Genomic DNA, 115,343 nt, shown 5'->3' with positions numbered 1-115,343 from the left:
GCGGATGCTGCGTTCATGAAAGGGTTCATGGAAGGGTATAACACGATGGATGCTTTGGCGTCGCTTGTCTTCGGCATTATTGTCATTAATGTCATCCGTTCCATGGGGGTTACGAACAATGTCCAAATACTTTCAGCAACAGCGAAAACCGGTTTTGTGGCAGCTGGATTTTTGGCACTCATCTACGTAGGGATCGCCTACCTTGGAGCGACGACAACAGAAGTATTTGGTCTGTTTGAAACCGGGGGTCCTGTATTAAGCGGTGCAGCTTCGCATTACTTCGGAACTTTTGGTTCAGTTATGTTGGCTGTAATCATTTTACTTGCCTGCTTAACAACGAGCATCGGGTTAATGACTGCTTGCGGTGAATATTTCCATACAATTATTCCTAAAGTGAGCTACAAGTCGTTTGTAATGATCTTCACGATATTTTGCTTCATTGTCTCAAACTTCGGATTGTCCAATATTATTACGTATTCAATTCCAGTATTGATGTTTTTATATCCACTTGCTGTCGTGCTAATGTTGCTTACATTCACTTCACCATTGTTCAATCATTCGAGAATCGTCTACGTCAGTGCAACAGCAGTTGCATTTTTGATAAGTGTTATTGATGGTGTGAAGACTCTCTACGGGACGTTGGGAATAGTTGAACAGGAGTGGCCGAACTGGCTAAGCAATATTGTGAATTTCTATGATACTATTTTGCCGTACTACAGCGAAGGCCTTGGCTGGCTTCTTCCGGTAGTGATTATCATGCTGATTACAGGCATCATCGCCAAGTTATTTCAGCCATCGGTGCAATATAAAGAGCACTCCAATTAAAAAATGGAGTGCTTAGACTGTAGACAAACACCAAGAATTTCGGTGCTTGTCTACAGTCTTTTTTCTTTAAAAATAGAAAAGGATAGAAATGTTGATATCCACTGTGAGCGGACGCTTTCTTACCCGTAGTCAAGTGTTTTTCTTGAATGTATTTTTGCTCTTAATGAATTTAAGGAACTATGATGTCAACAGGCTGTTGCTTTCCGTTCCGGCGCTCGCTTTCCGCGGGCATGGCTTGAGCCTCCTCGGGGGGTGCTCCCAGCGCTTCGCTTTTGGTCGCAAAAGCCGTTCTTCGTAACGGCTTTCCCTGCGGGGTCTCAAGGCTCATGCTATTCCCGCAGGAGTCGAGCGCCTGCACTACAAGCAACAGGTGTCCCAAAATACATAGCAACCACTATACCAAACACTTCAATGGTATCATTCAATTCCAAAACAATTTTCAAACCACTTATTAACATACTTATTAGCAGTGCATTTAGCAGAGGCACATAAATTTATGTGTGATTTAATGTTTTCTTCACGTGTTCCGAACCCGTTATCATTTCAGATGCACTGCTAGTTTTAATGCAAAATAAGATTACTGGAATAATGTTTGGAACTTTATAGAGGATGAATCGTATCATTATTAATCAGAAAGTGCTAAATGCTGATCGACCAAAAACACATGTAGGAATGTGAACTTCAATTTAATAAGTGCAAGCGAAAAATACTCAAGCGTTATGGCAAGTAAACATATTAAAAGGAGGGGTTCCAATGTTTCAGCCTACAGCATTTTTCCGTGCTGGTTTAAAAATTATCGGTATGTTAACAATCATTTGGAGTATGACTCATGCAGTTACCGTTGTTTTTGCCTTCAACTCTATCTACACTCTATCAGAGCTGATGAATCATAATGATTTAATGAATTATCGTCTCACGCTTATTTTCCAAGCCGTATATCCTGTTTTGCTTTTGGCACTTGGAGTTTACTTGTTAAAAAGCGGTGAGACAATCATTCAATTTGCTTTTCGAGGTTCTGTTGAGGAACAAAAAGACAAAGAAGGTGAATTGTTCATGCTCTTTATGAAATTAGCCGGGTTAGGTTTGATTATTTTTTCAATCCCAAAGGCGTTTCAATTAGTGGCTAATATCATGTTTGTTTCATCTACAACATTAATCAATACAAGTGCTCAAATGGAATTCGTACTTCAAAACCTTATTATGACTATTGTTCAGTTATTGCTTGGCGTCTATTTACTTAGGAGCGGGGAAGTCTTCTATAAAATCGGGTTTAAAAACTCATCTGAGTGATTTTATCGAAACGAAGTTGAGGTAGAAACGGTCATACAAAAACATTTGCAAGATGAAAATAAAGTAGACCAGTCATTTAATTAGAGGGCTTAAAAAAGGCATAAGTGACGGCGTCCGTTTTTGCATAGAAGAATCCTATAAGTTAGTCCACCATCAGAATTAGGCGGTGATACCTTGAGAAAAGTATTATTAGGTAGTCTCATATTGTTGTTTATATTTGTCGGATGCAGTCAAAAAGATAGTTCCGATTGGTACGATACCAAAGAGAAGGCTATTGAATCCGGACTAAAACAAGAGGGAATTGACGAATCTGCTGTTTTGTCTGTTGAAGAGTACGAAGGAGAAATGATCATTTTTTTTGAAAATGAAGGAGCGCTTAGTATAGCGAATATTATTGAAAGTGAAAAAGGGTATAGTTGGTTTAGGAATGAACCATATTTCGATTTCGATGTCGATGTCGAAGGAGAATTACCTTATACAATTGCTGGTTTTGATTTTGAGACAAAAAAAGGATCAAAGGGATCTGTGTTATATGGAAAAGTAATTGATCCATCTATTCAAAAAATGATGCTCTTAGGGGATGGAATTGACAGGGAGTTAGAGGTTTCTGGTGACTCTAAGCTATTTTACACCATTCATCGACAACCATTTACGTCATTGAAAGTGGTCACTGTGAAAGAATGAAAATTGATTTATGGTCGACCTATTAAACAGCAGACGCAAGAAGCCCAACATCAATCCCAATGATGTTGGGCTCATTGTATTTCAAGCAGCTAGCACTGTGATCCTTGATGTTGATTGGAGCGAAAGGCGGCGACTCCAGCGAAAGCCGTTACGACCAGGATGCCTTAATTTCTGCGAAAGGCGCAGAAATGCCAATCGAACCCTTCGCTGTTCGATTGGCTCACCGCCCGCCCCGCGGAAAGCGGCCGCCTGAAGCGCAAATCAACAGTGTTCCAAGGGGGTACTGACTTTAATGGACTTTATCAGTGGCCATATAAGAAGTTGGAGTGCTTTTTTAGTCTGTTTTCTTTGAATGAAATTCATCAATAGCACGAAGCCAGTTTTCACGCATGATCGATGCTGCTTTTTCCCCATTGCCTTCTGTCAGCAATCTGATAATATCTTTATGCTCGTCGATCGACTTTTCCGTCAAAATGATCGAGTTATGGAAGAACAATCGACGTACATGGGTTTGCAACGAAGCTACGATGGAATGAATATATTTGTTCGCCGCTTGGTCGACGATGATTTGATGGAAGTCTTCGTCGATTTTCAAAGCAGTGAAATAATCCTCTCTCTGGACAGCCTTGGCGAAACGATCATTCGTCTCTTCCAATTCCTTTATGACGTTTTCATCCAAGTTAGGGGCTGCAAGTTCCGTGGATAACGCTTGCATGGCGGCTAGGGGCGGCAAAAGGTCATTGATCGACTCCTTGTCCACCTCTGTCACTTGTGTCGCTTTTCCCGGATACATCTTGACGAACCCTTGGACCTCCAGCAGCTGAAGCGACTCGCGGATCGGCGTTCTGCTTACACCAAGTGCTTCCGCCAATTCAATATCATTCAACTTTTCACCGGGTTGCAATGTCCCATCGATAATCCATTGCTGCAATTGAGTAAATGCACTTTCTTTCGCTGTAACACGTGTCGGTCTTTGATGCTCCGAAGGTATCGGCATTGCTGATCACCATCCTGCTTGCAATTTGAAATTAATTCCTACTTCAGTTCTAGTACTAGTAGTATACATGAAAAGAAAGCAGGATGAAATTTTTATATACAATATATCGGTTAGATACTGCGAGAATAAACGAGAGAAATATCTTCATCCTCTTCGGTCGCACCATATGATACCTCTTCCCGCTTAAAAATAAAACCTTTCGATTCATAAAATGGAATTCCGTACATATTTCCTTTTGCAACCGAAACCCACTGCCGATCCGCTCCATACGTATGCTTTTGTACTTTTGTATAAAAATCGAGCAGTCTTGTACCGATTCCTTTGCCTCTAGCTTCAGGGGCAACATAGAAGACGTAAATCTCTCCATCGGCCTCATTTTTCATCCCGCCGCCAATGACTCCTAGGAGGTTTCCTTCCATTTCAGCGACAATATAGCCATGCCACTTTTTGTCGGTTGTTGTGACTTCCTGTTTGACGCGTTCGACATTGTAATAATTCTCAATTAACCGCTCAATATAGGCGTTTGTGAACAGCTCCCCGTAAGTGAACCACTGGCATCGTGAAAGCAAGTCAGCAAGGGATTTTGCTTCATTCTTTCTAGCATTTCTTACTAAAATTTCTGTCAATCCCATCTTCCTTCCATCGTAATATTCACTTCTCTTTTGTAATAAGAATGGTTGCAAACTGTAACATGCATGTAATACTCCACTGCTAATCTATGAGTAGACTAAAAAAGGCGGGGAGTAGAAAACTTGAGAAAACATATTGTGACGATTATCTTTACAGTAGTTTTATTGATCGGTGGTACGACCGAAAGTTTTGCAGCCTCTTCAACGTATAAGGTCAAAAAAGGTGACACGCTTTATAAAATTGCCGATATCCATAATGTTACCGTAAAAGAATTGCAAACATGGAATAGCATGAAGTCGGACGTCATTCATCCGAATCAGAACTTGAAGGTTGTCCAAACCGATTCTCAAAAAGAGGTTGCCAAAACACCATCACGATCCGATGATGACAATGTAGTAAAGGAAATCACGGTTTCCGCAAGTGCGTATACAGCGAATTGCAACGGCTGTTCCGGAATCACTTCAACGGGCATCAACTTGAAGCGCAATCCCGATGCTAAAGTGATTGCTGTTGACCCATCCATTATACCATTAGGCACGAAAGTGTACGTGGAAGGATACGGATATGCCATCGCTGGCGATACTGGCGGCGCGATTAAAGGAAATAAAATCGATGTCTTCTTCCCAAGCAAAAGCGAAGCGTTTAAATGGGGAAGGAAAGACGTGAAAATAAAAATATTGAAATGATGATAAGGCCAATCCCTTCTAATTTGGAAGGGGTTGGCTATTTTAATTGCTCCAATCTCACATCCATCATGGTAAAATGATGTAAACGTGAGGGAATGGGGAGTGGAGATGGAGAAGAGAAGATTAATCATCGGGGTAATCGCAATACTTGCAATCGCATTATATATTTGGATTGCCTATTTCGAGATTCCAGAGAAAGTGAAAATTGGGGAAGATGCATTTCAAGAGGAATCATGGCAGGCTGACATCGAGATGAAAGGGGAAGTCAATTGAACTTATTTATTGTTACCGGTGCATCTAAAGGAATCGGTTCTGAATTGATGAAACAGTTGAAGGGGAGGGGGGACAAGGTGATCGGCATCGCCAGGACGAATGAGAGCCGGGATGGAGATTTGCTGACTGCGGATCTTTCTCTTACCGATCGTTTGGCTGAAATCATTAAAAGGATTGTAGAAGAGAACCATTCATCCGCAACTTCCTTTACGTTGATCAATAATGCAGGAACGGTGGAACCGATCGGGTTGATCGGCACGATAGACGAAAAGAAGCTGACAGAGGCGCTCGCTGTCAATTTGACGGCACCAATGATTCTATCGAATGCATTCATCTCGGCGCTTGAAAAGTTCGAAGGACAAAAAAGGATTGTCAATATATCTTCTGGAGCCGGCAGGAATCCATATGAAGGATGGGGCGTTTATTGCACAACGAAAGCGGGACTCGATCATTTCTCCCGCGTCGTATCGCTTGAGCAGGAAAAGGCCGAATACCCTGTAGATGTCATTTCGATTGCTCCGGGAATCATCGACACAGGGATGCAGAAAACGATCCGATCAAGCAATGCCGCAGATTTCCCATTGCACGACCGTTTTGTCGACTACAAACAGCAAGGTCAATTAAGCAGTGCGGAAGAGACCGCGCGTAAACTTATTTCCGTAATGGACCGGGAAGACTTCGGTAAACTCGGCCCGATTGCGGATATCCGGCAAATCGGGGAATGAAAAAACGCTTGGACCAAAATGGTTCCAAGCGTTTGCTTACTCTTCCACGCGCACAACTTCATCAAAATCCCTCACTTTTTCGATTGCAATCAAAAATGGGGGATTTTTTCGTTGATTGAGCAATTCATAGCGGACAACATGAACATCGGCCTGGTGGAGCGACTTTACATAGTCGAGCAATGCATCGCGCTCTTCCTTCCCGCCTTCGTGTCCATCATAGACGGATATCGTTATAATTCCACCCTTTTTAAGCATGCCCAGCAGCTTGTCGACAGCCTCGATCGTGGAATCCGGTTTTGTGATGATGGACAAATCTTCACTATACGGAAGATACCCTAAATTGAACATCGCTCCGCCGATCGGTTTCTTGACGTATGTATCCACATTCGCATGGCTGTCCAAAATCAATGAGACACGGTCATTGAGGTTGTCCAATCTGTTTGCAGTCGCCTCGAGCGCAGCTTGCTGGATATCGAAAGCGAAAACGCGGCCTTCTTCACCGACGAGCTCCGCGAGGAATAACGTGTCATTCCCGTTTCCCGCAGTTGCATCGACAACCGTCTCACCCGGCAGAACCGTTTCGCTGATCAACCGTTTCGAAAAAGGCAAGACACGATGCAATAAAATATCACTCATATACGTTCAGTCTCCTTACTGTAATACTTACCTTGATAGCTGTCGCGGCGTTCCAATTCCTTATCGATGCCGTTTAGCACATCCCACTTCGACGCGCTCCACATCGGACCGATCATCAAATCGAGCGGACCATCCCCGGTGATCCGGTGGACAATCAATTCTGGCGGAAGAATTTCAAGCTGATCGACGACGAGGTTGATATATTCATCTCTCTCAAGAAACTCCAGCAAACCCTTTTCATATTGTTTGACCATTGGCGTCCCTTTCAACAAGTGCAGTAAATGGATCTTGATGCCTTGCACATCGAGCTTCGCCACTTGTCTTGCCGTTTCCATCATCATTTCTCTATCTTCGAGCGGAAGGCCATTGATGATATGGGTGCATACGCGTATTCCATGCCGCCTCAACTTTTCCACGCCTTCAACGTAAGTGGCGTAATCATGCGCTCTGTTCACGAGCTTGGCCGTCTTTTCATGCACGGTCTGCAAGCCTAATTCGACCCATAAATACGTCCGTTCATTCAACTCTGCCAAATAGTCGACGACATCATCGGGAAGGCAGTCGGGGCGTGTACCTATGGATAGGCCGACGACACCAGGTTGGGCTAGGGCCGCTTCGAACTTCTCCTTCAAAACCGGCAGCGGGGCATGTGTATTCGTGTACGCTTGGAAATAGGCGATGTACTTGCCTTCTTTCCACTTCTGATGCATCCGGTCGCGGATTTCATTGAACTGGACTTCAATCGGCTTTGCCCGGTCTCCTGCAAAGTCGCCTGAGCCTGCGACACTGCAAAATGTACAGCCGCCGAAAGCTACTGTGCCGTCGCGGTTCGGACAATCAAAGCCGGCATCAAGAGCGACCTTGAATATTTTGAACCCGAATTCACCTTTCAAATGTCTGGACCATGTATGGTACCGTTTCCCCTCAGTAGGGAACGGATAAATGAAGTCATCCATCATTTCAACTCCTCTAACAGTAGATTGTACCATTTTGGATCCGATCAGTGTCATCTGAATTGCGGAACATATTCCGTTTTTGTTGTCTGAATCCAGAAAAAGACATACACTCGAAATAGCTTTCACGAGTAGTAGATAGAGATCGGAGGCGAAGGAAATGCCTAAAATGGAAATACCCAATAAAGTTTGGCTCCTCATCATAGGAATGTTTGTCAATGTCATAGGGAACTCGTTCCTTTGGCCATTGAATACGATATATATGCATGAATATCTCGGTAAGTCGTTGGCGGTCGCCGGTCTTGTCCTGATGGCGAACGCAGGAGCTGGTGTCGTCGGGAATCTGCTTGGCGGTTTTTTATTTGACCGGATCGGCGGTTTTAAATCAATCATGGCAGGCATCATCATTTCGATTTTGGCGCTTGCCTATCTCGTATACGACCATGATTGGTATCCATATATCATCTTGCTTACCGTATTAGGATTCAGCGGCGGTATCATCTTTCCAAGCATGTATGCGATGGTCGGAACAATTTGGCCTGAGGGTGGCAGGAAGGCATTCAACTCGATCTATTTGGCGCAAAATGTCGGAGTCGCGATCGGGCCCGCACTCGCTGGTTTGATAGCTTCCGTGCATATCGATTATATATATTTTGCGAATTTGGTTTTCTATGTCATTTTCCTATTCATTGCGTACTTCGGATATAAAAAACTGGAAATCGCACCCGATCGCCATACGGACGTCATCCGGGAAACTGCGCGGATTAAGAATAAAGCCCCTTTCTATGCATTACTCATTTTAGTCGGCGGTTATTTAATCACCTGGCTCGTCTATTCGCAATGGTCGACGACGATTTCCACGCATGCTCTAGCACTAGGCATTACCTTAAGAGAGTATAGTTTCATTTGGACAATCAACGGGTTGCTGATTGTTATTGGACAACCTCTTATCAAACCGCTTATCAAGCGGCTTGAAAAGCAGCTGAAAGCGCAGATGATCATCGGGACAGTCATCTTCATCATCTCCTTCATCGTCGTCAGTTTTGCAGGCTCATTCAAAATGTTCATCGTTTCGATGGTTATCTTAACTTTCGGTGAAATGATTGTATGGCCGGCTATCCCGACATTGGCGAGCCAGCTTGCACCAAAAGGCAGGGACGGATTTTATCAAGGGATCGTCAACTCCGCTGCAACAATCGGACGCATGATCGGCCCATTGGCAGGGGGCATCCTCGTTGAAATCCATGGCATGAAAATGATGCTTCTGCTGCTGACGAGTCTCATGGCCATTACAATCGTCACAACTCTTCTTTACGACCGACCGCTTAAGACTGAACGAAAGCCGGAAATCCGATGAGGATTTTCGGTTTTTCAGTTTAGAACATTGCGTCCCGCTTAATAGTTTGATTAAATGAATAGAGAGTAGTTGTAATTTTTCTGAAAGATACAAAGGGGGAATGCTAGATGAAACCGATTTATACAACAGCTATGGAAGCGATTTCACAAATCGAAGACGGCTCCACCTTAATGGTGGGGGGCTTCGGACTTGTCGGAATCCCGGAACAGCTTATTTTGGCACTCGTCGAAAAAGGCGTCAAAGATTTGACGATCATTTCGAATAACTGTGGTGTGGACGAATGGGGTCTCGGTCTTTTATTGAAAGAAAAGCAGATTAAGAAGATGATCGGCTCCTATGTCGGAGAAAACAAGGAGTTCGAACGCCAAGTGCTGTCAGGCGAAATCGAAGTTGAACTGACTCCGCAAGGGACGCTTGCTGAAAAGATTCGTGCCGGCGGTGCAGGTATCCCTGCATTTTACACACCTGCAGGAGTGGGAACAACTGTGGCGGACGGCAAAGAGACGAGGGTTTTCAATGGCAAGGAATACGTCCTTGAAGAAGCGCTCGTCGCCGATTTTGCATTGGTTCGCGCAGCAAAGGCGGATAAAATCGGAAACTTGATCTATAACAAGACCGCTCAAAACTTCAATCCGATGATGGCGGCTGCAGGCAAGATCACGATTGCAGAAGTGGAAGAAATCGTGGAGACGGGACAACTCGATCCAGCGACGATCCATACTCCAAGCATTTACGTGCAAGGCTTATTGCAGGCGGAACAGGAAAAACGAATTGAGAGATTGACGACTCAATAAGGGGAGGGGATGTTCATGATGAATTTCAGAGAGAGAATTGCAAGACGTGCGGAAAAAGAAATCAACGACGGCGATTACGTTAATCTTGGCATTGGGATGCCTACATTAGTCGCTAACTATATATCGGATGACAAGACGGTCGTGCTGCAGTCTGAAAACGGCCTCCTCGGCATCGGACCATATCCGACGGAAGATCAAGTCGATCCGGATCTGATCAACGCAGGCAAGGAAACGGTGACGACAATCCCGGGATCCGCATTTTTCGATAGTGCGGAATCATTTGCCATGATCCGTGGTGGGCATGTCGATGTCGCCATCCTTGGCGGCATGGAAGTGTCCGAAAAAGGCGATCTTGCCAACTGGATGATTCCAGGCAAGATGATCAAAGGGATGGGCGGCGCGATGGATCTCGTACATGGCGCGAAAAAAATCATCGTCATCATGGACCATGTCGCGAAAGACGGCTCGGCAAAGATCAAGAAAGAATGCTCCTTGCCGTTGACAGGAAAAGGCGTCGTCCATAAAATCATCACGGAACGTGCTTTGATCGATGTGACGCCTGATGGTCTGGAATTGAAGGAAGTGTTCGAAGGGTTTACAGTTGAAGATGTTGTGAATTCGACGGAAGCGGAATTGAAAGTGAATATTGGTTGATCGCCAAATCAAATGCCAAGTCCTCATTAATGGGCTTGGCATTTTGTTATCTATCGAATATGTGGAGTTATCTATCGAATATGGCGACTTATCTATCGAATCGATGGAGTTATCTATTGAATATGCAAAGTTATCTATTGAATCCGGAAAGTTATTACCAAAAAGGGGCCATGGACCCATCGGATTTCCTAGAGACTTCCATTGAAATTTAAGACATCTAGTTGTATTTCGGAACAATTTCGGGTACACTACAATAAACTGAATTCAAATAGCGTTGGCATTGAAAAGGAATCAGTAATCGGTCCAGTCGATTGAAGAGAGCAGGCGGTTTGGTGCAAGCCTGTACGACTACGATGAACTCGCCTTCGAGCCTGTATCGGTGAACGAATAGTAGCCGGTGCCGTTTTCCGCGTTAAGGAAACAAGTTGGGCGGCATTGCCGTCAATTTGGGTGGCACCGCGGGAGTACATACACCTCTCGTCCCTTATCTTTTTAAGGGACGGGAGTTTTTTTATTTCCGCGAACCGCATAGCGCTTTTTGAATATAGAGGGAAGGAATGACAGCAATGAGTTATAAACATGTAGAAATCGAAAAGAAGTGGCAGCAGTACTGGAAAGACAATAAGACGTACAAAATGGTCAATGACGAATCCAAGCCGAAGTTCTACGCGCTTGATATGTTCCCTTATCCTTCCGGAGCGGGACTTCACGTTGGGCACCCGCTAGGCTATATCGCAACGGATATCTTAAGTTCATTCAAACGGAAGCAAGGCTATAATGTCCTTCACCCGATGGGATGGGACGCTTTCGGATTGCCTGCTGAGCAATATGCAATCGATACTGGGAACGACCCTGCGGAATTCACTGCCAAAAACATCGCGACATTCAAGCGTCAAATGAATGACCTCGGCTTTTCCTACGACTGGGACCGTGAAGTGAATACGACAGATCCGAAATATTACAAATGGACGCAATGGATTTTCATCCAATTGTATAAAAAGGGCTTGGCGTATATCGATGAAGTGCCAGTCAACTGGTGCCCGGCGCTTGGTACGGTACTTGCGAATGAAGAAGTCATCGACGGTAAATCCGAACGTGGTGGCCATCCAGTCGAACGCCGCCCGATGCGCCAATGGGTATTGCGAATTACCGAATATGCGGATCGCCTGCTTGAGGATCTTGAAGATGTTGATTGGCCGGAAAGCTTGAAAGATATGCAACGCAACTGGATCGGCCGTTCTGAAGGAGCTCAACTGACTTTCGAAATCGATGGAACGGATCTTTCATTCGAAGCATTCACGACACGTCCGGATACGATTTTCGGTGCGACATATGCCGTTCTTGCTCCTGAACATAAGCTTGTCGATACGATTACGACAGCCGAACAAAGGGAAGCTGTTGACGCTTATTTGGATAAAGTGAAAACGAAGAGCGACTTGGAACGTACAGACCTTGCAAAAGAAAAGACTGGCGTATTCACGGGCGCTTACGCAATCAACCCTGCGAGCGGCGAAAAGATGCCGATCTGGATTGCGGATTACGTCCTTGCTTCTTATGGAACAGGCGCCATCATGGCGGTTCCTGCGCATGACGAGCGAGATTACGAGTTTGCGGTTGAATTCAAGTTGCCGATTGTGGAAGTCGTTGCAGGTGGAGATATTTCAAGAGAGGCATATACAGGAGATGGCGAGCATATCAACTCAGATTTCCTGAATGGCCTTGGCAAAGAGGAAGCAATCGAAAAAGCGATTGCTTGGTTCGTTGAAAACGGCAAAGGCGAGAAGAAAATCACGTATCGCCTACGCGATTGGCTATTCTCGAGACAGCGTTATTGGGGTGAACCGATTCCGATCATCCATTGGGAAGACGGATCAATGACTCCTGTCGATGAATCCGAATTGCCATTGATGCTGCCGAAGACGGACAACATCAAGCCGAGCGGAACAGGCGAATCACCGCTTGCGAATATCGAAGAGTGGGTCAACGTCGTCGATCCGGAGACTGGCATGAAAGGTCGCCGCGAAACGAATACGATGCCGCAATGGGCGGGAAGCTGCTGGTACTACTTGCGCTACATCGACCCGGATAATGACGAAATGCTTATCGATCCGAAACTTGCAGAACGCTGGCTGCCGGTCGACATCTACGTCGGCGGCGCGGAGCATGCGGTGCTTCACCTTCTATATGCACGATTCTGGCATAAGGTGCTTTACGATATCGGTGTAGTTCCAACGAAAGAGCCATTCCAAAAATTGTTCAACCAAGGAATGATCCTCGGGGAAGGGCATGTGAAAATGTCCAAGTCGCTTGGCAACGTCATCAACCCTGACGACATCGTCCATTCCCACGGGGCAGATACGCTTCGTCTATACGAAATGTTCATGGGACCGCTTGAAGCTTCCAAAGAGTGGTCGACAAACGGCCTCGATGGATCCCGCCGCTTCTTGGACCGCATCTGGCGCCTATTCGTCAACGAAGACGGTACACTTAGCTCCAAAGTTGGCGGGGAGCCGGGCGGTGCACTTGAAAAGGTGTACCACCAAACCGTGAAGAAAGTGACCGAAGACTTTGAAGGAATGCGCAACAACACTGCCATTTCTCAATTGATGGTGTTCATCAATGAAGGATATAAAGCCGATTCGATTCCGAAAGAATTCGTTGAAGGTTTTGTCACACTGATTTCACCGATTACTCCACATCTTGCTGAAGAGCTATGGGAGAAGCTTGGCCATAGCGAATCCATCTCTTATGTAGCATGGCCGACATACGATGAATCGAAACTATTCGATGAAACAGTAGAAGTTGCTGTCCAAATCAACGGGAAAGTCCGCGCGAAAATCAATGTCGCAAAAGACATTACGAAGGAAGAGCTTGAAAAAGTCGCACTTGCTGACGAAGATGTGAAGCAATGGATTGAAGGCAAGGAATTGAAGAAAGTCATTGCGATTCCAGGCAGATTGGTCAACATTGTAGCTGTTTGATGAATGAAGTAAAGATCCGAGGAAATGGACGCGTCCATTTCTTCGGATTTTTTTGATCGCGTCCAAAGCGAGGCGCCAAGCCGCTTCGCGCTCAAAGCAAGCCGCTCCGCGTCCAAAGCAAGCCATTCCACGTCTAAAGTAAACCGTCCAAAGCATCAAAAAACATCGGCTTCAACGAAACCGATGTTTAAGCATATTATCCTTCTTCTCTTGCGAACGCCCCGGCATTCATGCCCGCAATACGTCCTGTAACAAGAGCAGAAGTAATATTATAACCGCCCGTGTATCCGTGAATATCCAATATCTCTCCGCAGAAGAAAAGTCCAGCCTTCTTCCGTGAGGCCATTGTTTTAGGCTCGATCTCCTTCGTCGAAACGCCTCCGCCTGTGACGAATGCCTTTTCAATCGGCTGCGTGCCGTTCACGGTCATCGGGAAACCTTTCAGCAACCCCGCAAGTTTGCGGATCTTTTCGTTCGAAAGCCCTGCACCGATATCAGCTTCATCTATGTCTGCCCGGTCAAATAAAAACAGTAGCCACCGTTCCGGTGCAATTCCTTTCAAACTGTTTTTCACCGCTTTTTTCGGATCATCTTTCAACATCGTATGAATCATTTGAAACGCCTTTTCTTCATTCATGGAAGGAAGGGAATCAATCCTCATATCAACGGGCTTCCTGCCATTTTTCATCTGTTCCTTCACGACGAACTGGCTGCAACGTAAGATCGCAGGCCCGCTCAACCCGAAATGGGTGAACAACATGTCCATCTGATGAGTAACCAAGGTTTTCCCTTTGGCGTTCAATACGGAAACAGCAACATCGCGCAATGCAAGTCCTTGTAATTCCTTTGATTGGATGAACGGCTCATCGGACAGCAACGGCACCTCTGTCGGATACAGATCCGTTACAGTATGTCCCGCTTTCTCCGCCCACGGATATCCGTCTCCTGTACTTCCTGTCTGCGGAACAGCCTTTCCGCCTACCGCAACAACGACTGCTTGAGTTCGGATTTCTTCACCATCCTCAAGCCGTACGCCCAAAATCCTTTCATCGTCCATCAATAATTTCTTCACGCGTGTCGACAATCTCACTTCGACATGCAGTCGATCCATTTCCGAAAGCAGCGCATTGACAACGTCTTTCGCTTTATCCGAGACAGGGAACATCCGCCCGTGATCCTCTTCTTTCAACGGTACCCCGAGTCCTTCAAAAAACGCAATGATATCCTCATTATTGAAGACGGAAAACGGACCGTATAAAAATCTTCCGTTGCCTGGAATGTTCTTCACGATTTCTTCTAAAGGCAATCGATTCGTAACATTGCATCTACCGCCGCCCGAGATGGATAATTTATTCCCAAGCTTTTTCCCTTTATCGAGAAGAAGCACTTTATTTCCGTGTTCAGCTGCAGCGATCGAGGCCATCAGTCCTGAGGGACCCCCACCTATGATTATGACGTCATACATATATGGAACCACACTTTCAGTTTTTCTCTATTATACATGGATACGCTCGATAATCATTGTGAAAAGCGCCGGTGGGGGGTAAACTGGTAAGTAGCTTTGTCGAGTAGTACTTAAGATTGGAAGGATCAAACATGTCATCAAATCTTGTTAAAGGCACCGCCATTTTAACAATCGGGCTCTTCTTATCGAAGGCGCTCGGTCTATTATACGTAATTCCGTTTTATGCAATTGTCGGGGTTGAGAATATCGGTTTGTATCAATACGCATACATTCCATACAATTTAGCTTTGGCGGTTGCGATTTCTGGAGCACCACTTGCCATTTCAAAATTCATATCAAAATATAATGCAATGGGCGATTATGCAACAGGCCGAAAGTTAATGAAATCTGGGATGCTCGTCATGACGCTAACCGGCATCCTCTCATTTCTTGTTCTCTTTTTCTTGGCTGAACCGATTGCCCATCTTGTGCGAAAAAGCGATGATCAGATTTTCACAATCGCAGAAATTACGTCTGTCATCCGTTATGTAAGCTTCGCTTTGCTGGCAGTTCCACTTATGAGTATCGTCCGCGGTTATTTGCAAGGGAATCAAAAATTTGAACCTACGTCCGTCTCACAGCTTGTCGAACAGGTTGTCAGGATTTTGGTTGTCCTTGTCGGCGCATTTATTGTAGTGAATGTACTAGATCTGTCTCCCCGGACGGCTGTGAATTTTGCGGTGTTCGCAGCATTCATCGGGGCGCTTGCGGGTCTTGTTGTCCTGTATAAATATTGGTTGAAATACAAACCCGAATTTAATCAGCTGTACGCTAGCAGTCCGCCTGCAAGCAATATTACCTTCATCGATATGTACAAAGAAGTGATCGGTTACACGATTCCCTTCGTCCTCGTTGGCGTTATCAATCCTTTGTATCAATTTGTCGATATGATAACGTTCAATGGAGCAATGACAAGTATCGGTCGTGATGATGTCACTGATGTTATTTTGACGATGCTTAACTTCCTGACTCACAAAGTCGTCATGATTCCGGTCATGGTTGCAACTGGATTTTCCATGGCGCTCATCCCGGTCATTACGGGCTATTATACGAAGAACGATCAGAAGGGCCTTACCCGTTCTCTAGACCAAACATTTCAGATCATGCTCTATTTGACAGTGCCGATGGTTCTAGGGTTAATTATCCTATCGAATGAGTTCTATACATTCCTTTACAGTGAAGATCCAGTGGGCTCAAGTATTTTGGCTGCTTATGCCCCGGTTGCAATACTGTTCGGGCTTTACTCAGTGACAGCAGCAATCCTCCAAGGGATCGATCGACATAAATGGATCGTCTTTACTTCATTGACGGGGCTTTTAGTCAAAATGATTTTGAATATCCCACTCATCAAGCTTTTCGAAGTGAATGGAGCAATTGCTGCGACGACAATTGGATATGCAATCGCGGTCTGCATTAATATTTATGTCATATCAAGAGTCCTTCATTACCGTTCAAGAATGGTGTTCAGGCGACTGATCCTCATCGGGATCTTCAATGTGATCATGTTCATTGCAGTTCACTACACATTAAAAGGCCTCCTTGCGATTAGTCCTGTCGACGGTAAGATGCAGGCATTGCTATACGTTATGATTTGTGCATTTGTCGGAGTGGTAGTCTATGGAGTCCTATCCTTGAAATCGGGGCTTGCTCAAAAGTTGTTCGGCGACCGGTTGACGAGGATTACGAAGAAGCTTGGTTTTGGAGGGTGAATGATGCGTTTAGATAAATTATTGGCGAATATGGGATTCGGCTCTCGTAAGGAAGTCCGGCAGCTTTTGAAAAAAGGCGCTGTACAAGTAAATTCCGAACAGGTTAAGGATCCGGCGCTTCACGTAGATCCGGAAAAGGATGAGGTGACGATCCTCGGTGAACGGGTCGTCTACAAAGAGTTTATTTATTTGATGTTGAACAAACCGCAAGGCGTCATCTCCGCTACGGAGGATGATCGGGACCGTACCGTCATCGATCTGCTGGATGGGGAACACCGGTATTTTGAACCGTTCCCGGTCGGCAGGCTCGATAAGGATACGGAAGGGTTTTTATTGATTACGAATGACGGGAAGCTGGCGCATGAGTTATTATCGCCGAAGAAGGAAGTTCCGAAAACGTATTACGCGCATATCGATGGTAAGGTCGATGAGACCGATATCGAAAAGTTCGCGGAAGGGCTGACATTGGACGACGGCTACTTCACGAAACCGGGACAGCTCCGCGTCTTGCATTCAGGTGAAACGTCTGAAATTGAGTTGACGATCACCGAAGGGAAGTTCCATCAAGTGAAGCGGATGTTCGAAGCGGTCGGGAAGCGGGTCGTCTATTTGAAACGTCTGTCGATGGGGCCGTTGGAGTTGGATGACTCCTTACGTTTAGGGGAATACAGGGAGCTGACGGATGAGGAAGTCGCAATGCTCCACCATGAAAAGGGCTGAACCGGTTGAAGCGGTTCAGCCTTTTTCTTATCTTAGATTGAAGTGATGTCAGGAGGGCAATTTAACTTTTTTCTGAGTTGTCGTCCATTTTCCGCGGGCAGGGCTTGTGATGAGCTCGTTGTATTCAAGGACATTCAAGTCCCTTTGCGCTGTGCGGTTTGTGATGCCGAATTCTTCGACCACATTTTCCGTTGTGACAATACCCCTGTCAAGGATATATAAATATACGTCCTTGATGCGGGTAAGCATACGACCAGTAGCTGGATTCAACTGTGGAACCACTCCTTCATCTTCATTTTCCAAAAACGATGGGCATGAGACTATTGAATGTACCTATGCTAGTTGAAATAGCCCCCGACAATGCACTCCTTTCATCAGAACGTTGCGTCAGATGCAATGTTCTGACAATGTAAGTATAACTCATTTTTGCTAATAGTACATGAATTTTTTGTAAAAGTTCTGTAAGAAATGTTTTGCTCTTTACCCCGCATTAACTGGCTGTAAGATTCCCCTACTAGAATAAGCGAGGAATCTAGGTTGTTAAGGGGAATCAACAGCCAGTAAATGCCCGATTGGTTCAACTAACAATCAGGGGGGATGAAAGAATCCCCCCCCTGATTGCAGTTTCACTTTATTTTCTTAGCTGAACGTGTGAAAATAGGGTATCAGGAAAGAAGGTGCTTGAATTGGTGAATTGGAAAGAGAAAGTGTCGGAGAAAGAAGAGCTTTTGATTCATGATTTGAGGCAATTGGTTTCCATTCCGTCCGTACTGGATGAAAATTTGGCGACAGAGGAGGCACCGTTTGGACCGGAACCTAAGCGAGCGCTTGATTGGCTGCTGGAGGAAGGCAGGAAAGCTGGATTCACAGTGAAAAACATCGATAATATGGCTGGCCATATTGAAATGGGCGAAGGCGATGAACTGCTTGGCATCCTTTGCCACGTCGATGTGGTGCCCGCTGGAGGAAATTGGACATTCGGTCCTTTTGACGGGACTGTGAAGGATGGGAAATTGTTCGGTCGCGGTGCAATTGATGATAAGGGGCCGACAATCGCTGCCTGGCATGCCATGAAATTGGTGAAGGAAGCAGGAGTTCCTTTGAATAAAAGAGTCCGCCTCATTATCGGGACGGATGAAGAGAGTGGTTTCCGCTGTGTGAAACGTTACTTTGAAAAAGAAGAGATGCCGACGATCGGATTTGCACCTGACGCTGACTTTCCGATCATCAACGCGGAAAAAGGGATTTCAACATTAGTCTTCACACAGAAGACTGAAAAAGCAGATGGGCAGCTTCAGTATTTTAAGTCAGGCGATCGTACGAATATGGTACCTGATTATGCGGAGGCGCATATTAAAGGTTTCGACTTCAAGGATATCCACAGTAAATTTGAAAGCTTCATGAATATGCATGACATGGCAGCATCAATCGTTGAAAAAAATGGCGAAGCATTTTTAACTTTCCACGGCAAGTCCGCCCATGCGATGGAGCCGGATAACGGTGTGAATGCGGCTGTTCTCCTTGCGACATTCCTGAATAAGATTTTCGAAGAAGGTGAATCGAAGGATTTCACCCAATTCATACTGGACGCATTCGGAACAGAAACTCGAGGGCGCTATCTAGGGTTAGCTTATAATGATGAAGTTTCGGGCGACACGACATTGAATGCTGGAATCGTTTCCTTCACTCCTGAAATAGGTGGCCGGGTTGACGTGAGCATGCGATATTCCGTCACCTATCCTTTTGAAGAGAAAACCGGAACGTGCAACGATCGGTTGAAGGATACTTCTTTTACTATGGGAGTGAAGTCCAACTCGAAGCCCCATCATGTCGATGCAAATGATCCATTCATCAAAACGTTGCAAGAAATTTACACGTCCTACACGGGTGAAGAGGCGGAGTTGTTGTCAATCGGCGGCGGTACGTATGCGCGCGTGCTTGATAAAGGCGTCGCTTTCGGCATGCTCTTCCCTGGCAGGGAGGATGTCGCTCACCAAGCAGATGAATATGTATATATAGAGGACTTAGTAAAGGCGACCGCCATTTACACGGAAGCGATCAGCCGTCTTACATCCAATGAAGGGGAAGGGAAAAACGAATGACTACTTATTTTATCGATGGCCAATTCACTAGTAAAGACAGCTTAACTATCTCGATTGATGACAGAGGATACTACTTCGGTGATGGGGTGTATGAAGTCGTAAAGGTGTATGACGGCGAGTTGTATACTGCCGAGGAACACTTCGGGCGCCTGTTCCAAAGCGCATCGAAAATCAAGATGGCCATCCCTTACTCTGAACAGCAGCTGATTGACATTGCGAAAGAATTGGTGAAGGTGAACGAAGTGATGACCGGCCATATTTATATGCAAGTGACACGCGGAGCTTCTGCGAGGGTTCATCAGTTCCCGGAGGGATCAGTGACTCCGGTTGTTACTGCATATGCAATCCATAATCCAAGGCCTTTAAGCAATATTGAGGGCGGAGTCTCAGTGAAATCGGTTGACGACGTTCGTTGGCTTCGCTGTGATATTAAAAGTTTGAATTTGCTAGCCAATGTTCTGGCAAAACAAGAGGCTTTTGAAGCTGGCTGTGCAGAAGCGATTTTTGTTCGCGACGGAGTTGTCATGGAAGGGTCATCTTCAAATGCATTCGGTGTGAAAAACGGCGTTGTCATTACTCACCCGGCAACAAATCTTATTCTGAACGGAATTACACGCCAAGTGGTGTTAAAGCTTTGTAAGGAGAACGGAATTCCAGTCGAAGAGAGGGCGTTCACACCGGAAGAGATGTACGCAATGGATGAATTTTTCATTACATCCACAACTTCGGAAATAACCCCTGTCGTGTTAATCGATGAAAAAGCGGTTGGGGCAGGAACGCCGGGAGCGGTAACGAGAAGATTGCAGGAAGCATTCGCGCGGCAGATTCCGTTGTCCGTGGCGGGGGAATGATGAACATAGCCATACTGATCGGAGTGGATGAAATTGGCGCAGCTCGTCAAACTGCTTGATTATGTATCTCGCTACGAAAATGATCTATCACGGTATCCAACCCAATATATCCGTCTGAAAAATTCCCAGTGGAAACGGATGAAAACCCAATGGGAGCACGGAGCCGACCTTTCTGAGTGGAGGCATGTCCCTGAGGAGACGGAGGAACAGGCAGAGGAGGGGAAATGGTACTCCCCTCTATTCCGTCTGTTCGGCAATCGGAAAGGCCGTTCGGAAGAAGTGGAGCCGATTGAGGCGGAAAAAGGTCGACAAGGACAAGATGACGTAGATGTCTTCGATTTTAATCCGAATATTATTTATCAGCCCCAAAATGAAGAGCAGCTTCGGAAGCTATATTTGGACCAACTGTTCCATTTTCAACTGAAATGGGCAAGCTCTACAATGTTGGAAAGATCCAATCTGGATGCAGGCTTTATGAGGGATTCATTGCTGAGGAGCTTCACCCAGCGGCTTCCTGACAGCTATCTTCTATTCTATTATCCGATTTTGAAAGTGAAAAAAGCACCTGTTGAACTGGATATCCTTCTTATCACGCCGGTTGAGTGCTTATGCATAACGGTGTTGGAAGGAGAGGACGCAGCGGCTTTCATCGGTGATGGCGATCGGTTTTGGACGAAAAAGTATGGGGACGAGGAATCAAGGGTATTGAATCCACTCATCGGACTGAACCGCATGGAGAAGATCGTGTCGGGAATTTTCGCTGCACAGAATATCGATTTTCCTATTAAGAAATTGATCATTTCTAGGAATGGCTACATCGATTATCCAGGTGTGCCATTCGATACGGTCGTCATTGATCGAAGGATGTATGAAGAATGGTTCTCCTCCCTCCGGAAATCGACTGTGCCGATGAAGTTCAACCAATTCAAGGCCGCACAATCGATTTTGGATGTCGGACAGACCACTGCAGTAAGCAGACTTTTTGAAGAACAGATTGAGCAGGGACAACCTGATACTAATGAATAGAAATGAGTGTAATTGATTATGCGGCTTCGCAATAAACCATGGGCAAAAGATTTCATGGCAGAGCATCCCGATGTGTTGATCCACGAAGATGAAGGTACATCAATAGATTGGAAAACGGTTTTCGGCAATGAAAACCCGATCCATGTGGAAGTAGGGACAGGGAAAGGACAATTCATTATCGGAATGGCTATCGCCAATCCGGACGTCAACTATATCGGAATTGAGCATTTCGACAATGTGATTGTGTCCGCTCTTGAAAAGGTCATTGAGGCGGAGAAGCCTTCCAATCTACGGCTTCTAAGAGGAAATGGCGAGAATTTAGGAGATTTATTCCAAAAAGCGGAATTGGACAGGATTTATTTGAACTTCTCCGACCCATGGCCTAAATCCCGCCATGCAAAACGACGTTTGACACATGAATCGTTTTTAGCCCGCTACAAGGCGGTTCTGAAAAAAAGAGGGGAAATCCACTTCAAGACGGATAACAGGAAGCTATTTGAGTACTCGCTCGTTTCAATGTCGGCATACGGAATGATCCTCCAGGATGTATCGCTAGATTTGCATGCGGAAATGCCTGAAGATAATATTATGACAGAGTATGAAGAGAAGTTTTCAGCAAAGGGACAGGCGATCTACCGGTTGGAAGCAATGTTCAATAATTGATGTTTGAAAGGGGAGGTTTTGTTTGGATACATATAAGTTTCACGATATGAAACTAACATGGCTCGATGGGGGAGTCAATTTCCTCGATGGAGGCACGATGTTCGGGGTCGTTCCGAAAGCGTTATGGTCGCGGAAATACAATGTTGATGAGAACAACTTGATCGAACTTCGGACAGATCCGATCTATATCACCTACGAAGGGAAACATATCCTCATAGACTCAGGCATCGGGAAAGGGAAGCTGTCGGAAAAGTTGAAGCGTAATCTCGGGGTCCGTGCTGAAACAAAGGTGGAGGAAGGTTTGGCAGAGCTTGGACTGACACCTGCCGATATCGATATTGTCCTCATGACCCATTTGCATAATGACCATGCCGCGGGTTTGACGGGGTGGGCAAACGATGAGCTCGTGTCAATTTTTCCGAATGCGGAAATTCATGTATCACAAGTCGAGTGGGATGAAATGCGGAATCCTAATATCCGTTCAAGGAATACGTATTGGAAGGAGAACTGGGAGCCCGTCCAGCATCAGGTGAAAACATTCGAAGGCCGGGTTGAAGTGCTGCCGGGGATCGAAATGATTCACACAGGTGGACATAGTGACGGACATAGTGTCATCAAGCTGACTCAAAACGGGGAAACGGTTCTGCATATGGGGGATATCATGCCGACGCATGCGCATAGCAATCCATTATGGGTTTTGGCTTATGACGACTACCCAATGACTTCAATATTTGCAAAGGAAAAGCTAATGAAAGAAGCATTGGCTAACCGATATCGTTTCATCTTCTATCATGACGCTGTTTACCGTCTCGTCCAGTGGGATGAAAGCGGTAAAGAAATTACTGAAGCAGTCGAGCGTACAAGATAAATCATAAAAAGCAGCAGGTGTGGAGAGCATTTTACTCCTTCACCTGCTGCTTTTGGTATGCGGTCATACACGTTCATTTTTGGATCAATTCGACGACAGTTCCTGTTTGCGAGTTAGCTGCAAATTCAAATTGCTCCAGTTCGCCATTACGGATTCTAGTAACGCCGCCACGGTACACTTCCATCGACAGAACATTGTTTGTAAACGGTTCAGGTTTCATGACGATCCACGAACCGTCAATCGGACCTTCTTTTTTAAAAGCATCTTTCACTGCATCCAAGACATGCTCAGCCGGAGTATTCGGATTCATCTTCCCGATTGCCTGGTTGACAACGAGCCCGGCAGCAACGCCTGTTAGAACTCCTGCTACAAAATCTTTAACTTTCATGTCTGAGAACCCCCTCCATCGATCTTCAACAAGTGTACCATATTTCAAAAAAATGTTTAACCGTTATTGGACTCAGGGAGTACAGGGGAAAACTGTCTTCGAAAAACTAGTTCGGAAAGCTAAATATTATAATGGAAAGTTTCAAATTCGTGCACTATACTAGAAGAAGTACATATCGAATTGGGGGAAATTCTCATGAACAACGAAACGTTGACTATGTTCAAAACATTGACCGAGCTGCCTGGAGCACCAGGAAATGAGCATATGGTACGCAACTATATGCGGGATGAGCTCGGAAAATATTCCGATGAAATTATCCAGGACAATCTAGGCGGAATTTTCGGCGTGCGGAAAGGACCTGAAGAAGGCCCGCGTATCATGGTTGCCGGCCATATGGATGAAGTAGGCTTCATGGTCACTGCAATCACTGACAACGGTATGCTCCGTTTCCAACCGCTTGGGGGATGGTGGAACCAAGTGCTGTTGGCGCAACGAGTTCAAATCATTACAGATGAAGGTCCAGTCGTCGGCGTCATCGGATCCATACCGCCACATCTCCTCAGTGATGAAGTCCGCAATAAACCGATGGATATTAAAAACATGCTTATCGATATCGGTGCGGATGACAAAGAAGACGCACAGAAAATCGGCATCCGTCCCGGCCAGCAAATTGTACCGATCTGCCCGTTCACCCCAATGGCGAATGATAAAAAGATCTTGGCGAAAGCATGGGATAATAGATATGGTTGCGGTCTGGCCATCGAGCTGTTGAAAGAAGTTCATGGAGAAACGCTTCCGAATAACCTGTATTCCGGGGCGAATGTCATGGAGGAAGTAGGATTGCGAGGTGCACAGGCTGCTGCCCGGATGATCAATCCTGATCTGTTCTTCGCATTGGACGCGAGCCCGGCGAATGACGCATCCGGCAATAAAAATGAATTTGGCCAGCTTGGAAAAGGAACATTGCTTCGCATCTTCGACCGTTCGATGGTGACACACCGCGGCATGCGCGAATTCATCCTTGATACAGCGGAAACGAACAATATCCCGTACCAATATTTCATCTCCATGGGAGGAACAGACGCAGGACAAGTGCATATTTCAAATGAAGGTGTACCAAGTGCGGTTATCGGAATCTGTTCACGTTACATCCACACATCCGCTTCCATCATCCACACCGATGATTATGCGGCAGCGAAAGAACTTCTCGTCAAATTAGTGAAAGCTTGCGATAAAACGACTGTTGAAACAATCAAGAGCAATGTATAAACAAAAGCGAAAGCCGTTACGGAGAACGGCTTTTGCGAGCACAAGCGCAGCGTTGCGAGCAAGAATTGGAATCAGCGGTCTTTGCCACGCAGTAGCTTTGGCTTATGACCCGAGCAGCTAGCGCCTGAAGTCTAGACGAGAATCATAAATATGGCCATCCTTTCCATACAGGATGGCTTTTTACTGACTAGAAAGGAGAACAGCATGAAATTCATCATAGGGTCCACCAATCAAGCAAAAGTCAAAGCAGCACAGGAAGTGATCGAAAGCCATTTTCCGGGAAGTGAACTGTCCCAAGTGAAAGTTCCATCAGGCGTGAAGGATCAGCCATTTGGAGATGAAGAAACAAGAACCGGAGCATTGAACCGCGCAACGAATGCCGCCCATGAAGAAAGTGGCGCAATCGGAATCGGCTTGGAAGGTGGTGTGCGCATGATTGGAAGTGAAATGTTCGTTTGCAATTGGGGGGCGCTTGTACTGCCTTCAGGGAAATCATTCACTGCCGGTGGGGCTCAAATCACATTACCTGAAGAAATTGCTTCAGAATTAAAGAAGGGTCGGGAATTGGGAGCTGTCGTCGATGATTATTTTAACGCGAACGGCATCCGCAATAGTGAAGGTGCAATCGGTATGTTCACCGCGCTGGCGGTCACTCGCGACAAGCTGTTCGAACATGTTATGCAATTATTGATCGGTCAATTGAAATACTACAAGAAAGATTAAAAATCCGTGACATCCGCCGGAGGTTTTACCTTTATTAAGTTAAACAAAGTTAAACCGCTTGATTTGCATATAGGTGCGATAATCTATAAAATAGGTAGCGGTAAATGAATAAAAATGTACGATTGGAGGAAGCTGAATGTTCCGCTTCTGGAAATTCTTATTCCTGGCACTCCTATCCATACTAGTATTAGCCGCGTGTGGTAAAACGTTTGAGGAACAAGCTGCCGAGGCAATCGCAGCTGCGAAAGAAGCTTTTCAATTACATGATAAACATGTGAATGATGAAGTACATGGCGTTTCATTATATAAACCGGCAGGATTTTCGATAGACGAGAAATCCGATGCCCACAATATCGTATTGAAAAAGGGCGACGAAACATTCCTCCTTTTCATTAATCCGAATGAGTCCAGGGATAGCAGGCTCTTTTACGAACTGTCTATCAAGACGGAGGACAAAGAGCGGTTTGAGGAAGTGTTCACCGAAGATGGATATTTCGGTTTTTCCTCTGTTCTCAGAAAAGGCGAAGATCAGGCGGAGCTCATTGCCAGCGTCGGTGGAATAAAGATAACGACCATTACGAAAAACAAAAATATTGAAGCGAATATGGGCAAGATGATGGAAATTGTACGTTCCATCGATCAAGGCTCATAAGTATAAACTTTCGGTCACCCGGCGCAGTTGCGGCGAGCGGCCGTTTATTTTTGAAGAAAGGGTGAAGTTAGTGAATTCACAAAAGCTAGTGGAACTATTAAAAGAGCATCTGCCGTCCGAACATTTCCAATGGCGTTTCGATCGGAAAACGGATAAGGTTCGATTGGAGCATTCGATACTGAAAAAAGGGATGGATATTTCCTTGCCGGAAATCCTTGCTAAATATGAAACTAAACAAGAAGCTGCCATTAATGAAGTCGTCTATACGATTGGCGAAACTTTTAAAGCAATGGAAAAAGAGCAGACGGAAGGGTTTGTGAAAGAAAATGCAATCTACCCGGTCATCCGCTCGACTTCTTTTCCGCAAACTTCAAAAGCGGGGGATCGCTTCATAGCGAAAGATCATACGGCGGAAACGAGAATCTTCTATGCGCTCGACTTGGGCACGACGTACCGTCTCATTGATGAATCGATGCTCGATTCCATCGGTATGACGGAGTCGGAAATTATGGAATCAGCTCTATTTAAAGTGAGATCATTACCGACGAATATGAAGAAGGATGAAGTGGCGGGAAATCTGTTCTATTTCGTCAATAACAATGACGGATACGATGCAAGCCGTATATTGAATCACACCTTCCTAAAGGAAATGGAAGCGGAAATCGAAGGGCATATGACCGTCTCGGTACCTCACCAGGACGTTTTGATCATTGGTGATATTCGGAACGATACGGGGTATGACGTGCTTGCCCAAATGACGATGCAATTTTTCACGGTAGGGGCAGTGCCTGTCACCTCCTTGTCATTCATCTATGAAGATGGTAAATTAGAACCGATTTTCATTATGGCGAAAAATCGGGTTGCCCGGAAGGAAGGTAGAAAGAAATGAATATTTTTTACAATCAAAACGGAGTTGGCGATGTACTCCTCGTTCAAATGACGACAGAACGTCCGGAAGATAGGACAATTGAAAGCAAAAAGGATATCACACTTATCAAAGATGCAACAACAGATAAAGTCGTAGCATTCAACGTCTTCCGTGCTTCGAACTATGTGAAACCGGAAAATGAAGGACAACTTGAAACGACTGAAGAGATTGTCAGTCAACTGCAAGAGGCACTTAAATCGAATGGTGTGGAGTTTGAATTAGATGTGGATTTCTCACCGAAGTTCGTTGTCGGTCACGTTGTAGCAAAAGAAAAACACCCGAATGCAGATAAATTAAGCGTGTGCAAGGTGGATGTCGGAGATGAAACCTTGCAAATCGTCTGCGGAGCGCCCAATGTCGAAGAGGGGCAAAAGGTCGTCGTAGCAAAAGTGGGGGCTGTCATGCCATCGGGAATGGTCATAAGAGATGCAGAGCTTAGAGGTATCGACTCATCAGGTATGATCTGTTCAGCAAAAGAGCTTGGCATTCCAGACGCTCCTACTGAAAAAGGGATTATGGTCCTTGCTGAAGACGCAACGCCTGGTGAACCTTTTATAGCTTGATTTTGAAAAACGTACTGTCCAAAGCGGTACGTTTTTCTTATTTTGGCCATCTGATTGATTTAATAGATGAAAACCTGCTAAAATAGAATGATCGACTTGAAAAGAGTGATAGATTTGACTTGGATTAAAAAAATGATGAACCGTATATTTGAAGCAGATAAAAATGAAGAATTTGAAGAAGCTTTTGAGGATATTGAGTATGAAGAACAAATAGAGAAAGACCAAACCAAAACCGAAAAACCGGCTTTCCGTTTTCCAATCATAACCGATGCCGAAATCTATGGATGGGAACCGGATCCGGAAAACGAGCGAAGAAAAGCGGATAACTTAATCACTGAACTTGATGACGATGATTTCACACCTGTGCCGTTATATAAAAATGATAGATGGCCAGGGGGAAATGAGAAACCGACTATTCATCGGGCGACCGCCCCATTGAAATACAATACAAAACAAGAATCGAACTCAGTGCCGTCACCTAAAGCGAGAACGGTGAAAGCTGACGAAACAGAGACGAACAAAAAAACAATTATACAGAAACGAAGTAACCGTCCGTTCACTCCTACGGAAGTGCCATCACCCGTTTATGGCTATTCAAGGCCGAAGATAGACCGGTTTGAGGACCATCAACTGGGAGATAGGAAAGAGGCAACTGAAGAAAATCCGATTCCATCTCGGGTTGAATCGGAATATGAACAAAAAAAGGCCGAACCAATCAATGAACAATCAATGGCAGATGATGAAATTCATCGCATTGATTTAGAGGAACATGCACATACTTCGGGTAAAGAAAAGTTTGCTGAGACGAAAATTGATGAATTTGTAGAAACGGAATCCACTGAGCCTGTTGAGCGGGAAATCGAAACGGAATCCACTCAGCCTGATGAGCGGGAAATTGAAACGGAATCCACTGAACCTGATGAGCAGGAAATCGAAATGGAACCGACTGCCGCTGAGCTTGTAGGTCAATTCAGTGAAACACCTAATCCGACAGTAAAAGAAGAGTTTGAGGCTTCTGATGATCCCGAACTGATAATAGCTGAAGAGGAAATTCCTGCATCTATTGAAGAATCAATGATTGAGGAAATGATAGAGACTTCATCTTCGGAACCGGTGATTGAAGAAGTGAATGAGCCTGAACGAATTCACGAACAGAAGAAAGAAAGAATCGTGCCTTTTAATGTCCTTATGTTGAAAAATGATAAGCTGAAATACGAGGAACGTGCAAAAAAAGCTAGCAGCCAGTCGGCCTTTGATTCCACAAAAAACGATTCGATTCGAACCGAACCGATTCAAGAAATTACAAAACCGAATGAACCTACCGAAGGCCTGGAAGAACAACCTTATTATGCATTCCCTTCGAAAGACTTTCTTATTCAGCCCGAAGAGCATGTAGAAGACACGGAATGGCTACAATCCCAATCTGAAAAGTTGGAGGAGGCACTTTCCTATTTTGCCGTGCAGGCAAATGTCATTGAGGCCGTGCAAGGACCGACCGTCACGAGATTCGAGTTAACGGTGGGGCACGGAACGAAAGTGAGCAAGGTTAGAAATCTGACTGACGACTTAAAATTGGCACTCGCCGCGGAAGACATCCGAATTCAAGCACCGATTCCGGGGACCAGCTCCATTGGAATCGAGATCCCGAACCGGAAGCCGAGAGCCGTCCGGATTTCGGAAGTGATTGAAACGAAACGCTTCCAAGATTCGGAATCACCTTTGGAGGCGGTGCTTGGACTTAGTCTGACGGGTGAACCTGTGACATTGGATTTGCGGAAGATGCCACATGGAATGATTGCCGGTGCAACAGGATCCGGTAAATCGGTGTGCATCAATTCGATCTTGATCAGTCTATTGTATAAAGCGTCACCAACGGATCTGAAAATGCTGCTCATCGATCCGAAAATGGTGGAGCTTGCGCCGTTCAACGGGATTCCTCATTTATTGAGCCCCGTCATCACCGATGTGAAAGCTGCGACTGCTGCATTGAAATGGGCGGTCGGAGAAATGGAACGCCGCTATGAACTGTTTGCACATGTCGGCGCTAGAAATATTGAGCGTTATAATGAGATGGCAGAAAAGGACCGTAAATTCTCTCTGAAGATGCCATATCTACTCATCGTCATAGATGAGCTTGCGGACTTGATGATGATGGCGCCAGCAGACGTCGAAGTATCGATCAGCCGGATCACCCAAAAGGCAAGAGCTTGTGGAATCCATTTGATCATTGCTACACAACGCCCATCCGTCGATGTCATTACCGGGACGATCAAGGCGAATGTTCCGACACGCATAGCATTTGCTGTTTCATCCCAGATCGACTCCCGGACAATTATCGATACACCGGGAGCTGAAAGGCTGCTAGGGAAAGGCGACATGCTTTATCTCGGAAGCGGTCAATCTTCAGCGGTGCGCTTGCAAGGGACATTTGTCACGGATGCTGAAATTGAACGTATAATAGAACACGTTCAGAACGAAGCGGAGCCGAATTATTTGTTCGGTCAAGAGGATTTATTGGCAAACACAATGGAAGAAGAGGAAACGGATCCTTTATTTGCGGATGCCTGCGAATTCATTATCGATCAAGGCAGTGCTTCCACATCTTTATTGCAGCGGAACTTCAGTATCGGTTATAATCGTGCCGCTAAATTGATGGACCGAATGGAAAAACTAGGTTTCATTTCCGAGCAAAGGGGAAGTAAGGCACGAGAAGTCTATTTAACAAAAAGTGAGCTTGATTATTTCTTGAATGGCAATGAAAAGCCAAATGATATGTGAAAACATGATTGACGATTCAAAGGAATCGGGAATAGAGAATAATAAAAATGAGTGGGGAATTAGCGATACGAATCAGCTGAAGAACCAGAATGTGGGAACAGTTTTGATCCCGGGAGGTTGCATTATGACATTGTACCATTTTATAGGAATCAAAGGATCGGGGATGAGTTCCCTTGCACAGATCCTTCACGATTCATCTTATGCCGTGCAAGGTTCGGATGTGGAGAAATATTTCTTTACGGAGGATCCGTTGCATGAAAGAAAAATAACGATTTTACCTTTTGATGAAAATAATATTAAGACCGGAATGACTGTCATTGCAGGGAATGCGTTCCCAGACAGTCATCCCGAAATTGAAAGAGCACATGAGTTGGGCGTAGAAGTAATACGCTATCATGAATTTTTAGGCAACTACATGGAGAAATTCATTTCAGTAGGTGTTACGGGTTCCCATGGGAAGACATCAACGACCGGGTTGCTGGCGCATGTCCTTTCCGGGAATGCCCCGACATCCTTTCTCATCGGTGATGGCACGGGCAAAGGTGTTGAGGACAGTGAATACTTCGTTTTTGAAGCGTGCGAATACAAACGCCACTTCCTAGCATACGAGCCTGACTACGCTATCATGACAAATATCGATTTCGATCATCCGGACTATTTCAAGGATTTGGAAGACGTCTTGGATGCATTTGGCCAAATGGCTTTACGTGTGAAGAAGGCGATCATTGCTTGCGGTGATGATATTTATTTGCAGCAGATTAAAGCGAACGTCCCTGTCGTCTACTACGGATTTGATGAAGTGAATGACTTCTCTGCAAAAAACATCGTGAAATCCGAACAGGGTGCCACATTTGATGTCTATGTGCGAAATGAATTCTTCCATTCGTTCACAATAGCATTGGCGGGTGACCACGGAATTTTGAATTCTCTAGGCGTTATTGCATTATGCCATTATGAAGGAATTCCGGTTGCTGGCATCGAGGAGAGACTGGCTACATTTAATGGAGTCAAAAGACGTTTCACTGTTACAGAATCATACGGTCGGACGATTGTTGACGATTACGCCCATCATCCGACGGAGATCAAGGCGACGTTGCAATCCGCAAGGCAAAAGTATCCCGAAAAAGAAATTGTCGCGATTTTCCAACCGCATACGTTCACACGGACCGCGGCATTGCTGGAGCAATTCGCCGACAGTCTTTCTGCGGCCGATCATGTCTATTTATGTGACATCTTCGGTTCCGCGCGGGAAAAATCAGGCAATTTGACGATTAATGACCTCGTCGGCAAAATTCCTGGAGCACAACATCTGGAATTGGAGAACATCGAAGTCCTTGATAAGCATGGAAATGCAGTGTACCTATTCATGGGCGCTGGCGACATCCAAAAGTATTTGAACGTCTTCACCGAACATACGAAGAAAGAAGAAACAGCTTGATCCCACGGGTCGAGCTGTTTTTTTTATATATTCACGCATAAAATCCTTCAAACGCGCATAAATCCCTACAGTCAAGCATAACTCCTCTGAAAAGTCCAAAAATGTCCACAAAAGTCCATAAACACTCTCAAAAGTCCATAAAACAAACCAATTACGCATAAATTAGCATTCATAATATCCAGAAATAATTAATTTCGGGAAAAATGAAGGACATTTGCAAAGGATGTCGAAAAAGGTTAGAGTAGGCGAAGTTTATTTACCTACTATAAAGGGTAGAAATTACTTATGTATGTTTATTGGGAGGAGGATCGCCATGGAAGTATTACTTTACATTGCTGCAATAGTTGCCGCAATCGCATTTTTGATTTTATGTATCAGCCTTGCAATGACATTAGGTTCATTGAAAACGACATTACGAAGCGTTTCCGAAACATTGGATGGCTTGACGAACCAGTTGGAAGGGGTCACGTCTGAAACGACTGAACTTCTTCATAAGACAAATGCCCTTGCCGAGGATATTCAGCAGAAATCCGAAAAATTGAACTCTGTCGTTGATGCAGTGAAAGGGGTAGGAAGCTCTGTAAGCGACTTGAACAATTCAGTTCGCCGAGTCACCAATTCAATCACTGTCGAAGCAGAGAAGAACAGTGATAAAATAGCCCAAGTCGTTCAATGGAGCAACGTCGCTTTCGGCATTATCGGGAAAGTGAAAGATATGAAAACGGAAAGATCATCAGGCTGGACTGTCTATCAACCGGACAAGGGGCAGAAGCGTTTGCCGAGCCCGGACGGAAACTGATATCGGCGTGAGAAAAAAATGTACTGGAGGAATTCACATGACTGATAAACTAAAACCTAACTATAACGATGCACATTTTGATCACCAATATTATGGAAACCAGGAATACAAGAACACATTCGGGGAACCATCCCACTTGCCTGTCAACTATCCATACCGTTCCAATACGGATGATTTCTATGATGACGACGACACTGGGGCAGGTAGCTTCCTGTTGGGAGCGCTCGTAGGAGGAGTTATCGGCGCAGCGGCGGCATTATTCCTCGCACCGAAGACGGGTAGGGAAATGCGCGACGATTTTTCGGAGCAGGCGGTTAACTTGAAGAATAAAGGAATCGAATTGAGTGCAGTTGCGAAGGATAAAGCAACGGAAATCACTTCCGTTGCAAAGGAGAAGACGGATGGCCTGACGAAATCAATTCAGGAGCAATCCGGACAGATTGTGGATAAAGTGAAATCGATGGCAAATAAAACGTCGGTCCCTATGGACGATGGAACAGCCTCTTCCGAAGGGGAGGAAGCAATCGATTTTGTAGGAACTACAACGGAACAGGACAAGCAAGCCGCTGAGGATGTAACAACAGGGAACAGCGATGTTTCCTATGACAATAGCGAGAACTTCGGAACAGAAAAGAATGTGAATCAAAACCACATTTCTGTCGAAAAAGAAAAGTGATATCAAAAGAGCCAGACAGCCCTTAATCAAGCGGCTGTCTGGCTTTTTATCATAGTTAGTTCACGAGTTAAATTTGATTTCTAATGCGTCCCCGCTAAAAATCGGATCATTGAATCCAATCGGTTCTCCATTGCGCAGCAACTGATAGGAAGTGGATGCTGTCGTTGGCAATGAATAATCGACAAAAAGGAAGACATCGCTGAATAAAAATGGTCGGTGAACCGTTTCCGCTATCGTTAGCCGATCTCCAGAGTGTACAATGGCTGAATTATCTACTTGATGACCATTCAACAGAATAGAAGATCCGCTGTTCGTCATCGTCACGGGTTCCCCATTGAACGTAATGGAAGCTGTCGACTGAGTTGACTGATCCAGTGCAGAAATAACGTCTCCGACTGTCGGTGAAGAATGTAGTTCTATCCGGACTTCATCCCCATCGTTAAGAAGATGATCAGGCGGAACAGGCAAATTGTCAATAAAGAATTTAGTATTCCAGTTTTCCAAAACGACTCTTTTATTATTCATGTACACTTCAAAAAGACCGGAAGTTTCAATGTCGAGTTCCGAAAGTACGTCATTCAGTTTCGTTGAATGGGAATAAACGATTTGGTCCCTATCATTTATAATCGTATCGAGCCCAACCGGTATGCCATTGCAAACTATTTTTGGTAGTATCTTATGCATATTTCCATTAACATTCACTTTGATTGGAACAATGTCACCGATCAGTTCACGTATCGTAGCGGATGCATCTTTTCCATCCTTGCCTTGTTCTAATGTAATTACATCGTCATTCGAAATGAAATCTTTCGTACTTGCTGGATTATCGTTCAATAATATCGCAGCTGATCTGCCATGTTCACCAGGAATCGTCATGAGGCTGCCGTTCAAAGTAATCGACATTCCCATTCCCGGCTTGCCGTATAGTTGTCTTGCCTTAATATTTGCGGCAAGCAAAGCATCCCCGACTGTCATCTCTTTTAATTCAAATAAGCGGATTGTCTTTTCATTCACAATTACCGACATATAATGGATCGGTGCTCTTCTTGCTGCAATTGCAATGCCGATTGGCGTGACAAGTGCGGGGGTTGAAACGATGCCTTCTGACAAAGTGACATCAGACAATGCATCAAGTCCTCGGATACCGACACGGTTTTCAGGCAAATCGAGTCGGATGCTCAATTCCTTTGGTAGAAGAGGTGTGAGGCTACCTCCACCAACAACCATGACGGCTTGGGGAGATTTGCTATTATTGAGTCTTTTGATTTCATCAGCGATGCTCGATGCTAGCTTCTCGATTGCAGGCTTGATAATAGCAACTACTTCCGATGAAGGGACTTGCTGTTCGAATCCGAGTATATCCGAAATTGCAATCGATTCATCTGTTGAAAGTGAACGTTTTGCAATTTCAGCAACCGGGAAATCGAGAAGAAAATGGTTGCTTAGCGCTTCTGTAATTTCATCACCCGCAATCGGAACCATGCCGTATGAGACGACCGTATTATTATCCGTAATGGCGATATCGGATGTACCCGCCCCTATATCGACAAGTGCGACATTCAATCTGCGCATGGATGGGGGAATCAGCACATTAATGGCGGCAATCGGCTCGAGCGTCAATGCATCCATTTCAAGGCCTGCCCGCTTCAACGCAGATAGGAGCGATTCGACGACGACACGGGGGAGGAATGTCGCAATAACTTCCGCAGTTGCTGACCTGCCTGCCTGATCGATCAGACTGCCGATTTCATCACCATCCAACTTGTAATGAAGAACCGAGTACCCTACACAATAATAATAATCGTCGGCAGTCGATGCAGTAGAAAGTAATTTCTGCTGGGCCTGTTGAACAGCAGCCAGTTCAAGCCGGTTAATATCCTCGGAAGTGAATAGGGGTTTCCCCGCAATTTCAATCGTCATGGAACCTTCCATCGTTTTCAATGCCCGACCTGCTGCGGCGACACTTACTCTCCTCAGCGTCCCATGGCGCTCCTCCAATATGGATTTAATTTCTGAAATGACAGTTGCTACGCTTACAATATTATGTATTTGCCCATCAATCATCGAGCGTTCCTTATGTTCAATTGTGACTAGATCGGCAACGTGGTAAATTCCGTCCTGTTCAGTCAAAATGATGCCAACAACAGAACGTGTACCGATATCAAGTGCGAAAAGTTTGTTCGACAGAATAATGCACCCCTTTTTCGTCAAATACTAACGAAATTAAACAATTTGTAAAAATGACGTGACTTTTCAAATACTTTTCATTATACTTAGTTCTATTATACAAAAATGTAACATAGATTTCCCACTTCGAAAAGGGAATGATGTGTGCGGGGAGGAGACATAACGATGAGACAAAATGATTTAGATCAGCTTCGTGTTCAGGTAGATGCGTTGAATACCAAAATATTGGACTTGATTAATGAAAGAACTTCTGTTGTCCAAGAAATTGGCAGAGTAAAGGAAAAGCAAGGTGTCAATAGATATGATCCAATCCGCGAAAGGGAAATGCTTAACGCTTTGGTTCAATCAAACAACGGACCGATTCCAAACGGGGTATTAGAACAAATCTTTAAAGGCATCTTCATGTCCGCCCTCGAAATTCAGGAAGATGAGCAACGCAATGCATTGCTTGTTTCCCGTGAGCGCAAGCCTGAAGATACGATTGTAGATGTGAACGGGCAAAAGATCGGGAATGGAGAACCGACTTTCATCTTTGGTCCTTGTGCTGTTGAATCATATGAACAAGTTCTTGCAGTTGCCCAATCCATCAGAGCAAAGGGTCTGACGATGCTAAGAGGCGGCGCTTATAAACCGCGTACATCCCCTTATGATTTCCAAGGCCTTGGACTTGAGGGCTTGAAAATATTGAAACGGGTCGCGGATGAAACAGGCTTGTCAATCGTGACAGAGATTATTACGCCTTCCCACCTGGAAGAAGCACTCGATTATATCGATGTGATTCAAATCGGAGCGCGCAATATGCAAAACTTTGAATTGCTGAAGGAAGCGGGCATGGCGAATAAACCAGTCCTTCTGAAGCGTGGATTGGCTGCAACAATTGATGAATTTATCAATGCGGCTGAATATATCATTTCCAAAGGGAATAGCCAGATCATGCTTTGTGAACGAGGAATCCGTACATATGAGCGGGCTACACGGAACACATTGGACATTTCGGCAGTTCCGATTTTAAAACAGGAAACGCATTTACCGGTATTCGTAGACGTTACTCACTCGACTGGCAGAAAAGACTTGTTGCTTCCGACTGCAAAAGCGGCAATTGCTGTCGGGGCGGACGGTGTCATGGCGGAAGTGCATCCTGATCCGGCTGTTGCTTTGTCCGATGCTGCACAGCAAATGGATATCAAACAGTTCGATGAGTTCTACGCTGAAATTCAAAGATTCATGAACACCCATCAAACAGTCTAACTTAATCCAGCCCTGGCAGGCTGGATTAAGTTAGACGCCTCCGGCGGATGTCACGGATTTTTTTAGAGGAGTTTATCGAGCTTGCTCGATAAAAATCCGGACGCAATTACGCCAAGGCGTAATTGACTACATTTGTATTATTCTATAAACAGCGCCGGACCTTTCAAGGATCCGGTGTTTTGTTTATAATGAAAGTAAGCGAATACATACTGATGGGAAGGAGATTCGTCAATGGCAATAACTATATATGATGTAGCGAGAGAAGCGAATGTTTCCATGGCTACTGTTTCTCGTGTTGTGAACGGCAACCAGAACGTAAAACCTGCAACACGCAAAAAGGTGCTTGAATGCATTGAACGACTTGGCTATCGCCCGAATGCCGTAGCGAGAGGGCTTGCTAGTAAGAAAACGACAACTGTCGGTGTCATCGTTCCAGATATTTCGAAAAGCTATTATGCCGAACTTTCACGCGGTATTGCGGATATTGCGACGATGTATGAATACAATATCATTCTGTCCAATTCGGATAAGCGGGCGACGAGGGAAATTGAGCTATTAGAAGATCATCTCGGAAAACAGGTTGATGGTCTCATCTTCATGAGCGATTCTCTGACAGATGAAATCCGGTCGGAAATGGCGACAGCGAACGTTCCGATTGTTTTGGCCGGTACATTGGGAGATAACACTGACTTGCCGACGGTGAACATAGACCATGAGGAAGCGGCCTATGAAGCGGTGAAGAAATTGATTGATAATGGACATGAACGGATCGTGCATGTTAGCGGTCCGATGTCGAGGGATATCAATCGGCTATGTAAGAAGGTAGGTTATGAGCGGGCAGTGAAGGAAGCTGGACTTCCTCTGTTTGAAGAATTTTTCATTGAAACGGATAATACGTATGATGATGCTTATGAAAAGTGGAAACTAATACGTAATCTTGAAGAGAAGCCGACCGCCATTTTTGCCGGCAATGATGAAATTGCTGTAGGTGTCTTAAATGGAATCAGGGATGATGGATTTTCGGTACCTGATGATTACGAAGTGATCTGTTTCCAGCATTCTTTGCTTTCGAGGGCAGTAAGGCCGCAATTAACTGCCATCATTGTCCCGTTATATGACTTGGGTGCAGTTTCGATGAGATTATTGACGAAACTGATGAACGGCGAGGAAGTCGATGATGTGAATGTCATCTTGCCGTACCATAAGGAAGAACGCCAGTCGACGAAATGATAAGCTGTTCCGGAGGGAAATTCCGGAACAGTTTTTTTCATTGGAAGGCTCAATTATTCGCTAAGCTCAAATCTCCTCACCTTGTCATGTTATGATCGTTGACTCCTCACCATATGTAATGCACGTTCAAGCATCTGAGCATTTTTCTCTGTTATTTCCGCCTTGCGAGGAATCGGCTCATACAACGGATTCGGATCCTGCCACGTTTCAATGAAAGGTACAGGGGATTCGTCCTGCCAAGCATTAAGCCATGCTTCAGGCAATTTACCCGTAGGAGCCGGCAGCTGTTTCATTGCTAGCCAAACATGAGCCCATGCCCTCGGGACGACCCGCCATATGTCATAGCCTCCACCGCCTACGGCAATCCATCTTCCGTCACAATAACGATCTGCGATTTCACGTGCAATGCGAGGTATTTCTTCATAAATTTTCATCGTTCCGTATAAATGGGTAAGGGGATCAAAATAATGAGCATCCGCTCCGTTTTGGGTCAAGATGACATCCGGCTTGAAAAAAGCGGCGACTTCCTCGATAGCCGTCTTGTAAATCTCAAGAAATGACTCGTCCTCCGTGAACGCATCAATTGGAAAATTAAATGAAGTCCCGTAGCCATCGCCATTTCCGCGTTCAGTAATAGCACCAGTCCCGGGAAAAAGGTATCGTCCTGTTTCATGTATGGAAAGCGTGCAGACATCCGGATCATCATAAAACGTCCATTGCACTCCATCGCCATGATGCGCGTCCGTGTCGATATACAGCACACGTGCACCGTATTTTTTTTGAATATATTTGATGGCGACTGAGCTGTCGTTATAGACGCAGAAGCCCGATGCTTTGCCCTGGAAGCCATGGTGGAGTCCGCCTCCTAAGTTCAAAGCGTATTTCGCTCTTCCTTCCATTACCTCATCGACTGCGGTCAACGTCCCCCCGACAAGCATCGCACTCGCTTCGTGCATGTTTGGGAATATTGGGGTGTCTTCGGTTCCGATGCCATATACGGAGCCGACTTCATCGCTTACGAGCCCCCGGCCAGCCCGTTTCACAATATCGATGAACTTCGAATCATGAACCAATAATAATTCCTCGTCGGTTGCAACCCTCGGAACAATTATTTCATCATCGGATATGGCATTACATTTCCTCAATAGATCCAACGTCAATACAATCCTCTTTTGATTGAATGGGTGAGTGTCCGAAAATGAATAGCCAAGTTGTTCTTCGGAATAAATGAATATAGCGTCTTTCATCATAGGTCAATGCCAGGTACATTCGGCCATAGAACTTCAAATCCATTAGCACGCAAACCATTTATGACAGTTAGCGGATTCATAGTCTTAACGCGAATGACAAGTATTTTATTATCTTCATTTTCCTTATCGGGATATACGAGAACACTTAGCACATTCAATCTATGTTGATGGAACACTTTTGAAACTTCAAAGAGGATGCCGGGTATATTCGGTACACGGACTTCGATCTGTGAGCCCGGCTGGTGAACTCCAGTCAATTCGATATACTTATACAGCAGATCCGTCTCTGTTATGATGCCGACAAGCTTTCCGCCCGAGACGATCGGAAGGCAGCCGATTTGGTTATCGTAAAAAATAATCGCCGCCTCTTCTACGAAATCCATCGGGTGTCCACTGATCGGATTTTTCGTCATGATTTCAGACAATGGAATGTTGTAAACGCTTGCATCACGAGAGTCGGAATACAGGGAAGGGACGACCTCTTTCAAATCACGGTCCGTTACGATGCCGACCAGCCCTTTATCATCCGAGACGATCGGAAGATGCCGGATTTTCTTTTTCTGCATGATTGTCAAAGCATCGCTAACGGTATGTTCAGGTGAAAGGGAGGAGACATCCCTTTTCATAATCTCTTCAATTAACACTAGAATAACCTCCCATCAATACATGAATCTATTCATGAAGCGAAGACTGTCGAACTGTTGAATCGATTCCTGATCCACCCTTTTGCCGATTCTTGCCATAAGGCAGTTCGCGGGATGTGAGCTGATTTCAGGGTCATCGGTCGCATAATATTCCAACCCGCCCGCATTCATCATCTTCTCCATCACTTTCCTGTATTCCCATACATTCAGTTTTGTCCCTTTTAAATCCCAGTGCCAATAGTATTCGGTTGTTAGAATAATATAGTCCTCCATTGCATCATCCATCATGGACACTTCGAGCAGCGCTTTTCCGACTCCGCCGCCCCTGTATTTCGGAATTACTTCAATGGCTCCCAATTCAATTAGATTTTCCATCTTGCCTTTCGACCATCTTTCCAGCGGATCGGGATACAAATATGTTGCATACCCGACGATTTGGTTCATATCACGGACGATGATGATTCGTCCTTCCGGGAGATCGGCGATTTCAATAAGTGCCTTGTGTTGCTGTTCAGGCGGTCTGAAGGATATCAAATGTTCATGGAATTCTAGGTTTGCCAATTCATTGCCGGGAATCGGGCCTTCAATGATCAAGTCGCCATTCTTATGTTTGACTTCCATCGCGTTATACGTTTTCCTATGTTCCAACCTACTCACCGTCCTACAATTAAATAGACCTTATTCACAGTATACAACAATTATCTCCAAGGCAAATAGCTTCTTGATAACAAATTAAACAACAATACTAAAAATATTAATTTATTAGCAAATAAAGAAATAATAATGTAGAATAATAGAGGTAAATGTTTGACGAAAGGGTGATAGGAATGGAAATCAATAACTTACCTGTAATGCAGGGGGATTATCAATTACAGGATTATGACCAAACAGCGAGGGATTTTAAATGGTCTGACGCAGAGAAGGAATTCAGCTGGCATGAAACCGGACTCATCAACATTGCGCACGAGGCTGTAGATCGTCATGCGAATTCCTATCGGAAAAACAAAGTGGCGCTCTTTTACAAAGATGCGTCGCGCAAAGAAGCATATACGTATAACGAACTGAAACGAATGTCCAATAAAGCTGCAAATGTACTGACGAACCATTCAACGTTAGAAAAAGGGGATCGGATATTCGTTTTTATGCCCCGTTCTCCTGAGTTGTATTTTGCAATACTGGGAGCATTGAAAATGGGGACGATTGTCGGGCCTCTCTTCGAAGCATTTATGGAAGGTGCGGTCTATGATAGGCTCTCCGACAGCGAAGCGAAAGCGATTGTTACGACTCCTGACTTGTTGGATAGGATCCCTGTAGACAAATTGCCTCATTTAAAAACAATCTTTTTAGTTGGCGGAAATATTGAAGAAGATGATAAGCATATAGATTTTAACAAACATTTGAAGAATGCGTCTTCCCACTTTAAAGTAGAGTGGCTGGATAAGGAGTCTCCGACGCTGCTCCATTATACGTCAGGCTCCACTGGTAAACCGAAAGGCGTTTTGCATGTGCAAGAAGCGATGGTGCAGCAGTTGCAGACGGCACGCTGGGTATTGGATTTGAAAGATGAGGATGTTTTTTGGTGTACCGCAGATCCGGGTTGGGTTACTGGGACAGCGTACGGGATCTTCGGACCGATGCTGGCCGGTGCGACATCACTGATCGTCGGCGGAAGATTTTCTACGGATAGCTGGTACGAATCCATTCAAGAGTACGGCGTAACGGTATGGTATAGTGCGCCGACTGCGTTCCGGATGTTAATGGGCGCGGGTGCAGGACCGTTGGAGAAATACGATCTTTCATCATTGCGCCATATTCTCTCAGTCGGGGAACCGTTGAACCCTGAAGTCATCCGTTGGGGGATGGAAGTGTTCAAGCTGCGGATCCACGACACTTGGTGGATGACGGAAACAGGGGCCCAAACAATCTGCAACTTCGGCTCGTTGCCGATTAAAATGGGGTCAATGGGGAAAGCCGTTCCGGGAATTGAAGCGGCGATTGTCGACGACCGGGGGCAAGTATTGCCGCCGAATCGAATGGGTAATTTGGCGATTAAAAAAGGTTGGCCAGCAATGATGCGTCAAATTTGGAATAACCCTGAGAAGTATGATTCCTATTTCTTGAATGATGAATGGTATGTTTCCGGGGATTCTGCCTATATGGACGAGGACGGTTATTTCTTCTTCCAAGGACGGGTCGATGATGTCATCATGACGAGCGGCGAACGAGTAGGACCATTCGAAGTGGAGAGCAAGCTCCTTGAGCATCCGGCGATTGTCGAGGCGGGAGTCATCGGGAAGCCCGATCCGGTCCGTGGTGAAATCATTAAGGCCTTCGTTGCCCTCCATGAAGGATATAAACCTTCCGAGGAATTGGAGAATGACATCAAGCAATTCGTCAAAAAGGAACTTGCCGCGCACGCTGCACCAAGGGAAATTGAATTTAAGGATAAGCTTCCGAAGACGAGAAGCGGAAAAATCATGCGCCGCGTGTTGAAGGCATGGGAACTGAATTTGCCGACAGGCGACTTATCGACGATGGAAGACTGATCATATATAAGGAAAGGGACTCCCGATTTTTTGGGAGTCCCTTTCCTATCTACATGTTAATTTTCATCATCATCATCGCCATCTGAAGGAGGTTTATTGCCTCCTCCGTTGTTGTTGCCGTTTCCGTTGTTTCCATTATTGCCATTTCCGTTTCCATTGTTACCAGTACCAGTACTTCCATCATCATTCCCACTGCCTTCATTGCCGTTTCCGTCATCTCCGCCATTGCCTTCATTCCCTGGAGGTATCGCGGGAGGTGTTTTCCCGTCATCCGGGGTTTCCGTAGTAGGTGGTGGCTCCGGGCTATCTACAATAACGATATTGGAGCCCCCTGATAACAGTCCGGTAATATCAACGGCTCTGACGTAATAATCCCCCGGGCCGACAGCGATCGAATTGGCGGATCCATCTCTGACGGTCGCAATGCGTTCATTGTTCCGGTACACATAATAACCGATCACGTCGTTTGAAGGGGACTCCGACCAAACCAACGTCGATCCATTAAGCGATGCGCTGACTCCTGCCGGTGCCGAATCATCGGCGTTAAAGGAAGCGCCAGATACAACGCCTGAAGCAAACACTGACATGGATGGGAACAGCTTCGAAGCATCTCCACCCCATGGTCCAAGCATGCGGTCAATGAATGCCTGGTTGACTCCTGTTCCGCCTGAGACGATAAATTCGGCAGGTGTAGAAGGTAGTGCCATGTAACGGCTGCCTTTGACGGAGACATAGGATGCATTGATAATGCTGTCATCGGGTTCTGTCGGAAGCATCGCTTTTGAATTGAACAAGTCTGATCTGACTAATCCAGCAGTTGTACATGCAGCTGATGGCGCCAGTCCGGAAATACCGCAGAAAGGTTTGGATACTACGCCTTCCGGTTGTTTGAAAGTGCTGCCTGCACCAATAATATCAGGTTTCAATTCATTCACTTTATTCATCATTCTGCCAAAGAGCATTGTCGTCCGTGTCGTCGGATGCATCGCACCGGACTTTCTGGTGTACAACTTGCGCTTTTGATCCTTATAGCCGAACCAGAGGCCCATCGAGACATTCGGATTGTACCCGACCAGCCAAGCGTCGCCGTATCCGTTCGTCGTCCCGGTTTTTGCTGCCAGGTCGGTTTTGAAATTCATGAATCCAGGCAATTGCTGTCCTGTGCCGCCAGGTTTTATAACATCTCTGAGCATATCTGTTACGATATATGATGTTTCAGGGCTAAACACGTCAACAGGTTCCGTCTTGTGTTCATACACGACATTTCCAGACATGTCTTCGATACGTTCTATGATGTAAGACTGGATGAACTTGCCGCCATTCGCGAAAGTGGCGAATGCGTTTGTATTCTCTTCAACGCTGACTCCTACATCCATTCCACCATATGAAACGGATAGATGGACGTGATCCCCCTCCGTGAGTTTGGTGAAGTTCATCTTCTCTAAAAACTCCGCTGGTCGTCGATCGACGATGTCCTTGTAAAGCCTTGCTGTCGGTAAGTTGAGGGATTCAGCTAATGCCTGTCTGGCTGGGATAATTCCATTTTCCACGTTAGCATTATAGTTCGTCGGTGCCCATGTTTTTCCGTTGTCCGGCACTTCGAATTTCACGTCGACGACAGGGCTTCCTGCGCCGATGACCCCATATTCAATTGCCGGAGCATAGACGAGAAGCGGTTTCATGGAAGATCCATTTTGTCTGAAAGCTCTTGTCGCATGATTCGTGTTCTCCAGATTATGGTCGCGTCCTCCTACAAAGGAGAGGATTCGTCCTGTGCTATTTTCGATCATAATGGCACCTACTTGCACGGGATCATCTTTCAGGATGATTTCGCCCGTACTGATATCCTCTTCCTCCCGTGTGTAAGTGAATCCGTAATGCTCAAATTCTTCTGCTACTTTATTCATTCCGTCGTAAAGATCTTTATCGATTGTCGAATAAATGCGGTACCCGCCCGTACGCATATCACGCTCCGCCAGGATTAGATATTTCTCTGCAAGTTTTTTCTCTTCAGCGAGGCGATCTGCATCGATACCATCTTTCTCAGCGAGGATCTGGGCTAATATATCCTTCGTGCGCTCTTGGATCTCTTGGGTCAAGTATGGATATCGCTCGGTCGCACGTTCAGTCTTTTTAGCAAAGTCCTTTGTGATGTCGTAGGCGATCGCTTCTTCATATTGCTTATCAGTAATATAGCCCGTTTCCTTCATACGGAAGAGGACAGTTTTCATTCGATCGATTCCTGGCTTGATATTTTCCTCTTTCTTTAAGCCGCCGCCATAATAGTTGCTCAGGAAAGGCGTATAAGCAAATGGTGCTTGCGGAATTCCCGCTATATATGCTGCTTGGGGTAAATTAAGTTCCTTTGCTTTCACACCGAAAATGCCTTCTGCAGCAGTTTCGATTCCCGCAATATTTTGTCCCATTGCATTTCTACCATATGGAATGATATTTAGGTAGGCTTCAAGTATCTCTTCTTTTTCCATGAAATGTTCGAGTCGCATGGCGAGCAGGATTTCTTTCGCCTTCCGTTCATAGGAGACTTCATTCGTCAAAATCTGGTTTTTGATAAGTTGTTGGGTGAGTGTTGAACCACCAGTCTGACTAGATGAATTCGTCACGTCTTGAAATAGTCCGCGGAAAATCGCTTTTGGGACGATTCCCTCATGCGATTCAAAATACTCGTCTTCCGTGGCCAAAACGGCATCGATGACAAATGGAGAAACATCCTTCAATGTCGTTTCCTTCCGTTCAATATCGGCATTTACTTTACCTAAATAAATGTCATTGGCAAAATAAATTTCAGATGTCTCCTCATAATTGAAGATGTCTCCCCGCATTTCAGCCTTGGAACGGAGCGGTTCTTTTGCGACGAGTGATGCAAAATAACCGGCACCGACTGAGGCGGCAAATACGCCAAGCGTCAGTCCGAAGACAAGGAAGAGGAGAAAGAGGTTCCAAATGACTCCCGAAGTGATGCGAATTCCTTTTGCCCAACCTTTTTTCTTTAGCGTTTCAAATTTTTCTTCTATGAGATCTATCCTGTTTTTACGTTTTTCACTCAAGTTTTCATCCCCCCTAAAATCCTTCCTATTATAGCACATTTCGTGGAATTCAATAGAAAATGTTTGACAAAGCGATAATTTAGACTACAATAAATCTATCCCGCATTAACTGGCAGCAAGACTCCCACTGGGGTGGGAGATCAACTCCCAGTAAATGCCCGATTGGTTCAACTAACACTCAGAACCCCACTGAGTGAAGTTTCACCTTATATCATTTTTCACATGGTGAGAAAGCCGGAGTAGGAACGGTCGATCCGTATAGAGAGGCAGCGGTTGGTGGAAGCTGTCCGGTACATCGTTTACGAATTACAGCTTTGGAGTGTGGCGCGTACGCGGCGTTAATGCGTCTTAAAGCGGAGAATTTATTTATTCTCAAGCCGGGTGGTACCGCGTTATTTGACTAAATGTCTAACGTCCCTGCATGATTCATTTGAATCGTGTAGGGGCTTTTTTTACATTATGGGAGGGATTTTAATGAAGAGCGTATTGTTGGAAGACTTAAAATGGAGAGGCCTGCTGTATCAGCAGACTGATGAGGAAGGCCTTGAGAAGGTATTGAATGAGGAAAAGATCTCGTTATATTGTGGCGTCGATCCGACAGCAGACAGCATGCATATCGGTCATATCGTCCCGTTATTGACATTGCGCCGTTTTGCATTGCATGGCCACCGTCCGATTTTGCTGGTGGGTGGTGCGACAGGGATGATCGGTGACCCATCTTTCCGTGCCGACGAACGTCAGCTTCTAACAGAAGAACAAGTGGATCAAAATGTGGCAGGACTTCGTAAGCAATTCGAAAGGTTATTCGACTTCAATGGTGAGAATGGCGCAGTCCTCGTCAACAATAATGACTGGATGGGCAACATGAGCGCCATCGATTTCCTTCGAGATTACGGAAAATTGCTTAGCGTCAATTATATGCTTGCAAAAGAGAACGTATCATCTAGGCTCGAAACGGGAATTTCTTTTACCGAGTTCTCTTATATGCTCATTCAAGGCCTTGATTTCAACCATTTGTACAATAATTATGGTTGCCGGGTTCAAATCGGCGGATCTGACCAATGGGGCAATATTACAACAGGCCTTGAAATCATCCGGAAGACGCATGAGGAAGAAGCGAAGGCATTCGGTATCACGATTCCGCTCGTTACGAAAGCGGATGGTACGAAGTTCGGTAAAACGGCAGGCGGCTCCGTCTGGTTGGATGCTGATAAAACATCCCCTTATGAGTTCTACCAATTTTGGATCAACACGGCTGACGCTGATGTCATCAAGTATTTAAAGATCTTCACCTTCATGTCACGTGAAGAAATTGAAGCGTTGGAGGTTTCTGTCCAAGAGGAACCGCATTTACGGAAAGCGCAGCAAGCACTTGCAGAAGAAATGATGCGTCTCATCCACGGCCAGGATGCGCTTGAACAAGCAATCCGCATTTCAAAAGCATTATTCAGCGGAGATCTGAAGGCGTTGACAGTTGCGGAAATGAAAGACGCATTCAAGGATGTGCCGACAGCAGAACTCGAGAAGTCTGATAAAAACATTGTCGACTTCATCGTCGAAGCTGGTGTTTCTTCTTCCAAGCGACAAGCCCGTGAAGACGTGACAAACGGTGCCATTTCCTTGAATGGAGAAAAAGTGACGGATATCGCATATGAAGTCACTGCTGCAGACCGTTTGGACGATGCGTTTACAATCGTCCGCAGAGGGAAGAAAAACTATAAAATGGTGAAATTCATCTAACGCAAAAGGCCATCCTTTGATGAAGGGATGGCCTTTTTGTATACGTGGAAATAGGGAATCCGTGGTAAAAGTCCGAGAAACGGTGGTAAACAGTCGAGATTAGGTGGTAAAGTACACCGAATCGGTGGTAATCCCCCAAGAATCGGTGGTATATGCCAAATCGGTGATAAACCAAGAAGAATCGGTGATAAACGCCCGAGAAACGGTGATAACCCAGCCCGAATCGGTGATAAACTCTCGAGAATCGGTGATAACCCTTCGTTCGCCTAAAACCTTTTACGCTTTCATCTTCGCCGCCGCTTTTTTCCTTGGAGCCGGCTTCTTCTTTTTGGTCTTATCGAGCGATGCTTGCAACGCAGCCATCAAATCGGTCGTATTGGATGGTGATATTGCCTGTTTCTCCAGTTTTGCGACAGTCACACTGCCCGATTTTTTCTCTTCAATCAATTCCATAAGAGCAGTTCTATACTCGTCCGTATACTTATCGGGATCGAACGCTGTCGTTAATTGATCAACTAACAGAAGTGCTGTATCGAGTTCTTTTTTCACAACAGAGTCTTCAGCCGGGATATTCGGCACATCTCCCACATTGCGCACTTCATCCGGAAAGTGGATTGTTTCCATCAACAGAGCGTCTTTATAGACCCGGACGACGGCTAACTGCTCCTTCGAACGGATGATAATCTTCGCCACACCGATTTTTCCCGATTCTTTCAGAGCCTTCCTCAATAAAGCGTACGCCTTGCCGCCATTCGCATCGGGCGCCATGAAATAGCTCCTCTCGAAATAGATCGGATCGATTTCCTCTAATTTAACAAAATCAATGATTTCAACAGCTTTGTCCTCATTTTCCTTCTTCAGCTTTTCAAGCTCCTCATCATCGAGCACGACAAACTTGTTTTTCGTATACTCATACGCTTTCACGATTTCTTCGCTTTTAACTTCTTTATCACAAATTGGGCATACTTTCTGGTAGCTGATTGGAGAATGGCACTCCTTATGAAGCTGACGCAATTTAATATCGTTGTTTTCCGTTGCCGTATGGAGCTTAATCGGGATATTGACAAGGCCGAAACTGATGCTGCCTTTCCAAACTGTATGCAATGAAATCACCCGCTTTTTTGCTTAGTATGGAAAGCTGACTCATTCTTATGTATACGAATTATGATTCATCAAACACTAACAAAAACTTGGAGCGATTATGGATGAAACCGATGTTAATGATGGATACAGATGAATTGCCTGAAGGAAAAGATTGGCTGTACGAAACGAAATACGATGGATTCAGGGCGATTCTCCAATGGGATAAAGAAGGGATTCAGCTATTCAGTAGGAATGAAAAACTATTGAACGACATCTTTCCGGAAATTATCGAGGATTGCCGTCGAATTGAACATATGATCAAGCCTTTCCTTCCGCTAGTTTTTGACGGGGAATTGGTCTGTCTTCAAAACGACTTCAAAAGTGAATTCGCCATCGTGCAGACAAGGGGGCGGATGCGGAAGAAAGAAGTAATTGCCCACCATTCCAATGTATTCCCTTGCCAATACATCGTCTTCGATCTTTTAGTGCTGAAAGGAAAAGATGTATCCGGCAAGGTACTTGAAAAGAGGAAAGTGGACCTAAAGAAGTGTTTTGAACAGGTCGGGCTGCCGACTACGGTGCACTATCGTCACGAAAGTCTAATTCAATTAATAGAAACGTTTACAGACGAAACCGAACTATGGGACCGAGTACGACTGAACAACGGGGAAGGGGCAATGGCCAAGCGGGTGAAAAGTGTCTGGAGTAATGAAAAAAGGACGAACCAATGGTTGAAAGTGAAAAACTGGCGATTGGTCACAGTCATTATCACGAGGTATGAACAGGTAAACGGATTTTTCACAGGTGCCATTTATAGGGATGGTCAGCTAGTTGAGATAACGACATTCAAGCATGGAATGTCAGATGAGGAATTGAAGACCCTAAGTGAGTTGTTTCTCAAAAATGGACGCCATATTGGAGACTCCGTTTACGAAATTGAGCCTTCCATTTGTGCAAATATAAATTGCATCAGCTTTGATGGGAAACATCTGCGCGAGCCGAGGTTCCATTCTTTTCAGTTTGAAGTGAACCCCGATGACTGTCAGTGGCGTCAATTGCTTAGGCAAGTGAACCCGATTCCAGATAAGATCCAAATTACTCATCCTGACAAACCTGTTTGGCCGAAGCAAGGCTTGGTGAAAGACGATTACTTACTTTATTTGCAATCGGCTGCACCCTTTATACTTCCGTTCATGAAAGAACGGCATCTAACCCTAATCCGCTTCCCTCACGGCGTGCCGGGCGAAAAGTTTTATCAGAAAAGCGTACCTGATTATGCTCCTGACTTTGTGAAGACATCAAGAGATGAGGACATTGACTATATCGTCTGTAATGATATCACGACATTGCTATGGCTAGGGAATCAGCTGGCACTTGAATACCATATACCATTTCAAACAATCAACACAAAAATGCCGACTGAGATCGTCTTCGATTTAGACCCGCCCTCCGTAGAGGAATTCTCACTCTCCGTAGAAGCCGCATTGCGCTTGAAGGCGATATTCGATCAGTTCCAACTGACTTCATTTATCAAAACATCCGGCGGCAAAGGTCTGCAAGTATATATTCCACTCCCAGTCGATACATTCACATACGACGATACTCGCATCTTCACAAAGTTCGTCTCCGACTTCCTAGTCGATCAAGAGCCGCAATGGTTCACAACCGAACGCCTGAAAAAGAATAGAGGTAACAAACTATACCTGGACTATGTGCAGCATCACGAAGGAAAAACAATCGTCGCACCCTATTCGCCACGTGGCAACGAATTGGCAACAGTCGCAACTCCTTTGAACTGGGAGGAAGTCGGGGCATCGTTGAGGCCAGAACAATTTACGATTAGAAGTGTAACGGAGCGGATGAAAACTATCGGTGATCCCTTTCTGGAGTTTAGGAAGGTGGGGGATGTACAACCGTTTGAAGTTGTACTTGAACAGCTGAGAGGGTTATTAGAGGATAACTAACCCTCCTCTTCATAAATTATTTACAGAATGCTGAATTTTATGATAAAGTCTTATCTATGTATTATTAAGTGACAGTTTCTAGATAAATAGATTTATGGAAGGGGAGGATACCATGGAAGTGCCATTAATTCTAACTCAATTTTTAGATCATGCCGTTAAACTCTATGGAGATAAAAAAGCGATTATCTGTGATGACCGGGTATTTACTTATTGGGAAATGAATGACCGTGTTAACCAGTTGTCGGATGGTCTCCGAAAGTTAGGTGTGAAAAAAGGCGACAGAGTGGCCTATCTTGCACCAAATACTGTAGAAATGCTAGAAGGTTTTTATGGCGTGTTTCAGCTAGGGGCTGTCATGGTGCCGTTGAATATCCGCTTAAAACCGGAGGATTACCTCTATATCTTAAATCATAGCGGGTCAAAGATTCTGTTTGTAGATCAGGACTTATACAATTTAATCCTGCCGGTTAGAGAAAAGCTGGAAACCGTCGAGGAGATCATTGTTCACTATTATGACGGCTCCTGTGATGAAGTAAACTATGATGAATTTTTACATGCCCACTCAAAAGAAACATTCCAACGTGAAGCTTTGGAGGAGACGGATGTCTGCAGCTTGCTATACACGAGTGGAACAACCGGAAAACCTAAAGGCGTGATGTTGACACATCGAAATAACTATCTTCATGCTTTGACATGTATGCATCATTTACGGGTAACGGACGAGGATGTCCTTGCACATGTGTTGCCGATGTTTCACGTCAATGGTTGGGGCTCCCCGTTCTACTACACAGCAAACGGAGCAACTCAAGTCTGTTTACGAAAAGCCTCGCCAGAAAGTATTTTTGATGCACTGGAGAAACATGGTGTCACTGTCATGCATATGGCTCCGACGGTATTGAATTCATTATTGCAATACTACGATGAAAACCCATTACAACTTGAGCAAAGCACGCGTGTATTTATTGCTGGATCAGCACCGCCAACAGCATTTGTCAATAGAGTGGAAGATGAGCTAGGGTGGGAGTTCATCCAAGTATACGGCATGACGGAATCCAGTCCGTTAAGTACCATCTCAAGAATCCGCACTCACTTCAAAGATTTTACAAGAGATGAAGAGTCTCGTTTAAAAGCAAAAGCGGGGTACCAAATGATTGGTACTGATGTAAGAGTCGTAAATGATTTGGGGGAAGAAGTGGCTTGGAATGGAAAGGAAATTGGAGAACTCATTGTCCGTGGAAATGGTGTCATGAAGGGGTATTGGAGAAACGAAGAAGCGACAATGGAAGCCATCCGAGATGGTTGGCTGTATACAGGAGATATGGCTGTTGTGGATGAGTATGGAACTGTAGGGATCGTCGACCGGAAAAAAGACGTCATTATCTCTGGGGGCGAAAATATATCCTCCATTGAAGTTGAGGGCGTCTTGTATGATCATCCAGCCATTCTGGAAGCGGCGGTAATTGCAGTTCCTCATGAAAAATGGGGGGAAACGCCTCATGCCTACGTGGTTCTACGTTCAGGGCATAACGCCACCGAAGAAGACCTAATTCAATTTACAAGAGACAAACTCGCCCATTTTAAAGCGATTACAGGAGTCACCTTTGTTGATGAACTACCTAAAAATGCTTCCGGAAAGATTTTAAAAGTGCAGCTGCGCAATGACTACTGGGAGTCGGTTGGAAAAGCGGGGAGATTTGTTAACTGAACTAATAGTGAAACTCAGAAAAAACCCCGAAATTGCAAATGCAATCTCGGGGTTTTCATAAGGAAGCGATTAACGAGAGTAGTACTCAACGATAAGTGCTTCGTTAATTTCAGCAGCAAGTTCGCTGCGCTCAGGAAGACGTACAAATGTACCGACTTTAGTGTCAGTGTTGAATGTAACGTACTCAGGAACATAGTTGTTCACTTCTAGAGCTTCGTTAACAACATCAAGGTTTTGAGATTTTTCACGAAGAGAGATCTCTTGACCAGGTTTTACGCTGAAAGAAGGGATGTCAACGCGTTTGCCGTCAACTAGGATGTGACCATGGTTGACGAGTTGGCGAGCTGCACGGCGAGTGCGAGCAAGACCCATGCGGTATACGATATTGTCAAGGCGAGTTTCAAGAAGAATCATGAAGTTCTCACCGTGTTTACCAGGCATTTTACCAGCTTTGTTGAAAACAGTTTTAAATTGACGCTCGTTCACGCCGAACATGAAACGAAGTTTTTGTTTTTCTTGTAATTGCAATCCGTATTCGGAAAGTTTTTTACGTTGTGTAGGACCGTGTTGTCCCGGTGCGTAAGGGCGTTTTTCGATTTCTTTTCCAGTACCGCTTAGCGAAATGCCAAGACGACGGGAAAGTTTCCAAGATGGACCTGTATAACGAGCCATGAAAGACTCCTCCTCTGTTTTGGTTTTATTTTGTTGTAAAATAAGAACCAGATGCATTCAATCCGCGTGCCATTCTATAATCTTGCATCCTCGCCTCAGCAGCCACGAGGTTACGCGATGCACCTTATCTAAAAGGAATAGACTGGACAGCATGGATCATACAACTGCTGCAACTATTTTACACAAGGAACATCATAACAATTATACGGATGTGAGTCAAGCTCTTTTCCTCGCTGTCGAAATATACGCGCAGAATCGATGTAAAAACTATTAATAATAGGTTGTATGTATTAGAATAATGGAATAGGTATAAATACGGGGAACATGAATGAGGGTGATGGAAATGAACGTTCATGAAATGACATTATATGAAATGAAATGTTCCATTTTTGATTTATTGTCAAATCTTGATCACGAATATCCTTTTGAAAAAATGCTCGTTGAGTTCAAAGAACTATTCATGAGTCATTTTGAAATTAAAGATGCGGAAATACTACTGTACGACAATAATCGTTTTACACCGCTCTTCAATACTACGTCTTATCAGAACAATCGCGGACTGGAAACATATACAAAAGACCATCCAATCTTCAATGTGTCATTCATCTCACATGCTTCCGACAGAGAATATGAGTTTGCGGATGATTCGCTTATCATAAGGGATGTCCATCTTGCTCCTCTTGCCGCACTACTCTTCAGGGCCAGTGAGAAATGGCATGCATTTTCCCAAACGCCGCACTTGAAGGTGCTGAAGAAAGCATTTGGCACATTCATTGGCCAAGTTATACAAATGCACAAGATTTCGGAGAACGAGAAGGCTTATAGGCATCTATTCGAAGTGGCCGAACTTTTCAACTCTACGATGGAAAGCGATGTAATTCTCGAGGGCTTAATGGAAGCTGTGTGTGGATCTTTCCCGGCTTACAAAGTCAATCTGCTCCTTTCGAATGAACAGAAAGGCAAAACAAATGAGTACCGTTTGTTTGACTATGCCAATGAAAGGGCGTCTGCAGTCGATGCGTTCCTATCAGGGGACTTGACGATTGAGAATGCCGTTGATATTGCAAGCAGTCTTCTGAATGCGCCCATTCGAGGAAGGCAGGGGATTTACGGTATATTGCAGATAACTGCCCCGAAAAACACTGAATTTACGGTTGCGCAGAAGAGTTTTATCCGATCAATGGCGAATGGCGCAGGTAATGCACTCGAAAACGCCAGTCTCTACGACCAATCCCATCGCCTAGTCGATGATCTGCGATTAGTGAATGAAGCGTCTAGGGAATTGAATAGTAATTTGGATCTAGATGAAATGATCGCTTTTCTCAAAGTCCAGTTCATGAATGCGTTCTGCCCGCATGAAATGGCCTTTATCTTTTATGAAGACCAATGCAACTACTCCATCTCACCTTCGTCGACGCCACTCTTCAAAGAAACTGCAGGTAAAAGATATATAGATTCAGTTTCAGCACGTTTCAGAAATGGAGAAGAAGCAATTTTCGACGCCAATATACAAGAGGGTAATATCAATGAGTTCAAATCACTTGTGGCCCTTCCGATCAGCAATGGAGGTGAGGTGATCGGATTCGTAATCCTCATGCACCGGGAAGAGTACTTTTTTTCATTTGACAGTTATAAATTGATGCGCTCCCTCATCGGCCATTCATCGCTGGCGATTTCGAACATCATGCTGCGCGATCAGTTGCAAGAGCTTGTCAATAAAGATCATCTCACTAAATTATTTACTCGTTCGTATTTAGATGAAATTGTTACAGCATCGATAGATAGAGAGGAATCCGGCGTATTCATCTTATTGGATGTCGATGATTTCAAATTGGTGAATGACTCTTACGGGCATACAACAGGGGATATGGTGTTGCGGCAGATCTCGGCCTTGATCCTCTCGATAGTGGAAGGTCGGGGAATCGCAAGCAGATGGGGCGGTGAGGAAATTGCCGTCTTCATGCCGTCCGCAACAGTAGAAGAAGGACTGGATTTGGCCAAACAACTTGTTGTAGGAATACCTGAGGCCACAGATCCAACAGTGACAGTATCGATTGGCTTGAGTGGTTGGTCTCCTACTGACGGCAAATCGTATAAGGAGCTTTTCCAAGCGACGGATCATGCACTTTATCATGCGAAAAACCATGGGAAGAACAGGTTCGTTCTACATGAGCAGCTTCAGCGCTAAAAATGACGCTGAAGTTGCTCTTTTTCTTTTTCATAAAAGAGAGTAAGATGAAATTAGGAAATGTAAGTGCTTACAATATTGAAGGGCGGAATGGAAATGAATAAATCGAAACTGCACAAAGACACACTCGTAATCCATGAAGGCTATGATGATACTGAACATCATGGCAGCTTGGCTGTGCCACTCTATCAGACTTCGACATATTCTTTTGAAACTGCAGAACAAGGGGAAAAGCGCTTCTCGGGTGAAGAGGCGGGCAATATTTACTCACGGCTCGGCAATCCGACAGTCCGTATACTTGAGGAAAGGATGGCCGCTCTTGAAAATGGGGCAGGTGCACTTGCTTTCGGTTCCGGAATGGCGGCGGTCAGCTCCATACTTGTCCACTTGACGAAAGCGGGCGACCATATTATCTGCTCCAGGGGAATCTATGGATGTACATTCGGTTTACTAGGAATCATGGAAGAGAAATATAATATTACCCATAGCCTGATCAGCATGACGACCGAGGATGAGATTGAAAAGGCAATCACACCGGAAACGGTATGTATTTATGTGGAAACGCCGATCAATCCGACGATGGAATTGGTAGACTTGAAAATGGTCTGCGATGTAGCTCGGAAACATGGATTAGTAGTCGTCGTAGATAACACATTCACCTCGCCTTATTTACAAAACCCCATTGATTATGGAGCGGATTTTGTCTTGCATAGCGCAACGAAATATATTAATGGTCATGGAGACGTAATCGCTGGACTGCTCGTCGGAAAGGATGCCGAAGAGATGCAAAAGCTGAAGATGACCGTTCAAAAAGATTACGGAGCGATTATGTCCCCGTTCGATGCATGGTTGCTCATCCGTGGATTGAAGACGTTGTCAGTCCGAATGGAAAGGCATACGGCTAATGCTGAAAAACTCCTTGCCTATTTGAAAGGACAAAAACTTGTCGAAAATATCTACTATCCTTTCGATCAAAGCAATCCACAATTTGAAATTGCCAAGCGACAAATGAAAGCTGGAGGCGGGCTCATTTCATTTACAGTAAAAGGCGGTAAAGAAGGCGCGCAAACATTCATGGATAGCCTCTCGTTGATCAAAATAGCCGTCAGTCTTGGTGATGCCGAAACACTCATTCAACACCCGGCTACGATGACGCATTCAGGCGTGCCGGAAGCCGACCGCTTGCAGATGGGCATTGAAGATTCTTTGCTCCGTCTATCTGTCGGTCTCGAATACGCTGACGACCTCATTGCCGACTTGGATTCCGCATTCATCGCATTGGCACAAAAATATTCCACACATGCATAAAAAATGAGGCTATCCCAGAAAATCAGCAAAATCTGACTTTCTGGGATAGCCCTTTTTACTTGAAATAAATGAAGTAGCCTTACCAACCGTTGCTTTCCGTTCCAGGCGCACGCTTTCCGGGGGGCGGGCGGTGAGCCAATCGAACAGCGAAGGGTTCGATTGCCCCTATTTATGCGTTCTTTGCAGAAATTAAGGCATCCTCCTTCTGCTCGCAACGCTGCGCTTGTGCTCGCAAACGCCGTTCTTCGTAACGGCGTTCGCTAATCCCCCAGGAGTCGGCGCCTTCCTCTCCAAGCAACTTACAGCTACAATTAAAGAATTATATATAATAATTCATCAATCAGGAAAATTGGAGTGACTAGACCCCACTTCGGAAACTTGAATCTTACTCGAAGGTATTTTAAAAATGGCTCAAGTGAAAAAGCTAGGAGATGCTATTTTTAACATCGCTCTAGCTCAAATGCAATCCAAAATAGAAGAGAGTTTATTTGTTGATGATAAAATTGAAAATATTGCAGTGGCCGAAAAAGTAGGGATGAAAGGGCTTCACTTAGATAAAGGATAAACACTTAGAAAATTGCCAGAAAAGGCGACACTCCTGCGGGAACAGCGTTGACCGAAGACCCCGCAGGAGCGCAGCGACGAGGAGGCTGAGGCGACGCCCGCGGAAAGGGAGCCGTTCTGGTGATTTTCGTATTACTGGTTAGACTCTTTATAAATATGCTTAATTAAGACATTCACAAATTGCTCTAGCCCCGCTTGATCATCTTCATTAAAACGATCATACTCGGGACTGTCGATATCGAGAACTCCGATCACTTCACCGTCTTTAATCAAAGGAACTACAATTTCTGAACGAGATGCGGCATCACATGCTATATGGCCCGGAAACTGATTGACGTCCGGAACCAAAATGGTCTCCTGTTTTTGGGCTGCAGTTCCGCATACACCTTTCCCTAGCGGAATGCGAATGCAAGCAGGTAATCCTTGGAATGGCCCGAGCACAAGTTCATCCTCTCCATCCATCATATAAAAGCCGACCCAATTGATACGATCGAAAAATTGATTCAACAAAGCAGAGGCATTGCTCAAATTCGCATAGCGGTTGCTCTCTCCTGTAAGCAACGCATCAAGCTGTTTTGCCAGTTGTACATACTTCTCCTTTGGAATATCCGAATAATTCGTAGCAGTAAACAAAAAATGCACCCCCTGAATATAGTCTCATTAAGTATAAATCTCTTATGGAATTTCTACAAATTTCGCGGAATTTAGCGCGAAAAACATCTTTTTCCCTATAATTCGTCCAAATTCATATGAAAAGTCTTTAAACATGTTACTATATAAGATAATATTGTTGTAAATAGCAGTTAAAAGTATATTTCAGTGACTTCGGAATAGGGGGATCACAATGGTGAAATACTTCATCATTCCAATTATTGTTCTACTTGTACTTGTTACCATCGCCTTTTTGTTCAGGCGTAAACATATTAGCGAAATCAACAAATTAGAACATGAAAAGATGCAAATACAAAATAAGCCGATTTTTGAAGAAATGATGAAAGTAAAACAACTGAATATGACAGGCGAAACTGAGGAGAAATTCGAGCGGTGGAGAAATGAGTGGACCGAAGTCGTCGATGTACATATGCCTAAAATCGATTCGTTGCTCTTCGATGCGGAAGATATGATCGATCGTTTCCGATTTAAAAAGGCGACGGCGACGGAAAAAGAGATCCAGGAAAAAATCCGCGATTGTGACAAGAGGAAAAACGACATACTGGATGAGCTGAATGAATTGATCGGCAGCGAGGAAAAGAATAGGATTGAAATGGAAAACCTCCGCGAGCAATATAGATTGGCGAGAAAGTCAATTTTAGCCCATCAACATTCTTACGGAATGACTGTCGTCCCATTGGAGAAAGAACTTGAGTCCTTCACTCCTAAATTTGAGGAATATGACGAGTTGACGGCAAATGGAAACTATTTGCTTGCACGTGAAATTGTCATTACTCTATCTGCAAAAGGGGAGAGGCTTTCGACGCTTATCCATGAGATACCTTCATTGCTGACAGAGCTTCAAAACAAGATGCCTGCTTCCATACGGGAACTGCGGATCGGGATTAAGGGAATGGAAGAACAATTTTATAACTTGGCACATCTTGACCTGCAGAATCAGTTAGATGAAATCGAAGATGGAATTGGTGAACAATTGACGAGGTTGGCTCAACTTGACATCGATACAGTACGGCAAAATGTGATGGATATGAACGACCGCATCGATACATTCTATGATTCATTGGAAAAAGAAGTAAATGCCAAGCATTATGTTGATTTTCATTTTGTTGAAATTGAAGAAGCGCTTAATGCCATTATACAGTTAACGAGGGAAACATCCGATGAAGCCGTCTATGTCCAACAAAGTTACCGATTGGATGAAAAAGAAGCGAAATTGCCTCAAGCAAGCTTGAAAAGGTTGGAAACGATCCAAAATCGTCATGACACGTTGAAAATCATGATGGAAGAAGAAGATTCGGCTTATTCCTACATACAAACGGAACTTAAAGGAATTTCCGATGAGCTTGAGGAAATTGCAGAGGAACAAGAATGTCTTGCCAATCGGATGAAAAATCTTCGAATTGATGAAAATAATGTTAGAAACAAGCTGGCTGATCTTGCAAGGGAATTGCAAAATGCTGATCGTAAGCTGCACAGAGGCAATATCCCTGGCATTCCAGATGAAATGGACGCCAGGCTTGAAGAGGCGGAAGAACAACTTTTCCTCGTAAGCCAAAGCTTACAGGAAATCCCTTTGAATATGTCGGTTGCTGAAAGCTATTTAGCGAATGCGCAAACTGTTGTCAAAGAAGTGAATGAAAAAGTCGAGGAACTTCTCGAAAATGTAATGCTTGTAGAGCGAATCATCCAATATGGAAATCGCTACCGTGCATCCAATCCGGAAATGCACGAAAGATTGCTCGATGCAGAAGAATCATTCCGGCAATTCCGCTATGCGAAGGCACTGGAAGAAGCGGCGACAGCCGTGGAAGCAGTCGAGCCCGGTGCAATGAAGCGAATTGAAGAAATGTTGAAGGAACAAGTGTAATGTAAGGTAACAATTGATAGTTGGTTGACAGGAACTGGCCACCGGCATACTAAGTGCAGGTGGCTTTGTTGCGACCAAAAGCGCCAGCGTTTGAAGCAGGTGGCTTTGTCACGCTCAAATAGAAAGGAAAATCCATATGATTTATTTTGATAACAGCTCAACGACAAGGCCGGATGATAGCGTACTCGAATCTTTCATTGCCGCTAATATGAAATATTATGCGAATCCCGCTTCGCTGCATGTGTTAGGAAGGGAAGCGGAAGCTTTATTGAAGCGTTCTAAAGAACAAATGCTCAAGCTTGTCGATAATGAAAGCGGAGAAGTCATTCTCACGTCTGGTGGCACGGAAGCGAATAATTTGGCCATCCTTGGTATCGCTGAAGCATACTCTTCGAGAGGCAATCATGTGATCACAACCCAAATAGAACATCCTTCCATCATGAACGCATGTAGAAAATTGGAGGAAATCGGATTCGAAGTGGACTATTTGACAGTGGACGCCGAAGGCCTTATTTCTATAGAGGAATTGGAGAAGAAGCTTAGAAAAGACACTATTCTTGTCAGTATCATGCATGTCAATAATGAAATCGGCACAATCCAACCGATCAGGCAGTGCGCCGATTTGATCAAAAAAAGTAGCCGTGCAGTTTTTCACTCGGATTGCGTCCAAAGTTTCGGGAAGTTGCCTGTCAGCATGGAATCCCTTGGTCTGGATGCCGTTACCATTTCAGCGCATAAAATGAACGGATTGAAAAACTCGGGTGCTTTGCTATTGAAAAAAAACGTTACGCCACAAGCCATCAACTTCGGCGGCGGCCAAGAAAATGGCTTGAGGAGTGGTACGGTTTCTGTACCGAATGCTGTTGCCATGGCAAAAGCGATGAGAATAAGCACTATTCAGGAAGAAAGGGCAGACTATAGGGAGTGGCGGAATCTGCTGATGGATGCATGCAGTTTGTATGAAAACATACGCATCCTATCGCCGCAATATGGTGCTCCGCATATTTTATCCATTTCGTTCAAATCAATCAATGGAGAAGTGGCCGTGAATTACTTCCAAGAGCAAGGAATCATCATATCGACTTCAAGCGCCTGCTCCTCAAAAAACAAAAGTGTTGGACATGTCATTGAAGCAATTGGATTGGAAAATAAATTTAAAAACGGTGTCATCCGAGTCAGCTTCGGCAACACTAATACAAAAGATGAAATCGACGAATTCATAAATGTGCTTAAACGCTTCATGGAATTGATTGAGAGGGGAATGTAACTAATGAAATGGAAAGAAATTTTAATACGATACGGAGAATTGTCTTTGAAAGGACGTAACCGCAATCACTTCGTTCGTAAATTAAGAAACAACATAAAGGGTGCAATGAGTGATTTGAAATCGATTCAATTGCGAGCAGAGCGAGATCGCATGTTTTTAGTCGCGGAGGAAGAGTCGGATATGCAAAAGGCAATTGAACGGCTGCCGTATATTTTCGGAATCCAGTCATTCAGTCCTGTCGCTATGTGCGAAGCCGATTTGGATGCAATTAAAGAGAAGGCTCTTGAAGTGGTAGGTACTGAAGAGACGTCAGGAAAAACATTCAAAGTGGAAATAAAACGTGCGGATAAGACATTCCCGTACGTAACGGCTGAACTGCAACAAGCACTCGGTGGACATGTATTGCATCATTATCCCGAACTTGTCGTTCAAATGAAAAAGCCGGATATACTGCTGCATGTTGATATTCGCAAGGAAGGGGCTTTCCTAACGTCCAAAGTGTATAAAGGTGCGGGTGGCATGCCAGTCGGTTCAAATGGGCATTCATTGCTAATGCTTTCAGGAGGCATCGATAGTCCTGTGGCGGGATATCTTCTCATGAAACGCGGCGTTTCAATTGATGCGATCCATTTTGCAAGCCCTCCGTATACGAGTGAGTTGGCAAAACAAAAAGTGATGGATTTGACTGAAAAACTATGCTCGTTCGGTGCACCAGTCCGTCTTCACGTCATTCCTTTTACAGAATTGCAGCAAGCCATCGTCCAACAAGTACCGGATAATTTATCAATGACGACTACGAGAAGAATGATGCTCCAAATCGCCGATAAAGTGAGAGAAGAAATCGGCGCATTAGCGCTTGTCACCGGGGAAAGCCTCGGCCAAGTGGCGAGTCAAACGCTTGAGAGCCTGACTGCTATTAATGAAGTAACTTCCACGCCAATTCTCCGTCCATTGATTGCGATGGATAAACTGGACATTATCGAGCTTTCAGAAAGGATCGGGACTTACGAAACTTCAATTAGGCCATATGAAGACTGCTGTACAATCTTTACCCCGAGCAATCCAAAAACAAAACCGAAACTTGAAAAAGTCCATCGTTTTGAAAGCTTTTTTGATTTTCAACCATTGATTGAAGAAGCGGTGAGAAATAGAGAGGTTATCGAAGTTTGGCGGCAACATGAGAAGGATGATTTCGAGGATCTGCTTTAATTCAAGGGCAATAATTACCATTTAAGCCTCCTGCATGAATTTCCGGAAACGGTCCATTCTATATGCACAAGGAGGTGAGAACAACATGGCTAACAACAACAGCGGCAACTCAAACCAACTTCTAGTTCCAGGGGCACAACAAGCACTTGACCAAATGAAAAACGAAATCGCTGCAGAATTTGGTGTAAACCTTGGAGCAGACTCCACATCGCGTGCCAACGGTTCCGTCGGCGGAGAAATTACTAAGCGATTAGTGCGTCAAGCCCAACAACAAATGAACGGTTTCCAACAATAATAACAGACGCACGCCAGCTGTCCCGGTTTTCCGGGGCAGTTTTTCTTTTAGTTGCATTACACCTCATTCTTCACCTAGAAAGGATAGGTTATTCATACGCCTTGCAAGAAAAATGAATATGTTTTGAAATTTCGACAAGACGTTTGTATAATTGTAATAGAAGAAAAGGGGGAAATTAGATGAATCGTGAAGAATTACTTGCACCGGAGAACTATAATCTTGTTTCTGAATTTGAAAAATACGCTACTGGCGCGGAAAAGCGCGCGCTCATTTATATCAGTTCTGACGGACAGGAAAAGGAAATTACATACGATAAATTAATGGATTCAGCGAAAAAGTGTGCAAATGTTTTTATCGAAAACGGGTTAGGCAAAGGGGATGTCATCCTTGTCATGGTCCCCCGGACAATTGATGCATATATAACTTATATCGGAGCTTTGATGGCAGGGATTGTTGTCATCCCGAGCTCTGAAATGCTTCGTTCTTCGGATATCGAATATCGGTTGGAGCATAGTCAAGCGAAAGCAATCGTCGCTTATGATGCATTCATGGACCAGTTTGAAGAAGTGGGCAATCTACAAGACGTCCAATTATTTGTCATAGGTGAAGCAAAGGACGGACAAAAATCATTGACACGAATGATGGAATCGACCAACTCTGTTTTTGAAGTTCCTGCTACTAAGGGGACGGATATAGCGTTCCTGTCATATACATCAGGTACGACAGGGAAGCCGAAAGGAGTCGTTCACACACACGCTTGGGCTTATGCACATTTACGGACCGCGGGAACAAGCTGGCTTGGCATAGAAGAAGGGGATGTCGTATGGGCGACCGCCGCACCGGGATGGCAAAAATGGATCTGGTCCCCTTTCCTTTCCGTGCTAGGCAGCGGAGCGACAGGACTTGTTTATGACGGCAAATTCGATGTGAAAACATATTTGGATTTAATGAAAAAATATGCCGTAAACGTGCTATGCTGTACGCCAACGGAATACCGGTTCATCGCAAAGGCTGAAAATTTACAGGACTATGACCTTTCCTCCCTTCGTAGTGCTGTATCCGCAGGTGAGCCTTTGAACAGGGAAGTAATCGATATTTTTGAGAGAACATTCAATCTTGCGGTCAGGGATGGATATGGGCAAACGGAAAATACACTGCTTGTCGGAACGATGTTAGGAATGGAAGCCAGACCGGGTTCGATGGGGAAACCGACTCCGGGAAACCGAGTGGACATCATCGATGACGAAGGCAATCCGGTTTCTGCCGGAGAGGTCGGCGATATTGCCGTCCACATTTCAACGCCTGCCCTCTTCAAAGAATATTTGAATGACCCCGAAAGGACAAAAATGCAATTCAGGGGCGAATATTACGTGACGGGGGACCGTGCACGGCTCGATGAGGATGGCTACTTCTGGTTTGAAGGGCGAGGTGATGATATTATCATCAGCTCAGGTTATACGATCGGTCCATTCGAAGTTGAAGATGCATTGACGAAGCATCCCGCTGTACGCGAATGTGCAGTTGTCGGCAGTCCCGATGAAGTGAGGGGTAGCATCGTCAAAGCCTTCATCGTCCTACGCGATCCTGCGATGAAGCAAGATGACAATCTCGTAAAAGAATTACAGGAACACGTGAAAACACTTACAGCTCCTTATAAATACCCGCGAAAAATCGAATTCTTGAGTGAATTGCCGAAGACGGCCTCCGGTAAAATCATGCGCGTAGAATTGAGGAAGCAAGAGCTGAATAAATGATTCGCTTTTACCGTCCAAAGCCGAATGGCATGGACGGTTTTTCCTTGGTGGGTTTACGAACGGTTTTGGAAGGACTATAATTGTCCTATTCGAAAGGAGGGTGCCTGAATGCAGTCTGAAAAAAGTGGTGTCCTATGGGTTGTCGGAGCCTTTCTCTTTTGGGGATTCATGCCGATTTATTGGAAGCATCTTGAACATGTACCAAGTGATGAAATTCTAACGGGGCGGATCGTGTGGGCTTTCGTTTCCACAGTCCTTGTTGTTTTGCTCATGAAAAATGGCAGAGAGCTAATTAGTGACATTCAGGAGCTATGGAAAAGTCAGTCACAATTTTGGGGTCTTTTCATCGCAACCGTGTTAATTTCTGCAAATTGGTTCACCTACATATGGGCGGTAAATCATAATTACATCGTACAAACGAGCCTTGGCTATTATATCAATCCTCTCGTATCCGTTTTGCTCGGTATTTTCTTTCTGAAGGAGAGACTTTCTTCCTCACAGAAAGTCGCTTTCCTACTTGCCTTTACAGGTGTTATCATCCTGACGGTATCATACGGAAAATTTCCGTGGATCGCTTTATGTCTTGCATTTACGTTCGCGATTTACGGATTCATTAAGAAAAATATCAAATTGGATGCGCTTCGGGGACTGGCAATTGAGACATTATTCATTACACCGTTTGCCATCGGTTATTACACCTTCCTATTCGTGAAAGGACAAGCCGTCTTTTTACATGCTGATGTTAAAACTGATATTCTTCTCATCCTTACAGGCATCGGGACTGCACTTCCGCTCGTCATGTACGCAAAAGGAGTTCGGATGATTCCATTATATGTCGCCGGTTTTATTCAATACATTGCACCGACGCTCATGTTGTTCCTGGGCGTTGTTGTCTACAAGGAATCATTCGGGGGAATTGAACTATTATCATTTTCATTGATATGGTCGGCGCTCATCCTCTTCACGGTTTCAAAGGTTTATGAATCGATTGCTACGAAAAGGAGCGCTCATCAATCTTCCAAGTAAAATGAAACATTTGTCGGGTCCAAGACGTATACAATGATTGTAGAAAGAAAGGGGAATTACATAATGGCAATGAAACGATGGATTGCAATCATCGTAGCTGCAGTGCTTATTTTCATTTCAATAGGCATTAACTCACTTTCGTATTTATTCACGAGGGATTTCAGCAGCTTCATGGAAGAAATGGCTGCAGGCAGTACGGGCTACAGCGAAGTGGTCATCGAACAAGGAAAAGGCAGGGATCGAATTGCCGTTCTTACTTTGGATGGCGTTATCCAGGATGTCGGCAGTTCCTTGTTCGCATCAGAAGGTTACAATCACCAAATGTTCATGTCACAGCTTCACGAAATTTTGAACGACCAAACGATTAAGGGTATCGTCCTATCGGTGAACACGCCAGGCGGTGGAGTGGTTGAATCATCGGATATTTATGATGCCATCAAGGCGATCCAGATTGAAAGGGAAATTCCCGTTTACGTAGCAATGGGCGGACTTGCCGCATCCGGAGGTTATTATGTATCTGCGCCTGCCGAAAAAATCTTCGTGCACCCTGAAACAATTACGGGATCGATTGGGGTCATCATGGAAAGCGTTAATTATGCAAAGCTTGCGGAGAAATATGGGATTGACTTCAATACAATCAAAACAGGCCCTTACAAAGACATCATGAGCGGATCTCGCGAGATGACAGAGGAAGAGCACAATATGCTTCAAGAAATGATCAATGACTCTTACGAAAGATTTGTGGCAATTGTTGCGGAAGGCCGTAATATGTCGACAGAACAAGTTAAGAAAGTGGCGGATGGCCGTATCATGAATGGCAGACAGGCGATTGACTCCGGTCTTGCAGACGATTTCGGAAAGATGGGCGATGCCATCGATGCACTGAAGACGGATTACGAATTGGAAAACGCTACAGTATTTGAATACGCGCCGATGGATAGCTTTGGCTCACTTTTCGGAGTGAAGGTCGGCAATCTTTTCGGTCGCAATATTGAGTCTGAACTGATTGGGAAATTACTTTCAGATTACGATGCACCGCGGATGATGTACTTATATGGTGAAAAATAAGGAGGGGATAGGGCATGACGGATCATATTGAAAATAACGAGCTGATAAGTGATATACCTGAGCCGGTTCGCCTCCCTGCATATGAGATTGTCCAGACGGAGCGATTCATACCGAAATTTGCCGGTTTTTGGACACGTTTCTGGGCATATGTCATTGACTTGCTTGTCGTATCATCAATCAGCGGAATCTTCATCAAACCTATATTCAGGGTTTTGGATTTTAAAATTTCAAATCCATCTTTTCTTTTATTCAGCCCGTACAAAGTTGCACTCCTTATCCTTTTCCTTGCCTATTTCGCACTTATGACGAAAATTACAGGTCAGACGGTAGGAAAGATGATTTTGGGGATAAAAGTTGTCACAAAAGACGGCGGAAAACTGACGTGGGGAACAGTCCTCTTCAGGGAAGTGGTTGGCCGTTTCATATCAAAGCTTCTGACCATCCCTTATCTGTTTGTTGTCTTCATGCCTAAAAAGGAAGCATTGCACGACCTTTTTGCTGACACATACGTCATCCATGAACAAGCATTTGAAAGGGAAGTAATTGAAACGAGGCAGGAGCGCAAGGGCGAAGAGTTGCATGCTGGAACAATTGTTTAGTAGAATGAAGTGAAATGAATAGGAGGCGTCTTCATGGTAAATGTCACTTTCAAACAAAATCCGGTCACATTGCTCGGTAAAGAAGTAACAGTAGGCGACAAAGCTCCAGATTTCACAGTACTATCCAACGATTTACAACCGGTTACGCTGAATGATTCAAAAGGGAAAATCCGATTGATAAGCGTTGTTCCATCCATCGATACTGGTGTATGTTCTGAACAGACACGAAAATTCAGCCAAGAAGCGACTTCACTCGGAGACGATGTGGAAGTGCTAACGATATCCGTCGATCTTCCTTTTGCGCAAGCGAGATGGGGTGCTGCGGAAGGTGTCAGCAATGTCCAGACGTTGTCGGATCACCGCGACCTGTCATTCGGGGAAGCGTACGGTGTCGTCATGAAAGAGCTGCGGCTATTAGCTCGCTCCATCTTCGTAGTCGACAAGAACGATACAGTCAATTATGTCGAGTATGTAATGGAAGGCACAGACCATCCAGATTACGAAAAGGCGATTGCAGCCGTTAACGAATTGACAAAATAATAACGTGGCCCACTCGGCAACGGGTGGGCCACATTACTGTTATAAATGGTTTTTAGCAAGGTATATTTTGGATTAGAGGGATACGATATGGTGACAAATACTGAACAGATCTTTACATTTTTAAATGAACACGCAGAATCTAACAAAGAAGACCTTTATTTGGAAGCAGTCATTGAAGCATGTCAGGAATGGCTGTCAGGGGAAAGAATGCCCCGACTGTCTCCTTCCGTGACAAAAGAGGAAATCCGAAGAGGAATTCAGCTCGCTGTCCTGAAAGGCATGAAAGAGCAAGCTCAACCGAATCATCAGATGACACCAGATGCGATTGGCATGCTCATCGGGCATTTTGCAAACGAATTGATGCAGCACAAGGAGCAAGTTACCTTACTTGATCCAGCAGCAGGAACGGGCAATTTGCTGTTCACAGTCATGAATGCAATCGGAGATAAAGCAACGGCGACATCGGTGGAAATTGATGAACTACTCGTCAGATTATCTGCCATCACTGCTGAACTTCTCGAACAGCCTGTCCGCTTTTTCGTCCAAGATGCATTGCGTCCTTTACTCGTAGATCCTGTTGACTTGGTCGTATGTGATCTTCCGGTCGGTTATTATCCTGATGACGACAATGCCATCAGCTTTGAAATGATGCCTGCGGAAGGACATGCATTTGCACATCATCTATTCATAGAACAATCGATGAATCACCTAAAGGAAGGTGGATACGCACTATTCCTAACGCCGGCATCCCTTTTTGAATCTGATCAGTCTGCAGAGCTGCATCGTTATTTGAAGAAGAATGCTGTCATCAGGGCGGTCCTTCAATTACCAGCTTCCTTATTCAGAAGCGTCGCACACGAAAAGAGCGTTTTCATCCTGCAGAAGCCGTACGCTGAAATGAAAGCCAAGCCGGATGTACTTCTGTCAAAAGTGCCGAATATGTCTGATAAACTGGCGATGTCCCGGTTCCTTGAACAGATTAAAGACTGGGTAAGTGAAGAATTATAAGTTATGCTGATATCCGATTATTGTTTTTAATTTATTGTATCTGAATTAACCCTTCTTATCCTTTCATGGATTTGAAGGGTTTTTTGCACGGCGGGAGAATTGAATTGGCTGTGTGATATTATCCCTTTCCTGCATACTTTAGTGAGAATAAGGGAAAGCATTTACAAGATGTAATTATGATTGTACTGTGTGAAAATTTTCAAGTCCTTAAATAATACAGAAGTGGTGATGAAAAAGATGGGTGTACATCAATACTTTAAAAGCTTATCTGATTTAGAACAAATTATTCGTTGTCCAGGAAAGTTCAAATATCAGCACCATTCCGTCGCCAGTCATTCATTTAAGGTGGCGAAAATTGCTCAATTTCTTGGCACAGTTGAAGAGGATTGCGGCCAAAAAGTTGACTGGAGAATTCTATATGAAAAGGCATTGAACCACGATTACGCGGAACTGTTTACCGGGGATATAAAGACGCCTGTAAAATATGCTTCGCAAGAGTTGAAGCAGCTATTCAGTGAAGTGGAGGAAGAAATGACGAGGAAGTTCGTAGAAAAGGAACTTCCACAAGAGTTTCAAGCCATTTATTTGGAAAGATTTAAAGAAGGTAAAGATGAGACATTGGAAGGGCGCATTCTATCAGTAGCTGATAAAATCGATCTGCTCTATGAAGCATTTGGTGAAATTCAAAAGGCTAATCCGGAGCCATTGTTTTTAGAGATATACGAAGAAGCACTACGAACAATATTGCTGTTTCAAGACATGAATTGTGTAAAATACTTCCTGGAACATATTCTAACTGATATGCTTTCTGAACGATTCACTGAACATGACGAGTTGACAGGCATTGCAATGCAAATAATAGAAGAGCAGGGAGGTTATTAAACATTAAACATACATCAATGAACTGCTTAAAGGTTTTTAAAATTCGAACCTGCCCATTATGCCGGGCAGGTTCGTATTCTTTCCGTCAAACTTCAGGTGTACGAACAACGAGAACGTCGCATGCTGCTGAACGGACTATATTTTCGGATACACTGCCGATGAGGAAACGCTCTACTGTGTTCAAGCCGGTTGCACCACAAATGATGAGATCCACATTAAGCTTTTTCGATAGCTCGCGGGAAATCATCGTTTTCGGTGAACCGTATTCTACGACGATGTTTACCTTCTTCAACCCGGCCGCCTCTGCTTCTTGCTTGTACTCCGTCAGCAGCTCTTCGGCGAATTTATGTGCCCGTTCCGCGATGGATCGATCGTATGCTTCAACAGCCGCATAGGAACGAGTATCAATGATGTTCACCAAGTTCAATGTTGCATCATTGCGCGCTGCAATGCCCATCGCCTTTTTGAATGCCCAACTGGATTCCTTCGATCCATCCACAGCCACGATAATTTGCTCGTATTTTAATACCATACCAATCACTCCATCCTACAGATTTATATTTACATTTACTAACTTCGATATTGATTTAACTAAACCCTTTTCTGTTTGTTGGAAACTCAAATCGGTATCGTTGGAATATGTCTAAGAAATGTCGGGTGTATTAATACTATTCCCTTTACAACCTTCAAAAAACATAGGATGGTAATTCGGAACCTTCAGAACAGAAATAGAACGATAGTAGGTTGAAGAATTTGTTTATTATATTTATAGCGCAAATTCTTTTAACTTCTGATAGAATTGTAGTAATTGGTCTTGTCGAATTGTCGATTTGTGGCCAACTAACTTTCTTGTATATAGGAGGATCAGAAATGCGTATTGGGATTCCAAAAGAAGTGAAGAATAATGAAAATCGGGTGGCAATGACACCTGCAGGCGCATACAACTTGAAGTCAGCAGGCCATGAAGTACTGATTGAAACTGGTGCAGGACTAGGTTCCAGCTTTACTGATGAGGATTATATCGAGGCTGGGGCGACGATCGTAGCTACAGCGAAAGAAGCCTGGGATGTAGATATGGTCATGAAAGTGAAAGAACCGCTTGCTTCCGAGTACGGCTATTTCCGTGAAGGGCTGATCCTGTTCACTTATCTGCATCTTGCCCCTGAATTGGAATTGACAAAAGCAATGCTAGATAGCAAAGTTGTCGGCATCGCCTATGAAACTGTGCAAGTGAATAATTCTTTACCGTTGCTTGCACCGATGAGTGAAGTTGCTGGACGTATGGCAACTCAAATCGGCGCGCAATATCTTGAAAAGATTAACGGAGGAAAAGGAATTCTTCTTTCAGGAGTCCCAGGCGTATCCCGCGGAAAAGTCACTGTAATCGGTGGTGGACAGGCGGGAACGAACGCGGCGAAAATCGCTGTCGGCATGGGTGCGAACGTTACTGTGCTCGACTTGTCTGTAGACCGTCTTCGCCAATTGGATGAAATGTTCGGTGATAGCATTCAGACACTTGTTTCCAACCCGTTCAATATCGCAGAATCGGTTAAGGATTCCGATCTCGTTATCGGCTGTGTATTGATTCCAGGTGCTAAAGCGCCGAAATTGGTTTCGGAAGAGATGGTCAAATCGATGAAGCCAGGCTCGGTTCTTGTCGATATCGCAATCGACCAAGGCGGAATCTTCGAAACATCCGACCGCGTGACGACCCATGATAATCCTACTTATGAGAAACATGGTATCGTCCACTATGCAGTTGCGAACATGCCAGGAGCTGTGCCACGTACATCGACAATGGCATTGACGAACGTTACAGTTCCATATGCATTGCAAATTGCGAATAAAGGCTATAAACAAGCTTGTTTGGATAATGCTGCATTGCAAAAAGGAATCAACACATTGGAAGGTCATGTAACATATAAAGCTGTTGCAGACGCGCAGGGCATAGAGTATGTTCCGGCTGAAACGCTATTAAGTAAATAATAAAACATGCTGTCCGATTTATTTCGGACAGCATGTTTTCAATTTTAAGGCTGGATAATCTGCAGTTCTTTCGGGAATTTCGTTAGTACTTCTACACCGTCAGAAGTGACGACTAGATCATCTTCGATTCGCACTCCCGTAATTTCAGGATGATAAATCCCCGGTTCGACAGTGAATACCATTCCTTCAATGAGTTCCATTTCATTTGTTCCTGTAATTGAAGGGAATTCATGTACGGAAATGCCAAGCCCGTGTCCAAGTCGGTGCGTGAAATACTCACCGTAGCCTGCTACCTTAATGACATCCCTTGCGGCTTTATCCAAGTCCATTGCTTTCACGCCAGGACGAACCATGTCGATTGCTGTCTGTTCTGCCTTTTTGACAGTTTCATAAATTTCACGCTGTTTTTCGGAAGGTTCGCCAAATGCGACTGTCCTTGTAATATCTGAACAATATCCCTCGTATACGACACCAAGGTCGAACAGGATGAAATCACCTTTTTGGATTTTCCGGTCTCCCGGCGTTCCGTGCGGGGAAGCGGTTTTAGGACCGGATAATACCATCGTGTCGAAGGACATCTTTTCTGCGCCCATTTTTTTCATTTCAAATTCAATTGCCATGAGAATTTCAAGCTCGGTTTTCCCTTCGGCGATCTCTTTGCAGCCGATTTCGATTGCTTGATCTGCCAATGCTGCTGCCTTGCGCAACTTTACAAGCTCATCCTCGCTTTTGATATTTCTCATTTTATTCAGTTGTTCGTCGAGACGTTGGAATGATGCTCCTTCGAAAAGTTGTTCCATCCGTTCTAGGCGTTCGACGGTTAAATGGGATTTTTCGATTGCAATTGTCTGAAGAGGAACTCCTCTATTCACGGCTGCGGTGGCGAGAACTTCCCAAGCATCCTCCGTATCCTGATGCCCAACTGCTTCAAATGTCCAACCGGAAGCCTTCAAATCAGGCACTTCCATTAGAGGACAGATGACGAATGGTTCTGATTCCTTGAAAATCATGACACCTAATAGCCTTTCATGTGGTTCACTGCGGAATCCGGAAACATAAAAAACATTGTCTGGAGTTGTAATGAAAGCTGCATCCACATTGTTTTCTTGCAGGTAACTTTTTATTTCAGTAATTTTATTCAACCTTATCCCTCCGATATTAACTTACTCACCATACATATCATATCAAAAAAGAGGGTTTTCCGGTAAGATAAAGAAGTATAGTATGTATGAACAGATTTGGAGGGATTTGCAAATGAAAATTTCTTATCACGGACATTCTGTCGTGAAAATTGAGACAGAAGGAAAGACATTATTGATTGATCCGTTCATCACTGGCAATGAACTGACGGACTTGGATGCTTCAGTACAGAATCCCGATGTGATCCTGCTGACGCACGGACATAACGATCATGTCGGAGATACGTTTGACATAGCAAAACGATGCAATCCACTTATCGTTGCGCCGAATGAACTAGCCGTCTACTTAGGTTGGCAAAACTTAAATACGCACGGAATGAACATCGGAGGCTCCTATACATTCGATTTCGGGACAGTGAAATATACACAAGCGTTCCATAGTTCTTCCTACACGACACCTCAGAACGAAATCATCTATACAGGCATGCCAGCAGGGATTTTGTTCACTGCCGAAGGAAAAACAATATACCACGCAGGCGATACATCCCTTTTCGGCGATATGGCTATCATCGGAAGACAGCATTCCATCGACATCGCTTTTTTGCCAATCGGCGATAATTTTACGATGGGGCCTGAAGATGCCGCCGCTGCTGTTGAATTGCTGAATCCGAAGGTTGTCGTTCCTATCCATTACGATACATTCCCGCCGATTAGGCAAAACCCGCAAACGTTCAAGGATCTTGTCGCTAACCACGAAGTCAAGATTATGAAAGCGGGAGATTCACTGGAATTATAAATACCGTCACCGATCCGGAAAGCACATCACCGGATCGGTTTTTCTATAAGCCCGTATTCGATCATTTATCGACCTGAGTCTTCCTGCAAATACTATTCTTTCCGATGTATGATAAAATGGGAGCAGGTAAAAAGAGAAAAAGGTGAAAAAATGTCGACAAAACATGAGCTGATATTACGCTATATCGAAGGATTGGCAGTCGGCGAGAAAATATCAGTCCGCCAAGTTGCCAAGGCCTTATCCGTCAGTGAAGGAACGGCATATAGGGCAATAAAAGAAGCTGAAAACCAGAAGCTTGTGAATACGATTGAACGGGTTGGCACGATTCGTATTGAAAAAAAGAAAAAAGAGAATATCGAAAGGCTGACATTTGCCGAAGTCGTTAATATTGTAGATGGTGTCGTACTCGGAGGAAGAGACGGGCTTCATAAGACTTTGACCAAATTCGTCATCGGGGCGATGCAGCTCGATGATATGAGGCGGTATATAGATGCAGGCAGCTTATTGATCGTCGGGAACAGGCTCAAGGCACATGAACTTGCGTTAAGTGCAGGTGCGGCAGTCCTTGTCACTGGAGGTTTCGATGTTGCCGATGAAGCTAAGAAACTGGCGAATGAATTAAATTTACCAATCATTTCATCCAGTTATGACACATTCACAGTTGCAACGATGTTGAACCGTGCAATTTATGACCAATTGATAGAAAAGGAAATACTTCTTGTGGAGGACATACTAACTCCTCTCGCTGAGACAATCACGTTTTCGCCGAAGGATAATGTAGCTCATTTCAATGGAGTGAACCAGAAAACGGCACATTCGGGATATCCGGTCATTGATCGGAATGGAAAATTGATTGGAATAGTAACTTCCCGTGATGCTGTCGGAAAGCTTGGGACCGATCTGATTGAGAAAGTGATGACACAAAACCCGATCACTGTGAATGGGAAAACGAGCGTAGCTTCCGCGGGGCATAGCATGATATGGGAGGGCATTGATTTGATGCCTGTCGTCAGCGATAGCGGAATTCTCGAAGGAATCATTAGCCGCCAAGATGTCCTGAAAGCGTTTCAGATGACCCAAAGGCAACCGCAACAAGGAGAAAAAATCGATGATATCGTAAAGGGTCAAATGAAAGCTGTGCCTGATCAGCCGCTAAATATCGAATTCACTGTCGTTCCACAAATGACGAACCAATTGGGGTCTCTATCATACGGAGCCCTGACGACATTATTGACGGACGTCGGAAATCGAGCAATCAAAATGCGGAAAAGGGGAGAAAGCGTTCCCGAAAACATGACCATCTACTTCATTAAGCATGTTCAGCTCGGAAATACTGTAATTGTTGAACCAAGAATCCTTCATATGAGCAGGAGATTCGTCAAAGTGGATTTCGATCTTTTCTCGGATTCGGAACTAATCGCCAAAGCGATGGTTATGTATCAGCTTTTCGATAGATAATTGCTGGAATAAAAAAACTGATGCGGCGGTAGCATCAGTTTTCATTCAGCTTAGTCTCTTCATCAATAAATTGTTTATAGTGCTTTGCAGCTTTCGTATTAAAGAAAATGATATAAGCGCCTAGTACAATGAAAAGACTGGAAACGACATACGTTGCAATCCCTTCGAACAGAAGAAGCTGGTTAATTCCGAAGAAGAAAAGTAATCCGCCCAGAAAAGTACCAGCTTTGCTTGCAAAGTACTGTTTCCGGATTGGGAACACTTGACGTGTTCTGAATTGACGGGTTTTAAAATAAAAATAATAGACGCCTGATGCAATAATAAGAAAGACAAGTACAAAATTGAGTGTTTTCATAAAAGAGCCTCCATCAAATAACTTCTTTCATTGTAGCGGCTTTTTTCAGTAAATGCGAACAGAAATCATTGAATACCGGAGGAATCACAAATTGAAACGACAAATCATCGACACAATTGAACAATACGACACAATCATCATTCATCGCCATGTTCGGCCCGATCCGGATGCATACGGGTCGCAAGTCGGCTTGAAGGAATTGATAACAACCAATTATCCTGACAAGAAAGTGTATGCATCCGGGACGCATGATGATATGCTCACTTATTTAGCAAATCAGGATGAAGTAGGGCCTGATGATTATAAAAACGCACTTGTCATCGTTACCGATACGGGCAATACTGAGCGGATTGATGCAGAGTTTTATGAGAAAGCCGATTTTTTACTAAAGATCGATCACCATCCGAATGTCGACCCATACGGAGATATGAGATGGGTGGATACTGATGCAAGCTCCACTTCCGAAATGATTTATCTGCTATTTGAAGAAGGGGAAAAGCATTATGGATGGAAGATGTCTGATGCTTGTGCCCGTTTGCTATTCGCTGGAATTGTAGGAGATACAGGCAGATTCCTTTTCCCAAGTGCGACTGTAAGGACATTCGAAATTGCAAGCGGTTTAATCAAATATGATTTTGATCGGACGAAACTCTTCGCGGAAATGTATGAAGAAGACCGTAGATTGCTCCACTTGAAAGGTTATATGTATCAACAATTCACGATTGATGAAAACGGAGCGGCTTTCATTAAAATCGACAAATCGATTCTGGAAAAGTTCGGCGTAACCGCGAGTGAGACATCCCAACTTGTAGGAGCGCTCGGGGATGTGAAGGGAATTTGCGCATGGGTCATTTTTGTCGAAGAAGAGGATCAGATTCGTGTACGATTCCGTTCAAAAGGGCCGATTATCAATAAACTCGCTGCTGAATATGACGGCGGGGGACATCCGCTCGCTTCGGGGGCGTCCATTTATTCGTGGGATAAAGCGGATGAGGTCATTGCGAAATTGAAAGAATTATGTGCAATGAAGTAACGGTTCGGAGGGATTTTCATTGGTACTAGTCTATCCACAAATTGTGACCGGCGCCGATCTGCTGCGCGGCATTATAAAGCTTGATCATTTGGCCCCACTTCTGCAAAGGAGAGGGGCTCGCTCTGTTGGGATTGTCAATTCGAAAATGTATGGCGTCCGTTCATTCTGCAAAGTGATGGAGAAATACGACATCCATCCTGTCATCGGATTATCGATCCTGTTGGAGTTGGATGACGGTTCCGATATTCTGCTATATGCCTACGCGAAAGATGACAGAGGCTACAGCAATCTTCTTAAAATAAGCAGTGCGATCTCTACAAGGGAGCCAGAAACACTTCCTTTAAAATGGCTGCAAGCGTATAGCGAGGGATGCGTCTTCATTTGTCCAATGACCGATCATTCATGGGAGGGTAAACGGGGAATCGATACGATCCAGACGATACGAAAAGCATGTCAGACAGTCTATATCGGCATTTCCCGGCCAAGTGGAGTGAAGCACCATGCTGAAGATGAAATTCTGCGCACTGCGGAAGAGGTGGACACCTCCATTACCGCAATTCATGAATCAAGATATATTGCCGAAGAGGATGCCTTCGCTTTTGAAGTGGCTACGGCAATACGGTCCGGCTATAAGCTGAATGATCCGGCCCGGCCAAAAATGCAAGTCTATGATGCTTACGTGCCGGAAGAGCAAGAGTTACTGCAATGGTTTTCCGATCGACCGGAATGGATTGACAATATGGCTGAAATCATGTTGTCCTGCAATGCAAAATTGCCTCCAAGCCGCACGTTGATGCCTGCTTTTCCGGTTCCCGAAGGACACACGTCGGCTTCCCTGTTGAAGAAAAATTGCGAGGAAGGTTTGGTCCGCCGGCTAGGAAGCGTCAATCCTACTTATTATGAAAGACTTGGCAAAGAACTTGCCGTCATCGAAAACATGGGCTTCTCCGATTACTTTTTAATAGTCGAGGATTTCATGCGTTTTTCAAAGGAGAATGGGATATTGACAGGCCCGGGTCGGGGATCCTCGGCTGGTTCCCTCGTAGCCTACTCCCTCGGTATTACGGATGTCGATCCAATCAAATATGGACTCATTTTCGAACGTTTCCTCAATCCAGGCAGAGTTACAATGCCTGACATTGACATCGATTTTGCAGACAACCGCCGCTCTGAAGTGATTGAATATGTCGCAAAGAAGTATGGGAAGGCGCATGTTGCTCAAATCATTACCTTCGGAACGCTCTCTTCTAAATCTGTCGCAAGAAACGTAGCCCGGGTATTCGACTTCTCCAATGAAGAAATGTCTTTCTTATCCAAACAGATTCAGGAAGGGCATAGCAAAAGGCTGGAAGAGTCCGTCAGCAAGTCGAAAGCCCTTCAAGACTGGATTGCAATGGATCCTGTCCGTGCCAAGTGGTTTCAAGCAGCTAAAACGTTGGAAGGCTTGCCGAGAAATGCTTCCACCCATGCAGCGGGAGTCATCCTGTCTCCGATGCCATTAGTTGAAAATGTTCCACTCCAAAATGGCGGTGATGATATTTACTTGACTCAATGGGCAATGGGGGATGTGGAGGAAATCGGTTTATTGAAAATGGATTTCCTTGGATTGCGAAACTTAACGTTAATGGACCGTATCCAATCGATGATTCACTACGACACGGGCAAGAAGCTGCATTTCGAAGATATTCCTCTGAATGACGCAAAGACTTTTGAACTTTTCAAGAATGGCGACATGACGGGGATTTTCCAATTCGAGTCGGACGGCATGAGAGATGCGTTACGGCTGATCAAACCGGATGCGTTCAGCGACCTATACGCCATCAATGCATTATACCGGCCAGGCCCCATGGAGAATATCCCGCTTTACAGTCGGAGGAAAAACAAAAAGGAAAAAATTAATTATTTACACCCTACCCTAGAGCCGATTCTCCAGGAAACCGAGGGCATCATCGTATACCAGGAGCAGATCATGCAAATCGCTGTGCAGATTGCGGGGTTCACGATGGCGGAAGCGGATCTGTTAAGAAGGGCTGTCAGTAAAAAGAAACGTGAAGTGCTGCGACAGGAACGAGAACACTTTGTAAGAAGTGCAGTCCAGCATAACTTTCCCGAAGGCTCAGCAAGTGAAATCTATGATTTGATCGTTAAATTTGCGGATTACGGCTTCCCGAAAAGCCATGCAGTTGCTTACTCATTGATCTCCTACCAGTTGGCATACATCAAAGCGAATGCACCAGCTTATTTTTACGCCGCGCTGTTGTCGATGGCAACTGGAAACCAAGAGAAGACAATGGAATATATCCATGAGATCAGGGGAAATGGAATTGAAATCCTTCCTCCTTCGATTCAAAAGAGCAAATACTCTCATGTTGTCGAGAAAGGTTCAATTCGAATCGGCATAGGGGCGATCAAAGGTATGACCCCGTCTTTTTACAACGTCATAAAAGAAGCTCGTACGTCAGAAAAATGGAAGACCCTCTTCGACTTTTCAGCTGCAATCGGAGGAACCCATTTTACCGAAAAAACAATCATCCCTCTCATAAAAGCGGGAGCACTCGATGAATTCGGGGAAGACAGGTCCGTCCTGCTAGCATCGATTGAAGCTGCCCGCAATCATGCCCAATTCGTCAGTCCTGACGGAGACGACTTACTTCATGAAATCATTTATTCAGTAGCAAAGCCGAAATACTCTCCGGGCGGATCGATGCCGAGATTTGCCATGCTCGAATATGAACGGGAAGTGCTCGGTTTTTATTTATCCGAACACCCGGCATTGGAAATGAAAAAGACGCTGGAGGAACAAGTTGTGGATTTAGTAGTCGTTCCCGAGGCAAAAGAACGGACAATGCTAAAAGTCGCCGGAATGATTAGGGAAGTCAAGCGGATCCGTACAAAAAAAGGAGAAGCGATGGCTTTCTTGACTCTCCAGGACGAAACAGGAGAACTATCCTGCACAATCTTCCCAAGACAATACGCCGCAAGCAACATCCACATACAAGAGCTTGCAATGGTGCAAATCACAGGAACAATGGAAAAACGCAACGGCCAAACACAACTGATCGTTCAGCAGATTAACAGGGTTTGAAGGGAGAAAGTTAAGTTGTGAGGAAGTTATTGTTTTTGTTTTTTATACTAAGTGTATTTTTTATAGTTAGCGGGTGTAATGGTAACTCTGTCAAACAAATTAAAGCTGATTACTTTGATATTGGCTTTGGACAAAGCTTGTACGAGGGTTACAACAAAGTAGATAAAGAAACTGTTCAGTCGCTTGTGAAGGCTTACAATGAAATAGAATATAGTGGACAAACAAACCAACAAATTAATTATGAAAAAGCAGTAACGCTAACATTCATCTATAATGACCAAATTTCAAGTTCTTTGGTGATAGATGATAAGGGGATTTTTCATCTAAATGATGGTGCTGGAAATTATCAAATCGAGCCAAGTAATGAGATTTATAAACAGGCTAGAGAAATTTATAAAGATGTGAAGAAACAATATTGAGGTTTTCGTACTTAGAGAACAATATTGGGTAACTTGAGATTTTAGTAGCTGGATGTTTATCCTGAACAAATTTATTTTAATTGCAAACACCGTTGATCGGAGCAGATGGCGGCGACTCCTGCGGGAAAGCGAGACAGGTGAGACCCCGGAGGGAGCGAAGCGACTGAGGAGGCTCACCGCTCGCCCGCGGAAAGCGTCCGCCAGAAGCGGAGATCAACTTATCAAACTTTACCGGAGACATGTTGAACCATGTCTCTTTTTGTCTTTTCATCATTAATTCCCAGATATCTCTTTACGATGAGATCACTTTTCTGTATGCTAGTAAAAGAAGTGGTCAGACCACTCGGATTACGAATTCCAAGAGGGGCGGCCGTATGCAAAATACAAAACCATCATCTAAAATGTTCCTGGACATCGTTGACGAACTCAGGCTGATGATCAAGGCAGAAGGCATCAAGTCAGGTGACAAAATACCATCAGAACGTGTCTTGGCAGATCGCCTGCAAGTCGGAAGGTCGACAGTCCGCGAAGCACTAAGAAGCCTTGAGCTGCTTGGGCTAATCGAAACTCGGCGCGGTGAAGGGACATTCCTTGCAGATTTCAAAAAACACCAGCTTGTGGAAGTGCTTTCGACGTTTGTCATGCAACAGCCAAAAGCGGCAATGGATGTAACGGATACACGAATTATCCATGAAAAGGCGGCAATTCAAACAATCTGCGAGGATGTACACAAACGCAATTTGCCTGTTTGGGAAGGGCTGATCATGAAGCTCGACCAAGACGGCGAAGTTTTCCGGGAGGATATAATTCGGGAAATGATTGTCGCGACTGACAACCGATTATCATTGAAAATTTGGTTTATACTGAAACGATATAGCAAAGTTCCATACGAGCAAATGACGGTAGGCATTGAAAACGACATTGTGAGATCGTTGCTCAAGCACTTGATTGAAGGAAACGTAATAAACGCACTAACTGACTATAACAAGTGGATTGAACATATCGAGGGGGAAAACGAAGAATGATCCGTGAATTATTTACAAAAAAGAAGCAGGCGATAACGATACCTTCGGCTGATGCAAAAAACGACGTGCCGGAAGGTATCATGACGAAATGTCCGGAATGTAAGCAGATTATCTTGACGAAAGATCTGATAAAAACAGCAAAAGTTTGTCCGAAATGCGATCATCACTTTAAGATGACGGCATGGGAGCGTGTCGAATGCCTTTTTGATGAAAATACTTTTGAATCGATGGACGACCATTTAAAGTCGGAAAATCCATTGAATTTCCCTTCCTATACCGAGAAGATTGCATCAGATTCGGAAAAGACAGGATTAAACGAAGCGGTACTTACTGGGATTGGGAAAATTGGAGGAAATGAAGTTGCAGTTGCGATAATGGACTCTCATTTCCGAATGGGCTCAATGGGATCGGTTGTCGGCGAAAAGATCACACGGGCTATTGAAGCCGCTACTGATAAAAGTATTCCCGTCATCATCTTCTCCGCGAGCGGTGGAGCACGTATGCAGGAAGGTGTATTGTCCTTAATGCAGATGGCGAAAACGAGTGTTGCATTGCAACGCCATGCTGACAAAGGATTGCTGTACATCTCGGTCATGACCTATCCGACAACTGGAGGAGTATCCGCAAGCTTCGCGTCCGTTGGCGATATTAACTTAGCTGAACCTAAGGCGCTTATCGGATTTGCGGGGAGACGGGTGATCGAGCAGACTGTAAGGGAAAAGCTGCCGGACAATTTCCAGACGGCCGAATTCCTTTTGGATCATGGACAACTCGATGCAGTCATCGATCGTCGTGACTTGACGGAGACCCTTTCTAAATTGGTCGGACTGCACGTAAGGGAGGCAAACAAAATATGAGCAAGACATTGGCATTTGAGGAACCGATTGTGAAACTTCGGGAAAAGATCGATGAACTTGAAGAATTCACTTCAACCAATGAAGTTGATCTTTCCGATGAAATCGGGAAATTAAAAACGAGATTAAGCAATTTAGAGACTGAAATCTATAGCAATATGGAGCCTTGGGACCGCGTTCAAGTGGCAAGGCACCCGGAACGACCGACGACTAAGGATTATATCGCTGAACTATTCGAGGATTTCATGGAACTGCACGGAGATCGCTCGTTTGGGGATGACGCGGCAATCATAGGCGGAATCGGATTTTTCGAATCGATGCCAGTTACAGTGATTGGTCATCAGCGAGGGAAAGACACAAAAGAAAATGTGAAACGTAATTTTGGGATGCCCCATCCGGAAGGGTATCGAAAAGCATTGCGGTTAATGAAGCAGGCTGAAAAGTTTGGCCGTCCGATCATCTGCTTTATCGATACGAAAGGTGCTTATCCCGGGAAAGCGGCTGAAGAACGTGGCCAAAGTGAAGCGATTGCCCGCAATCTCATTGAAATGGCAGGATTGAAAGTGCCGGTAGTTTCGATCGTCATCGGAGAAGGCGGCAGTGGGGGCGCGCTCGCGTTAGGTGTCGCCAATCATATTCATATGTTGGAACACTCGACGTACTCCGTTATATCACCCGAAGGAGCAGCGTCCATTCTTTGGAAGGATGCAAGCCTTTCAAAACAGGCGGCGGAAGCGATGAAGATTACTGCTCCGCACTTGAAGGAAATGGGAATCATTGATGAGATTATTCCAGAAGTGCTTGGTGGCGCACATCGTGATCCGAAAGCGCAGGCAGTAGAAATGAGAAAAGTGTTGAAGACTTCATTAGACTCGCTTTGTGATATGGATATAAATGCAATTATAGATGACCGTTATAATAAGTTTCGTAATATCGGTGTGTTTTCAGAATGATAAGGTGCGGGTTTCCCCCGCATCTTTTCGTGTTATAAGAAATCATTTACAATACATAGTGAACTAAACACGTAGGGGTGATCCATTTGAAAAAGATCGGTGTATTGACAAGTGGGGGAGATGCACCCGGCATGAATGCTGCTGTCCGTGCGGTTGTACGGAAAGCGATTCATGACGGATTTGAAATTGCTGGGGTTTTCAATGGTTATCAAGGACTCATCCAAGGAAAGATTGAATTGTTGCAGCTCGGTTCTGTCGGTGACATTATCCAACGTGGTGGTACAATACTAAGATCCGCCCGTTCTCCGGAGTTCATGACAGAGGAAGGGCGTAATGAAGCGGTTCGCCAATTGAAGGCACATCATATCGATGGCCTCGTCGTCATTGGTGGGGATGGATCATTCCGAGGTGCGTTCGAATTAGTGAAGATGGGAATTCCGTGTGTTTGTGTTCCTGCCACAATCGACAATGATATTAATGGCACGGAATTTACAATCGGTTTTGACTCTGCACTGAATACAGTCATAGATGCAATCGATAAGATCCGGGATACCGCAACATCGCATGAACGCACTTTCATCATTGAAGTGATGGGCCGGGATGCCGGTGATCTTGCACTTTGGTCAGGGCTCGCAGGTGGTGCAGAAACCATTCTTATACCTGAAGAAGGCTATGATATGGATGAAATCGTACGTCGATTGAAGAGCGGTACTGGTCGTGGGAAGAAACATAGTATCATCGTTGTCGCAGAAGGTGTCATGTCCGGTTCGGCTTTAGCAGACTTGTTGAAGGAGAATGCAGGAATTGAAACGCGGGTATCTGTCCTCGGACATATCCAACGCGGGGGTTCGCCGTCCGCTCGCGATCGGGTTATTGCAAGCCAATATGGCGCAAGGGCTGTCGAAGTGTTGAGTGAAGGACGTGGTGGTGTAGCTATTGGTATGCAAAACCATAAGGTGGTAGACTATGACTTAGAAGTGGTATTTGCACCAACAGACCATGCTTTGGATATGGAACTGTATAAGTTATCCAAAGAATTGTCGATTTGACCAAATTACTCTATATGACGAGTACAATACGAAGGGGCGTTTTGTGATGAGAAAGACAAAAATTGTGTGCACAATCGGACCAGCCAGCGAATCACCGGAGCTACTTGAACAGTTGATTGAGGCAGGTATGAACGTAGCACGGCTTAACTTTTCACATGGTTCGCATGAAGAGCATAAAGCCCGGATTCAAGCCATTAGGGAAGCATCGAAAAAGACAGGCAAAGTAGTCGGAATTCTACTTGATACGAAAGGTCCTGAGATTCGGACGCACTCGATGAAAAATGGACAAGTCGAATTGATCACCGGCCAGCACGTCGATATTTCGATGACTGAAGTGGAAGGGAACGACAATGTTTTTTCAGTTACATATGAGAAGCTTATCGAAGACGTGGATAAAGGGTCTGTCATTCTATTAGATGATGGGTTGATCCAATTGGAGGTCGTCGGAAAGGATCTAGAAAAAGGATTGATCCGTACGATTGTTGTCAACTCAGGCACGCTAAAAAATAAAAAAGGCGTTAACGTTCCAGGCGTTTCGGTACAACTTCCTGGAATTACCGAGAAGGACAAAGAAGATATTTTATTCGGCATCCAGGAAAATGTTGATTTCATCGCAGCCTCTTTTGTGCGAAGAGCGTCGGATGTTATGGAGATACGGGAATTACTTGAGAAAAATGCTGGAGGGCATATCCATATTATTCCTAAGATTGAGAACGGAGAAGGCGTCGACAATTTAGATGAAATCTTGACGGTATCCGATGGATTGATGGTTGCACGTGGCGATTTAGGTGTGGAAATCCCTGCAGAGGAAGTTCCGATTGTCCAAAAAAACATGATCGAAAAGTGCAATCAGGTTGGCAAGCCGGTCATCACTGCGACACAGATGCTCGATTCCATGCAAAGGAATCCACGTCCTACACGAGCTGAGGCTAGTGACGTTGCGAACGCAATCCTGGACGGCTCGGATGCAATCATGCTATCCGGGGAAACAGCAGCGGGACTCTATCCGGTTGAATCCGTCCGTACAATGGACAGGATTGCGAAAACAGCTGAAAACGCAGTCGATTACCGTTCAGTCGTTTCTACACGCCGCCGAGAAAAACACGGCAATATGACGGAAGCAATCGGACAGGCTGCTGCGTATACAGCCATTAATTTGAAGGTGAAAGCAGTGCTTGCACCTACAGAAAGCGGTCATACCGCCAAAATGATCGCCAAATATCGCCCGGGGTGTCCGATTATTGCTATTACCGCTTCGGACGAATGTTCAAGGAAATTGTCGCTTGTATGGGGAATCTATCCGGTCATCGGCAAAAGAGTGAATTCAATCGATGAAATTTTGCAGGAATCTGTCGAGGAAAGTGTGAAGCACCAATATGTAACTCATGGTGATGTTGTCATTATTACGGCAGGGGTGCCGGTCGGCGAAGCAGGAACGACGAACTTGATGAAAATCCATGTCATCGGGGATATGCTAGCGAAAGGACAGGGAATCGGGAAATCAGTAGCTTTCGGAGAAGCGGTTGTCGCTCATAATGCGCAAGAAGCATTGGCGCATAACATGAAAGGGAAGATTCTTGTCACCTATTCTTCTGACCGTGATATGATGCCTGCAATTGAAGAGTGCGCCGGTCTAATAACAGAAGAGGGCGGTTTGACAAGTCATGCGGCTGTCGTCGGTCTTAGTTTAGGCATTCCTGTCATTGTCGGAGTTGAGAAGGCGACTGAAATCATTGTCACTGGAAAAGACATTACAATGGATGCGGAATCCGGAGTCATTTATAATGGACATGCAAGAGTATTATAAAAAAATGCATTTAGGCTGCCTTCCGATTTGTTTCGGAAGCGGCCTTTTTAGGATTGGAGTTGTTGTGGAATGAAATGGCTGCTGCCGTTATTTATCCTCGTACCAGCTGCGGAAATAATGATCTTGCTTTATTCTGGCAACACAATCGGAATCATGCCGACACTTCTGCTCATCCTTGTCAGTGGAATCGGAGGGGCTTACCTTGCAAAGAGGCAAGGCTTTAAGGCACTGGCTGATTTGAAGAACAGGATGGGAACGATGGAGGCCCCTGGAAATGCCGTAATTGATGGAGTCTGTATTTTCTTTGGCGCTATTTTATTGATTATGCCCGGTTTCATTACGGATATTGCGGGGCTTTTGCTGTTATTCAAATGGCCTCGGAAAATAATCCGGCCATTTATCGTCGGCTGGATTTACAAAAAAATGAAACAGGGCAGGATTGTCATTCGGTGAAAGCTGAATGCTTTTTCAGTTTAAGGGCTGCGAACAGTAGAAATGGAGTTAACAGAATGCCTGGTAACCCGAATAAGTATAATGAACATACGGTGATGAAAAAAGCATGGATCGCCTTTACACGAAATGCGGAAGCCCACATATAGGATTCAGCTATTTGCCTAGTCACAACGACGAAAATATATAGCAAGGCAAGCGATACACCGATGAACAATTGGTTGGAGTAGATAAAGAATGCCGTCATCGGGATTAGAAATAGACCGATGCCCAATAGTGGCAAGCTATCGGCGATGGATACAAGGAATGCAGTACCTATCGGCGATTCGAATCCAAGAAATGAGAACCCGATGATTAGGATGATGAACGTCAATAAAAATAATCGTGCTTCAACGAAAGCAAAAGTGCCGAACAATTCGCCGGACTTGGTGAAAATACGTTTGGCTGATGCGCGCATGCTTACAGGGAAATAGACAAGAAACCAAAACTTGTTTTTACCAGATTCGCGCAATGCAAAAAAATATGCGACGAGAAAGATGAACATGCTGAACATACGTTGGAAAAAAGTGGCGGTGAACGTAATTGCGTATTCGAGTAACGCATGTCCATAGTCAATTATCTTCTCCTCAAGGAATGAAAGGATTTTTCCTGTCAAGTTTGTTTTCCCGGTAACTGTTGACAGATGTTTTTCTAGAAGTGGCACCGTATCCATAAGTCCATGCAACGCGATGAAACTAAACGAACTGAAAATGAATAAAATGGAAAGCATGACGAAAAAAGTTGCGATTGTTAAAGGAAGTTTTGTCATTGCTCGGACCGCTAGTAAAATAGGTGAAGTAAAATAGGCGATGATGATAGCGATTCCGACGGGAGGAACTGCAAAGATGAAGATTCCGGCAAGTATGGCAGGAATCCATTGCATGGCCAGTGATTGGAGAGTTTGCTGTTTTATATGACTTTTTAGCAAGTTTTCATCCTTTTTCTATTAATTTATGAAGAAAACAATCGTTTCCATTCACAAAACTGTACTATTTGACTATAATGGGATTGTAAGCGTTTCAGACAGTACTAAATAAAAAGTAGATTTGCCGTAATTTGAAAGTTTTAAGTAGATGAAACGGCAATATTGACTGAAGGAGCGATTTAAATGACAGCATCAAAAGGTTTGGAAGGAATCGTAGCGACACAATCCGCCATCAGTTCTATAATTGATGACACTCTTACATACGTCGGTTACGATATCGATGATCTTGCAGTTAATGCAAGCTTTGAGGAAGTTGTTTATCTTTTATGGCACCAACGTCTGCCAAAAGCGGACGAGCTAGCAGAATTAAAGCAGCAACTTGCGGATAATATGTCGGTTCCACAGCCTGTACTTGATCATTTTAAGACATATCCAATTGGCGAAGTACACCCGATGGCGGCATTGCGAACAGCAATTTCCCTTCTCGGATTATACGATGAAAACGCTGAAGATATGTCTGATGAAGCCAATTATGTAAAAGCAATCAAGCTTCAAGCGAAAGTGGCAACGATTGTTACTGCTTTCTCTCGCATCCGTAAAGGTCAAGAGCCCGTTGCTCCTAAACTGGAACTTGGCTATGCAGCAAACTTCTTATATATGTTGACAGGTGAAGAACCTGAAGATATCGCTGTCGAAGCATTCAATAAAGCATTAGTGCTTCACGCTGACCATGAATTGAACGCATCTACTTTCACTGCGCGTGTTTGTGTGGCAACGCTATCCGATATGTATTCCGGTATAACGGCCGCAATTGGAGCACTTAAAGGCCCGCTTCACGGTGGTGCGAATGAGCAGGTGATGAAGATGCTCATGGAAATCGGCGACGAAGATAAAGTAGATTCTTACATTAGAGAAAAACTTGACAATAAAGAGAAAATCATGGGCTTCGGCCACCGTGTATACCGTAAAGGTGACCCACGTGCGAAGCATCTCCGTGAGATGTCAAAAAAATTGACAGAACTTCGCGGAGAAGAGAAATGGTATAATATGTCCCTTGAAATCGAATCTATCGTGACAGGCGAGAAGAATTTACCTCCGAACGTGGATTTCTATTCGGCTTCGGTATATCATTCGCTTGGCATTGATCACGATTTATTCACACCTATATTTGCAGTGTCCCGATTCTCAGGTTGGACGGCGCACATCTTGGAGCAATACTCCAATAATAGACTGATCCGTCCTCGTGCGGAGTATATCGGACCAGACATGCAGAAATACGTGCCAATCAACGAAAGATAACTTGTATCCGGATCTAATCGACCGGAATCACAAGTGATACATCGGGGCGGTAGGACAACTATCGGCCCCCTCATCTTGAAATGGAGGAAAGTAAAATGGCTAAAATTACAGTAACTGACGGAGTTCTTAACGTTCCAGATCACGCAACAATCCCATTCATCATTGGAGACGGTACTGGCCCTGATATTTGGCATGCGGCTTCTCGCGTGTTGGAAGCAGCGGTCGATAAAGCATATGACGGCCAAAAGAAAATCGAATGGAAAGAAGTTCTTGCAGGAGAAAAGGCATTCAACGAAACTGGAGAATGGCTACCACAAGAAACGCTTGACACAATCGATGAGTACCTTATCGCTATCAAAGGTCCTTTGACAACTCCGATCGGCGGCGGTTTCCGTTCTCTGAACGTAGCGCTTCGTCAAGAGTTGGACCTCTACACATGCTTGCGTCCTGTTCGTTATTTCGAAGGGGTTCCATCACCTGTTAAACGCCCGGAAGACTGCGATATGGTCATCTTCCGTGAAAATACTGAAGATATCTACGCTGGTATTGAATACCAAGAAGGTACAGATGAAGTTAAGAAATTGATTTCATTCCTACAAGACGAAATGGGTGTAAAAAACATCCGTTTCCCTGAAACTTCCGGTATCGGTATTAAGCCTGTATCCGAAGAAGGTACAAAGCGCCTTGTCCGTGGTGCAATCAATTATGCGCTTAAAGAAGGCCGTAAGTCCGTGACTCTTGTTCATAAAGGGAACATCATGAAATTCACTGAAGGTGCTTTCAAAAACTGGGGTTATGAAGTTGCGGAGCAAGAGTTCGGTGATAAAGTGTTCACTTGGAACGAATATGACAAGATCAAGGAAGCGGAAGGGACGGACGCTGCGAACAAAAAGCAAGCAGACGCAGAAGCTGCTGGCAAAATCATCGTTAAAGATGCCATCGCCGATATCTTCCTACAACAAATCTTGACACGTCCGAAGGAGTTCGATGTTGTAGCGACAATGAACTTGAACGGCGACTATATTTCCGATGCACTTGCAGCCCAAGTCGGAGGAATTGGTATCGCTCCAGGTGCTAACATTAACTATCTAACTGGACATGCAATTTTCGAAGCAACACATGGTACAGCTCCGAAATATGCTGGTCTCGACAAAGTGAACCCTTCTTCCGTTCTTCTTTCAGGCGTTATGATGCTTGAGCACATGGGATGGAACGAAGCTGCAAACATGATTACTGCTTCTATAGAGAAAACGATCGCTTCTAAAGTTGTCACATATGACTTCGCTCGTTTGATGGATGGAGCAACAGAAGTGAAAGCGTCCGAGTTTGCTGATGAATTGATCAAAAACCTATAATATTTTATGGAACCGGGAAGCCTTGATGCTTCCCGGTTTTTTAATGCCAACCAAGTCTCTTCTCTTTTGGAGTGAAAATTGATACACTTTCTATAACGAAAATTCCGTGTAGGAAATGAAGGGGGAATCAACTTGATATTAGGTAAAAAAAGACGGATTGGAAGGGAAATTGAAAGAATCGTTGAAGGGGAAAAGCTGAAGCTTACCGAAAAGATCGAGGATAAGGATTTACTTCTCTACCTAGGATTGACAAACGATTCGAATCCACTGTACATTCAGCATGATTACGCATCCCAAACCAAGTTTGAAAAGCCAATCGTACCAACCATCATGTTGAGTGGTATCATCACGTCCGCCATATCAAAATACTTGCCTGGTCCCGGTTCACATATTGCGGAACAGCATTTGGCCTTCCCGCATCACGTGCATCATTATGAAACAATCGATTTTCTATTTGAAGTGATTCGCGTAGAAAAAGAGAAAGGTTCCGTCGTGATTCAAGTAGAAGCTACGAATGAAGATGGGAAACCCGTCATTTCAGGTACCATAACGGTCATTCCGCCCTCCATCCGTGAAGACCTGACTTCGGATGCAATGGAAAACTTTTAATTAAATATCGAGCAACTAAACAGTGAGCATGTAAGGGGGATTAAGATAGTCGTGCAGAAAATCTTGATTGTAGACGACGAGCAGCCGATTCGTACGCTATTGGACTATAATCTAAAACAATCCAATTTCATAACAATCATGGCGGCTGATGGTGAAGAAGCGGTAGTGAAAGTGGAAAGTGAAAATCCCGATTTGATTTTACTCGACCTCATGCTTCCGAAAATGGATGGCATAGAAGTGTGCAAAATCCTTAGACAACGAAATATCAACACGCCTATTATCATGTTGACAGCAAAAGGTGAAGAGACCGATAAAGTCTTAGGATTGGAAATCGGAGCGGACGATTATATGACAAAACCGTTTAGTCCCCGTGAAGTGATCGCAAGAGTGAAGGCGGTCCTACGACGCAGTGGAGAGCGAACCGGCATTGATGAGGATGAAGGTCAGATCCTCCGTTCAGCATCCCTGACAGTTCATCCTGAACAGTACGAAGCTTACCTGAATGAAGAAGCATTGGAATTCACTCCAAAGGAATTCGAACTGCTCGTATACTTCATGCAAAATAAAAATCGTGTGCTCACTCGAGATCAATTATTGAGCGCAGTTTGGAATTATGACTTTGCCGGAGACACTCGGATTGTTGATGTGCATGTCAGCCATTTACGCGAAAAGATTGAGGAAAACACGAGAAAACCAATCTTCATTAAGACAGTTAGAGGGATCGGATACAAATTCGAGGAGCAGAAATTGAAATGAAAGGTCTCAATTCCAAACTTTTTATCGCTTTTGCCATCATATTTTTGATTCTGTTGACTGGTCTTGGCGTTGTCCTTGGCCAGTTTTTTCATATGATCGACGATGGAATAACATTGCGGGTCCAACAAAAGTATTGGATCTTCCTACTCGTCATTTTACCCATAACGTATATTCTTTCCTTGATGCTAAGTGCCCGTGTCATTAGGCAATATGCAAAGCCAATCGACTTAGTGACAAATACGGTCGAGAAAATTGCACGCGGCGATTATTTGGCGAGGACGCCGATTGATGATTTAGGGAGTTATAATGCGCTCGGCATCTCGGTTAATCAGGTTGCGAGGAACTTGCAGGAGACTTCCATATTACGGGCAATGGAAAAGGAACGATTGAAAACATTAATTGAAAGCATGGGCAATGGTCTCCTCATGTTCGGCAGGGAGGGGTCTGTCAATCTTCTGAATGGTGTATTTGAAAAAACTTTTGGTTTTATGCGGGATGAATTGATCGGAAAAACTTTTAAGGACATCGGCTTGCCACAAGGCATTGAAAGATTGATTGAAGACGTTTTTTTGACGGAGCAAGTGCACGAAAGGCAAATCCGGAACGGTCAATCCCACTTTAATGTTTATGGGGCGCCTGTTATCGGGCGTCATGGAAATTGGCTTGGTATCATTGTCGTGACACATGATATTACAAAGCTCGTAAGATTGGAGGAAATCCGCAAAGATTTTGTTGCAAATGTTTCCCATGAGTTACGCACCCCAATCACATCCATTAAAGGATTTACCGAGACACTGTTGGACGGTGCTATGAATGATCCATCTATATCAAAGGAATTCCTAGGAATCATTCAAAAGGAAAGCGATCGTTTGCATCTATTGATTAACGACCTATTGGAGTTGTCGGGAATTGAAAGAGAAGGCTTTCAACTGCAATATAGCAAGGTCTTCGTCCCTGATGTCGTTACCAATGCGGTAAAGATCATTAATGGATTGCTTGAAAGAAAGAATATGGGTATTGTAATAAACAATCAATCAAAAATTGTAATTGATGCGGATGCAGACAGACTTATCCAAGTGATGGTGAATTTGTTGACCAATGCTATCAATTATTCGAAAGAGAATACGACTATAACCATCAATGTATCGGAAACCTACGATGAAGCAATTATCGAAGTGAAGGATGAAGGGATGGGAATCGATCCGACGGAGCTGCCGAGGCTGTTCGAACGGTTCTACAGAGTGGACCGTGCGCGAAGCAGGGATTCCGGTGGCACAGGTCTCGGGTTGGCAATCGTTAAGCATCTGATTGAGGCGCATGGCGGAAAGGTTGCCGTTGAAAGCGAACTAGGTACAGGGTCTATATTTACGATACGTTTACCAAAGAAATCCGCTTAAGGCGGATTTTTTTGAAACCAAAACTGCCCCTTGACCGTAAGTACAGTAGATACATACATAAAGGGGGAATTCAAATGAGTACACGCCGAGCATCGGTGGCTGCAGGGCTTGTCATTACTGGAGTTTTATTGCTCATCATTGCGTTTACAACGTGGTACACGGTGGATGAGTCTGAGCAGGCCATCGTCATCACTTTCGGTCAAGCGGGTACACCGGTAACAGAATCGGGATTGCATTTCAAACTGCCTTGGCCGGTTCAGCATGTTGAGAAACTTTCAAAAGAGACATTTAGTCTCCAGTTCGGTTACAAACAAGATCCAAATGGGGAGCTTGTATCCTTTGATAAGGAAACAAAAATGATTACCGGAGATGAGTATATTGTCCTTGCGGATTTAGTTGTCCAATGGAAAATTACGGACCCGGAAAAGTATTTATTCAACTCGCAAAACCCACAGGAAATACTACATGATGCAACATCCGCCTCCATTAGATCGGTCATCGGAAGTTCGACGATCGATTCAGCACTGACAGATGGGAAAGCGGAAATTGAAGCGAAAACGCGTGAATTATTGACATCTCTTATGACGAATTACGACATCGGCATATCCATTCAAGGCGTCAAATTACAAGATGTAGAACTCCCGAATGCCGAAGTCCGTGCTGCATTCACTGCTGTTACGGATGCCCGTGAAACAAAAAGCACTAAAATAAATGAAGCTGAAAAATACAAAAATCAGCGGGAAAGTGAAGCGATTGGGGAGCGGGATGCAATTAAATCTCGCGCGCTCGGACAAAAGAAAGCACGTATTGAGCAAGCTCACGGTGATGTTGCCCTGTTCAATGATTTGCATGCGGAATACGCAAAAAGCAAGGCAATCACCCGCCAGCGTTTAATCATTGAAACATTGGAGCAAGTATTGCCAAAAGCAAAAATCTATATTATGAACGATGATGGCGAAACGTTGAAATATTTACCATTGCAGCAACTGGAAAACCAACCGCCACCACCTGCTGAGCAGAAAACGGAAGGGGGCGGCAACTGATGACGAACGACAACAATCCATTCAAAAGCATTGAAGATAAATTTAAGGAAATGCAACGTGGGCAAAAGAAAAAGGCGACTGGATCGGATAAGGTCATTACTCCGAAAAAGCCATTCAATACGAGGAAGTTTGTAAAAACAGCAATTACATTAACAGTTATCTTTGCGATTGCTATCATTCTGCTTGCCAATGTATTCGTTGTAAAAGAAGGCGAATACCGCGTTGTACGCCAATTCGGTGAAATAACGAGAATTATTAAAGAGCCTGGGTTAAACATGAAAATCCCATTCATTCAATCAGTGACAAGTTTGCCAAAAAATCAAATGACATATAATGTTTCAGAAGCAGAAATCAGCACAAAAGATAAAAAGCGGATTATCATTGATAATTACGCCGTATGGAAAATTACGAACCCTGGAAAAATGATTTCCAATGCGCGAAACATCATCAATGCGGAAGCACGTATGGAGGAATTCATCTATTCCGTCATTCGAAACGAGATGGGTAAGTTGGATTACGTAGATGTCGTCAATGAGGAAAATTCAAAGCGAGGCAACTTGAATGACCTTGTCACGAAGAAAGTGAACGAATTTCTTGATGAAGGTAATTTTGGCATAGAAGTGATTGATGTGCGGATGAAACGGATTGACCTTCCGGAGGAGAACGAACATTCCATCTACACAAGGATGATTTCGGAACGTGAATCGACGGCTCAGCGATACCTATCAGAAGGAGATGCCGAAAAGAAGACAATTGAGGCGGAAACGGACCGTATCGTGCAAGAGATGCTAGCGACTGCGAAAAAAGAAGCTGCCATCATCCATGCCGAAGGGGAAGCGGAAGCTGCTAAAATCTACAATAACACATTTTCAAAGGATCCCGAGTTCTACAATCTATACCGTACCCTCCAGTCCTATTCACGGACAATCGGGGAAGACACGATGATCATCATGCCGGCCGACTCGCCGTATGCGAAAATACTGACGGGATACTTGGAATAAAAGAGAGTGAAACTGTTGCTTTCCGTTTCGGCGCTCACTTTCCGCGGGCATGGCTTGAGCCAATCGAACAACGAAGGATTCGATTTGCCGTATTTCTGCGTTCTTTGCAGAAATTAAGGCATCCTCATTCCGCTCCCTTAGGGTCGCAAAAAACACTGCTCGCAACGCTGCGCTTGTGCTCGCAAACGCCGTGCTTCGTAACGGCGTTCGCAGGAGTCGAGCGCCTTCACTCCAAGCAACAGGCGGGTGGGCCTGATACTGGCATTTATGAACAAGCAATAGAAGTATATAACGAAGTTAAGAAACAATATTAAGTTGAAATGATAAGTGAACTATTTTGATATTATTAGCTGAATTTCCATCCGCTAAGGATGCGTTAGCTTAAAAAGCACTAAAAGGACCTCATTAGATTAACGGGTTCGGTTGATGGGGAGAAAACAGTAAAAAACACAGCATTTGGGGATACAATTCGCATATGAATTGGTGTCCCCATTTTATTGTTATATCAACGTTTAGATGATTTATATAGACGAACTGGAACCGCAATTAGCACGGGGATTAACAAGAGCACATAAATTTATGTGCCTTTGCTAATTCACTTGTTAAAACACTTGCTAATTGGGTATTGGAAAGAAAAATATAGAAGGAAGATGAGAAATCTATGGTAAATATATTGAAGATTATGAAGTGATGTTTTTCAACTAACGAAACAGATTAGTCTAACAAGGGTTGAAATATATCGCAGGCATTCCAATAACTTGAGGGGGAAAGAAATGAGTAAGAAAACCGTCGTTTATTTAATAATCGTTGTACTTGCAATAGGATTGCTATTATCGAAGTATTATGAGTACAAAGAAAAGAGCTTGGATGAACTATTCACGAATGTTAAATCTATTTCATTTGGGAGTCTTAATGATGACGATAAATTGACAATAGATAAAAAAGAAGCAATAGATGAATTAAAAATGTTTTTAAGCCAATATCAAGTTAAAAAAATAAAAGATCCAAAGGGGATTGTCTATTCGGAAGAAGCAGTATTTCGGATGAACATTCACACTAAAAATAAAAGTTTGATGGTTTTCTTCGACAAAGATCGTATTCACATTCCTGGCATTGGGTATTACAATGTTCTCAATGGACCAATAGATAAGGGAAGACTACAAAGTTTTTTAGAAAAATATGTAGGCGAAAATTAACTAGTAGCAAAGCTAGGTAACATGGTTTAATCCCTTATACGGGTGGTGCTTTACTTGAAAATCGATGAGCTGATTAGACGGCTCTTTTTCTTGTTCAACTAAAGGGAAGTTTAGTAATTCAGCACCTTATGAAATTGTAATGGAGGTCATTAGCTTTGCAAAAATGTGAGAATTGCAACGCTCATTTTAGTTGGCGAAAAATCTATAAATCCTTGTGGTGGAATTATAAACCTATTGAATGTAACGAATGCGATACAACACACAAGATGACAATGCCAAGCAGGTTGATTTTTGTCTCTATCACTATTCTTCCCATGCTCACTTTCGGTTATTTTCTGTCCCCTTTTAGCAATGGACTTATGACATTTAGTATATCTATTCTAATTCTAATTATTGGTTCTCTGTTGGCACCATTTCTTGTTACTTATAAAAAGTCTCTGTGAACTAATGTACTAAAGCTAACGAGTAGCTTTAGTCAAGTAAAGCCATGTCTGTTAAGACGTGCTCCTTACATTTAAAAGTACTTCTGATAATACTCTTTCCTTAGCCTTCCGCTTAATTGAGCGTAAATCCTTGTTGTTTCACTTTTCTCATGCCCCAAAAGACTTTGTATGACTTCAATAGGTGCTCCATTATTCAATAAATGAGTTGCATAGCTGTGTCTTAGTTGGTGTGGATGTGGATGAATCTCTTTGTTGATTTCGGCACGATTTGAAATTCGCTTGATGATGTATCGCATTTGGGCGACCCTCATTTTATGTGGCTGCCTTGCTGTCACAAAGATGGCAGGATTATTGTCATTCCGGCTTTCAAGATATCGTTTAAGCCATATGTCGCAACGTGTACTGAAATAAACTTCCCTTTCCTTATCTCCTTTTCCTCTAACGATTGCGGATTGATTTGTCCAATTAATATTGTTCTTTTCTAACGCAACTATTTCTCCAATTCGACAACCTGTAGAAAACATGAATTCGAAAATCGCTTTTTCTATTGGGGTATGACAGGATTCACGAAGGTGTTCAATCTCTCGTTCGGTTAAATGCTTGGGTATCCGCTTACCGACTTTGGGCTCTTTAATCTTGGAAGTTGGATTCTTACTCAGGTAGCCTTCTTCATGTGACCAACGAAAAAAAGATTTTAGAAAGCGGATACGATGTGCAAGACTGGCTGGTTTTAAATGCTTACCCGATACGGCAAGATATTCCTTCAGTTGATTCGTATCCAGCAAGTCCATCTCTACATCCTTAAAATAACTTATCAGTAGCGTAGACTGTAACTGATAGGCTTTCAACGTTTGTGGTGAAAAACCCTCTATCCGTTTATCAGCTTCAAACGAAGACCATGCTTTTGACAATAACAATTCCATTCCCCCTAAGAGAGTAATATTAAAGGGATTATTGCCAACTTAATAGAAGTATAGTCATATTGAGTATTTTCACTAACGTGGCCAGATTAGTTTAACAACAATTTGAAACTTTAGTACGTAATATGCATCTAATCTTTCAAGGGGGTGCCTTGTGAAAACTAAATTTACAATAAGTTTTACATTATTGATTTGTTTATTTTTTGCTGGCTGTTCTGATGATTATCAAGAAAGTTTTACTTTTACAGATACAGTAGAAGAGATTCTTGTTGAAGAAGAAATGTTGATTATGAAGGAGTATGGCGGGGTTTCTCACGGTAGACGAGAAGGAAATGTATACGAAATACCCGTTGATAACGTAGAGAAATATAACATTGGACAAAAGCTTGAAATAACTGTCTTTTCTAATACTGATGCTGATATTTGGAGATTAGACAATATGAAATTCGATATAAAAACAATCGAAAATTAAATTTCTTATTCAACGGGTGCTTTAGTTCAATAAGGACAGTAAAATATTACGCCGAAAAACGCTTGATTTGAGCGTTTTTATTTGTTTTTTATCTAGCTATTTCAGGTTAGTTGCACTTTTCTCCCCATCAACCGAACCCGTTATCATTAGATGGTCTTTTTTTATTTATGTTTGAAAAACACAAATACGATAATTGTTTTTTGGACAGCGTTATTGGTAGTTACACTTGTCAACATGGTAAGATAAGTGGAGATAACGTTTATTTTGGAGATTGAATTAGCCGTTTTCAGTTGAAACAATTTTTAGTTGATTGGAGTGGAAGGTGGCGACTCCTTGGGGATTAGCGAACGCCGTTACGAAGAACGGCGTTTGCGAACACAAGCGTAGCCTTGTGAGCAATGTATTTTGCGACCTTAAGGGAGCAGAATGAGGGCTGCCTTGATTTCTGAAAAAAGCGCAGAAATACGGCAAATCGAACCCTTAGTTGTTCGATTGGCTCACCGCCCGCCCGGAAAGCGTCCGCCGGAAACGGAAATCAACGGCAGGTAGCTGGAGGATAAAATTTAATTCAACTTATTATTAGATGAACGAATAAGGGAGTGGAGTCTTGTGACGAAAAAGAAAGTAGTTCTTTTAGATGGAAATAGCTTGGCGTATCGTGCGTTTTTTGCTTTGCCTTTATTAACGAACGATACTGGCATTCATACCAATGCAGTGTACGGATTCACGATGATGCTGCAAAACATACTGGCGGAAGAAAAGCCGACTCATATGCTCGTCGCCTGGGATGCCGGAAAGACGACGTTCAGACACTCCACATTCACGGAGTATAAAGGCGGCCGTCAAAAGACGCCACCGGAGCTTTCAGAACAATTCCCTTACTTGCGAAAGCTGCTTGACGCTTTCCAAATTCCGCAATACGAACTCGATCAGTATGAAGCGGATGATATTATCGGGACATTGAGCAAGTCGGGTGACGAAGAGGGCGTGGAAGTCGTCATCATTTCAGGTGACAAGGACTTAACGCAGCTGGCGAGCGACCATACGACGGTGTGCATTACACGAAAAGGGATCACTGACCTTGAAAAATACACACCAGCACATGTTATGGAGAAATACGGCATTACACCACCGCAGATCATTGACATGAAAGGTCTCATGGGAGATGCTTCCGACAATATTCCTGGCGTTCCGGGTGTCGGTGAGAAGACTGCGCTTAAACTATTGAAGGAATACGGCTCAGTTGAAAAAGTATATGAATCCCTGGATTCTGTTTCAGGAAAGAAATTGAAGGAAAACTTGACGGAAAATGAAGAGCAAGCATTCATGAGCAAAAAGCTCGCGACAATTGAAGTGAATGCACCCATTACAATTTCGATGGACGACTTGACATACTCGGGACCTGATGAAGAAAACGTCAAAACGATATATGAGGAACTGAAATTCAAGACGTTGCTTGAAAAAATGGCTCCCCAAACGGAAAGTGAACCCGTAAAGGAAATTGACGTTCAAATCGTAACTAATCCTGAAATGATTGAACTTGCGGATGAAATGGCAATCCATATTGAAATGATGGATGAAAATTATTTGTCTTCGGAAGTTACAGGCGTCAGCATGACGGACGGCAAACAAACACTATTCATTCCTATCGCGGTTTTGCAACAATCCGACCGTTTAAAAGAATGGCTGCGTGATGAAGAGAAAAGGAAGCTTGCAACCGATTCAAAAGCTGCCTCTGCATCATTATTACGATACGGCATCGAAGTGAATGGCTTTGAATTTGATCTATTGCTAGCGACATATATTGCGAATCCATCTACCTCTTATACGGATGTCGCTTCCGTCGCAAGGGAATTCAACTATTCAGATGTCCAACCTGATGAAGCTGTTTATGGAAAAGGCGCGAAAAAAGCATTGCCGGAAGAAAAGGTGCTTGCAGATCATGCCGGCAGGAAAGCTCAAGCTGTCTGGGAGCTCAGACCTATACTTGAAGAGAAATTACATGAAAATGAACAGTTTGAATTGTATCGCGAACTCGAAATGCCACTAGCAAACATTCTTGGGAAGATGGAATCGGCAGGTGTTAAGACCGACTTGGGCATCCTCCAGCAAATCGGCCTTCAGCTATCCACGAGATTGACCGAACTCGAATCGATCATTTATGAGATGGCTGGACAACCGTTCAATATTAATTCTCCAAAGCAGTTAGGAGAGATCCTGTTTGAAAAGATCGGATTAACGCCAATCAAAAAAACGAAGACGGGCTATTCGACTGCAGCGGATGTTTTAGAAAAGCTTGAAAGCGAGCATGAAATTATTAGTTTCATTTTGACATACCGTCAGCTCGGTAAGCTGAATTCGACTTATATCGAAGGTTTGTCAAAGGAGATCCACGAGGACGGAAAAATTCATACTCGATTCCAACAGGCATTGACGCAAACGGGCCGATTGAGCTCCATCAATCCTAACTTGCAAAACATCCCGATTCGGCTCGAGGAAGGTAGAAAGATCCGTGCAGCATTCGTTCCATCAGAGCCAGGCTGGCTTATGTTCGCTGCCGATTATTCACAGATTGAATTGCGTGTCCTTGCCCATATGTCCCAAGACGAGAAAATGATTTCAGCTTTCCGGGAAGGGGAAGACATCCATACGAAAACTGCGATGGATGTATTCGGAGTGGATAAAGACGCCGTGTCCTCAGACATGAGAAGGACTGCCAAGGCGGTTAACTTTGGAATTGTCTATGGCATAAGCGATTACGGTCTGTCACAAAGCTTGAATATCACCCGGAAGGAAGCAGGAAAATTCATCGACACGTACCTCGAGACATTCCCTGGAGTAAAGCAATACATGGAAGATATCGTCTCCGAGGCGAAAATGAAGGGCTATGTCGTCACGATGATGAACAGACGAAGATACTTGCCTGATATTACAAGTTCGAATTTTAATTTGCGGAGCTTTGCAGAAAGAACGGCTATGAATACGCCGATACAAGGGACTGCCGCAGATATCATTAAAAAGGCGATGATCGATATGGACGCCAGATTGAAGGAGGAAAAAATGCAGACGCGCATGCTCCTTCAAGTGCATGATGAATTGATCTTTGAAGCGCCTGAGGAAGAAATCGAAAAACTGAAGATAATCGTACCGGACGTGATGGAATCTGCATTGGCACTCGATGTACCTTTAAAGGCCGAGTGGGCGTTTGGTCATTCTTGGTACGAAACGAAGTGAGGAATAGAAATGCCAGAACTGCCTGAAGTGGAAGGTGTCGTCCGCGAATTATCGTCCGTCTCCATCGGACGCACCATTTCTGAAGTGCAAGTTTCCGATGTAATAAGGAAATCTAAAGAATTGGGCAAGGAAGCGATTGTCAAAGGGAAAACCCTTGAAGACTTCATCGAAGAGCTTGCCTTCATGACGATTGTGGACATCACGAGAAGAAGTAAATATATTTATTTTCATTTGGAAAAGGACGGGCTACCTTATTTACTGGTCAGCCATCTTGGCATGTCGGGTGCGTGGTTCATTGTCGACACGTTGGAAGACGTTACGGAACAGAAATTCAGGAACCATATCCATGTCGTTCTCAAGATGGCGGATGGAGGACTGCTCGTCTATTCCGATATCCGTCGATTCGGGGAATTGCGGCTGTTGCAAAAGGAAGGGGATTATACGCCATTGCTTAAAATGGCCCCAGAACCGTTTGACACAATTGCCGCCGACCATTTCCTCGCTATGGCTTCAACACCGAAATATGCGCGGAAGCCAATCAAAGAAGTGATCATGGATGGCCATGTCATTTCGGGTTGCGGAAACATCTACGCGACGGAAGCGCTATTTCGAATGAAGATCCATCCGGGAAGGGCGACGGAACGGATAAGCGAAAAAAGGAAACGGGAATTATTCCGGGAAATCGTTGATGTCTTGCAAGAGAGCATCGATGCGGGAGGAAGCTCCATCTCGGATTATCGGAATATTAATGGGGAAGCAGGAACGATGCAGACCCGTTTGAAGATGTATGGTAAGAAAGTGTGTGGAACATGCGGCAAAGAGACTAAAAGCATGAAAATCGCTGGTAGGACCTCTGTATATTGCCCTCAATGCCAAAGGTGAGGAAGGGATGATTCCAATGATCATCGGTTTGACAGGAAGCATTGCGACCGGCAAAAGCACTGTGTCGCGGATGCTAAAACAAAAAGGATATCCGATCGTTGACGCGGATGAAATTTCAAGACTCGTCGTGGAGCCCGGCAGTCCTGCACTTGATCAAATTGCCCAGACGTTCGGCGGGGATGTACTCCTGCCCGACGGTGCGCTGAACAGAGAAAAGCTCGGCAATCTCATCTTCAATGACGAGGAAAAGCGGAAAATGCTGAACGAGATCGTCCATCCAGCTGTCCGTAAGGAAATGATCCGGCAAAAGGAAGAATGGATAGATAAAGGGGCAAATACTGTCATCATGGATATTCCCCTCCTTTTTGAAAGCAAGCTTCAGTCGTATGTAGATAAAATAGTTGTCGTATCAGCAACCCCCTCCATTCAGAGGGAGCGTCTGATTGCGAGAAATGGCTACTCTACAGAGGAAGCGGATGCCCGCATCAACTCGCAGCTTCCGATTGCCAAGAAGGAATTGGGCGCGAATGCAGTCATTAATAATAATGGAACAATGGAAGAGACCGAAAACCAACTTGATGCAATATTAATTGAATGGCAAGCGGAAATTTAACTCGAATTATTTTATTCTCTGAAAAGTGGAACATTGCTATTTCATTCACAAACTCTTTCCACCCGGTTAAAATGTGCTATACTAATTAACGGATAAATGATAAAAAGTATATAACATTACGCGGGAGGATTTTTTCATGACTACTTCGATAGCGATAAACGGTTTTGGGCGGATTGGCCGCATGGTTTTCCGACAAATTATCACGAAGGATGACGTGGATGTAGTAGCAATAAATGCATCTTATCCGGCAGAAACGTTAGCCCATTTGATTAAGTATGACACTAATCATGGAGTTTTTGACGGTGAAGTCGTTGTGGAGCAAAATGCTCTTGTTGTCAACGGAAAACGCGTCCAATTACTAGCGGAGCGCGATCCATCAAAGTTGCCTTGGAAAGAGCTTGGTGTCGATGTCGTCATTGAAGCGACGGGTGTATTCAATGAGCGTAGTAAAGCTGCCCTTCATATGGAAGCAGGAGCGAAGAAAGTCATCCTGACAGCTCCAGGGAAAAATGAAGACGTTACGATTGTTCTCGGTGTGAATGATGAAAAGCTAGATATTGAAAAGCATGATATCATTTCCAATGCAAGCTGTACGACAAACTGTCTTGCACCGGTTGCAAAAGTATTGAATGATACATTCGGCATTGAAAACGGATTAATGACAACTGTTCATGCTTATACAAACGATCAGAAAAACTTGGATAATCCGCATAAGGATCTTCGTCGTGCGCGTGCTTGTGCACAGTCGATCATCCCGACTTCTACTGGTGCAGCAAAAGCGTTATCGCTTGTCCTGCCTGAGCTTGAAGGGAAAATCCACGGAATGGCGCTACGTGTACCGACGCCGAACGTGTCATTGGTCGACCTAGTCGTTGACGTGCAAAAAGATGTAACAGTGGAGGAAGTGAATGAAGCATTCATCAAAGCTGCAGAAGGTCCGATGGCGGGAATCCTTCGTTTCACGACTGAACCACTTGTATCGATCGACTTCAACACGACTACGGAGTCCGCAACGATTGACGGACTGTCGACGATTGTCATGGGCGACCGTAAAGTGAAAGTACTCGCTTGGTATGACAATGAATGGGGCTACTCCGCCCGCGTTGTCGAATTGGCTATAAAAGTTGGAAATGCATTGAATTCCAAAGTGAATTCCTAATTCGTAAAATAAAAATCGTCCAGGTCGATTACTCGACTTGGACGATTTTGTGTTCCCATTCATTTTTTCATTGAACTTCTGTTATAATCGATATACTATACGGAATTGCGGAGGAAGCAAAAATGATATGTCCAGCTTGTCATTATAATGGCACCCGGGTCATCGATTCCAGACCTGCTGAAGAGAATCGATCGATCAGACGACGCCGTGAATGCGAGAAATGCGCTTTCCGCTTCACGACATTTGAAAAAGTGGAAGAGATGCCGCTCATCGTCGTGAAAAAGGATGGCACGCGGGAAGAATTCAGCGGTGAAAAATTGTTGAGGGGATTAATTCGTGCTTGTGAAAAGCGTCCGGTTGATCTGGAAGCAGTAAAAAACATCGTTTATTTAATAGAAAAAGAATTGCGAAGCTCAGGGACTGTCGAAATCGATTCCAAGGATGTCGGCGAAATGGTTATGGAAAAATTGGCCGATGTCGATGAAGTCGCATATGTCCGGTTTGCTTCTGTCTACCGGCAATACAAAGATATAACAGTTTTTATTGATGAACTGCAGAGCTTGCAGAAGAAAAAGGATGAAAACTGACTTTGAATAAAGGAAGGAAAGAGGGGTTCCGAAAAAATGCTTTACCAGGAATTGCAACCAGTCGATACATTTACAATCAAGTTGTCACACCCATTTTCGGATTATGACCGGCAACTCCTCACTTTGTTCTACCAACCATTGATCGGTCCTGACGCCATGAGTCTCTTCATGTCTCTCTGGGCTGATGCGGAGCGTGAAACGGAAAGCGAATTCAGTCATTATTACTTAATGAATTTATTGACAATGCCTTTAGTTAAAGTATTTGAGGCTAGAATCTCCCTTGAGGCGATCGGCTTGTTGCGTACCTATTGCAAACAGGTGGATCAGGATCGCATTTTCTGTTACGAACTATTGCCGCCATTGGATGCGAAGTCGTTTTTCGATGATCCACTGTTATCCACATTTCTTTTCAGTAAAATTGGTGAGCAGGCGTACCGAAGTCTGAGGACACGCTTTCTGGTCGATGATCCGCTGGATGAGCAATATAAGGAAGTGTCACGCACATTTCTGGATGTGTTCAAGCCTATTCGGTACAGTTCATCGGAAGGGATGGACGAGGGCGGCCAAATGACGGGACGCAATGAACCAACCGGCATCCCGTTCGCTTATTCCGATTTCGATTTCAATCTATTCCGGGCGGGACTTTCAGAACAGATGGTGCCAAAATCAGCCCTCGCTTCAGTATCGAAGGAATTGATCGAGAAATTAGCATTCCTCTATTCATTAACACCACTCGATATGCAAAAAGTCGTTATGATGGCTCTTGATGAAAACTTGAAACTACCAGAAGACCGTTTGCGGAAAGCGGCTGTCGATTTTTATAAGATGAATATTTCTCAAAATGTCCCCTCTATAGAAAAGACATTCCAGAAGGAAAAGAAACATGTCACTTCCGAGCCTCTCACTAGGGAAGATGAACTGCTCGTTTATATGGAGAACACATCACCCCGTGAAATGCTGAAAGACTATACGGGGAATGAACCGCTCCCGGTGGATGTCCAGCTAGCTGAAAGGCTTGTGACGGTACACGGATTTACAGTTGGAGTTGTAAATGTCCTATTGCATTATGTAATCATCCGTAATGATGGAAAGATTACGAAGAACTACGCAGAGAGGATCGCTTCGCACTGGGCGAATAAAAAGATAGAAACCGCAAAACAGGCGATGGAAATATCCCGCAAAGAGCATGATCAATATATCAAATGGCAGAAGGAAGGCAGCCGGAAAACAAGTGGCCGGAAACCGGTGAGGGAAGAGAAGGTGCCAGAATGGTTCAACAAGCCAGAGGAGCAGAACGTGTCGAAGGATGAGGCGGATCCTGCCATTGATGAAAAGCGCCGTGAACTGCAAGCTAAGCTAGATGCCATGAGAATGGAGGGAAAATAAGATGGAGCGAATTGGAAATACATTGAAGCGTGTTATCAATTCTTCGGATTTGGCCGCAAGATATGAGCAAGTGCGCAATGAAGTGATGGAATCTCCTGGAGTCCAGAAATTCATCGAGGAACATTCCGATGAAATCGATAAATCCGTCGTAGAAAAAAGCCTAGGGAAACTATTCGAATATGCTTCCGCATCACACAAATGCGACAAATGCCCCAATATCAATGGCTGTATAAATGTGATGAAGGGATTCGAGCCGAAACTTATTCTCACACAAGGTTTCATCGACATCGACTACATAAAATGCCCGAATAAGCTGATTGACGATGAAAGCCGCAATATCGCGAATATGATCGATAGTATGTATATGCCTAAAGATGTCATGGATGCGCGCCTTCCAGATGTCGATTTGGGGCATGACACGAGCAGGATCATTGTTGTAGAGGAAGCATGGAAATTTTTGAATGAACTAAGCAGCACAAACAAATTGCCCGAGCGCGGCCTTTATATCCATGGACCGTTCGGAACCGGTAAATCGTATGTGCTCGGAGCATTGGCGAACGAACTTGCCAACCGACACATCCGGACGGTTGTTGTGTATATCCCTGAGTTTTTAAGAGAAATCAAGCAATCAATTCAAGATCAGACGTTGAACGAAAAAATCGACTTTGTAAAAAAGGCGGACGTCCTCATGCTTGATGACTTCGGTGCTGAATCTATGTCCGCATGGGCGCGTGATGAAGTGCTCGGCACGATCTTGCAATATCGCATGGCTGAAAAATTGCCGACCTTCTTCACCTCGAATCTTAACCACGATGAGCTTGAACATCATTTGACTTATACACAACGCGGCGAAAAGGAAGCTGTCAAAGCGCAGAGACTTATGGAACGGATTAAAATGATCAGCAAACCCGTCCAATTGAAAGGGAAAAACCGAAGAAATGGGTGAGGGGAATTTATCCACTTGCAATTGTCTGAGTTTTTCCTTATACTAATGAATATTATATCTACAATTATTAATGCAAATGCATTGAAGAGGACATGAATCGATTCATCCACTTACAGAGATCAGGGTCATTTGGCTGGAAGCCCTGAAGTGCAGAGGATTGATTTACCACCTTGGAGCAGCATCGGTGAACTAGCATCACTAGCCGATGACGGACCCCGGCCCGTTAGCCGTTTCAAGCTTCATCTTTCCGGTTATATGGCCGGATGGAAGGAAGAAGGGTGGAACCGCGAGCAACAGCTTCGTCCCTTTATAGGGATGGGGCTTTTTTTGTTCAAAAAAATAAGTGAGGAGTGTTTACAATGGCAGAAAATATTCAATTGAAATTTCCGGATGGGGCGATAAAAGAGTTTCCGAAAGGCACAACAACAGAAGACGTGGCAGGCTCCATTAGTCCAGGGCTACGAAAAAGCGCACTTGCAGGCAAAGTCGGGGAACAGCTCATCGACTTGAAAACACCGATTGAAGAAGACGGTGAGATTGCAATCATCACACCACAATCACCAGAAGCGCTCGAAATTCTGCGCCATAGTACGGCCCATTTGCTTGCACAAGCTGTCAAACGGAAATTCCCGGACGCAAAACTAGGCATTGGCCCAGTCATCGATAACGGTTTCTATTATGATATCGATTCACCAACGCCAATCACAGCTGAAGACCTTCCTGAACTTGAGAAGGAGATGAAGCGAATCATCGGTGAAAATCTACCAATTAATCGCATTGAAGTTTCTCGCGACGAGGCCGAAAAGCGCTTCAAGGAAATTGACGATCCTTACAAAATCGAACTATTGGAAGCAATTCCGGAAGGCGAACAAGTATCCATCTATGAGCAAGGCGAATTTTTCGACCTTTGCCGCGGAATCCATGTCCCTTCAACGGGCAAGTTGAAAGAGTTCAAATTATTGAGCATCGCGGGCGCGTATTGGCGCGGTGACTCGAAAAACAAAATGCTTCAACGGATTTACGGTACAGCATTCTTTAAAAAGGACGAACTACAGGAACACCTCCGGATGCTCGAAGAAGCCAAAGAACGCGACCACCGGAAAATTGGGAAGGAATTGAATTTATTCACGAACTCCCAAAAAGTCGGCCAAGGTCTTCCGCTTTGGTTGCCGAAAGGTGCTACGATCCGCCGCATCATCGAACGCTATATCGTCGATAAAGAAGTGAAGCTTGGCTATGACCACGTCTATACACCGGTACTAGGAAGCGTCGAGCTCTACAAGACATCCGGTCACTGGGGTCATTACCAAGACGGCATGTTCCCAGTCATGAGCATGGACAATGAAGATCTCGTCCTCCGTCCGATGAACTGCCCGCATCATATGATGATCTATAAAAACGGCATCCACTCCTATCGGAACTTGCCGATCCGTATTGCAGAGCTAGGCACGATGCACCGCTATGAAATGTCAGGTGCATTATCCGGACTGCAGCGTGTCCGCGGAATGACTCTGAACGACGCGCATATCTTCGTCCGCCCGGATCAAATCAAAGAAGAATTCAAACGTGTCGTCCAACTCGTCATTGACGTCTACAAAGACTTTAATATTAAAGATTACTCATTCCGTATATCCTATCGCGATCCGGAGGATACAGAAAAATACTTTGACGATGACGAAATGTGGGAACGCGCACAGAGCATGTTGAAAGAAACGATGGATGAAATGGGTCTACCGTACGTCGAAGCTGATGGTGAAGCTGCCTTCTACGGTCCAAAACTCGATGTGCAAGTGAAAACAGCAATCGGTATGGAAGAGACACTCTCAACTGTACAGCTCGACTTCCTACTTCCTGAGCGCTTCGACCTCACATACGTAGGAGAAGACGGCAAGCAACATCGCCCAGTCGTCATCCACCGCGGCGTCGTCTCGACAATGGAACGATTCGTTGCATTCCTGATTGAAGAATACAAAGGTGCATTCCCAACATGGCTAGCACCGGTTCAAGTCGAAGTAATCCCGGTTTCACCAGAAGCTCACTTCGACTATGCAAATGAAATACGTGAGAAACTGGTTGCAGAAGGATTCCGCATCGACCTTGACAGCCGCGACGAAAAAATCGGCTACAAGATCCGCGAAGCCCAAGTCCAAAAGATCCCGTACATGCTCGTCCTTGGAGACAAAGAAGTCGAATCCGGCGAAGTCAACGTAAGAAAATACGGCGAACAAAAATCCGAAAGCATGCCATTTGAAGATTTCTTAAAAATGATTCAAGCCGACGTTTCACACGAGAACTAATAACCGTGGACGTGGGGCAACTAATAGATAAAATATAATCGCGCTAAATGCATCTTGCGCTGATTTATATGCTTGTCTAACGTTTTATGCGCTATTCAAGCGAATTTCTAACCGTAATACTTAGTATTAATACTCTCCATTGATTGTAGCGGAAGGCGGCGACTCCAGCGGGAATAGCATGAACTGAAGACCCCGCAACGTAGCGTTGCGAAGTGAGGAGGCTGAAGCCATGCCCGCGGAAAGCGTCCGCCTGAAGCGAAAATCAACCGTGCAATTAATATGTTGACAATGAATAAATAAGATGGTAGACTTATTAAGGTTAATGAATACAGTTTGTGGTATAAGAAGGAGCTGCCCGCTTCTCACCTGATCGACGCATAACGTTGTTGACAGGTTGCACATAAGTGAACGTGCCGTGCAATTATTTGCATGTACACATAAGCGGGTAGACAAAAGTTACTTTTGTCTACTTTTTTTATTGTCCGGCTCTTATTAAACGAATGGACCATGGGACCGTCGCAATAATGGACGGTATACCCAAACCGTGTATTCGCGATACAACATTCGGAGGTGGATTACTATTAGCAAAGACATGTACGTAAATGAGGGCATCCGTGCCCGCGAGCTTCGTCTGATTGACCACAACGGCGACCAGCTTGGAATCAAAACACGCACCGAGGCTCTTGAAATTGCAGCACGCGCGAACTTGGATCTTGTCCTAGTCGCTCCAACAGCAAAGCCGCCTGTAGCACGTGTCATGGACTACGGCAAATTCAAGTTTGAACAACAAAAGAAAGAACGCGAAGTTAGAAAGAACCAAAAAATCATCAACCTCAAAGAAGTGCGGTTAAGCCCCACTATTGACGAACATGATTTCCAAACGAAGCTTCGTAACGGTATCAAATTCCTGCAAGCAGGGGACAAAGTGAAAGCGTCAATCCGTTTCCGTGGTCGTGCAATTACGCACAAGGAAATCGGTCAACGTGTTTTGGACCGCTTCGCAGAAGAATGCAAGGAATTCTCAACGGTTGAAGTAAAACCGAAAATGGAAGGCCGGAGCATGTTCCTAATACTTGCCCCGACTGCCGAAAAAAAGTAACGCGAACGATTTAGGAGGAACAGATCATGCCAAAAATGAAAACTCACCGCGGATCCGCGAAACGTTTCAAGAAAACTGCAACTGGTAAAGTGAAACGCGGCCGTGCGTACACAAGTCACCTTTTTGCCAATAAGTCTACAAAAGCGAAACGCCACTTGCGTAAAGCTTCACTTGTTTCTTCAGGCGACTACAAACGTATCCGTGAAATGATCACATACATGAAATAATCATTTTCAACCCCCCGTTCAAAGAGTACGATTTACGAAGGCGTGGCGATATACGTCAGCCCGAGTTCTCCATATCCTCTTTTTGAACCACTAATACAACATTCTTTAGGAATAGCAGGAGGTAATGAACTATGCCACGCGTAAAAGGTGGAACAGTGTCGCGCAAGCGCCGTAATCGAGTATTGAAATTAGCTAAAGGCTATTTTGGATCAAAACATAGACTTTACAAAGTAGCAAACCAACAGGTCATGAAATCATTTAACTATGCATACCGTGACCGCCGTCAGAAAAAACGTGATTTCCGTAAACTATGGATCACACGTATCAACGCAGCAGCACGTATGAATGGCCTTTCATACAGCACATTGATGCACGGTCTTAAAGTGGCTGGCATCGAAGTGAACCGTAAAATGCTTGCTGATCTTGCAGTAACAGATGCACAAGCATTTGCACAACTTGCAGCAACAGCAAAACAGTCAGTCGCGAAATAAGCGATTTACCAATATACAGCCCCGCGCCGTTAACCGGCAGCGGGGCATTTTGTTATGGTTTAAAAAATAAAAGAAAATTAATGAACTTACTATAGTTCTTCTTCCTATGTACAATCAATAAAGTGTAGAATAGGAGATAGGGAGTTGACTATATGAATGCACTAATTATCACATGGATTACATTTATATCAATTTGGTCTTTTATTATGATGGGGTATGATAAGAAACAATCGAAGAAGCGGGGACGTAGAGTTCCGGAGAAAACATTATGGCTATTTGCAATTGTGGGCGGAGGAATAGGTTCCTATTTTGGGATGATGGCATTCAGCCATAAAACACGCCACACAGAATTCAGGATCGGTTTTCTACTGCTCGCGCTTTTGTACTTAGGGATAATCATCTATCTCCTAGGCATTGATCCATTCGGGATGGATAATGTCTGAAACTAAGAAAAGCCCGCTATATTAACGGGCTTTCATTAATGCCTCAATCGGGTTTTTCCAACTGATCTCAGCCATTGGATAGTTGGAATTGATTTCGGAGGATAAGAAGTGAAAATCATCCTTCGTAAACCCTTGAAGCTTAGCATCATCCTTCACCCAAACGAAAATGGACACAACATCAAAGGAGTTTTCGGTAGTCCCTAAATATTTTTCACCTTCAAAGAGGGCGCCTTTATATGTGATGAAAAAGTTCTTCCTTACATTTTTTATATCATCATAGAAATAATATTGCTCTTTTTCATACGCCTCGTCCAATTTTCGTTTCGGATCCAATAAATAACGGATACCGCGATAAAATAAATAGACGATGAATGCAATGATGACAAAGCGAATCAACAATCCCATAACAGCATCCCCTCGCAAAAAATAGATATAGTCTTCTACTTGTACGGATGAGATTCAGTTTGGTTTCAAGATACTTATGATTTTGGAGGTTTTTTTATGGAATTGGCAACATTATTCACGATGCAACGACAGCTTGACGCTTACATTCAACAGAATCAATTTGTAACCGAGGATGTTTTCAATAAAAAAGGGTTGGCTCTTCTCATTGAACTAGCAGAATTGGCCAACGAAACAAGGTGTTTTAAATTTTGGAGTACAAAGGGACCATCAGAGAGGAACGTTATTTTAGAAGAATATGTCGACTCCATTCATTTTCTTCTATCGCTCGGAATTGAAAAAGAGCTAGACAACTTAGATGTATGGCCGACAGGTGAAATTGAAGGGGACTTGACAGAAATCTTCTTGCATACGATAAAGGCAATTCAGGAATTTTTGGTAACAACTGATATGGAAAGCTATAAAAGTATTTGGATTCATTATGGTGCGATAGCGAATAGGCTTGAAATTTCATATAATGAAATAATGAAAGCGTATGTGGATAAAAATGAGGAGAATTACAAGCGTCAACAAACAGGTTACTGATAATTTGATAGAAATATAAATTAAGATTGACAGAAGGACCTAAGAAAAATAATATAGAGATAAGTAAATAGGAGGAGGCATCACCGTGAATGATTGGAGTAAAGAAGATTTCGGCGTAAGACTAAAGACCTTAAGAGAGCAGAGAGGCCTGTCTATGATGGCGTTTGGAGCAGCGATCGGTACATCCGCCAGTAGAATAAAAGACTGGGAGAAAGGTAAGAATGCCCCTTCTGCCGCATGGATTGCGAAAATATCCGAGAGATTCAATGTCTCAACTGATGAATTGATTCTAGGGGACCCTAAAACATCCAGGGCATTCACTGCAAACAACTCATCGAACGTAGATATGCTTTATGAGCGGCTGCGTGAAAATTTGATCATCGCTAAAGAGGCGGATGAACAAGACGAAAAGCTGGTTGAATTATATAACGCTGTAGATGCTGAGAATAAAGAGCGTTACCGCAGCGGCCGAGGAAGAAGATTAGCAGAACGTGAACTCCTTTCCATTTTGACGGAATTACCAAAAAAGGATGTACTCGAATTATTGGAGCTTGCAAAAATCAAGAAACGTTGGCAGTAATATAAATGCACTTACGCAAACGAAGCAAGAGCAAAGGCATCATATTATTTTCCATTCTATTCCTGCTACTCGGTATATATATTTATAAAGAGAATACGACAATCGGAGTAACCTTCGTGGAGATTAAAGCATCCGGTCTCCCCGAAAACTTCGATGGTTATCGGATTGTCCAGCTATCCGACGTCCATGATTCAGAGTTTGGGGTCAATAATGTAGACTTAGTGAATAAGGTTAGAGCCTTGTCTCCTGATGCCATTTTCATAACCGGGGATTTCATCGATGGAAACCGATATGATTTAGAGCATAGTTTGGAAATCATTAGGCAGTTGCATGGGGTAGCGCCTTTCTATTTCGTGACAGGTAACCATGAAATATCTACGAATGACGAAGAGCGTATAAAGAGTGAGCTGGCGGAATTAGGTGTAAAGGTATTATCAAATGAATCGGTGACAATTGGCAATCGAACGGGTGAACAGATTGCCATCGGTGGAATCGAAGACCCATTGTCCAGCAATCTTGATGAGGGAATCTATGTTGAACAAGTCATAGGAAAAACATTCAAGGATGTCCCTGATAGTATGTATAAGATCCTTCTATCGCATAGGCCAGAACAATTTGATGTATATGTCGACAGTCAAATCGATCTAGTTTTCAGCGGGCATGCTCATGGAGGCCAGATGAGGATACCGGGCATTGGAGGATTGGTCGCACCTGGTCAAGGATGGTTTCCGAAATACACGTCAGGCGTCTACGAGATGGAGAAAACGTCAATGGTTGTAAGCCGTGGTCTAGGTAACAGCATTGCTCCAATACGGGTATTCAATCGCCCTGAAGTAATTGTCGTAAATTTGAACTCATCAATTGAATAAGCAAATTGTACAGCGCAAAGAAGATTTCTTCTTTGCGCAGAGGGTCGACAAAAGGGATGGAAATTTAATTGATTTCCATCCCTTTTGTCTTATGACGCATTGATGCAAAAACGATAGACTGACTCGACGTTGATTTCCGTTCCGGGCGGACGCTTTCCGGGGGGCTTGCCCTCAGCCTCCTCGGATGTGCTCCCAACGCTATCGCTTTTGGTCGCAAAAGCCGTTCTTCGTTACGGCTTTTCCTGCGGGGTCTTCACGCTGCGCTGATCCCCCAGGAGTCGCCGCCCTGCACTCCAATCAACTGGATGTCCCTTAAGAATATCGGCATCATTCAAGCAACGCTTTCAGCCGACGTCCTCCATGTCTAGTTGGCAAGCTTCTTAAGATGGCAGCAAAAGTCAGCATCGCCTGCCATGCTATTCTATTTCATCGGTAAAGACGCGTTCAATCGTCTTTTTGCGTTTTCTGTACAGTTCTTTGATTTCATGATTATGACGCAAGTCCTCAACTACATTCGAGTAATCTTGCCAGAAATGACATCGGATAATCTTTTGATAATTCTAACTTTGTGTGCATTGGCTGATTATTGGACACGGGGCATAAATAGAAGGAGTTGAGTATACTGGCCTATCCTTCATTCATGGTTATTTCGGTATTTACGAAACATGAAACAGGTGATCTTAAGAAACCAATCGTTCTATTGATGGTATTTCCAACTGTTCGAGTTCATTAAATTGATTCTTCGTCATCATATCCATCACCTAATTCAGTTAGTAGGAAACACCGTTGATTGGAGCGGAGAGCGGCGACTCCTGCGAAAGCCGTGACGAAGAACGGCTTTTGCGAGCACAAGCGAAGCGTTGCGAGCAGGATGTGGAGGCTGCCTTAATTTCTGCAAAGAACGCAGAAATACGGCAAACCGGACTCTTCGTAGTCCGATTGGCTGAAGCCGTGCCCGCGGAAAGCGTCCGCTCGCAGCGGAAATCAACATTGCTAGCTTATCTCTATAAAAGAAATAAGACTGTAGGCAAACACTAAAATTCATGGTGTTTGCCTACAGTCTGCGCAAAGAAGATTTCTTCTTTGCGTTTTTTATTATCCATATGAAAATAACTGGTGGATGTTGTATGATGGAATAGTATACAATTCATAGAATATTTTAAATGGGGGTTGTGTTGTGAAAGCGCTCATTCATGTAAATGGTCAATTAAAAATCGATGAGATGGAAGAGCCGATTGCTAATATAGGTGAAGTCGTCGTAGCATTGCATTCCGCTGGTATGAATCGAAGGGATATTAAAGTACCTGAACGGCGTGGGGATATGAAGGAGCCTTTAATTCTCGGCTCCGATGGGGTTGGCGTGATTGAGTCCATAGGTGAAGGAGTGGACAACTGGGCGATCGGTGACGAAGTGATCATTAATCCGTCACTGCGCTGGTTTGGGAAAAGTGCTGCCCCGCCTGAAGAGTTCGACATTTTAGGTATGCCCGATCATGGTACATTCGCTGAGAAAATCGCCATTTCTGCAGAGCAGATTGAAAAGAAACCAGCAAATCTATCAATGGAGGAGGCATCAGTTCTCTCATTAGCCGCTTTAACAGGCTTCCGGGCATTGTTTACACAAGGGGAATTGAAGAAAGGGGATACCGTCTTCATTCCGGGCGCAGGGAGCGGGGTTGCAACATATCTTATCCAGTTTGCAAAAAATGCCGGAGCTCGCGTCATCGTCAGTTCACGTGTCGACGAAAAGCGAAAGAAGGCACTTGAGCTCGGCGCTGATGTAGCAATAGATACGAATGGTGATTGGACAGAGGTTCTTGCGGATGAAACAATCGACCTTGTAATAGAAAGCATCGGTAAGGCAACATTCAACCGTTCATTGGACGTCTTAAAACCTGGGGGAAGGATTGTTGTATTCGGTGCGACGACAGAAGACGTCATCGAACTGGATCTTCGAAAGTTCTTCTATGGACAATATCAACTTTTCGGCTCAACGATGGGCAGCAGGGAAGAGCTTCGGGAGATGTTGGAACATGTCGAAGAATACGGAATAAAACCTGTCATCGACAAAATATATCGTCTCGAGGATGGATTGGAAGCTTTCAGGGACTTGGAGAACAGTGAACAGTTTGGAAAGCTTGTTTTACGCATAAAAGAGTAAGCGAATTGAAGCTATAATCTTAAAACGTTATTTAGGAAAGACATAGAGAAGGGTGTGGACATTTTGACTGAAAAAGCAAAGCCATTAACGGATTTAGCGATTGCTGCTTCTGCTGTGATGCAGCCGATAGCTGATATCGCGAGGAATGCGGGAATTCCCGAAGAGGCTGTTGAACCATACGGACGATACAAAGCGAAAATTGATGTATCCAAATTGCCTGCCGCGAAATCCTTTGGAAAAGTCGTACTCGTGACTGCAACCAGTCCAACGCCTGCGGGTGAAGGGAAATCTACAGTGACTGTAGGGCTTGCGGATGCACTGGCAAGACTAGGTGAAAAAGCGATGATTGCTCTCCGTGAGCCATCCCTAGGACCTGTCATGGGTGTTAAGGGCGGAGCTGCGGGCGGCGGGTATGCTCAAGTGCTGCCAATGGAAGAAATCAATCTGCATTTCAACGGCGATATTCATGCAATCACAACTGCGAATAATGCGCTTAGTGCGATGATCGATAATCATCTCCATCAAGGAAATGTATTGCAGATCGACCCGCGCAGGATTACTTGGAAGCGTGCAATGGACATGAATGACCGCGCCTTGCGTCATATTACAATCGGTCTCGGTGGTCCCGGGCAAGGTGTGCCGAGGGAAGATGGCTTCGATATTACTGTCGCTTCTGAAATAATGGCCGTGTTCTGCTTGGCGACAAGCTTGACAGATTTAAAGGAACGCCTTTCCCAGATGGTGATCGGGTATACGTATGAGAGAGAAGCGGTCACCGTGAGGGATTTGGGTGTA

Annotated in this window: 108 protein-coding genes and 2 other annotated features (2 of these 110 running past the window's edge); of the genes, 87 read left to right on the top strand and 21 right to left on the bottom strand. The window is 44.3% G+C overall.

The window, feature by feature from the left end; genetic code table 11:
* From brnQ to OC538_RS05425, 3 genes are all read left to right on the top strand, one after another.
* A protein-coding gene (gene brnQ, locus OC538_RS05435) for a branched-chain amino acid transport system II carrier protein (protein ID WP_251700689.1) crosses the window boundary here: on the top strand, positions 1–825 show its 3' portion. The gene continues 552 nt to the left of window position 1, outside the view; only the last 825 of its 1,377 coding nucleotides appear in the window; its start codon lies beyond the left edge, outside the window; it ends in the stop codon at positions 823–825.
* 753 nt (positions 826–1,578) lie between these two features.
* The gene (locus tag OC538_RS05430) at positions 1,579–2,115 is read left to right on the top strand and encodes a hypothetical protein (RefSeq protein WP_262173571.1); all 537 of its coding nucleotides are present in this window, start codon (positions 1,579–1,581) and stop codon (positions 2,113–2,115) included.
* 174 nt (positions 2,116–2,289) lie between these two features.
* Positions 2,290–2,799: a hypothetical protein gene (locus OC538_RS05425; RefSeq protein WP_262173570.1), complete on the top strand. Its 510-nt coding sequence runs from the start codon at positions 2,290–2,292 to the stop codon at positions 2,797–2,799.
* 334 nt (positions 2,800–3,133) lie between these two features.
* On the opposite strand, the gene OC538_RS05420 is transcribed toward OC538_RS05425, so the two are convergent.
* Positions 3,134–3,796 carry a GntR family transcriptional regulator gene (locus tag OC538_RS05420; protein WP_262173568.1) on the bottom strand — a complete coding sequence of 221 codons (663 nt, stop codon included), beginning with the start codon at positions 3,794–3,796 and terminating at the stop codon, positions 3,134–3,136.
* Between the two features lie 110 nt (positions 3,797–3,906).
* On the bottom strand, positions 3,907–4,422 hold the full coding sequence (locus OC538_RS05415) for a GNAT family N-acetyltransferase (RefSeq protein WP_262173566.1): 516 nt from the start codon (positions 4,420–4,422) through the stop codon (positions 3,907–3,909).
* A 126-nt stretch (positions 4,423–4,548) separates the two neighbouring features.
* Here OC538_RS05415 and OC538_RS05410 point away from each other — a divergent pair, with 126 nt between their 5' ends.
* From OC538_RS05410 to OC538_RS05400, 3 genes are all read left to right on the top strand, one after another.
* The gene (locus OC538_RS05410) at positions 4,549–5,112 is read left to right on the top strand and encodes a LysM peptidoglycan-binding and 3D domain-containing protein (RefSeq protein WP_262173565.1); all 564 of its coding nucleotides are present in this window, start codon (positions 4,549–4,551) and stop codon (positions 5,110–5,112) included.
* A 108-nt stretch (positions 5,113–5,220) separates the two neighbouring features.
* Positions 5,221–5,385, top strand: a complete 165-nt coding sequence (locus OC538_RS05405; RefSeq protein WP_251701463.1) for a hypothetical protein — start codon at positions 5,221–5,223, stop codon at positions 5,383–5,385.
* Positions 5,382–6,110 carry an SDR family NAD(P)-dependent oxidoreductase gene (locus OC538_RS05400; protein ID WP_262173563.1) on the top strand — a complete coding sequence of 243 codons (729 nt, stop codon included), beginning with the start codon at positions 5,382–5,384 and terminating at the stop codon, positions 6,108–6,110. Before OC538_RS05405 ends, OC538_RS05400 begins: the two co-directional genes overlap by 4 nt.
* Before the next feature lie 36 nt (positions 6,111–6,146).
* On the opposite strand, the gene OC538_RS05395 is transcribed toward OC538_RS05400, so the two are convergent.
* Both OC538_RS05395 and OC538_RS05390 read right to left on the bottom strand, forming a co-directional pair.
* On the bottom strand, positions 6,147–6,746 hold the full coding sequence (locus OC538_RS05395; RefSeq protein WP_262173562.1) for a class I SAM-dependent methyltransferase: 600 nt from the start codon (positions 6,744–6,746) through the stop codon (positions 6,147–6,149).
* On the bottom strand, positions 6,743–7,702 hold the full coding sequence (locus tag OC538_RS05390) for a TIGR01212 family radical SAM protein (protein WP_262173561.1): 960 nt from the start codon (positions 7,700–7,702) through the stop codon (positions 6,743–6,745). The genes OC538_RS05395 and OC538_RS05390 overlap by 4 nt, the downstream gene beginning before the upstream one ends.
* A gap of 172 nt (positions 7,703–7,874) precedes the next feature.
* Here OC538_RS05390 and OC538_RS05385 point away from each other — a divergent pair, with 172 nt between their 5' ends.
* The 5 genes from OC538_RS05385 to leuS all read left to right on the top strand — a co-directional run bounded on the left by OC538_RS05385 (position 7,875) and on the right by leuS (position 13,485).
* Positions 7,875–9,056: an MDR family MFS transporter gene (locus OC538_RS05385; RefSeq protein ID WP_262175164.1), complete on the top strand. Its 1,182-nt coding sequence runs from the start codon at positions 7,875–7,877 to the stop codon at positions 9,054–9,056.
* A gap of 107 nt (positions 9,057–9,163) precedes the next feature.
* Complete coding sequence (locus tag OC538_RS05380) at positions 9,164–9,850, top strand: CoA transferase subunit A (RefSeq protein ID WP_262173560.1); 687 nt, start codon at positions 9,164–9,166, stop codon at positions 9,848–9,850.
* A gap of 9 nt (positions 9,851–9,859) precedes the next feature.
* Complete coding sequence (locus OC538_RS05375; RefSeq protein ID WP_251701458.1) at positions 9,860–10,504, top strand: 3-oxoacid CoA-transferase subunit B; 645 nt, start codon at positions 9,860–9,862, stop codon at positions 10,502–10,504.
* Complete coding sequence (locus tag OC538_RS05370) at positions 10,501–10,716, top strand: hypothetical protein (protein ID WP_262173559.1); 216 nt, start codon at positions 10,501–10,503, stop codon at positions 10,714–10,716. Before OC538_RS05375 ends, OC538_RS05370 begins: the two co-directional genes overlap by 4 nt.
* Before the next feature lie 59 nt (positions 10,717–10,775).
* Positions 10,776–10,992, top strand: a binding site (T-box leader).
* A gap of 78 nt (positions 10,993–11,070) precedes the next feature.
* The gene (gene leuS, locus OC538_RS05365; RefSeq protein WP_262173557.1) at positions 11,071–13,485 is read left to right on the top strand and encodes a leucine--tRNA ligase; all 2,415 of its coding nucleotides are present in this window, start codon (positions 11,071–11,073) and stop codon (positions 13,483–13,485) included.
* A gap of 196 nt (positions 13,486–13,681) precedes the next feature.
* Here leuS and OC538_RS05360 read toward each other — a convergent pair whose 3' ends face one another.
* On the bottom strand, positions 13,682–14,950 hold the full coding sequence (locus tag OC538_RS05360; protein WP_251694117.1) for an NAD(P)/FAD-dependent oxidoreductase: 1,269 nt from the start codon (positions 14,948–14,950) through the stop codon (positions 13,682–13,684).
* A gap of 131 nt (positions 14,951–15,081) precedes the next feature.
* On the opposite strand from OC538_RS05360, the gene OC538_RS05355 reads away from it, so the two are divergent.
* Together OC538_RS05355 and OC538_RS05350 are read left to right on the top strand one after the other, a co-directional pair.
* Positions 15,082–16,698: a polysaccharide biosynthesis protein gene (locus tag OC538_RS05355; protein ID WP_251694118.1), complete on the top strand. Its 1,617-nt coding sequence runs from the start codon at positions 15,082–15,084 to the stop codon at positions 16,696–16,698.
* Between the two features lie 3 nt (positions 16,699–16,701).
* On the top strand, positions 16,702–17,418 hold the full coding sequence (locus OC538_RS05350; protein WP_262173555.1) for a pseudouridine synthase: 717 nt from the start codon (positions 16,702–16,704) through the stop codon (positions 17,416–17,418).
* 48 nt (positions 17,419–17,466) lie between these two features.
* Here the strand turns inward: OC538_RS05350 and OC538_RS05345 are convergent, their stop codons facing one another.
* The gene (locus OC538_RS05345) at positions 17,467–17,688 is read right to left on the bottom strand and encodes a DeoR family transcriptional regulator (RefSeq protein ID WP_251625097.1); all 222 of its coding nucleotides are present in this window, start codon (positions 17,686–17,688) and stop codon (positions 17,467–17,469) included.
* A gap of 419 nt (positions 17,689–18,107) precedes the next feature.
* On the opposite strand from OC538_RS05345, the gene pepV reads away from it, so the two are divergent.
* The 5 genes from pepV to OC538_RS05320 are packed head-to-tail and all read left to right on the top strand — an operon-like array spanning position 18,108 to position 22,928.
* The gene (pepV, locus tag OC538_RS05340; RefSeq protein ID WP_251695248.1) at positions 18,108–19,520 is read left to right on the top strand and encodes a dipeptidase PepV; all 1,413 of its coding nucleotides are present in this window, start codon (positions 18,108–18,110) and stop codon (positions 19,518–19,520) included.
* Positions 19,517–20,371 carry a D-amino-acid transaminase gene (gene dat / locus OC538_RS05335; protein WP_251694120.1) on the top strand — a complete coding sequence of 285 codons (855 nt, stop codon included), beginning with the start codon at positions 19,517–19,519 and terminating at the stop codon, positions 20,369–20,371. Before pepV ends, dat begins: the two co-directional genes overlap by 4 nt.
* Positions 20,372–20,404: 33 nt before the next feature.
* On the top strand, positions 20,405–21,397 hold the full coding sequence (locus tag OC538_RS05330) for a nuclease-related domain-containing protein (protein ID WP_251694121.1): 993 nt from the start codon (positions 20,405–20,407) through the stop codon (positions 21,395–21,397).
* Between the two features lie 18 nt (positions 21,398–21,415).
* Positions 21,416–22,060, top strand: coding sequence for a tRNA (guanosine(46)-N7)-methyltransferase TrmB (gene trmB, locus OC538_RS05325; RefSeq protein WP_251694122.1), 645 nt, complete (start codon positions 21,416–21,418; stop codon positions 22,058–22,060).
* A 22-nt stretch (positions 22,061–22,082) separates the two neighbouring features.
* Positions 22,083–22,928 (top strand): MBL fold metallo-hydrolase, encoded by an 846-nt coding sequence (locus OC538_RS05320; protein ID WP_251694123.1) that lies wholly within the window; start codon positions 22,083–22,085, stop codon positions 22,926–22,928.
* 73 nt (positions 22,929–23,001) lie between these two features.
* Here OC538_RS05320 and OC538_RS05315 read toward each other — a convergent pair whose 3' ends face one another.
* On the bottom strand, positions 23,002–23,316 hold the full coding sequence (locus OC538_RS05315) for a hypothetical protein (RefSeq protein WP_060204336.1): 315 nt from the start codon (positions 23,314–23,316) through the stop codon (positions 23,002–23,004).
* A gap of 195 nt (positions 23,317–23,511) precedes the next feature.
* Between OC538_RS05315 and OC538_RS05310 the strand changes: the two genes are divergently transcribed.
* The 9 genes from OC538_RS05310 (at position 23,512) to OC538_RS05270 (ending at position 33,142) form a co-directional block, all read left to right on the top strand.
* On the top strand, positions 23,512–24,585 hold the full coding sequence (locus OC538_RS05310) for a M42 family metallopeptidase (RefSeq protein WP_251694124.1): 1,074 nt from the start codon (positions 23,512–23,514) through the stop codon (positions 24,583–24,585).
* 204 nt (positions 24,586–24,789) lie between these two features.
* Positions 24,790–25,308 carry a DUF84 family protein gene (locus OC538_RS05305; RefSeq protein ID WP_251694125.1) on the top strand — a complete coding sequence of 173 codons (519 nt, stop codon included), beginning with the start codon at positions 24,790–24,792 and terminating at the stop codon, positions 25,306–25,308.
* 136 nt (positions 25,309–25,444) lie between these two features.
* Positions 25,445–25,960 (top strand): hypothetical protein, encoded by a 516-nt coding sequence (locus tag OC538_RS05300; RefSeq protein ID WP_251694126.1) that lies wholly within the window; start codon positions 25,445–25,447, stop codon positions 25,958–25,960.
* A gap of 61 nt (positions 25,961–26,021) precedes the next feature.
* Entirely contained in the window at positions 26,022–26,849 is an 828-nt protein-coding gene (locus OC538_RS05295) for a DUF1444 domain-containing protein (RefSeq protein ID WP_410055860.1), read from the top strand.
* Positions 26,846–27,451, top strand: coding sequence for a YtpR family tRNA-binding protein (gene ytpR, locus OC538_RS05290; RefSeq protein ID WP_251694128.1), 606 nt, complete (start codon positions 26,846–26,848; stop codon positions 27,449–27,451). Before OC538_RS05295 ends, ytpR begins: the two co-directional genes overlap by 4 nt.
* Before the next feature lie 114 nt (positions 27,452–27,565).
* Positions 27,566–30,229 carry a DNA translocase FtsK gene (locus OC538_RS05285; protein WP_251694129.1) on the top strand — a complete coding sequence of 888 codons (2,664 nt, stop codon included), beginning with the start codon at positions 27,566–27,568 and terminating at the stop codon, positions 30,227–30,229.
* Between the two features lie 124 nt (positions 30,230–30,353).
* Positions 30,354–31,667 carry a UDP-N-acetylmuramate--L-alanine ligase gene (gene murC, locus OC538_RS05280; protein WP_251694130.1) on the top strand — a complete coding sequence of 438 codons (1,314 nt, stop codon included), beginning with the start codon at positions 30,354–30,356 and terminating at the stop codon, positions 31,665–31,667.
* A gap of 313 nt (positions 31,668–31,980) precedes the next feature.
* Positions 31,981–32,466, top strand: a complete 486-nt coding sequence (locus OC538_RS05275) for a DUF948 domain-containing protein (RefSeq protein ID WP_251694131.1) — start codon at positions 31,981–31,983, stop codon at positions 32,464–32,466.
* A 37-nt stretch (positions 32,467–32,503) separates the two neighbouring features.
* On the top strand, positions 32,504–33,142 hold the full coding sequence (locus OC538_RS05270) for a YtxH domain-containing protein (RefSeq protein ID WP_262173552.1): 639 nt from the start codon (positions 32,504–32,506) through the stop codon (positions 33,140–33,142).
* 60 nt (positions 33,143–33,202) lie between these two features.
* Here OC538_RS05270 and OC538_RS05265 read toward each other — a convergent pair whose 3' ends face one another.
* Positions 33,203–35,353 carry a cell division protein FtsA gene (locus OC538_RS05265; protein ID WP_262173551.1) on the bottom strand — a complete coding sequence of 717 codons (2,151 nt, stop codon included), beginning with the start codon at positions 35,351–35,353 and terminating at the stop codon, positions 33,203–33,205.
* A 141-nt stretch (positions 35,354–35,494) separates the two neighbouring features.
* Between OC538_RS05265 and OC538_RS05260 the strand changes: the two genes are divergently transcribed.
* Together OC538_RS05260 and ccpA are read left to right on the top strand one after the other, a co-directional pair.
* Positions 35,495–36,577 (top strand): bifunctional 3-deoxy-7-phosphoheptulonate synthase/chorismate mutase, encoded by a 1,083-nt coding sequence (locus tag OC538_RS05260; protein WP_262173550.1) that lies wholly within the window; start codon positions 35,495–35,497, stop codon positions 36,575–36,577.
* Positions 36,578–36,808: 231 nt separating this feature from the next.
* Positions 36,809–37,807 carry a catabolite control protein A gene (gene ccpA, locus OC538_RS05255; RefSeq protein ID WP_251694134.1) on the top strand — a complete coding sequence of 333 codons (999 nt, stop codon included), beginning with the start codon at positions 36,809–36,811 and terminating at the stop codon, positions 37,805–37,807.
* Positions 37,808–37,896: 89 nt separating this feature from the next.
* Here ccpA and OC538_RS05250 read toward each other — a convergent pair whose 3' ends face one another.
* Genes OC538_RS05250 through OC538_RS05240 form a run of 3 tightly spaced genes read right to left on the bottom strand, consistent with a single transcriptional unit; the run spans position 37,897 to position 40,349 of the window.
* Positions 37,897–39,054, bottom strand: a complete 1,158-nt coding sequence (locus tag OC538_RS05250; protein WP_251694135.1) for an acetoin utilization protein AcuC — start codon at positions 39,052–39,054, stop codon at positions 37,897–37,899.
* A complete protein-coding gene (locus OC538_RS05245; protein ID WP_251694136.1) occupies positions 39,054–39,701 on the bottom strand; it encodes an acetoin utilization AcuB family protein in 648 nt (215 codons plus the stop codon). The genes OC538_RS05250 and OC538_RS05245 overlap by 1 nt, the downstream gene beginning before the upstream one ends.
* Before the next feature lie 15 nt (positions 39,702–39,716).
* Positions 39,717–40,349 (bottom strand): GNAT family N-acetyltransferase, encoded by a 633-nt coding sequence (locus tag OC538_RS05240; protein ID WP_251694137.1) that lies wholly within the window; start codon positions 40,347–40,349, stop codon positions 39,717–39,719.
* Positions 40,350–40,528: 179 nt separating this feature from the next.
* On the opposite strand from OC538_RS05240, the gene acsA reads away from it, so the two are divergent.
* Positions 40,529–42,247 (top strand): acetate--CoA ligase, encoded by a 1,719-nt coding sequence (gene acsA / locus OC538_RS05235; protein WP_262173549.1) that lies wholly within the window; start codon positions 40,529–40,531, stop codon positions 42,245–42,247.
* A gap of 56 nt (positions 42,248–42,303) precedes the next feature.
* On the opposite strand, the gene OC538_RS05230 is transcribed toward acsA, so the two are convergent.
* Positions 42,304–45,312 (bottom strand): transglycosylase domain-containing protein, encoded by a 3,009-nt coding sequence (locus OC538_RS05230; RefSeq protein WP_251694139.1) that lies wholly within the window; start codon positions 45,310–45,312, stop codon positions 42,304–42,306.
* A 474-nt stretch (positions 45,313–45,786) separates the two neighbouring features.
* On the opposite strand from OC538_RS05230, the gene tyrS reads away from it, so the two are divergent.
* Positions 45,787–47,052, top strand: a complete 1,266-nt coding sequence (gene tyrS / locus OC538_RS05225) for a tyrosine--tRNA ligase (protein WP_251694140.1) — start codon at positions 45,787–45,789, stop codon at positions 47,050–47,052.
* Between the two features lie 276 nt (positions 47,053–47,328).
* Here tyrS and OC538_RS05220 read toward each other — a convergent pair whose 3' ends face one another.
* On the bottom strand, positions 47,329–48,156 hold the full coding sequence (locus OC538_RS05220; RefSeq protein ID WP_251694141.1) for a Ku protein: 828 nt from the start codon (positions 48,154–48,156) through the stop codon (positions 47,329–47,331).
* Positions 48,157–48,257: 101 nt separating this feature from the next.
* On the opposite strand from OC538_RS05220, the gene OC538_RS05215 reads away from it, so the two are divergent.
* Together OC538_RS05215 and OC538_RS05210 are read left to right on the top strand one after the other, a co-directional pair.
* Entirely contained in the window at positions 48,258–50,099 is a 1,842-nt protein-coding gene (locus OC538_RS05215) for a DNA ligase D (protein WP_262173548.1), read from the top strand.
* Between the two features lie 112 nt (positions 50,100–50,211).
* Positions 50,212–51,804: a long-chain-fatty-acid--CoA ligase gene (locus tag OC538_RS05210; RefSeq protein WP_262173547.1), complete on the top strand. Its 1,593-nt coding sequence runs from the start codon at positions 50,212–50,214 to the stop codon at positions 51,802–51,804.
* Between the two features lie 69 nt (positions 51,805–51,873).
* Here the strand turns inward: OC538_RS05210 and rpsD are convergent, their stop codons facing one another.
* Positions 51,874–52,476, bottom strand: a complete 603-nt coding sequence (gene rpsD / locus OC538_RS05205) for a 30S ribosomal protein S4 (RefSeq protein WP_251694144.1) — start codon at positions 52,474–52,476, stop codon at positions 51,874–51,876.
* 343 nt (positions 52,477–52,819) lie between these two features.
* Here rpsD and OC538_RS05200 point away from each other — a divergent pair, with 343 nt between their 5' ends.
* The 3 genes from OC538_RS05200 to OC538_RS05190 all read left to right on the top strand — a co-directional run bounded on the left by OC538_RS05200 (position 52,820) and on the right by OC538_RS05190 (position 56,537).
* Complete coding sequence (locus OC538_RS05200; protein ID WP_262173546.1) at positions 52,820–54,664, top strand: sensor domain-containing diguanylate cyclase; 1,845 nt, start codon at positions 52,820–52,822, stop codon at positions 54,662–54,664.
* 96 nt (positions 54,665–54,760) lie between these two features.
* On the top strand, positions 54,761–55,972 hold the full coding sequence (gene megL, locus OC538_RS05195; protein WP_251694146.1) for a methionine gamma-lyase: 1,212 nt from the start codon (positions 54,761–54,763) through the stop codon (positions 55,970–55,972).
* Between the two features lie 406 nt (positions 55,973–56,378).
* Positions 56,379–56,537: a hypothetical protein gene (locus OC538_RS05190; protein WP_251694147.1), complete on the top strand. Its 159-nt coding sequence runs from the start codon at positions 56,379–56,381 to the stop codon at positions 56,535–56,537.
* Between the two features lie 131 nt (positions 56,538–56,668).
* Here OC538_RS05190 and OC538_RS05185 read toward each other — a convergent pair whose 3' ends face one another.
* Positions 56,669–57,169, bottom strand: coding sequence for a GAF domain-containing protein (locus OC538_RS05185; RefSeq protein WP_262173543.1), 501 nt, complete (start codon positions 57,167–57,169; stop codon positions 56,669–56,671).
* A 211-nt stretch (positions 57,170–57,380) separates the two neighbouring features.
* Here OC538_RS05185 and ezrA point away from each other — a divergent pair, with 211 nt between their 5' ends.
* From ezrA to OC538_RS05130, 11 genes are all read left to right on the top strand, one after another.
* The gene (gene ezrA, locus OC538_RS05180; RefSeq protein ID WP_262173542.1) at positions 57,381–59,075 is read left to right on the top strand and encodes a septation ring formation regulator EzrA; all 1,695 of its coding nucleotides are present in this window, start codon (positions 57,381–57,383) and stop codon (positions 59,073–59,075) included.
* A gap of 136 nt (positions 59,076–59,211) precedes the next feature.
* Positions 59,212–60,342 carry a cysteine desulfurase family protein gene (locus OC538_RS05175; protein ID WP_251694150.1) on the top strand — a complete coding sequence of 377 codons (1,131 nt, stop codon included), beginning with the start codon at positions 59,212–59,214 and terminating at the stop codon, positions 60,340–60,342.
* A gap of 3 nt (positions 60,343–60,345) precedes the next feature.
* Positions 60,346–61,551: a tRNA uracil 4-sulfurtransferase ThiI gene (thiI, locus tag OC538_RS05170; RefSeq protein ID WP_251694151.1), complete on the top strand. Its 1,206-nt coding sequence runs from the start codon at positions 60,346–60,348 to the stop codon at positions 61,549–61,551.
* 85 nt (positions 61,552–61,636) lie between these two features.
* On the top strand, positions 61,637–61,846 hold the full coding sequence (locus OC538_RS05165) for an alpha/beta-type small acid-soluble spore protein (RefSeq protein WP_251694152.1): 210 nt from the start codon (positions 61,637–61,639) through the stop codon (positions 61,844–61,846).
* 179 nt (positions 61,847–62,025) lie between these two features.
* Positions 62,026–63,600 (top strand): acyl-CoA synthetase MbcS, encoded by a 1,575-nt coding sequence (gene mbcS / locus OC538_RS05160; protein WP_262173541.1) that lies wholly within the window; start codon positions 62,026–62,028, stop codon positions 63,598–63,600.
* 108 nt (positions 63,601–63,708) lie between these two features.
* Positions 63,709–64,626: an EamA family transporter RarD gene (gene rarD / locus OC538_RS05155; protein ID WP_251694154.1), complete on the top strand. Its 918-nt coding sequence runs from the start codon at positions 63,709–63,711 to the stop codon at positions 64,624–64,626.
* Between the two features lie 63 nt (positions 64,627–64,689).
* The gene (gene sppA, locus OC538_RS05150) at positions 64,690–65,694 is read left to right on the top strand and encodes a signal peptide peptidase SppA (protein ID WP_251694155.1); all 1,005 of its coding nucleotides are present in this window, start codon (positions 64,690–64,692) and stop codon (positions 65,692–65,694) included.
* 14 nt (positions 65,695–65,708) lie between these two features.
* On the top strand, positions 65,709–66,293 hold the full coding sequence (locus OC538_RS05145; RefSeq protein WP_262173539.1) for an RDD family protein: 585 nt from the start codon (positions 65,709–65,711) through the stop codon (positions 66,291–66,293).
* 33 nt (positions 66,294–66,326) lie between these two features.
* On the top strand, positions 66,327–66,833 hold the full coding sequence (gene tpx / locus OC538_RS05140; protein WP_251694157.1) for a thiol peroxidase: 507 nt from the start codon (positions 66,327–66,329) through the stop codon (positions 66,831–66,833).
* Positions 66,834–66,920: 87 nt separating this feature from the next.
* Positions 66,921–67,841, top strand: a complete 921-nt coding sequence (locus tag OC538_RS05135) for a class I SAM-dependent methyltransferase (RefSeq protein ID WP_251694158.1) — start codon at positions 66,921–66,923, stop codon at positions 67,839–67,841.
* 237 nt (positions 67,842–68,078) lie between these two features.
* Positions 68,079–68,723, top strand: coding sequence for an HD domain-containing protein (locus OC538_RS05130; protein WP_251694159.1), 645 nt, complete (start codon positions 68,079–68,081; stop codon positions 68,721–68,723).
* A gap of 85 nt (positions 68,724–68,808) precedes the next feature.
* Here the strand turns inward: OC538_RS05130 and OC538_RS05125 are convergent, their stop codons facing one another.
* Positions 68,809–69,255, bottom strand: a complete 447-nt coding sequence (locus OC538_RS05125) for a universal stress protein (RefSeq protein WP_251694160.1) — start codon at positions 69,253–69,255, stop codon at positions 68,809–68,811.
* A gap of 338 nt (positions 69,256–69,593) precedes the next feature.
* Between OC538_RS05125 and ald the strand changes: the two genes are divergently transcribed.
* Positions 69,594–70,709: an alanine dehydrogenase gene (ald, locus tag OC538_RS05120; RefSeq protein WP_251694161.1), complete on the top strand. Its 1,116-nt coding sequence runs from the start codon at positions 69,594–69,596 to the stop codon at positions 70,707–70,709.
* A 44-nt stretch (positions 70,710–70,753) separates the two neighbouring features.
* On the opposite strand, the gene OC538_RS05115 is transcribed toward ald, so the two are convergent.
* Positions 70,754–71,851, bottom strand: coding sequence for a M24 family metallopeptidase (locus OC538_RS05115; RefSeq protein ID WP_262173534.1), 1,098 nt, complete (start codon positions 71,849–71,851; stop codon positions 70,754–70,756).
* A gap of 112 nt (positions 71,852–71,963) precedes the next feature.
* On the opposite strand from OC538_RS05115, the gene OC538_RS05110 reads away from it, so the two are divergent.
* Positions 71,964–72,644: a metal-dependent hydrolase gene (locus tag OC538_RS05110; RefSeq protein WP_251694163.1), complete on the top strand. Its 681-nt coding sequence runs from the start codon at positions 71,964–71,966 to the stop codon at positions 72,642–72,644.
* A 150-nt stretch (positions 72,645–72,794) separates the two neighbouring features.
* Entirely contained in the window at positions 72,795–74,102 is a 1,308-nt protein-coding gene (locus tag OC538_RS05105; RefSeq protein WP_251694164.1) for a DRTGG domain-containing protein, read from the top strand.
* Positions 74,103–74,136: 34 nt separating this feature from the next.
* Here the strand turns inward: OC538_RS05105 and OC538_RS05100 are convergent, their stop codons facing one another.
* Positions 74,137–74,457: a YtpI family protein gene (locus OC538_RS05100; protein ID WP_251694165.1), complete on the bottom strand. Its 321-nt coding sequence runs from the start codon at positions 74,455–74,457 to the stop codon at positions 74,137–74,139.
* Positions 74,458–74,548: 91 nt separating this feature from the next.
* Between OC538_RS05100 and OC538_RS05095 the strand changes: the two genes are divergently transcribed.
* The 9 genes from OC538_RS05095 to OC538_RS05055 all read left to right on the top strand — a co-directional run bounded on the left by OC538_RS05095 (position 74,549) and on the right by OC538_RS05055 (position 85,135).
* Positions 74,549–75,490, top strand: coding sequence for a DHH family phosphoesterase (locus tag OC538_RS05095; protein ID WP_251694166.1), 942 nt, complete (start codon positions 74,549–74,551; stop codon positions 75,488–75,490).
* Positions 75,491–75,509: 19 nt separating this feature from the next.
* The gene (locus tag OC538_RS05090) at positions 75,510–78,575 is read left to right on the top strand and encodes a DNA polymerase III subunit alpha (protein WP_251694167.1); all 3,066 of its coding nucleotides are present in this window, start codon (positions 75,510–75,512) and stop codon (positions 78,573–78,575) included.
* Positions 78,576–78,592: 17 nt separating this feature from the next.
* On the top strand, positions 78,593–78,994 hold the full coding sequence (locus OC538_RS05085; protein WP_251694168.1) for a hypothetical protein: 402 nt from the start codon (positions 78,593–78,595) through the stop codon (positions 78,992–78,994).
* A gap of 374 nt (positions 78,995–79,368) precedes the next feature.
* Complete coding sequence (locus tag OC538_RS05080) at positions 79,369–80,019, top strand: FadR/GntR family transcriptional regulator (RefSeq protein WP_251694169.1); 651 nt, start codon at positions 79,369–79,371, stop codon at positions 80,017–80,019.
* Positions 80,016–80,876: an acetyl-CoA carboxylase, carboxyltransferase subunit beta gene (gene accD, locus OC538_RS05075; RefSeq protein ID WP_251694170.1), complete on the top strand. Its 861-nt coding sequence runs from the start codon at positions 80,016–80,018 to the stop codon at positions 80,874–80,876. The genes OC538_RS05080 and accD overlap by 4 nt, the downstream gene beginning before the upstream one ends.
* Complete coding sequence (locus OC538_RS05070) at positions 80,873–81,826, top strand: acetyl-CoA carboxylase carboxyltransferase subunit alpha (protein WP_251694171.1); 954 nt, start codon at positions 80,873–80,875, stop codon at positions 81,824–81,826. The genes accD and OC538_RS05070 overlap by 4 nt, the downstream gene beginning before the upstream one ends.
* Positions 81,827–81,912: 86 nt before the next feature.
* A complete protein-coding gene (gene pfkA, locus OC538_RS05065; RefSeq protein ID WP_251694172.1) occupies positions 81,913–82,875 on the top strand; it encodes a 6-phosphofructokinase in 963 nt (320 codons plus the stop codon).
* Between the two features lie 46 nt (positions 82,876–82,921).
* Positions 82,922–84,682 (top strand): pyruvate kinase, encoded by a 1,761-nt coding sequence (pyk, locus tag OC538_RS05060; protein WP_251694173.1) that lies wholly within the window; start codon positions 82,922–82,924, stop codon positions 84,680–84,682.
* 69 nt (positions 84,683–84,751) lie between these two features.
* Positions 84,752–85,135, top strand: coding sequence for an FxsA family protein (locus OC538_RS05055; protein WP_251694174.1), 384 nt, complete (start codon positions 84,752–84,754; stop codon positions 85,133–85,135).
* Here the strand turns inward: OC538_RS05055 and OC538_RS05050 are convergent.
* The gene (locus tag OC538_RS05050; RefSeq protein ID WP_251694175.1) at positions 85,125–86,099 is read right to left on the bottom strand and encodes an AI-2E family transporter; all 975 of its coding nucleotides are present in this window, start codon (positions 86,097–86,099) and stop codon (positions 85,125–85,127) included. The genes OC538_RS05055 and OC538_RS05050 overlap by 11 nt on opposite strands.
* 180 nt (positions 86,100–86,279) lie before the next feature.
* Between OC538_RS05050 and citZ the strand changes: the two genes are divergently transcribed.
* The 9 genes from citZ to OC538_RS17950 all read left to right on the top strand — a co-directional run bounded on the left by citZ (position 86,280) and on the right by OC538_RS17950 (position 95,195).
* Complete coding sequence (citZ, locus tag OC538_RS05045) at positions 86,280–87,395, top strand: citrate synthase (RefSeq protein WP_251694176.1); 1,116 nt, start codon at positions 86,280–86,282, stop codon at positions 87,393–87,395.
* Positions 87,396–87,490: 95 nt separating this feature from the next.
* Positions 87,491–88,750, top strand: coding sequence for an NADP-dependent isocitrate dehydrogenase (icd, locus tag OC538_RS05040; protein ID WP_262173530.1), 1,260 nt, complete (start codon positions 87,491–87,493; stop codon positions 88,748–88,750).
* Positions 88,751–88,882: 132 nt separating this feature from the next.
* Positions 88,883–89,359: a MaoC family dehydratase gene (locus OC538_RS05035; RefSeq protein ID WP_251694178.1), complete on the top strand. Its 477-nt coding sequence runs from the start codon at positions 88,883–88,885 to the stop codon at positions 89,357–89,359.
* A gap of 45 nt (positions 89,360–89,404) precedes the next feature.
* A complete protein-coding gene (locus OC538_RS05030; protein WP_251695250.1) occupies positions 89,405–90,115 on the top strand; it encodes a response regulator transcription factor in 711 nt (236 codons plus the stop codon).
* Complete coding sequence (gene pnpS / locus OC538_RS05025) at positions 90,112–91,512, top strand: two-component system histidine kinase PnpS (RefSeq protein WP_251694179.1); 1,401 nt, start codon at positions 90,112–90,114, stop codon at positions 91,510–91,512. The genes OC538_RS05030 and pnpS overlap by 4 nt, the downstream gene beginning before the upstream one ends.
* Before the next feature lie 74 nt (positions 91,513–91,586).
* Complete coding sequence (gene hflK, locus OC538_RS05020) at positions 91,587–92,555, top strand: FtsH protease activity modulator HflK (protein WP_251694180.1); 969 nt, start codon at positions 91,587–91,589, stop codon at positions 92,553–92,555.
* Positions 92,555–93,556, top strand: a complete 1,002-nt coding sequence (gene hflC / locus OC538_RS05015) for a protease modulator HflC (protein ID WP_410055848.1) — start codon at positions 92,555–92,557, stop codon at positions 93,554–93,556. Before hflK ends, hflC begins: the two co-directional genes overlap by 1 nt.
* Positions 93,557–94,329: 773 nt before the next feature.
* Positions 94,330–94,752, top strand: coding sequence for a hypothetical protein (locus tag OC538_RS05010; RefSeq protein WP_262173527.1), 423 nt, complete (start codon positions 94,330–94,332; stop codon positions 94,750–94,752).
* Positions 94,753–94,907: 155 nt separating this feature from the next.
* Positions 94,908–95,195, top strand: a complete 288-nt coding sequence (locus tag OC538_RS17950) for a TIGR04104 family putative zinc finger protein (RefSeq protein WP_353056605.1) — start codon at positions 94,908–94,910, stop codon at positions 95,193–95,195.
* A 71-nt stretch (positions 95,196–95,266) separates the two neighbouring features.
* On the opposite strand, the gene OC538_RS05005 is transcribed toward OC538_RS17950, so the two are convergent.
* Entirely contained in the window at positions 95,267–96,112 is an 846-nt protein-coding gene (locus OC538_RS05005; protein WP_251694182.1) for a tyrosine-type recombinase/integrase, read from the bottom strand.
* 157 nt (positions 96,113–96,269) lie between these two features.
* Between OC538_RS05005 and OC538_RS05000 the strand changes: the two genes are divergently transcribed.
* The 13 genes from OC538_RS05000 (at position 96,270) to OC538_RS04940 (ending at position 109,951) form a co-directional block, all read left to right on the top strand.
* A complete protein-coding gene (locus OC538_RS05000) occupies positions 96,270–96,587 on the top strand; it encodes a hypothetical protein (RefSeq protein ID WP_251694183.1) in 318 nt (105 codons plus the stop codon).
* A gap of 609 nt (positions 96,588–97,196) precedes the next feature.
* Positions 97,197–99,821 (top strand): DNA polymerase I, encoded by a 2,625-nt coding sequence (polA, locus tag OC538_RS04995; RefSeq protein ID WP_251694184.1) that lies wholly within the window; start codon positions 97,197–97,199, stop codon positions 99,819–99,821.
* Between the two features lie 9 nt (positions 99,822–99,830).
* On the top strand, positions 99,831–100,703 hold the full coding sequence (gene mutM, locus OC538_RS04990) for a bifunctional DNA-formamidopyrimidine glycosylase/DNA-(apurinic or apyrimidinic site) lyase (RefSeq protein ID WP_251694185.1): 873 nt from the start codon (positions 99,831–99,833) through the stop codon (positions 100,701–100,703).
* Between the two features lie 16 nt (positions 100,704–100,719).
* Entirely contained in the window at positions 100,720–101,316 is a 597-nt protein-coding gene (gene coaE / locus OC538_RS04985) for a dephospho-CoA kinase (protein ID WP_285847104.1), read from the top strand.
* 136 nt (positions 101,317–101,452) lie between these two features.
* Positions 101,453–102,475, top strand: coding sequence for a glyceraldehyde-3-phosphate dehydrogenase (locus OC538_RS04980; protein WP_251694186.1), 1,023 nt, complete (start codon positions 101,453–101,455; stop codon positions 102,473–102,475).
* A gap of 122 nt (positions 102,476–102,597) precedes the next feature.
* Positions 102,598–103,062, top strand: coding sequence for a transcriptional regulator NrdR (gene nrdR, locus OC538_RS04975; protein WP_251624968.1), 465 nt, complete (start codon positions 102,598–102,600; stop codon positions 103,060–103,062).
* 36 nt (positions 103,063–103,098) lie between these two features.
* A complete protein-coding gene (locus tag OC538_RS04970) occupies positions 103,099–104,448 on the top strand; it encodes a replication initiation and membrane attachment family protein (RefSeq protein ID WP_251694187.1) in 1,350 nt (449 codons plus the stop codon).
* A 1-nt stretch (position 104,449) separates the two neighbouring features.
* Positions 104,450–105,394 carry a primosomal protein DnaI gene (dnaI, locus tag OC538_RS04965; RefSeq protein WP_251694188.1) on the top strand — a complete coding sequence of 315 codons (945 nt, stop codon included), beginning with the start codon at positions 104,450–104,452 and terminating at the stop codon, positions 105,392–105,394.
* Positions 105,395–105,753: 359 nt separating this feature from the next.
* Complete coding sequence (thrS, locus tag OC538_RS04960; protein ID WP_251694189.1) at positions 105,754–107,691, top strand: threonine--tRNA ligase; 1,938 nt, start codon at positions 105,754–105,756, stop codon at positions 107,689–107,691.
* A 336-nt stretch (positions 107,692–108,027) separates the two neighbouring features.
* Positions 108,028–108,175: a sequence feature (ribosomal protein L20 leader region), on the top strand.
* A gap of 108 nt (positions 108,176–108,283) precedes the next feature.
* The gene (infC, locus tag OC538_RS04955; protein ID WP_251694190.1) at positions 108,284–108,790 is read left to right on the top strand and encodes a translation initiation factor IF-3; all 507 of its coding nucleotides are present in this window, start codon (positions 108,284–108,286) and stop codon (positions 108,788–108,790) included.
* A gap of 26 nt (positions 108,791–108,816) precedes the next feature.
* Positions 108,817–109,017, top strand: coding sequence for a 50S ribosomal protein L35 (gene rpmI, locus OC538_RS04950; protein WP_041075504.1), 201 nt, complete (start codon positions 108,817–108,819; stop codon positions 109,015–109,017).
* A gap of 131 nt (positions 109,018–109,148) precedes the next feature.
* Positions 109,149–109,508 (top strand): 50S ribosomal protein L20, encoded by a 360-nt coding sequence (gene rplT / locus OC538_RS04945; protein WP_251694191.1) that lies wholly within the window; start codon positions 109,149–109,151, stop codon positions 109,506–109,508.
* Positions 109,509–109,660: 152 nt separating this feature from the next.
* On the top strand, positions 109,661–109,951 hold the full coding sequence (locus OC538_RS04940; RefSeq protein WP_251694192.1) for a DUF1294 domain-containing protein: 291 nt from the start codon (positions 109,661–109,663) through the stop codon (positions 109,949–109,951).
* 21 nt (positions 109,952–109,972) lie between these two features.
* On the opposite strand, the gene OC538_RS04935 is transcribed toward OC538_RS04940, so the two are convergent.
* Positions 109,973–110,356, bottom strand: coding sequence for a sigma-w pathway protein ysdB (locus OC538_RS04935; RefSeq protein ID WP_251694193.1), 384 nt, complete (start codon positions 110,354–110,356; stop codon positions 109,973–109,975).
* A gap of 96 nt (positions 110,357–110,452) precedes the next feature.
* Between OC538_RS04935 and OC538_RS04930 the strand changes: the two genes are divergently transcribed.
* The 6 genes from OC538_RS04930 to OC538_RS04905 all read left to right on the top strand — a co-directional run.
* Entirely contained in the window at positions 110,453–110,938 is a 486-nt protein-coding gene (locus OC538_RS04930) for a dUTP diphosphatase (RefSeq protein WP_251694194.1), read from the top strand.
* Positions 110,939–111,023: 85 nt separating this feature from the next.
* Positions 111,024–111,518, top strand: a complete 495-nt coding sequence (locus tag OC538_RS04925) for a helix-turn-helix domain-containing protein (protein WP_251694195.1) — start codon at positions 111,024–111,026, stop codon at positions 111,516–111,518.
* Positions 111,519–111,523: 5 nt separating this feature from the next.
* Positions 111,524–112,387 carry a metallophosphoesterase gene (locus tag OC538_RS04920; protein WP_251694196.1) on the top strand — a complete coding sequence of 288 codons (864 nt, stop codon included), beginning with the start codon at positions 111,524–111,526 and terminating at the stop codon, positions 112,385–112,387.
* Between the two features lie 786 nt (positions 112,388–113,173).
* Complete coding sequence (locus tag OC538_RS04915; protein ID WP_251694197.1) at positions 113,174–113,425, top strand: hypothetical protein; 252 nt, start codon at positions 113,174–113,176, stop codon at positions 113,423–113,425.
* Between the two features lie 139 nt (positions 113,426–113,564).
* Entirely contained in the window at positions 113,565–114,548 is a 984-nt protein-coding gene (locus OC538_RS04910; RefSeq protein WP_251694198.1) for a zinc-binding dehydrogenase, read from the top strand.
* A 63-nt stretch (positions 114,549–114,611) separates the two neighbouring features.
* Positions 114,612–115,343, top strand: the 5' end (the start) of a protein-coding gene (locus OC538_RS04905) for a formate--tetrahydrofolate ligase (protein WP_262173517.1). Its footprint extends 948 nt past the window's final position; only the first 732 of its 1,680 coding nucleotides appear in the window; the start codon lies at positions 114,612–114,614; its stop codon lies beyond the right edge, outside the window.

It is taken from the genome of Saccharococcus sp. Marseille-Q5394 (assembly GCF_946901335.1).
Lineage (GTDB): Bacteria > Bacillota > Bacilli > Bacillales_A > Planococcaceae > Sporosarcina > Sporosarcina luteola_C.
The sequence above is the reverse complement of the archived record's forward strand: the minus strand, read 5'-3'. Positions and strand labels throughout refer to the sequence as shown.

What these genes read in the sequence shown, in the direction of transcription:
- OC538_RS05110 (WP_251694163.1), top strand. Translation starts at nt 71,964, where the DNA reads ATGAAAATTTCTTATCACGGACATTCTGTCGTGAAAATTGAGACAGAA.
- OC538_RS05125 (WP_251694160.1), bottom strand. Translation starts at nt 69,255, where the DNA reads ATGGTATTAAAATACGAGCAAATTATCGTGGCTGTGGATGGATCGAAG.
- OC538_RS04920 (WP_251694196.1), top strand. Translation starts at nt 111,524, where the DNA reads ATGCACTTACGCAAACGAAGCAAGAGCAAAGGCATCATATTATTTTCC.
- OC538_RS05305 (WP_251694125.1), top strand. Translation starts at nt 24,790, where the DNA reads ATGAAATTCATCATAGGGTCCACCAATCAAGCAAAAGTCAAAGCAGCA.
- pnpS (WP_251694179.1), top strand. Translation starts at nt 90,112, where the DNA reads ATGAAAGGTCTCAATTCCAAACTTTTTATCGCTTTTGCCATCATATTT.
- OC538_RS05395 (WP_262173562.1), bottom strand. Translation starts at nt 6,746, where the DNA reads ATGAGTGATATTTTATTGCATCGTGTCTTGCCTTTTTCGAAACGGTTG.
- OC538_RS05270 (WP_262173552.1), top strand. Translation starts at nt 32,504, where the DNA reads ATGACTGATAAACTAAAACCTAACTATAACGATGCACATTTTGATCAC.
- OC538_RS04930 (WP_251694194.1), top strand. Translation starts at nt 110,453, where the DNA reads ATGGAATTGGCAACATTATTCACGATGCAACGACAGCTTGACGCTTAC.
- OC538_RS05275 (WP_251694131.1), top strand. Translation starts at nt 31,981, where the DNA reads ATGGAAGTATTACTTTACATTGCTGCAATAGTTGCCGCAATCGCATTT.
- ezrA (WP_262173542.1), top strand. Translation starts at nt 57,381, where the DNA reads ATGGTGAAATACTTCATCATTCCAATTATTGTTCTACTTGTACTTGTT.
- megL (WP_251694146.1), top strand. Translation starts at nt 54,761, where the DNA reads ATGAATAAATCGAAACTGCACAAAGACACACTCGTAATCCATGAAGGC.
- ald (WP_251694161.1), top strand. Translation starts at nt 69,594, where the DNA reads ATGCGTATTGGGATTCCAAAAGAAGTGAAGAATAATGAAAATCGGGTG.
- OC538_RS04940 (WP_251694192.1), top strand. Translation starts at nt 109,661, where the DNA reads ATGAATGCACTAATTATCACATGGATTACATTTATATCAATTTGGTCT.
- OC538_RS05300 (WP_251694126.1), top strand. Translation starts at nt 25,445, where the DNA reads ATGTTCCGCTTCTGGAAATTCTTATTCCTGGCACTCCTATCCATACTA.
- OC538_RS05055 (WP_251694174.1), top strand. Translation starts at nt 84,752, where the DNA reads ATGAAATGGCTGCTGCCGTTATTTATCCTCGTACCAGCTGCGGAAATA.
- OC538_RS05215 (WP_262173548.1), top strand. Translation starts at nt 48,258, where the DNA reads ATGAAACCGATGTTAATGATGGATACAGATGAATTGCCTGAAGGAAAA.
- OC538_RS05390 (WP_262173561.1), bottom strand. Translation starts at nt 7,702, where the DNA reads ATGGATGACTTCATTTATCCGTTCCCTACTGAGGGGAAACGGTACCAT.
- OC538_RS05420 (WP_262173568.1), bottom strand. Translation starts at nt 3,796, where the DNA reads ATGCCGATACCTTCGGAGCATCAAAGACCGACACGTGTTACAGCGAAA.
- OC538_RS05200 (WP_262173546.1), top strand. Translation starts at nt 52,820, where the DNA reads ATGAACGTTCATGAAATGACATTATATGAAATGAAATGTTCCATTTTT.
- OC538_RS04935 (WP_251694193.1), bottom strand. Translation starts at nt 110,356, where the DNA reads ATGGGATTGTTGATTCGCTTTGTCATCATTGCATTCATCGTCTATTTA.
- rarD (WP_251694154.1), top strand. Translation starts at nt 63,709, where the DNA reads ATGCAGTCTGAAAAAAGTGGTGTCCTATGGGTTGTCGGAGCCTTTCTC.
- OC538_RS05175 (WP_251694150.1), top strand. Translation starts at nt 59,212, where the DNA reads ATGATTTATTTTGATAACAGCTCAACGACAAGGCCGGATGATAGCGTA.
- OC538_RS05355 (WP_251694118.1), top strand. Translation starts at nt 15,082, where the DNA reads ATGTCATCAAATCTTGTTAAAGGCACCGCCATTTTAACAATCGGGCTC.
- OC538_RS05105 (WP_251694164.1), top strand. Translation starts at nt 72,795, where the DNA reads ATGTCGACAAAACATGAGCTGATATTACGCTATATCGAAGGATTGGCA.
- mbcS (WP_262173541.1), top strand. Translation starts at nt 62,026, where the DNA reads ATGAATCGTGAAGAATTACTTGCACCGGAGAACTATAATCTTGTTTCT.
- accD (WP_251694170.1), top strand. Translation starts at nt 80,016, where the DNA reads ATGATCCGTGAATTATTTACAAAAAAGAAGCAGGCGATAACGATACCT.
- OC538_RS05080 (WP_251694169.1), top strand. Translation starts at nt 79,369, where the DNA reads ATGCAAAATACAAAACCATCATCTAAAATGTTCCTGGACATCGTTGAC.
- hflC (WP_410055848.1), top strand. Translation starts at nt 92,555, where the DNA reads ATGACGAACGACAACAATCCATTCAAAAGCATTGAAGATAAATTTAAG.
- OC538_RS05260 (WP_262173550.1), top strand. Translation starts at nt 35,495, where the DNA reads ATGAGACAAAATGATTTAGATCAGCTTCGTGTTCAGGTAGATGCGTTG.
- OC538_RS05210 (WP_262173547.1), top strand. Translation starts at nt 50,212, where the DNA reads ATGGAAGTGCCATTAATTCTAACTCAATTTTTAGATCATGCCGTTAAA.
- thrS (WP_251694189.1), top strand. Translation starts at nt 105,754, where the DNA reads ATGGCAGAAAATATTCAATTGAAATTTCCGGATGGGGCGATAAAAGAG.
- rplT (WP_251694191.1), top strand. Translation starts at nt 109,149, where the DNA reads ATGCCACGCGTAAAAGGTGGAACAGTGTCGCGCAAGCGCCGTAATCGA.
- OC538_RS05100 (WP_251694165.1), bottom strand. Translation starts at nt 74,457, where the DNA reads ATGAAAACACTCAATTTTGTACTTGTCTTTCTTATTATTGCATCAGGC.
- OC538_RS04980 (WP_251694186.1), top strand. Translation starts at nt 101,453, where the DNA reads ATGACTACTTCGATAGCGATAAACGGTTTTGGGCGGATTGGCCGCATG.
- ccpA (WP_251694134.1), top strand. Translation starts at nt 36,809, where the DNA reads ATGGCAATAACTATATATGATGTAGCGAGAGAAGCGAATGTTTCCATG.
- OC538_RS05360 (WP_251694117.1), bottom strand. Translation starts at nt 14,950, where the DNA reads ATGTATGACGTCATAATCATAGGTGGGGGTCCCTCAGGACTGATGGCC.
- tyrS (WP_251694140.1), top strand. Translation starts at nt 45,787, where the DNA reads ATGAAGAGCGTATTGTTGGAAGACTTAAAATGGAGAGGCCTGCTGTAT.
- OC538_RS05375 (WP_251701458.1), top strand. Translation starts at nt 9,860, where the DNA reads ATGTTCATGATGAATTTCAGAGAGAGAATTGCAAGACGTGCGGAAAAA.
- murC (WP_251694130.1), top strand. Translation starts at nt 30,354, where the DNA reads ATGACATTGTACCATTTTATAGGAATCAAAGGATCGGGGATGAGTTCC.
- OC538_RS05380 (WP_262173560.1), top strand. Translation starts at nt 9,164, where the DNA reads ATGAAACCGATTTATACAACAGCTATGGAAGCGATTTCACAAATCGAA.
- dat (WP_251694120.1), top strand. Translation starts at nt 19,517, where the DNA reads ATGACTACTTATTTTATCGATGGCCAATTCACTAGTAAAGACAGCTTA.
- OC538_RS05350 (WP_262173555.1), top strand. Translation starts at nt 16,702, where the DNA reads ATGCGTTTAGATAAATTATTGGCGAATATGGGATTCGGCTCTCGTAAG.
- nrdR (WP_251624968.1), top strand. Translation starts at nt 102,598, where the DNA reads ATGATATGTCCAGCTTGTCATTATAATGGCACCCGGGTCATCGATTCC.
- trmB (WP_251694122.1), top strand. Translation starts at nt 21,416, where the DNA reads ATGCGGCTTCGCAATAAACCATGGGCAAAAGATTTCATGGCAGAGCAT.
- rpsD (WP_251694144.1), bottom strand. Translation starts at nt 52,476, where the DNA reads ATGGCTCGTTATACAGGTCCATCTTGGAAACTTTCCCGTCGTCTTGGC.
- citZ (WP_251694176.1), top strand. Translation starts at nt 86,280, where the DNA reads ATGACAGCATCAAAAGGTTTGGAAGGAATCGTAGCGACACAATCCGCC.
- OC538_RS05190 (WP_251694147.1), top strand. Translation starts at nt 56,379, where the DNA reads ATGGCTCAAGTGAAAAAGCTAGGAGATGCTATTTTTAACATCGCTCTA.
- OC538_RS05310 (WP_251694124.1), top strand. Translation starts at nt 23,512, where the DNA reads ATGAACAACGAAACGTTGACTATGTTCAAAACATTGACCGAGCTGCCT.
- OC538_RS05145 (WP_262173539.1), top strand. Translation starts at nt 65,709, where the DNA reads ATGACGGATCATATTGAAAATAACGAGCTGATAAGTGATATACCTGAG.
- ytpR (WP_251694128.1), top strand. Translation starts at nt 26,846, where the DNA reads ATGAATATTTTTTACAATCAAAACGGAGTTGGCGATGTACTCCTCGTT.
- OC538_RS05250 (WP_251694135.1), bottom strand. Translation starts at nt 39,054, where the DNA reads ATGAAAGACGCTATATTCATTTATTCCGAAGAACAACTTGGCTATTCA.
- OC538_RS05315 (WP_060204336.1), bottom strand. Translation starts at nt 23,316, where the DNA reads ATGAAAGTTAAAGATTTTGTAGCAGGAGTTCTAACAGGCGTTGCTGCC.
- icd (WP_262173530.1), top strand. Translation starts at nt 87,491, where the DNA reads ATGGCTAAAATTACAGTAACTGACGGAGTTCTTAACGTTCCAGATCAC.
- coaE (WP_285847104.1), top strand. Translation starts at nt 100,720, where the DNA reads ATGATCATCGGTTTGACAGGAAGCATTGCGACCGGCAAAAGCACTGTG.
- infC (WP_251694190.1), top strand. Translation starts at nt 108,284, where the DNA reads ATGTACGTAAATGAGGGCATCCGTGCCCGCGAGCTTCGTCTGATTGAC.
- OC538_RS05130 (WP_251694159.1), top strand. Translation starts at nt 68,079, where the DNA reads ATGGGTGTACATCAATACTTTAAAAGCTTATCTGATTTAGAACAAATT.
- acsA (WP_262173549.1), top strand. Translation starts at nt 40,529, where the DNA reads ATGGAAATCAATAACTTACCTGTAATGCAGGGGGATTATCAATTACAG.
- sppA (WP_251694155.1), top strand. Translation starts at nt 64,690, where the DNA reads ATGGCAATGAAACGATGGATTGCAATCATCGTAGCTGCAGTGCTTATT.
- rpmI (WP_041075504.1), top strand. Translation starts at nt 108,817, where the DNA reads ATGCCAAAAATGAAAACTCACCGCGGATCCGCGAAACGTTTCAAGAAA.
- OC538_RS05010 (WP_262173527.1), top strand. Translation starts at nt 94,330, where the DNA reads ATGAGTAAGAAAACCGTCGTTTATTTAATAATCGTTGTACTTGCAATA.
- OC538_RS05430 (WP_262173571.1), top strand. Translation starts at nt 1,579, where the DNA reads ATGTTTCAGCCTACAGCATTTTTCCGTGCTGGTTTAAAAATTATCGGT.
- OC538_RS05135 (WP_251694158.1), top strand. Translation starts at nt 66,921, where the DNA reads ATGGTGACAAATACTGAACAGATCTTTACATTTTTAAATGAACACGCA.
- OC538_RS05165 (WP_251694152.1), top strand. Translation starts at nt 61,637, where the DNA reads ATGGCTAACAACAACAGCGGCAACTCAAACCAACTTCTAGTTCCAGGG.
- pyk (WP_251694173.1), top strand. Translation starts at nt 82,922, where the DNA reads ATGAGAAAGACAAAAATTGTGTGCACAATCGGACCAGCCAGCGAATCA.
- dnaI (WP_251694188.1), top strand. Translation starts at nt 104,450, where the DNA reads ATGGAGCGAATTGGAAATACATTGAAGCGTGTTATCAATTCTTCGGAT.
- OC538_RS04970 (WP_251694187.1), top strand. Translation starts at nt 103,099, where the DNA reads ATGCTTTACCAGGAATTGCAACCAGTCGATACATTTACAATCAAGTTG.
- mutM (WP_251694185.1), top strand. Translation starts at nt 99,831, where the DNA reads ATGCCAGAACTGCCTGAAGTGGAAGGTGTCGTCCGCGAATTATCGTCC.
- leuS (WP_262173557.1), top strand. Translation starts at nt 11,071, where the DNA reads ATGAGTTATAAACATGTAGAAATCGAAAAGAAGTGGCAGCAGTACTGG.
- OC538_RS05405 (WP_251701463.1), top strand. Translation starts at nt 5,221, where the DNA reads ATGGAGAAGAGAAGATTAATCATCGGGGTAATCGCAATACTTGCAATC.
- hflK (WP_251694180.1), top strand. Translation starts at nt 91,587, where the DNA reads ATGAGTACACGCCGAGCATCGGTGGCTGCAGGGCTTGTCATTACTGGA.
- OC538_RS05070 (WP_251694171.1), top strand. Translation starts at nt 80,873, where the DNA reads ATGAGCAAGACATTGGCATTTGAGGAACCGATTGTGAAACTTCGGGAA.
- thiI (WP_251694151.1), top strand. Translation starts at nt 60,346, where the DNA reads ATGAAATGGAAAGAAATTTTAATACGATACGGAGAATTGTCTTTGAAA.
- tpx (WP_251694157.1), top strand. Translation starts at nt 66,327, where the DNA reads ATGGTAAATGTCACTTTCAAACAAAATCCGGTCACATTGCTCGGTAAA.